General features: G+C 44.3%; 125 protein-coding genes, 3 tRNA genes, 3 other RNA genes and 3 pseudogenes (2 of these 134 running past the window's edge). 34 read left to right on the top strand and 100 right to left on the bottom strand.

The window, feature by feature from the left end; genetic code table 11:
* Together ABLT31_RS06465 and ABLT31_RS06460 are read right to left on the bottom strand one after the other, a co-directional pair.
* Positions 1 to 80: the 5' portion of a hypothetical protein gene (locus ABLT31_RS06465; RefSeq protein WP_367749861.1), read on the bottom strand. Its footprint begins 520 nt before the window's first position; the window shows 80 of its 600 coding nt (coding positions 1-80); its start codon is at positions 78 to 80; its stop codon lies off the left edge, out of view.
* Positions 81 to 353: 273 nt separating this feature from the next.
* A complete protein-coding gene (locus ABLT31_RS06460; RefSeq protein ID WP_367749859.1) occupies positions 354 to 986 on the bottom strand; it encodes a TetR/AcrR family transcriptional regulator in 633 nt (210 codons plus the stop codon).
* Positions 987 to 1,084: 98 nt separating this feature from the next.
* On the opposite strand from ABLT31_RS06460, the gene ABLT31_RS06455 reads away from it, so the two are divergent.
* Entirely contained in the window at positions 1,085 to 1,459 is a 375-nt protein-coding gene (locus ABLT31_RS06455; protein WP_367749857.1) for a hypothetical protein, read from the top strand.
* A gap of 97 nt (positions 1,460 to 1,556) precedes the next feature.
* Complete coding sequence (locus tag ABLT31_RS06450; protein ID WP_367749855.1) at positions 1,557 to 1,982, top strand: VOC family protein; 426 nt, start codon at positions 1,557 to 1,559, stop codon at positions 1,980 to 1,982.
* A 91-nt stretch (positions 1,983 to 2,073) separates the two neighbouring features.
* On the opposite strand, the gene clpB is transcribed toward ABLT31_RS06450, so the two are convergent.
* The 3 genes and pseudogenes from clpB to ABLT31_RS06435 form a co-directional block, all read right to left on the bottom strand.
* Positions 2,074 to 4,689: an ATP-dependent chaperone ClpB gene (clpB, locus tag ABLT31_RS06445; protein ID WP_367749853.1), complete on the bottom strand. Its 2,616-nt coding sequence runs from the start codon at positions 4,687 to 4,689 to the stop codon at positions 2,074 to 2,076.
* A 174-nt stretch (positions 4,690 to 4,863) separates the two neighbouring features.
* Positions 4,864 to 5,245, bottom strand: a pseudogene (locus tag ABLT31_RS06440) (glycine betaine ABC transporter substrate-binding protein).
* A gap of 79 nt (positions 5,246 to 5,324) precedes the next feature.
* Positions 5,325 to 6,179, bottom strand: a complete 855-nt coding sequence (locus ABLT31_RS06435; RefSeq protein WP_367749851.1) for a tyrosine-type recombinase/integrase — start codon at positions 6,177 to 6,179, stop codon at positions 5,325 to 5,327.
* Positions 6,180 to 6,523: 344 nt separating this feature from the next.
* On the opposite strand from ABLT31_RS06435, the gene ABLT31_RS06430 reads away from it, so the two are divergent.
* Positions 6,524 to 8,233 (top strand): AAA family ATPase, encoded by a 1,710-nt coding sequence (locus ABLT31_RS06430; RefSeq protein WP_367749849.1) that lies wholly within the window; start codon positions 6,524 to 6,526, stop codon positions 8,231 to 8,233.
* A gap of 106 nt (positions 8,234 to 8,339) precedes the next feature.
* Here ABLT31_RS06430 and ABLT31_RS06425 read toward each other — a convergent pair whose 3' ends face one another.
* The 15 genes from ABLT31_RS06425 to urtA all read right to left on the bottom strand — a co-directional run bounded on the left by ABLT31_RS06425 (position 8,340) and on the right by urtA (position 19,731).
* Positions 8,340 to 8,606: a hypothetical protein gene (locus tag ABLT31_RS06425; RefSeq protein WP_367749847.1), complete on the bottom strand. Its 267-nt coding sequence runs from the start codon at positions 8,604 to 8,606 to the stop codon at positions 8,340 to 8,342.
* A 95-nt stretch (positions 8,607 to 8,701) separates the two neighbouring features.
* Positions 8,702 to 9,136 carry a universal stress protein gene (locus tag ABLT31_RS06420; RefSeq protein WP_367749845.1) on the bottom strand — a complete coding sequence of 145 codons (435 nt, stop codon included), beginning with the start codon at positions 9,134 to 9,136 and terminating at the stop codon, positions 8,702 to 8,704.
* Between the two features lie 98 nt (positions 9,137 to 9,234).
* Positions 9,235 to 9,864, bottom strand: a complete 630-nt coding sequence (locus ABLT31_RS06415) for a HoxN/HupN/NixA family nickel/cobalt transporter (protein WP_367749843.1) — start codon at positions 9,862 to 9,864, stop codon at positions 9,235 to 9,237.
* A gap of 16 nt (positions 9,865 to 9,880) precedes the next feature.
* A complete protein-coding gene (locus ABLT31_RS06410) occupies positions 9,881 to 10,699 on the bottom strand; it encodes an urease accessory protein UreD (protein ID WP_367749841.1) in 819 nt (272 codons plus the stop codon).
* 1 nt (position 10,700) lies between these two features.
* Positions 10,701 to 11,312 (bottom strand): urease accessory protein UreG, encoded by a 612-nt coding sequence (ureG, locus tag ABLT31_RS06405; RefSeq protein WP_367749839.1) that lies wholly within the window; start codon positions 11,310 to 11,312, stop codon positions 10,701 to 10,703.
* 25 nt (positions 11,313 to 11,337) lie between these two features.
* A complete protein-coding gene (locus ABLT31_RS06400) occupies positions 11,338 to 12,024 on the bottom strand; it encodes an urease accessory protein UreF (protein WP_367749837.1) in 687 nt (228 codons plus the stop codon).
* Positions 12,017 to 12,463, bottom strand: a complete 447-nt coding sequence (gene ureE, locus ABLT31_RS06395) for an urease accessory protein UreE (RefSeq protein ID WP_367749835.1) — start codon at positions 12,461 to 12,463, stop codon at positions 12,017 to 12,019. The genes ABLT31_RS06400 and ureE overlap by 8 nt, the downstream gene beginning before the upstream one ends.
* A gap of 13 nt (positions 12,464 to 12,476) precedes the next feature.
* Entirely contained in the window at positions 12,477 to 14,189 is a 1,713-nt protein-coding gene (ureC, locus tag ABLT31_RS06390; protein ID WP_367749833.1) for an urease subunit alpha, read from the bottom strand.
* Positions 14,186 to 14,512, bottom strand: coding sequence for an urease subunit beta (locus tag ABLT31_RS06385; RefSeq protein WP_367749831.1), 327 nt, complete (start codon positions 14,510 to 14,512; stop codon positions 14,186 to 14,188). The genes ureC and ABLT31_RS06385 overlap by 4 nt, the downstream gene beginning before the upstream one ends.
* Positions 14,513 to 14,531: 19 nt before the next feature.
* On the bottom strand, positions 14,532 to 14,834 hold the full coding sequence (locus ABLT31_RS06380) for an urease subunit gamma (protein ID WP_367749829.1): 303 nt from the start codon (positions 14,832 to 14,834) through the stop codon (positions 14,532 to 14,534).
* Between the two features lie 19 nt (positions 14,835 to 14,853).
* Positions 14,854 to 15,555 (bottom strand): urea ABC transporter ATP-binding subunit UrtE, encoded by a 702-nt coding sequence (urtE, locus tag ABLT31_RS06375; protein WP_367749827.1) that lies wholly within the window; start codon positions 15,553 to 15,555, stop codon positions 14,854 to 14,856.
* The gene (gene urtD, locus ABLT31_RS06370; protein ID WP_462976470.1) at positions 15,533 to 16,306 is read right to left on the bottom strand and encodes an urea ABC transporter ATP-binding protein UrtD; all 774 of its coding nucleotides are present in this window, start codon (positions 16,304 to 16,306) and stop codon (positions 15,533 to 15,535) included. Before urtD ends, urtE begins: the two co-directional genes overlap by 23 nt.
* Positions 16,275 to 17,366 carry an urea ABC transporter permease subunit UrtC gene (gene urtC / locus ABLT31_RS06365; RefSeq protein WP_462976469.1) on the bottom strand — a complete coding sequence of 364 codons (1,092 nt, stop codon included), beginning with the start codon at positions 17,364 to 17,366 and terminating at the stop codon, positions 16,275 to 16,277. The genes urtD and urtC overlap by 32 nt, the downstream gene beginning before the upstream one ends.
* 10 nt (positions 17,367 to 17,376) lie before the next feature.
* Positions 17,377 to 18,279 carry an urea ABC transporter permease subunit UrtB gene (gene urtB / locus ABLT31_RS06360; RefSeq protein WP_367749825.1) on the bottom strand — a complete coding sequence of 301 codons (903 nt, stop codon included), beginning with the start codon at positions 18,277 to 18,279 and terminating at the stop codon, positions 17,377 to 17,379.
* Positions 18,280 to 18,483: 204 nt separating this feature from the next.
* On the bottom strand, positions 18,484 to 19,731 hold the full coding sequence (gene urtA, locus ABLT31_RS06355) for an urea ABC transporter substrate-binding protein (protein WP_367749823.1): 1,248 nt from the start codon (positions 19,729 to 19,731) through the stop codon (positions 18,484 to 18,486).
* A 397-nt stretch (positions 19,732 to 20,128) separates the two neighbouring features.
* Here urtA and ABLT31_RS06350 point away from each other — a divergent pair, with 397 nt between their 5' ends.
* Positions 20,129 to 20,434 (top strand): YerC/YecD family TrpR-related protein, encoded by a 306-nt coding sequence (locus ABLT31_RS06350; RefSeq protein ID WP_367749821.1) that lies wholly within the window; start codon positions 20,129 to 20,131, stop codon positions 20,432 to 20,434.
* A gap of 64 nt (positions 20,435 to 20,498) precedes the next feature.
* Here the strand turns inward: ABLT31_RS06350 and nhaC are convergent, their stop codons facing one another.
* The 6 genes from nhaC to ABLT31_RS06320 all read right to left on the bottom strand — a co-directional run bounded on the left by nhaC (position 20,499) and on the right by ABLT31_RS06320 (position 24,592).
* Positions 20,499 to 21,953 (bottom strand): Na+/H+ antiporter NhaC, encoded by a 1,455-nt coding sequence (gene nhaC / locus ABLT31_RS06345; protein ID WP_367749819.1) that lies wholly within the window; start codon positions 21,951 to 21,953, stop codon positions 20,499 to 20,501.
* Between the two features lie 122 nt (positions 21,954 to 22,075).
* On the bottom strand, positions 22,076 to 22,477 hold the full coding sequence (locus tag ABLT31_RS06340) for a fumarylacetoacetate hydrolase family protein (protein WP_367749817.1): 402 nt from the start codon (positions 22,475 to 22,477) through the stop codon (positions 22,076 to 22,078).
* Positions 22,478 to 22,512: 35 nt separating this feature from the next.
* Entirely contained in the window at positions 22,513 to 22,878 is a 366-nt protein-coding gene (locus tag ABLT31_RS06335; RefSeq protein ID WP_367749815.1) for a fumarylacetoacetate hydrolase family protein, read from the bottom strand.
* Positions 22,879 to 23,343: a fumarylacetoacetase gene (locus tag ABLT31_RS06330; protein WP_367749813.1), complete on the bottom strand. Its 465-nt coding sequence runs from the start codon at positions 23,341 to 23,343 to the stop codon at positions 22,879 to 22,881.
* Positions 23,344 to 23,699: 356 nt separating this feature from the next.
* On the bottom strand, positions 23,700 to 24,314 hold the full coding sequence (locus tag ABLT31_RS06325; protein WP_367749811.1) for a spore coat protein: 615 nt from the start codon (positions 24,312 to 24,314) through the stop codon (positions 23,700 to 23,702).
* 110 nt (positions 24,315 to 24,424) lie between these two features.
* Positions 24,425 to 24,592 carry a hypothetical protein gene (locus ABLT31_RS06320; RefSeq protein WP_367749809.1) on the bottom strand — a complete coding sequence of 56 codons (168 nt, stop codon included), beginning with the start codon at positions 24,590 to 24,592 and terminating at the stop codon, positions 24,425 to 24,427.
* 138 nt (positions 24,593 to 24,730) lie between these two features.
* Between ABLT31_RS06320 and ABLT31_RS06315 the strand changes: the two genes are divergently transcribed.
* Complete coding sequence (locus ABLT31_RS06315; protein WP_367749807.1) at positions 24,731 to 25,258, top strand: DUF2179 domain-containing protein; 528 nt, start codon at positions 24,731 to 24,733, stop codon at positions 25,256 to 25,258.
* An 84-nt stretch (positions 25,259 to 25,342) separates the two neighbouring features.
* Here the strand turns inward: ABLT31_RS06315 and hutH are convergent, their stop codons facing one another.
* From hutH to ABLT31_RS06295, 3 genes are all read right to left on the bottom strand, one after another.
* Entirely contained in the window at positions 25,343 to 26,851 is a 1,509-nt protein-coding gene (gene hutH, locus ABLT31_RS06310; protein ID WP_367750239.1) for a histidine ammonia-lyase, read from the bottom strand.
* A 137-nt stretch (positions 26,852 to 26,988) separates the two neighbouring features.
* Entirely contained in the window at positions 26,989 to 27,339 is a 351-nt protein-coding gene (locus ABLT31_RS38990) for a hypothetical protein (protein WP_462976468.1), read from the bottom strand.
* 316 nt (positions 27,340 to 27,655) lie between these two features.
* The gene (locus ABLT31_RS06295) at positions 27,656 to 28,006 is read right to left on the bottom strand and encodes a CBO0543 family protein (RefSeq protein ID WP_367749805.1); all 351 of its coding nucleotides are present in this window, start codon (positions 28,004 to 28,006) and stop codon (positions 27,656 to 27,658) included.
* A gap of 200 nt (positions 28,007 to 28,206) precedes the next feature.
* Between ABLT31_RS06295 and yjjX the strand changes: the two genes are divergently transcribed.
* Positions 28,207 to 28,743, top strand: coding sequence for an inosine/xanthosine triphosphatase (gene yjjX / locus ABLT31_RS06290; protein WP_367749803.1), 537 nt, complete (start codon positions 28,207 to 28,209; stop codon positions 28,741 to 28,743).
* Between the two features lie 18 nt (positions 28,744 to 28,761).
* On the opposite strand, the gene ABLT31_RS06285 is transcribed toward yjjX, so the two are convergent.
* On the bottom strand, positions 28,762 to 28,914 hold the full coding sequence (locus ABLT31_RS06285) for a hypothetical protein (RefSeq protein ID WP_367749801.1): 153 nt from the start codon (positions 28,912 to 28,914) through the stop codon (positions 28,762 to 28,764).
* 255 nt (positions 28,915 to 29,169) lie between these two features.
* Between ABLT31_RS06285 and ABLT31_RS06280 the strand changes: the two genes are divergently transcribed.
* Entirely contained in the window at positions 29,170 to 29,781 is a 612-nt protein-coding gene (locus ABLT31_RS06280; RefSeq protein ID WP_367749799.1) for a spore coat protein, read from the top strand.
* 47 nt (positions 29,782 to 29,828) lie between these two features.
* Here the strand turns inward: ABLT31_RS06280 and ABLT31_RS06275 are convergent, their stop codons facing one another.
* A complete protein-coding gene (locus ABLT31_RS06275; RefSeq protein ID WP_367749797.1) occupies positions 29,829 to 30,122 on the bottom strand; it encodes a Dabb family protein in 294 nt (97 codons plus the stop codon).
* Between the two features lie 218 nt (positions 30,123 to 30,340).
* On the opposite strand from ABLT31_RS06275, the gene ABLT31_RS06270 reads away from it, so the two are divergent.
* Entirely contained in the window at positions 30,341 to 30,631 is a 291-nt protein-coding gene (locus ABLT31_RS06270) for a hypothetical protein (protein WP_367749795.1), read from the top strand.
* 101 nt (positions 30,632 to 30,732) lie between these two features.
* Here the strand turns inward: ABLT31_RS06270 and ABLT31_RS06265 are convergent.
* The 3 genes from ABLT31_RS06265 to ABLT31_RS06255 form a co-directional block, all read right to left on the bottom strand.
* Positions 30,733 to 30,807 (bottom strand) — tRNA-Gln (locus tag ABLT31_RS06265).
* Between the two features lie 115 nt (positions 30,808 to 30,922).
* Positions 30,923 to 31,001: transfer RNA gene (locus ABLT31_RS06260), tRNA-Arg, on the bottom strand.
* A gap of 336 nt (positions 31,002 to 31,337) precedes the next feature.
* Positions 31,338 to 31,652, bottom strand: coding sequence for a MerR family transcriptional regulator (locus ABLT31_RS06255; RefSeq protein WP_367749793.1), 315 nt, complete (start codon positions 31,650 to 31,652; stop codon positions 31,338 to 31,340).
* Between the two features lie 285 nt (positions 31,653 to 31,937).
* Between ABLT31_RS06255 and ABLT31_RS06250 the strand changes: the two genes are divergently transcribed.
* Positions 31,938 to 32,738 (top strand): hypothetical protein, encoded by an 801-nt coding sequence (locus ABLT31_RS06250; RefSeq protein WP_367749791.1) that lies wholly within the window; start codon positions 31,938 to 31,940, stop codon positions 32,736 to 32,738.
* A 108-nt stretch (positions 32,739 to 32,846) separates the two neighbouring features.
* Here ABLT31_RS06250 and ABLT31_RS06245 read toward each other — a convergent pair whose 3' ends face one another.
* The 5 genes and pseudogenes from ABLT31_RS06245 to ABLT31_RS06225 form a co-directional block, all read right to left on the bottom strand.
* Positions 32,847 to 32,984, bottom strand: coding sequence for a hypothetical protein (locus tag ABLT31_RS06245; RefSeq protein WP_367749790.1), 138 nt, complete (start codon positions 32,982 to 32,984; stop codon positions 32,847 to 32,849).
* A gap of 129 nt (positions 32,985 to 33,113) precedes the next feature.
* A pseudogene (locus tag ABLT31_RS06240) lies at positions 33,114 to 33,795 on the bottom strand (response regulator transcription factor).
* A 2-nt stretch (positions 33,796 to 33,797) separates the two neighbouring features.
* The gene (locus ABLT31_RS06235; protein WP_367749788.1) at positions 33,798 to 34,208 is read right to left on the bottom strand and encodes a hypothetical protein; all 411 of its coding nucleotides are present in this window, start codon (positions 34,206 to 34,208) and stop codon (positions 33,798 to 33,800) included.
* Positions 34,205 to 34,438, bottom strand: coding sequence for a hypothetical protein (locus ABLT31_RS06230; protein WP_367749786.1), 234 nt, complete (start codon positions 34,436 to 34,438; stop codon positions 34,205 to 34,207). The genes ABLT31_RS06235 and ABLT31_RS06230 overlap by 4 nt, the downstream gene beginning before the upstream one ends.
* A gap of 309 nt (positions 34,439 to 34,747) precedes the next feature.
* Positions 34,748 to 34,924 (bottom strand): hypothetical protein, encoded by a 177-nt coding sequence (locus tag ABLT31_RS06225; RefSeq protein ID WP_367749784.1) that lies wholly within the window; start codon positions 34,922 to 34,924, stop codon positions 34,748 to 34,750.
* Between the two features lie 205 nt (positions 34,925 to 35,129).
* On the opposite strand from ABLT31_RS06225, the gene ABLT31_RS06220 reads away from it, so the two are divergent.
* Together ABLT31_RS06220 and ABLT31_RS06215 are read left to right on the top strand one after the other, a co-directional pair.
* Positions 35,130 to 35,282, top strand: a complete 153-nt coding sequence (locus ABLT31_RS06220; RefSeq protein ID WP_367749782.1) for a hypothetical protein — start codon at positions 35,130 to 35,132, stop codon at positions 35,280 to 35,282.
* Between the two features lie 390 nt (positions 35,283 to 35,672).
* Complete coding sequence (locus ABLT31_RS06215; protein WP_367749780.1) at positions 35,673 to 35,816, top strand: hypothetical protein; 144 nt, start codon at positions 35,673 to 35,675, stop codon at positions 35,814 to 35,816.
* Positions 35,817 to 35,885: 69 nt separating this feature from the next.
* Here the strand turns inward: ABLT31_RS06215 and ABLT31_RS06210 are convergent, their stop codons facing one another.
* A complete protein-coding gene (locus ABLT31_RS06210) occupies positions 35,886 to 36,614 on the bottom strand; it encodes a class I SAM-dependent methyltransferase (RefSeq protein WP_367749778.1) in 729 nt (242 codons plus the stop codon).
* Between the two features lie 192 nt (positions 36,615 to 36,806).
* Between ABLT31_RS06210 and ABLT31_RS06205 the strand changes: the two genes are divergently transcribed.
* On the top strand, positions 36,807 to 37,118 hold the full coding sequence (locus ABLT31_RS06205) for a hypothetical protein (RefSeq protein ID WP_367749776.1): 312 nt from the start codon (positions 36,807 to 36,809) through the stop codon (positions 37,116 to 37,118).
* 255 nt (positions 37,119 to 37,373) lie between these two features.
* On the opposite strand, the gene ABLT31_RS06200 is transcribed toward ABLT31_RS06205, so the two are convergent.
* The 6 genes from ABLT31_RS06200 to ABLT31_RS06175 all read right to left on the bottom strand — a co-directional run bounded on the left by ABLT31_RS06200 (position 37,374) and on the right by ABLT31_RS06175 (position 43,687).
* Positions 37,374 to 38,162 carry a DUF817 domain-containing protein gene (locus tag ABLT31_RS06200; protein WP_367749774.1) on the bottom strand — a complete coding sequence of 263 codons (789 nt, stop codon included), beginning with the start codon at positions 38,160 to 38,162 and terminating at the stop codon, positions 37,374 to 37,376.
* 150 nt (positions 38,163 to 38,312) lie between these two features.
* A complete protein-coding gene (locus ABLT31_RS06195; RefSeq protein ID WP_367749772.1) occupies positions 38,313 to 38,609 on the bottom strand; it encodes a hypothetical protein in 297 nt (98 codons plus the stop codon).
* 186 nt (positions 38,610 to 38,795) lie between these two features.
* The gene (locus ABLT31_RS06190) at positions 38,796 to 39,824 is read right to left on the bottom strand and encodes a LacI family DNA-binding transcriptional regulator (protein ID WP_367749770.1); all 1,029 of its coding nucleotides are present in this window, start codon (positions 39,822 to 39,824) and stop codon (positions 38,796 to 38,798) included.
* A gap of 59 nt (positions 39,825 to 39,883) precedes the next feature.
* On the bottom strand, positions 39,884 to 41,050 hold the full coding sequence (locus tag ABLT31_RS06185) for an NAD(P)/FAD-dependent oxidoreductase (RefSeq protein ID WP_367749768.1): 1,167 nt from the start codon (positions 41,048 to 41,050) through the stop codon (positions 39,884 to 39,886).
* A gap of 239 nt (positions 41,051 to 41,289) precedes the next feature.
* Positions 41,290 to 42,801: a ferredoxin--nitrite reductase gene (locus ABLT31_RS06180; protein WP_367749766.1), complete on the bottom strand. Its 1,512-nt coding sequence runs from the start codon at positions 42,799 to 42,801 to the stop codon at positions 41,290 to 41,292.
* A 520-nt stretch (positions 42,802 to 43,321) separates the two neighbouring features.
* The gene (locus ABLT31_RS06175; RefSeq protein WP_367749764.1) at positions 43,322 to 43,687 is read right to left on the bottom strand and encodes a hypothetical protein; all 366 of its coding nucleotides are present in this window, start codon (positions 43,685 to 43,687) and stop codon (positions 43,322 to 43,324) included.
* A gap of 317 nt (positions 43,688 to 44,004) precedes the next feature.
* Here ABLT31_RS06175 and ectB point away from each other — a divergent pair, with 317 nt between their 5' ends.
* Positions 44,005 to 45,294, top strand: coding sequence for a diaminobutyrate--2-oxoglutarate transaminase (gene ectB / locus ABLT31_RS06170; RefSeq protein ID WP_367749762.1), 1,290 nt, complete (start codon positions 44,005 to 44,007; stop codon positions 45,292 to 45,294).
* A gap of 121 nt (positions 45,295 to 45,415) precedes the next feature.
* Here the strand turns inward: ectB and ABLT31_RS06165 are convergent, their stop codons facing one another.
* The 6 genes from ABLT31_RS06165 to ABLT31_RS06140 form a co-directional block, all read right to left on the bottom strand.
* Complete coding sequence (locus ABLT31_RS06165; protein ID WP_367749760.1) at positions 45,416 to 45,916, bottom strand: DoxX family membrane protein; 501 nt, start codon at positions 45,914 to 45,916, stop codon at positions 45,416 to 45,418.
* 241 nt (positions 45,917 to 46,157) lie between these two features.
* Positions 46,158 to 47,540, bottom strand: a complete 1,383-nt coding sequence (locus tag ABLT31_RS06160) for a YjiH family protein (RefSeq protein ID WP_367749758.1) — start codon at positions 47,538 to 47,540, stop codon at positions 46,158 to 46,160.
* Positions 47,541 to 47,579: 39 nt separating this feature from the next.
* Positions 47,580 to 48,476: an arginase gene (gene rocF / locus ABLT31_RS06155; protein ID WP_367750237.1), complete on the bottom strand. Its 897-nt coding sequence runs from the start codon at positions 48,474 to 48,476 to the stop codon at positions 47,580 to 47,582.
* Positions 48,477 to 48,747: 271 nt separating this feature from the next.
* Positions 48,748 to 50,133 (bottom strand): hypothetical protein, encoded by a 1,386-nt coding sequence (locus ABLT31_RS06150; protein WP_367749756.1) that lies wholly within the window; start codon positions 50,131 to 50,133, stop codon positions 48,748 to 48,750.
* Positions 50,134 to 50,410: 277 nt separating this feature from the next.
* A complete protein-coding gene (locus ABLT31_RS06145; protein WP_367749754.1) occupies positions 50,411 to 51,763 on the bottom strand; it encodes an MFS transporter in 1,353 nt (450 codons plus the stop codon).
* Between the two features lie 290 nt (positions 51,764 to 52,053).
* A complete protein-coding gene (locus ABLT31_RS06140; protein ID WP_367749752.1) occupies positions 52,054 to 52,869 on the bottom strand; it encodes a phosphatase PAP2 family protein in 816 nt (271 codons plus the stop codon).
* Between the two features lie 434 nt (positions 52,870 to 53,303).
* Between ABLT31_RS06140 and ABLT31_RS06135 the strand changes: the two genes are divergently transcribed.
* Positions 53,304 to 53,573 (top strand): winged helix-turn-helix transcriptional regulator, encoded by a 270-nt coding sequence (locus ABLT31_RS06135; RefSeq protein ID WP_462976467.1) that lies wholly within the window; start codon positions 53,304 to 53,306, stop codon positions 53,571 to 53,573.
* Positions 53,574 to 53,743: 170 nt separating this feature from the next.
* Positions 53,744 to 54,037, top strand: a complete 294-nt coding sequence (locus tag ABLT31_RS06130; protein WP_367749750.1) for an HPr family phosphocarrier protein — start codon at positions 53,744 to 53,746, stop codon at positions 54,035 to 54,037.
* Between the two features lie 92 nt (positions 54,038 to 54,129).
* Here the strand turns inward: ABLT31_RS06130 and ABLT31_RS06125 are convergent, their stop codons facing one another.
* Positions 54,130 to 54,933: an EAL domain-containing protein gene (locus tag ABLT31_RS06125; protein WP_367749749.1), complete on the bottom strand. Its 804-nt coding sequence runs from the start codon at positions 54,931 to 54,933 to the stop codon at positions 54,130 to 54,132.
* Between the two features lie 199 nt (positions 54,934 to 55,132).
* Between ABLT31_RS06125 and ABLT31_RS06120 the strand changes: the two genes are divergently transcribed.
* On the top strand, positions 55,133 to 56,230 hold the full coding sequence (locus ABLT31_RS06120) for an MGDG synthase family glycosyltransferase (protein ID WP_367749748.1): 1,098 nt from the start codon (positions 55,133 to 55,135) through the stop codon (positions 56,228 to 56,230).
* Positions 56,231 to 56,441: 211 nt separating this feature from the next.
* Here the strand turns inward: ABLT31_RS06120 and ffs are convergent.
* The 7 genes from ffs to ABLT31_RS06085 all read right to left on the bottom strand — a co-directional run bounded on the left by ffs (position 56,442) and on the right by ABLT31_RS06085 (position 60,671).
* An RNA gene (ffs, locus tag ABLT31_RS06115) (signal recognition particle sRNA large type) lies at positions 56,442 to 56,708 on the bottom strand.
* 20 nt (positions 56,709 to 56,728) lie between these two features.
* Positions 56,729 to 56,916, bottom strand: a non-coding RNA gene (gene ssrS / locus ABLT31_RS06110) — 6S RNA.
* 18 nt (positions 56,917 to 56,934) lie between these two features.
* A tRNA-Arg gene (locus ABLT31_RS06105) sits at positions 56,935 to 57,013 on the bottom strand.
* A gap of 33 nt (positions 57,014 to 57,046) precedes the next feature.
* Positions 57,047 to 57,434, bottom strand: an RNA gene (rnpB, locus tag ABLT31_RS06100) — RNase P RNA component class B.
* A gap of 278 nt (positions 57,435 to 57,712) precedes the next feature.
* Entirely contained in the window at positions 57,713 to 58,567 is an 855-nt protein-coding gene (locus ABLT31_RS06095; RefSeq protein ID WP_367749746.1) for an SDR family oxidoreductase, read from the bottom strand.
* A gap of 49 nt (positions 58,568 to 58,616) precedes the next feature.
* Complete coding sequence (locus tag ABLT31_RS06090; RefSeq protein WP_367749744.1) at positions 58,617 to 59,351, bottom strand: DUF3109 family protein; 735 nt, start codon at positions 59,349 to 59,351, stop codon at positions 58,617 to 58,619.
* Positions 59,352 to 59,513: 162 nt separating this feature from the next.
* Positions 59,514 to 60,671 carry a trans-sulfuration enzyme family protein gene (locus ABLT31_RS06085; protein ID WP_367749743.1) on the bottom strand — a complete coding sequence of 386 codons (1,158 nt, stop codon included), beginning with the start codon at positions 60,669 to 60,671 and terminating at the stop codon, positions 59,514 to 59,516.
* Positions 60,672 to 60,896: 225 nt separating this feature from the next.
* On the opposite strand from ABLT31_RS06085, the gene ABLT31_RS06080 reads away from it, so the two are divergent.
* The 4 genes from ABLT31_RS06080 to ABLT31_RS06065 all read left to right on the top strand — a co-directional run bounded on the left by ABLT31_RS06080 (position 60,897) and on the right by ABLT31_RS06065 (position 64,279).
* The gene (locus ABLT31_RS06080; RefSeq protein ID WP_367749741.1) at positions 60,897 to 61,433 is read left to right on the top strand and encodes an SET domain-containing protein; all 537 of its coding nucleotides are present in this window, start codon (positions 60,897 to 60,899) and stop codon (positions 61,431 to 61,433) included.
* The gene (locus ABLT31_RS06075) at positions 61,434 to 62,639 is read left to right on the top strand and encodes a cystathionine gamma-synthase family protein (protein WP_367749739.1); all 1,206 of its coding nucleotides are present in this window, start codon (positions 61,434 to 61,436) and stop codon (positions 62,637 to 62,639) included.
* Between the two features lie 284 nt (positions 62,640 to 62,923).
* Positions 62,924 to 63,739 carry a PAS domain-containing protein gene (locus ABLT31_RS06070; protein ID WP_367749737.1) on the top strand — a complete coding sequence of 272 codons (816 nt, stop codon included), beginning with the start codon at positions 62,924 to 62,926 and terminating at the stop codon, positions 63,737 to 63,739.
* Positions 63,740 to 63,856: 117 nt separating this feature from the next.
* Positions 63,857 to 64,279, top strand: coding sequence for a hypothetical protein (locus ABLT31_RS06065; protein WP_367749735.1), 423 nt, complete (start codon positions 63,857 to 63,859; stop codon positions 64,277 to 64,279).
* Between the two features lie 184 nt (positions 64,280 to 64,463).
* On the opposite strand, the gene ABLT31_RS06060 is transcribed toward ABLT31_RS06065, so the two are convergent.
* The 3 genes from ABLT31_RS06060 to ABLT31_RS06050 form a co-directional block, all read right to left on the bottom strand.
* The gene (locus tag ABLT31_RS06060; RefSeq protein WP_367749733.1) at positions 64,464 to 64,658 is read right to left on the bottom strand and encodes a hypothetical protein; all 195 of its coding nucleotides are present in this window, start codon (positions 64,656 to 64,658) and stop codon (positions 64,464 to 64,466) included.
* Between the two features lie 37 nt (positions 64,659 to 64,695).
* Positions 64,696 to 64,839, bottom strand: coding sequence for a hypothetical protein (locus ABLT31_RS06055; RefSeq protein ID WP_367749731.1), 144 nt, complete (start codon positions 64,837 to 64,839; stop codon positions 64,696 to 64,698).
* A gap of 378 nt (positions 64,840 to 65,217) precedes the next feature.
* Positions 65,218 to 65,553: a hypothetical protein gene (locus tag ABLT31_RS06050; RefSeq protein WP_367749729.1), complete on the bottom strand. Its 336-nt coding sequence runs from the start codon at positions 65,551 to 65,553 to the stop codon at positions 65,218 to 65,220.
* A gap of 229 nt (positions 65,554 to 65,782) precedes the next feature.
* On the opposite strand from ABLT31_RS06050, the gene ABLT31_RS06045 reads away from it, so the two are divergent.
* Positions 65,783 to 66,586 (top strand): LysM peptidoglycan-binding domain-containing protein, encoded by an 804-nt coding sequence (locus tag ABLT31_RS06045; protein WP_367749727.1) that lies wholly within the window; start codon positions 65,783 to 65,785, stop codon positions 66,584 to 66,586.
* 65 nt (positions 66,587 to 66,651) lie between these two features.
* Here the strand turns inward: ABLT31_RS06045 and ABLT31_RS06040 are convergent, their stop codons facing one another.
* The 7 genes from ABLT31_RS06040 to crcB (ABLT31_RS06010) form a co-directional block, all read right to left on the bottom strand.
* Entirely contained in the window at positions 66,652 to 67,323 is a 672-nt protein-coding gene (locus tag ABLT31_RS06040; protein WP_367749725.1) for an HAD family hydrolase, read from the bottom strand.
* 43 nt (positions 67,324 to 67,366) lie between these two features.
* Entirely contained in the window at positions 67,367 to 68,242 is an 876-nt protein-coding gene (locus ABLT31_RS06035; protein WP_367749723.1) for a lyase family protein, read from the bottom strand.
* Positions 68,243 to 68,263: 21 nt separating this feature from the next.
* Entirely contained in the window at positions 68,264 to 69,085 is an 822-nt protein-coding gene (locus ABLT31_RS06030; protein WP_367749721.1) for a PfkB family carbohydrate kinase, read from the bottom strand.
* Positions 69,086 to 69,320: 235 nt separating this feature from the next.
* Positions 69,321 to 70,067 (bottom strand): GntR family transcriptional regulator, encoded by a 747-nt coding sequence (locus tag ABLT31_RS06025; protein WP_367749719.1) that lies wholly within the window; start codon positions 70,065 to 70,067, stop codon positions 69,321 to 69,323.
* Positions 70,068 to 70,180: 113 nt separating this feature from the next.
* Positions 70,181 to 71,335 (bottom strand): MFS transporter, encoded by a 1,155-nt coding sequence (locus tag ABLT31_RS06020; protein WP_367749717.1) that lies wholly within the window; start codon positions 71,333 to 71,335, stop codon positions 70,181 to 70,183.
* A gap of 157 nt (positions 71,336 to 71,492) precedes the next feature.
* The gene (crcB, locus tag ABLT31_RS06015) at positions 71,493 to 71,858 is read right to left on the bottom strand and encodes a fluoride efflux transporter CrcB (protein ID WP_367749715.1); all 366 of its coding nucleotides are present in this window, start codon (positions 71,856 to 71,858) and stop codon (positions 71,493 to 71,495) included.
* 11 nt (positions 71,859 to 71,869) lie between these two features.
* Positions 71,870 to 72,265 carry a fluoride efflux transporter CrcB gene (gene crcB, locus ABLT31_RS06010; RefSeq protein WP_367749713.1) on the bottom strand — a complete coding sequence of 132 codons (396 nt, stop codon included), beginning with the start codon at positions 72,263 to 72,265 and terminating at the stop codon, positions 71,870 to 71,872.
* 209 nt (positions 72,266 to 72,474) lie between these two features.
* Between crcB (ABLT31_RS06010) and ABLT31_RS06005 the strand changes: the two genes are divergently transcribed.
* Genes ABLT31_RS06005 through bioD form a run of 5 tightly spaced genes read left to right on the top strand, consistent with a single transcriptional unit; the run spans position 72,475 to position 76,602 of the window.
* Positions 72,475 to 72,669, top strand: a complete 195-nt coding sequence (locus ABLT31_RS06005; RefSeq protein ID WP_367749712.1) for a sortase B protein-sorting domain-containing protein — start codon at positions 72,475 to 72,477, stop codon at positions 72,667 to 72,669.
* Entirely contained in the window at positions 72,647 to 73,420 is a 774-nt protein-coding gene (bioW, locus tag ABLT31_RS06000; RefSeq protein ID WP_367749710.1) for a 6-carboxyhexanoate--CoA ligase, read from the top strand. The genes ABLT31_RS06005 and bioW overlap by 23 nt, the downstream gene beginning before the upstream one ends.
* Positions 73,417 to 74,778: an adenosylmethionine--8-amino-7-oxononanoate transaminase gene (gene bioA / locus ABLT31_RS05995; protein WP_367749708.1), complete on the top strand. Its 1,362-nt coding sequence runs from the start codon at positions 73,417 to 73,419 to the stop codon at positions 74,776 to 74,778. Before bioW ends, bioA begins: the two co-directional genes overlap by 4 nt.
* Positions 74,768 to 75,919 carry an 8-amino-7-oxononanoate synthase gene (bioF, locus tag ABLT31_RS05990; RefSeq protein WP_367749706.1) on the top strand — a complete coding sequence of 384 codons (1,152 nt, stop codon included), beginning with the start codon at positions 74,768 to 74,770 and terminating at the stop codon, positions 75,917 to 75,919. The genes bioA and bioF overlap by 11 nt, the downstream gene beginning before the upstream one ends.
* Positions 75,916 to 76,602 (top strand): dethiobiotin synthase, encoded by a 687-nt coding sequence (bioD, locus tag ABLT31_RS05985; protein ID WP_367749704.1) that lies wholly within the window; start codon positions 75,916 to 75,918, stop codon positions 76,600 to 76,602. The genes bioF and bioD overlap by 4 nt, the downstream gene beginning before the upstream one ends.
* Before the next feature lie 536 nt (positions 76,603 to 77,138).
* Here bioD and ABLT31_RS05980 read toward each other — a convergent pair.
* Complete coding sequence (locus tag ABLT31_RS05980; protein WP_367749703.1) at positions 77,139 to 77,426, bottom strand: hypothetical protein; 288 nt, start codon at positions 77,424 to 77,426, stop codon at positions 77,139 to 77,141.
* Positions 77,427 to 77,678: 252 nt separating this feature from the next.
* Here ABLT31_RS05980 and ABLT31_RS05975 point away from each other — a divergent pair, with 252 nt between their 5' ends.
* The 3 genes from ABLT31_RS05975 to ABLT31_RS05965 are packed head-to-tail and all read left to right on the top strand — an operon-like array spanning position 77,679 to position 80,969.
* Complete coding sequence (locus ABLT31_RS05975; RefSeq protein WP_367749701.1) at positions 77,679 to 78,944, top strand: sulfurtransferase TusA family protein; 1,266 nt, start codon at positions 77,679 to 77,681, stop codon at positions 78,942 to 78,944.
* A gap of 19 nt (positions 78,945 to 78,963) precedes the next feature.
* A complete protein-coding gene (locus tag ABLT31_RS05970) occupies positions 78,964 to 80,091 on the top strand; it encodes an acyl-CoA dehydrogenase family protein (protein ID WP_367749699.1) in 1,128 nt (375 codons plus the stop codon).
* A gap of 29 nt (positions 80,092 to 80,120) precedes the next feature.
* Positions 80,121 to 80,969 carry a phosphate/phosphite/phosphonate ABC transporter substrate-binding protein gene (locus tag ABLT31_RS05965; protein WP_367749698.1) on the top strand — a complete coding sequence of 283 codons (849 nt, stop codon included), beginning with the start codon at positions 80,121 to 80,123 and terminating at the stop codon, positions 80,967 to 80,969.
* A gap of 101 nt (positions 80,970 to 81,070) precedes the next feature.
* On the opposite strand, the gene ABLT31_RS05960 is transcribed toward ABLT31_RS05965, so the two are convergent.
* A complete protein-coding gene (locus tag ABLT31_RS05960; RefSeq protein ID WP_367749696.1) occupies positions 81,071 to 81,832 on the bottom strand; it encodes a DUF4931 domain-containing protein in 762 nt (253 codons plus the stop codon).
* A gap of 249 nt (positions 81,833 to 82,081) precedes the next feature.
* Here ABLT31_RS05960 and ABLT31_RS05955 point away from each other — a divergent pair, with 249 nt between their 5' ends.
* The gene (locus ABLT31_RS05955; RefSeq protein WP_367749694.1) at positions 82,082 to 83,293 is read left to right on the top strand and encodes a sensor histidine kinase; all 1,212 of its coding nucleotides are present in this window, start codon (positions 82,082 to 82,084) and stop codon (positions 83,291 to 83,293) included.
* A 158-nt stretch (positions 83,294 to 83,451) separates the two neighbouring features.
* On the opposite strand, the gene ABLT31_RS05950 is transcribed toward ABLT31_RS05955, so the two are convergent.
* The 4 genes from ABLT31_RS05950 to ABLT31_RS05935 form a co-directional block, all read right to left on the bottom strand.
* Entirely contained in the window at positions 83,452 to 83,916 is a 465-nt protein-coding gene (locus tag ABLT31_RS05950) for a hypothetical protein (protein WP_367749692.1), read from the bottom strand.
* A 140-nt stretch (positions 83,917 to 84,056) separates the two neighbouring features.
* Complete coding sequence (locus ABLT31_RS05945) at positions 84,057 to 84,503, bottom strand: histidine triad nucleotide-binding protein (RefSeq protein WP_367749690.1); 447 nt, start codon at positions 84,501 to 84,503, stop codon at positions 84,057 to 84,059.
* 241 nt (positions 84,504 to 84,744) lie between these two features.
* Positions 84,745 to 84,972: a hypothetical protein gene (locus tag ABLT31_RS05940; RefSeq protein WP_367749688.1), complete on the bottom strand. Its 228-nt coding sequence runs from the start codon at positions 84,970 to 84,972 to the stop codon at positions 84,745 to 84,747.
* On the bottom strand, positions 84,953 to 85,126 hold the full coding sequence (locus ABLT31_RS05935) for a hypothetical protein (RefSeq protein ID WP_367749687.1): 174 nt from the start codon (positions 85,124 to 85,126) through the stop codon (positions 84,953 to 84,955). The genes ABLT31_RS05940 and ABLT31_RS05935 overlap by 20 nt, the downstream gene beginning before the upstream one ends.
* A 751-nt stretch (positions 85,127 to 85,877) precedes the next feature.
* Between ABLT31_RS05935 and ABLT31_RS05930 the strand changes: the two genes are divergently transcribed.
* Positions 85,878 to 86,051: a helix-turn-helix domain-containing protein gene (locus ABLT31_RS05930; RefSeq protein ID WP_367749685.1), complete on the top strand. Its 174-nt coding sequence runs from the start codon at positions 85,878 to 85,880 to the stop codon at positions 86,049 to 86,051.
* A 146-nt stretch (positions 86,052 to 86,197) separates the two neighbouring features.
* Here the strand turns inward: ABLT31_RS05930 and ABLT31_RS05925 are convergent, their stop codons facing one another.
* From ABLT31_RS05925 to ABLT31_RS05900, 6 genes and pseudogenes are all read right to left on the bottom strand, one after another.
* Positions 86,198 to 86,680 (bottom strand): YiiX/YebB-like N1pC/P60 family cysteine hydrolase, encoded by a 483-nt coding sequence (locus tag ABLT31_RS05925; protein ID WP_367749683.1) that lies wholly within the window; start codon positions 86,678 to 86,680, stop codon positions 86,198 to 86,200.
* A 186-nt stretch (positions 86,681 to 86,866) separates the two neighbouring features.
* Positions 86,867 to 87,571, bottom strand: coding sequence for an ABC transporter ATP-binding protein (locus ABLT31_RS05920; RefSeq protein WP_367749681.1), 705 nt, complete (start codon positions 87,569 to 87,571; stop codon positions 86,867 to 86,869).
* Positions 87,572 to 87,620: 49 nt separating this feature from the next.
* Positions 87,621 to 88,346, bottom strand: a complete 726-nt coding sequence (locus tag ABLT31_RS05915; protein ID WP_462976472.1) for an ABC transporter ATP-binding protein — start codon at positions 88,344 to 88,346, stop codon at positions 87,621 to 87,623.
* A 120-nt stretch (positions 88,347 to 88,466) separates the two neighbouring features.
* Positions 88,467 to 89,699: pseudogene (locus ABLT31_RS05910) on the bottom strand (branched-chain amino acid ABC transporter permease); the annotation flags it as partial.
* A gap of 8 nt (positions 89,700 to 89,707) precedes the next feature.
* On the bottom strand, positions 89,708 to 90,667 hold the full coding sequence (locus tag ABLT31_RS05905; RefSeq protein WP_367749679.1) for a branched-chain amino acid ABC transporter permease: 960 nt from the start codon (positions 90,665 to 90,667) through the stop codon (positions 89,708 to 89,710).
* An 81-nt stretch (positions 90,668 to 90,748) separates the two neighbouring features.
* Positions 90,749 to 91,969, bottom strand: coding sequence for a branched-chain amino acid ABC transporter substrate-binding protein (locus tag ABLT31_RS05900; protein WP_367749677.1), 1,221 nt, complete (start codon positions 91,967 to 91,969; stop codon positions 90,749 to 90,751).
* A 192-nt stretch (positions 91,970 to 92,161) separates the two neighbouring features.
* Here ABLT31_RS05900 and ABLT31_RS05895 point away from each other — a divergent pair, with 192 nt between their 5' ends.
* A complete protein-coding gene (locus ABLT31_RS05895; protein ID WP_367749675.1) occupies positions 92,162 to 92,302 on the top strand; it encodes a hypothetical protein in 141 nt (46 codons plus the stop codon).
* A 49-nt stretch (positions 92,303 to 92,351) separates the two neighbouring features.
* Here ABLT31_RS05895 and ABLT31_RS05890 read toward each other — a convergent pair whose 3' ends face one another.
* The 7 genes from ABLT31_RS05890 to ABLT31_RS05860 all read right to left on the bottom strand — a co-directional run bounded on the left by ABLT31_RS05890 (position 92,352) and on the right by ABLT31_RS05860 (position 99,689).
* Positions 92,352 to 93,281 carry an alpha/beta hydrolase gene (locus tag ABLT31_RS05890; RefSeq protein WP_367749673.1) on the bottom strand — a complete coding sequence of 310 codons (930 nt, stop codon included), beginning with the start codon at positions 93,279 to 93,281 and terminating at the stop codon, positions 92,352 to 92,354.
* 209 nt (positions 93,282 to 93,490) lie between these two features.
* Complete coding sequence (locus tag ABLT31_RS05885; protein WP_367749671.1) at positions 93,491 to 94,246, bottom strand: response regulator transcription factor; 756 nt, start codon at positions 94,244 to 94,246, stop codon at positions 93,491 to 93,493.
* 2 nt (positions 94,247 to 94,248) lie between these two features.
* Complete coding sequence (locus tag ABLT31_RS05880) at positions 94,249 to 96,087, bottom strand: sensor histidine kinase (RefSeq protein WP_367749669.1); 1,839 nt, start codon at positions 96,085 to 96,087, stop codon at positions 94,249 to 94,251.
* 61 nt (positions 96,088 to 96,148) lie between these two features.
* Positions 96,149 to 97,189 (bottom strand): TRAP transporter substrate-binding protein, encoded by a 1,041-nt coding sequence (locus ABLT31_RS05875; RefSeq protein ID WP_367749667.1) that lies wholly within the window; start codon positions 97,187 to 97,189, stop codon positions 96,149 to 96,151.
* Positions 97,190 to 97,322: 133 nt separating this feature from the next.
* On the bottom strand, positions 97,323 to 98,615 hold the full coding sequence (locus tag ABLT31_RS05870) for a TRAP transporter large permease (RefSeq protein ID WP_367749665.1): 1,293 nt from the start codon (positions 98,613 to 98,615) through the stop codon (positions 97,323 to 97,325).
* Complete coding sequence (locus ABLT31_RS05865) at positions 98,612 to 99,115, bottom strand: TRAP transporter small permease (protein WP_367749663.1); 504 nt, start codon at positions 99,113 to 99,115, stop codon at positions 98,612 to 98,614. Before ABLT31_RS05865 ends, ABLT31_RS05870 begins: the two co-directional genes overlap by 4 nt.
* A 247-nt stretch (positions 99,116 to 99,362) precedes the next feature.
* The gene (locus ABLT31_RS05860) at positions 99,363 to 99,689 is read right to left on the bottom strand and encodes a cupin domain-containing protein (protein WP_367749661.1); all 327 of its coding nucleotides are present in this window, start codon (positions 99,687 to 99,689) and stop codon (positions 99,363 to 99,365) included.
* Between the two features lie 243 nt (positions 99,690 to 99,932).
* Between ABLT31_RS05860 and ABLT31_RS05855 the strand changes: the two genes are divergently transcribed.
* On the top strand, positions 99,933 to 101,243 hold the full coding sequence (locus tag ABLT31_RS05855; protein ID WP_367749660.1) for a hypothetical protein: 1,311 nt from the start codon (positions 99,933 to 99,935) through the stop codon (positions 101,241 to 101,243).
* 523 nt (positions 101,244 to 101,766) lie between these two features.
* Here the strand turns inward: ABLT31_RS05855 and ABLT31_RS05850 are convergent.
* From ABLT31_RS05850 to ABLT31_RS05810, 9 genes are all read right to left on the bottom strand, one after another.
* On the bottom strand, positions 101,767 to 101,961 hold the full coding sequence (locus tag ABLT31_RS05850) for a hypothetical protein (RefSeq protein WP_367749658.1): 195 nt from the start codon (positions 101,959 to 101,961) through the stop codon (positions 101,767 to 101,769).
* Positions 101,962 to 102,036: 75 nt separating this feature from the next.
* Entirely contained in the window at positions 102,037 to 103,239 is a 1,203-nt protein-coding gene (locus tag ABLT31_RS05845) for an iron-containing alcohol dehydrogenase (protein ID WP_367749656.1), read from the bottom strand.
* A gap of 37 nt (positions 103,240 to 103,276) precedes the next feature.
* The gene (locus ABLT31_RS05840) at positions 103,277 to 103,609 is read right to left on the bottom strand and encodes a thioredoxin family protein (RefSeq protein ID WP_367749654.1); all 333 of its coding nucleotides are present in this window, start codon (positions 103,607 to 103,609) and stop codon (positions 103,277 to 103,279) included.
* Positions 103,597 to 105,060, bottom strand: a complete 1,464-nt coding sequence (gene grdC, locus ABLT31_RS05835) for a glycine/sarcosine/betaine reductase complex component C subunit beta (protein WP_367749652.1) — start codon at positions 105,058 to 105,060, stop codon at positions 103,597 to 103,599. Before grdC ends, ABLT31_RS05840 begins: the two co-directional genes overlap by 13 nt.
* Positions 105,061 to 105,086: 26 nt before the next feature.
* Complete coding sequence (gene trxB / locus ABLT31_RS05830; RefSeq protein WP_367749650.1) at positions 105,087 to 106,049, bottom strand: thioredoxin-disulfide reductase; 963 nt, start codon at positions 106,047 to 106,049, stop codon at positions 105,087 to 105,089.
* 65 nt (positions 106,050 to 106,114) lie between these two features.
* The gene (gene grdA / locus ABLT31_RS05825) at positions 106,115 to 106,576 is read right to left on the bottom strand and encodes a glycine/sarcosine/betaine reductase complex selenoprotein A (RefSeq protein ID WP_367749648.1); all 462 of its coding nucleotides are present in this window, start codon (positions 106,574 to 106,576) and stop codon (positions 106,115 to 106,117) included.
* A gap of 22 nt (positions 106,577 to 106,598) precedes the next feature.
* Complete coding sequence (locus ABLT31_RS05820; RefSeq protein WP_367749646.1) at positions 106,599 to 107,912, bottom strand: glycine/betaine/sarcosine/D-proline family reductase selenoprotein B; 1,314 nt, start codon at positions 107,910 to 107,912, stop codon at positions 106,599 to 106,601.
* Between the two features lie 12 nt (positions 107,913 to 107,924).
* Positions 107,925 to 109,232, bottom strand: coding sequence for a glycine/sarcosine/betaine reductase component B subunit (locus ABLT31_RS05815; RefSeq protein ID WP_367749644.1), 1,308 nt, complete (start codon positions 109,230 to 109,232; stop codon positions 107,925 to 107,927).
* Between the two features lie 76 nt (positions 109,233 to 109,308).
* Complete coding sequence (locus tag ABLT31_RS05810) at positions 109,309 to 110,496, bottom strand: NAD(P)/FAD-dependent oxidoreductase (protein ID WP_367749642.1); 1,188 nt, start codon at positions 110,494 to 110,496, stop codon at positions 109,309 to 109,311.
* A gap of 328 nt (positions 110,497 to 110,824) precedes the next feature.
* Between ABLT31_RS05810 and cudC the strand changes: the two genes are divergently transcribed.
* Complete coding sequence (gene cudC, locus ABLT31_RS05805; protein WP_367749640.1) at positions 110,825 to 111,388, top strand: choline uptake/conversion transcriptional regulator CudC; 564 nt, start codon at positions 110,825 to 110,827, stop codon at positions 111,386 to 111,388.
* 49 nt (positions 111,389 to 111,437) lie between these two features.
* Here the strand turns inward: cudC and ABLT31_RS05800 are convergent, their stop codons facing one another.
* Complete coding sequence (locus ABLT31_RS05800; RefSeq protein WP_367749638.1) at positions 111,438 to 111,941, bottom strand: DUF2179 domain-containing protein; 504 nt, start codon at positions 111,939 to 111,941, stop codon at positions 111,438 to 111,440.
* 72 nt (positions 111,942 to 112,013) lie between these two features.
* Positions 112,014 to 112,789 carry the 3' portion of an iron-containing alcohol dehydrogenase gene (locus ABLT31_RS05795; protein ID WP_367749636.1) on the bottom strand. 427 nt of this gene lie beyond the right edge of the window, so 776 of the gene's 1,203 nt are visible here — the last part of the coding sequence; its start codon lies beyond the right edge, outside the window; the stop codon is at positions 112,014 to 112,016.

Below are 112,789 nucleotides of genomic sequence, written 5' to 3'. Positions count from 1 at the left end.
ATCTCTAGTTGTTCTTTCAGCGCCATCGTGGACGTATGACTTGGTTCCATCCAAAATCCTGCAATGATGATACCTATCATAATTAAGATAATAGCGTAATTAAATTAGTCTGTATATTCAAAAGATCGTGTAATATTACCTGACAATTTCCACCGAATTTTCCCAATTTGCATATAAAATAAACCTAAGAAAAAACTGGAAAGGATGATTGATATGCTTGTCGTTTGTGGTCTCATATATCTATTCATTCTAGGCTCAGGTTTATATTGCTATTTTACAGAGAAATCCACTCATTCATGTCAAAACAACAATAAGGGAGGCTTTGAAGGAGTAAAATAAGGGTAAAATTCTGTTCAGGCCTGTTCTTTCTGGTATAGGCCATTTTTTATTATTTCCATGTATACGTCTAGGTCTTCATAGAGCCTTTCAAGGTATTCCAACCCTTTATCCTCTAAGTGCTTAGAGGACTCTACATATCTTCGGGTGAGAGCTTCAACAGATTCCAAAAGAAGAACTAAGGACTTCTCATACTCCGGTTGGATCCTCGAAAGATCAATATGTTCTAGGTAAAAACTTATATATCGATCATTCAACCGCTGTTCCACTTCTTCTACCTCTTTTCTCAGTTCTTCTGAACGTTCCACAAAAAGAGAGATAGATAAATGGTAAATTAAAGGATGTTCCATAAACAAATTCATTTTCATCTTGTTCAAGTCTCTCAAGCGCTCGATCGGATCTTTCGAAATGGAATCAGCGTACTTGGCCAAATAGGAAAAAAAATATTCCAGACATTGCTCCACAATGTTCAGAAAAAGGGTTTTCTTATTTTGAAAGTGATGGAATAATAGCCCCTTTGACACTCCTGCTCGTTGAACAATCTGGTTTGTAGAAGCGAGTCTATACCCCTTTTCCACAAACTCCTCTAACCCTGCTTGCAGTAATTTGACCTTTTTCTCATCAGTTTCATTTATCCAAAAAGGTTTCATGTTAGCGCTCCATTTTCCGGTATTGACCACCTGGTCATTTATAAGTATAATTTTACCATTAGACTGACCGTGTGGTCAATGAAGGGGTTGGAGTGGTTATGAAAATTCATTTCTACAGATCCTGCGAGCTCTTGCTAGGCTTTATATTCCTTGCTGCTGGAGTCAATGGATACATCGTGCTAGCAGGGCACTCTCCGTTGTTTCCGGTAAGTCCTTCCGCTATGGATTTTTTGGCAAATAGTTATTTGTTAGGCCTTGTGAAAACGACCGAGCTGATCTGCGGTGCCTTATTTTTGCTTCATCGATATATTCCTTTGGCGCTATTGATTACCGCACCTGTGATCGTGAATATCCTTGCCTTCCATCTTTTCGTTGATCCGCAACTCCTGCCTCTGGCCCTATTGCTCTTTATCCTAGAAATTATACTTATATGGAAGTATCGTGAGCATTTTAAAGGATTGCTCGTTGCGTAAGGCTTTAAATCTTCCGTTTGCAAACATACGTTCCTTATATTATAATAAAGTCTAGAAAACAATGGAAAAAATAACAGTTTTCAAGGAGCTGACGAAGATGACGATGCGATTGATCCCTTACCTTATGTTGGATGGAAATGCAAAAGAAGCTATCGATTTTTACACTAAGGCGCTAGATGCCACTCTCCTTTTTAGTCAAACATTTGGAGAAATGCCGGCAAATCCGGATTTTCCTATGCCGGCAGAAGTGAAGGACCGAGTGGCTCACGCAACGATAAAGGTTGGCGAAACGGAGCTCATGTTTTCGGATATATTCCCTGGTCAACCCCATCAAAGCGGAAACCAAGTGACCATCTGCCTCTCAACAAACGACAAGAATCAATCCCAAAAAATCTACGAAGCTTTGCAGCAGGGTGGTCAGGTAAGCATGCCATTACAAGAAACCCACTTTAGCCCTGCTTATGGCATTGTAACGGACCGCTTTGGAGTAACCTTCCAAATTTATACTGAAAGTCAGAAATAACTGGACGAAACACTTTTTGCGGATTCCCGGTTTAACAGACACGCATTGGTCTGTTAAACCGGGAATTATTGTTAAGGCATGCTTTTCCAACCTATTGTGGATTACTCCACTCTACCTTGAGCTGGCCTTCCACCAAATCTATGTTTAGCTTTGCACCGCTTAAAACCTGTCCACTTATTAGCGTACGCGCAATGACTGTTTCTACATGCCGTTGCATAAAGCGTTTCAATGGCCTTGCGCCATAGACAGGATCATAACCTTCCCGGGCGATAAACGCCTTGGCCTGATCTGTCATCTCCAGGAATACCTTTTGTTCCTTCAATCGCTCCTGAAGATCCTGTAACAACAGATCTACAATCCTCACAATTTCTCCTTCGCTTAACGGCTTAAAGAGAATGATGTCATCGATGCGGTTTAAGAACTCCGGACGAAAGTGCCGCTTTAATTCATGATGGACGCCTTCTCTGATGGGTTCCGTCAATTGTCCTTGCTGACTGATTCCTTCCAGTAGGATGCCAGAACCGATATTGGATGTCATAATGATGACCGTATTCTTGAAGTCTACCATTCGCCCTTGGGAATCCGTAACTCGTCCATCGTCTAGTATCTGCAGCAGGATATTGAACACTTCATAATGAGCTTTTTCGATTTCATCAAAAAGGATGACGCAATAAGGCTTCCTGCGGATGGCCTCAGTCAGCTGTCCCCCCTCTTCATACCCTACATATCCTGGAGGGGCGCCTATCAATCTGGATACCGTATGCTTCTCCATATACTCGCTCATGTCAAATCGGATGAGTTGATCCTCAGAATCCAGGAGCGCCTCCGCCAGCGTTTTGGCCAACTCCGTTTTTCCCACACCCGTAGGACCGAGAAATAAAAAGGAGCCGATGGGCCTGCGCGGGTCTTTGATCCCTGCCCTCGCCCGGATAATCGCATCGGTTACTCCCTGAACCGCCTCCTCTTGGCCAATTACTCTTTGATGGAGGAGCTGATCAAGCTTGAGCAGCTTTTCTCGCTCACCTTCCACTAGCTTATCAACAGGAATTCCGGTCCATCTGGCAATGATTCGGGTAATCTCATCTTCTGTTACCTGCTCGCGAAGAAGGGATTCTTTCCCTTGCTTATCGGACATCTTGCTTTCTTCTTCTTTGAGCTTTTTCTCCAAAGCAGGAAGGGAACCATACTTGATTTCTGCCACCTTATTTAAATCATACTCCCGTTCGGCTTGAGCCATCTGCTGCTGAAGTTGTTCGATTTCCTCCCGAAGCTTGTGCACAGATTGGATTGATCCTTTTTCCGCTTCCCACTGCGCCCGCAGGCGATGAAGAATTTCCTTTTGCTCTGCCAGTTCCTTCTGGAGCAGTTCTAAACGATCTTGGCTCGCTCGATCTGTTTCCTTTTTTAATGCTGCTTCCTCTACCTCTAGCTTCATGACAGTTCTTGATGCTTCATCTAACTCGGCAGGCATTGAATCGATTTCGGTCCGAATGAGGGCACATGCCTCATCAATTAGATCGATTGCTTTATCCGGCAGAAATCGGTCCGTGATATAGCGATTCGATAATAGGGCTGCAGCCACAAGGGCATTGTCTTGAATTTTAACCCCATGAAAAATCTCAAACCGCTCCCTAAGCCCCCTGAGTATGGAAATGGTATCTTCCACCGTGGGCTCTTGTACGATCACCGGCTGGAATCTGCGTTCTAAGGCAGCATCCTTCTCGATATATTGGCGATATTCATCCAACGTGGTAGCGCCAATGCAATGCAATTCTCCCCTGGCCAGCAGGGGTTTAAGCATATTGCCCGCATCCATAGCGCCTTCGGTCTTGCCTGCCCCAACAATCGTATGAATTTCGTCAATGAACAATAGAATTTGTCCTTCACTCTTTTTAACTTCTTGCAAAACCGCCTTCAGTCTTTCCTCAAATTCTCCGCGGAATTTGGCTCCGGCTACCAACGCCCCCATATCAAGGGAAAAAACTTTCTTGTTTCTCAGTCCTTCAGGCACATCCCCGCGTAGGATGCGATGAGCTAAACCCTCTGCAATAGCCGTTTTTCCCACTCCTGGTTCACCAATCAATACTGGATTATTCTTGGTTTTTCGTGACAGTATTTGTATCACCCTTCTGATTTCCGCATCTCGCCCAATAACAGGATCTAGTTTATTCTGGCGGGCTGCCGTTACCAAATCCTGACCGTATTTCTCCAACGCTTCATAGGTTGCCTCAGGGTCATTGCTCGTCACTCTTTGATTCCCTCGCACTTCTATTAAACTTTTTAAAAATAGCTCACGGGTAATGCCGTGTTTTCGAAGAATGGAATTCAAGCTTGTCTTTTCCGCCTGGGTCAATAAGCCCAGTAATAGGTGCTCAACAGAGATATAGTCATCGTTCATCTTTTTGGCTTCAGCTTCAGCATGCAACAAGGCCTGACTTGTCGATTGGCTTACATAAACCTTCCCCATTTCCCTTCCCGGCCCGGAAACGCGCGGTCGCCGCTTCAAGCTTTGCTCAAGGTCTTCGCGTATTGTATCAGGAACTACCCCCATCTTTGCCATAAGTCTTGGTATCAGGCCATCTTGCTGTTCCAACAGAGCAGATAGCAGATGGTCCAAGTCCACATCTGCATGACCGAAACGCAATGCCTTGCCCTCGGCCTGCTGAATCGCTTCTAATGATTTGACGGTAAAACGATTCATATCCATCGATTTTCCTCCCGCTCGAATGATGTATTTATTTTCTTACATTATATAAGATCTAATCTCATGATTCCCAGAGAAAATGGAGGTTTATTCCATTAAAGAGGTTATGGACAAATATTAGAAAGAGGCAGACCCCCATCATGTGGGATCTACCTCTTATCCTTGCATTCTTCAAAACTATTTCCCTAACATCTCTTTCACTTTATCCGGATTGTTTTCAATCCATTCTTTGGCCACGTCTTCCGGAGACGCTCCGCCTTTAATTTTAACAATCATCTTTTCAATATCGCCAACAGGCATACTCCAATTGCTTAAAAATGCAAAGGCGTCGGGAGCTTTGTCTTGCAATCCTTTATTGGTAATGACGTGAACCTCAGAGGTTTTAAAGAATTCCTTGGAATCGATCAAAACCTTGATCAAAATCAACGAACACTGGATGCGGGCGCCATTCTAAGAATAGAACCGGTTCCTTCTTATCGATCATTTTTTTAGCTTGAGTTAGCATTCCAGGTTCAGAGGAGACCGCGTACTCGAGATCCAGCCCATGGGCTTCAATCATTTCACGGGAGGTTACTGTCATCCCTGCCCCCTCTTCTTTTCCTTTAATGTCATCTACAGTTTTGATCCCTTCACCTCCATTATTCATCTAGATATCGGATCGTGCTTTGTATCGTCTTATGACCTGCCCATCTCATAATCTGATCTAAACTGATGCCTTTCTCCACTAATCGTCTGCAAAAGGTATGGCGGAGCATCTGGCAGGTTAGGGTGTAGCCCAATTTTTCGCCATAACCGCTCATTACAAACTGAATGGAACGCGGCTGCATGAATCCGGACCTTTCCGTAACAAAAAGAGCAACGCTTTCCTGGTGAACCTTTTTCGGAGAGAGGGAGCGATGCTTCAGCCATTCCAGCAGCTTCACTTGCATCACCGGTAAAATAGGAATTTTACGCTTGGCTGCGTCTTTGCCTTCCTCAAAAACGACCAATTCACCTTCCTGCAGCCCCTGAACCTGCAGGGAAGAAACCTCCTCTACCCGCAAACCGGCATAAAGCATAATATAAATGAGCGCTTCATTCCTTGCTCGCTTAAAAGCATTACGTTCCTGACTCGCTACAAGAAGAAGCTGCAATTCCTGCTCGGGTGTCAACCATTGCGGCTGATCTCTGTGACTTTCCGCGAAACGCAGACCTTCCGCGATATTATATTGAAGTATCCCTTTTTCCTGAGACCATTTCAAAAATGAATTGATGATCGATACCCATTTATTAATTGTCGATCTTTTCCTTCCTCTTTCGACCATTTCATCTCGAAACAAAATGATGTCGATTTGGCTTAAGCTCGCCAGACTTTTTTCTTCTTGCTCCATCCAAGTCAAGAAGTGCCTAATTTCCGCCAAATAGCTTCTTACTGTACTTTGTTCTTTGGAATGGCTCAGGTCCCATTCATACTGAAGGAGCAATGCCTCATGTACAGTGCAAAGAGGTTTCAACGGCATCACCTACCTTGTTTATCGGATTAAAATTCTGCGATGAATATTATTCTATGATGAAATTGTACTCTTTATGTAATCCTTTTTCAATTTTCATATAATTTTATATCAGGGCATACCCGTGGATAAGAATGGATATCGGATAATTAACTCAATAATCCTTATAAATCATCGCTGATCGTTACAGATCCACTTAGATCCTCCAGATTTGTTTATAAAACCTTTTCATTTTTATGACTGATTAATTTTCGGACTTGCCTCATTATAAAGCGGATCTTTACTTGGCATCCCTAGGATGAAACCAACATAGAATAATTCAAATAGCCTGTAAAGGTAGTGAAGCCATGAACAGTTATCAATGGATTAAGTGGCGTAAAATCCTGCTTAGGCTCGCAGTCCTCATCATAATCGGTCTACTAGTGTGGCAAGGGGGACCGACGGTCTGGGGCATCGTGTTCAGTATTTTCGGCTTTGCGTTTCAGCTGCTATTTGCCGCTATGTTCTTAATTATTCAATTTGTAGCCCTCTTTTGGTTTCTCGCCCGCGGACGAACATACTGGATTTTGCCCGGAGAGACTGGCTCAACCTGGGACGATTACCGGGGCAATCCCGAGATTGTAGAGAATGCCAAGCGCATCGTTACGCTGCTCAGAGGTGTCAAGGAGTTTAAGGAAATGGGCGGCGAAGCCATCCGAGGCTTGCTGCTCTGTGGGCCCCCCGGCACAGGAAAATCTTATCTAGCCCAAGTTATTGCCAATGAAGCGCAAGTCCCCTTTGCCTATGCCTCCGCTCCTAGTTTTCAGAACATGTTCTTCGGCGTTGGCAATCTGAAGGTAATGGGTCTATACAAAAAAGCCAGAAAGCTGGCTAAAATGTATGGGGCCTGCATTATTTTCATCGACGAGGTGGATGCTATCGGGATGGCCCGCCAATCCGGCGGCGGAGGTGGAGGAATGTTTGGGATGGGCGGCGCGGGCCTGCTAAACGAGCTTCTCTTACAAATGGATCCTCCGAATATCGACAACTCAAAGATAGCTAAACTGCTTCGGTCAATAGGGCTTCGCCGCAAGATGGCTGAGCGGCCAGCAGTCCTGACAATCGCTGCAACCAACCTGCCAGACGTTCTCGATCCCGCCCTGCTTCGTCCAGGACGGTTCGACCGAAAGCTTTGGGTCGATGCGCCAGACTATGATGGACGGTTAGACGTTTTCCAATACTACCTGAAAAAAGTAAAACGAGACACTACGCTCACCCCAGAGAGAGCAGCGATTGATACGATTGGCTATAGCCCCGCACAAATCAAGCACATCGTCAACGAGTCGGTTGTAATGGCCCACCAGCGCAGCGCTCAGCTTGCCAGTTATGAGGATTTCAGGGCTGCCATGGAAACCTATGAATGGGGCCTTAAACAGCCTCTTCGTTCCATGAGCGAGGATGAAAAGCGAAATGTTGCTTATCATGAAGCGGGCCATGCCGTGGCTCAATACTTGCTAAAGCCTCATGAAAAGGTTTGGAAGGTCACCATCATTCGTCGTGGCGGAGCACTTGGTCTGGCTGCCACCAAACCGACTAGTGAACGCTACAATCGAAGCGACAGCGAGATCTTGGCCGAGATTCAAGTTTGTCTTGCCTCCCGGGCAGTCGAAGAGGAATTTCTGGGGAAGAAATTAAACGGGGTCACCTCCGACCTGCGGCAGGCTACGGAGCTGGCTGGCGCCTACCTTGGTATCGTAGGGATGGGCGATGAACTGTTCAGTTGGCTTGCATTAGGCTCACGAATCGATGGACTCAAGGCTCTCCGGCCCAAAATCAATGACTTGCTCAAAGACCAAATGATCCAGGCAAAGAGGCTCGTCCTCGAAAATGCAGACTTCGTCCACGCCATCGCGGAGGAATTACTGGAACGCGGGGATCTGACAGGCGAGGAGATTGAGCAGATTTATCTAAGAATGTATGGCCACAGCCGACCAGAGCCTCCCGTGATAAAAACCCAAGTTTTTATTGATTTACCTGTCCAGAACGATTCTTCCCCGAATACGAATGAGTCGGAATAAATCGCAGCCCCTTATACTAAATAAAACCCTCCTTTCCATTCGATGAAGGAAGGAGGGTTTTTCAATGAAAAATGATTTGGAGAAAATCTCCCGAATGGGAGACCCCTTACGATGTGAACTTGTTTTTTATAGCCATTACATAGTTCCCAATTATCGATAGACCGCCGAGGAAATAAAGGACTAACAGTACCCATCCTGTAGGATCAATTGCTATCATGGACATGAGGATCATTAATGGAGCAACATAGTATAGGACATCTTTCAAAAGATCTAATACCATTTTAGGTATCGCAGAGAAAGTCCCAGACCAAAACGAGCGGACTAGGCCGATAAGAAGATCTAGACTCATGAGGCCGAATACGGCCCACATCATATAAAGCATCCAGTCTGCTATTTTTCATCAGCTCCCATTGTATAGGTACGCTATTTTATGCTGGAAGCTGCGAATTTGCTATAGCGTAATTGCCTTTATTTAACTATAAAAACGGGGCACGGTGACTTTTGTACTACATAATGGCTTACACTGCCAAGGAACAGTTCCTTCAGCGCTCCTAAGCCACGGCTTCCCATTACAATAAGGTCTGGATTGTTTTGATTAACGTACTCGATGATGGCATAGGATGGTGTGCCTTCGAGGACCACTGTTTTCGTTCGATTTGTCAATTCAGCCAATTGTTGTTCCACCTGACTGAGGCATTCTTTAGCAGCTTTCAAGTAGGACTCGCGCGCCTCAAGATACCCTTTCCCGTAATAAATATCTCCTACAGGGATATCAACGACCATAATTACATCCAGTTCAATTTCCCCGTCCTGCTTCGCCAACACAATTGCCGTTTCCAAGGCCTTTTTGCTTAGGTTAGAATTATCATAGGGAACGACGATTTTCGAGCCAAAGGCTAACATGCTGCATCCTCCTCCAATTCTTCATCTCTACACCTTGATTTTAGCAGGGCAGACAACATGAAGATGTGCAAAAAATCACAGGGGAAGAAGAAATTGGCTTATCGCATCCACAACTCAAATAAACCTTCTGTCACACCTAAATCGTACATATAATAGATCCCATAAATCGTGCTGAGAACTGCCACAGACCTGATAGCAAAACGGTTTAATAATTCGTTTTTAGCGGCCCATAACAAGGAAATTCCGATACACGTGGTAAACAACAGCATTCCCGCTACCGTGCCAACTCCAAAAACAAGGATGTACAGTGCTCCCTGCGCCACGGTTTCTACCGTTGCCATGGTGAGAACAACTAAAGCGGCACTGCCTGCCATGCCGTGGATCGCTCCGACAATCATAGATTTCCCGTAAGAAGAGTGTTCATATTTCTGGTTTTTCTTAATACTCTTTACGCCTAAGTAGACAAGCATGATCCCCACAGCAAATTCTAAAGACATGGTCCACTTTTCAGAGAGACTTTGCTTCATGACAATAAAGGCCATCCCTACCACAAACAATGTGGCGGTGTGCCCTATGCCCCAGAATACCCCTGCCAGGGAGGATCGGGATAGTTTTTTGCTTTGACTGGCAATTGTGCTTACGGCAATGACATGATCCGGCTCAATCGCATGCTTAATCCCTAATAAAAAACCGATGATTAATATAGATATTAAACCCTCTTCTCCCATGGGTTCGCTCCTCTTGCTAATATTTTCTCAGGAAGACCTTCCCGCTGCCTAGCAGCCTTTCACGAATCCACTCGTGACAACGGCCAAACCATTCTTCGATGTCTTGTGTCCGATGAGCTTGAACACGAATCGTAATGCCAGGAATCATAAGCAGCGAAATCCCTATTCGGGATTCAGAAGCGAAAGAAGCCAATTGATAGAGTTCATCTACAACTTCCTCGTCGATTCCCTCATGAATGATGACCATCGTGCCTAGATGGGTGTATTTCTCCATACTGCCAAGCTGCTGAATCTGCTCATCTGGTTCTAGCTTAAGGTGATCAAAGAACACTAGTTTTCCCTCCTGGAATACCTTCATTCTGGACTGAAGCAAATCGTAGCGAAACATTGATCCGTCCGGAGCCCAGCCAGGGGTGAGAATATCCGTGCAAATTAGCGTCGCGTTTCGCTCCATGTGAACGACCATGTCTTGCTTGAACCGGGCGTGCTGAAAGGCAATGACCGGATCGGGAAGATATTCAAGTCTGCTGCCCTCTTTAAGGATCACTTCCATAGATTGAAGGATAGGGTGTTCTATTGTTTTATAGATTTTAGTCGATGATTGAGTAGTGAGGAGAACCTCTGCCCCAGGCTCTAATTGAATTTCCATCCGGTAGGAATCCCCTTCCACGTAACCCCCACCTGGATTCATCACATAGAGGCACGCCTGCCCGCTATCATCCAGATAGACGGGACGGGTGATTTTAAACGCTCCTCTATAATACGAGTCTTGCAGAATGCTTTTTTCTCCCTTTTTTTCACCTATCACATGCAGGTAACCTGTCCAGTCCGTCATCTTAATTTAACCCTATTAATAACGCATGTTTTTTGATCCATTCTACCACTTGGTCGAGTCCGGCATCTTCTTTAAGGTTTGTAAAGATAAAAGGCTTATCTCCTCGAGCCGCTTTCGTATCAGCTTCCATCACTTCTAGGCTTGCTCCCACATAAGGAGCCAGGTCCATTTTATTAATGATAAACAAGTCCGACTTAATCATCCCCTGACCGCCTTTTCGAGGGATTTTTTCGCCTTGGGCCACATCAATAATATAAATAGAGAAATCGACAAGCTCCGGACTAAAGGTTGCTGCCAGATTATCTCCCCCGCTTTCCACAAAGATCACGTCCAATCGGGGATGTCTTTCCTTCAACTCGTCAATGGCCGCAAAATTCATAGACGCATCTTCCCGAATGGCTGTATGGGGACACCCGCCGGTTTCGACTCCAATAATCCGATCTTTGGGCAATACGCTATTGTTAATGAGGAATTGCGCATCTTCCTTGGTATAAATATCGTTCGTCACAACGGCCATTTCCCATTCCTTATGCATCCTTCTCGTAAGCCTCTCTACCAACATCGTCTTTCCGGCCCCTACAGGCCCTCCTACTCCAATGCGAATCGGTTCCATCTATTTTATTTCCTCCCATTTCCTATTATGACATAAACAAGCGAACTTGTAAGCGCTCATGGCGCATTTGTGAAATCTCCAAACCTGGTGATACCGCTCCGAGATCATCTGCCTTCAATCTTTGAATTTTATTCACGGCTTGGATCAAGAGGGGCTGCATTTCCAGCAATAAGCGCTGGCCATCCGTCTGCCCCAGCGGGATGCCTCGCACCGCATTTTGTATTAAGGCAGCGATGTTCGAATAAAGAAAAGCCAGCATTCCTTCAACCTTGGAGATCTGTAAGTGATAAACCAAAATGGCAAACGCTACCGAAGGATGGCCAAAGGATTCCTTTGATTTGACCCTTTTCAGGTACTCTTCAAGCAAAGGCAGATCATAGAGATCCAACCCTAAGCGAATCATTCTTTCCCCCATTCGCCGGCTTGCTTCCCGAGATTCCCGGGGGAGATTCTGGACTGTCATGACCAGATCAAGTGACCAAAGCTCGACAATCTGTCCCTGCTCCAGCGCCTCATAGGCAAGCCGAAAAGCCAAACCGTCCGTATAGATCAGCTGTTTTTCCAGGTACGTCCTTAGCCATGTGCCGAAGCTTCTTTTATCGGTCACGTACTCCTCTTGAATATAGGTTTCAAGGCCAAAGGAGTGGGAAAAAGCGCCAGATGGAAAATTCGAATCACACAGCTGAAGAAGCGTCAGCAAGGAATTAGCCATGATGATGCCCAATATGGCGAAATGCCTGCTTCACGGTACGCTTCGTTCGTTCAAAAGGAATGTCAAGCTGCACGAGCAGCTCCTCCACTAAGTAATCGTATTGAACAAGCATCTCATTTCCCTCGAATTGGGCAGGCAAATGACGATTTCCCAATTGGTGGGCGATTTCCCCCATTTGCTGCATCGTCCTGGGACGAATGACAAGAAGATCATCCGCCTTAACGATAATCGCAATCACATTTTTTTCATCCATATATAGAATGTCGCCATCGCGAAGAACCTTGGGAACCTTCAAGCGAATTCCGATTTCTTTACCGTGATCCGTAGTGACTAGCTGAATTCGCTTTACCAAGTCATCGCTCGATAAGTAGACCTTTTCCATATGCCGGTGATCTCGATCCACTTCGGCTAAGTTTCCTACAATGTGTTCGATAATCAAAGTTCTTTACCTCCTAAAATAAAAAGTATCGTTGGGCCATCGGTACCACATCGACCGCATCGCACGTGATCAATTCCCCATCCACCTTGACCTCATAGGTTTGAGGATCTACGTCAATATGGGGCGTCTCGCCATTCCATTTCATGTCTTTTTTCCCCAACTTCCGAATTCCTTTCACCGGTTTGATTCGCTTTTGCAAACCCAATTTCTCCGGTACACCTTGATCGATCGCTGCTTGGGATAGAAAAGTTACCGAGGTGCTGTACTTGGCTTTTCCATACGAAGCAAACATCGGCCGATAAAGCACGGGCTGAGGGGTAGGAATCGAGGCATTGGGGTCTCCCATCAGGCTGTGAACGATCATTCCGCCCTTGATCATGATCTCAGGCTTTACGCCAAAGAATGCTGGATCCCAAACGACGAGGTCGGCTAATTTTCCGGCTTCCACCGAACCGACTTCGTCGGCGATCCCATGGGCGATCGCAGGATTAATTGTATATTTTGCCACATACCGCTTGACTCGCAGGTTATCTCCTACTCCTGTGTCCTCAGGCAGCTTTCCTCTTTGCTTCTTCATTTTGTCGGCGGTCTGCCAGGTTCGGGTAATTACTTCCCCCACTCGCCCCATGGCTTGAGAATCTGAGCTGATCATACTAAACACGCCCATATCATGCAAAATATCTTCTGCGGCAATTGTCTCTTTGCGAATGCGGGAATCGGCAAAAGCAATATCTTCCGGCACGTCAGGATCCAAATGGTGACAAACCATCAGCATGTCCAAATGCTCGTCAAGCGTATTCTTCGTAAAGGGACGCGTCGGGTTCGTGGAGGAGGGCAGAATATGCGGATAGCTTGCGACTTTTATAATGTCTGGCGCATGGCCTCCGCCCGCTCCTTCCGTATGGTATGTATGGATCACCCGCCCGTTGATAGCAGCCAATGTATCTTCTACGAATCCTCCTTCGTTTAACGTATCGGTATGAATGGCCACCTGGACATCAAACTGATCCGCCACCCGCAAGCAGTGGTCAATGGCAGAAGCCGTCGTTCCCCAATCCTCATGAAGCTTTAACCCAATCGCCCCTGCCCGAATCTGCTCTTTTAATGCTTCCTCGGACGAAGTATTCCCCTTCCCGAGAAACCCAAGATTCATAGGAAAAGCTTCTGCCGCTTCCAGCATCCGATAAATATTCCACTCTCCTGGGGTACAGGTGGTTGCATTCGTTCCTGTAGCCGGGCCCGTTCCGCCCCCAATCATCGTCGTGACACCCGACGCCAAAGCGGTTTCGATTTGCTGAGGGCAAATGAAATGGATATGCGCATCGATTCCGCCAGCCGTCACGATCATCCCTTCTGCAGCAACCACCTCCGTCGAAGCCCCAATCACAAGATCCACTTGATCCATCAGCAGCGGGTTTCCAGCTTTGCCAATCCCGGCGATGCGCCCATCGCGAATGCCAATATCCGCTTTATAAATCCCCGTATAGTCAACGATAACGGCATTGGTCAAAACTAAATCCATCGCTCCACCCTCCCGAGTGGCTAACGGATGCTGACCCATGCCATCGCGAATGACTTTTCCTCCACCGAATTTCACTTCATCCCCGTAGACGGTATAATCTTTCTCGACCTCTATAAATAATTCGGTATCCGCCAAGCGGATGGCATCTCCCGTCGTTGGCCCGAACATATCGGCATATTGTTTTCTTGACATTTTAAAGCTCATGGTTTTATCTTCCTTCCATCTAATGGTCCATCCGTACGATTATTCAAGCCGTACACCTGGCGCAAGCCGGAAAACGGCACGAGCTCCACTTCCTTCGCATCCCCTGGCTCAAAGCGGACAGCGGTTCCTGCGGGAATATTCAAGCGCAGCCCAAACGCCTTTTCTCGATCAAACGCCAACCCTGGATTGACCTCGTAGAAATGAAAATGCGAACCGATTTGAACCGGGCGATCCCCGCGGTTGACTACAGTTAGCTTGATGACCGTTTTCCCTTTGTTGCAGGTAATCTCTTCATTTCGCAGCAGAAATTCTCCTGGAATCATTGGTCTTTCCTCCTCTTTCTTACCGGATCGGTTCGTGAACTGTCACTAATTTGGTTCCATCTGGAAATGTAGCTTCAACTTGAATATCATGGATCATTTCAGCAATCCCTTCCATGACATCCTCTCTCGTTAGGATTTTTGTGCCATCCCGCATCAGTTCGGCGACGGACTTGCCATCCCTGGCCCCTTCCATGATTTCATAGGTAATGATCGCGACCGCTTCCGGATAATTGAGTTTTACGCCACGATCCTTACGGCGGCGGGCCAGATCAGCGGCAACGACAATCAGTAATTTTTCTTGCTCCCGAGGGGAAAGCTTCATTTTTTCCGACTCCTTTTCCCTACACAACCAAATGCTGCGTAATCGTTTCTTGATTTAAGCTATGTACGTCTCCTTCAGCTACCATCTGCGATTTATCCAATACGTAATAATAGTCTGCACATTCCAAGGCAACATCCAAACTATGTTCGACCAAAACAATCGAAACCGTTTTGCTTGCGGCAATCCGTTGGATCACATCAACTATGAGCATGACGATCGAAGGCTGAATCCCTTCCATCGGCTCATCAAGCAACAGCAGCTTCGGCTTGCCGATCAGCGCACGGGCTATGGCTAATTGCTGCTGCTGCCCTCCGCTGAGATCTCCTCCTTTACGATGAAGCATTTCTCTCAAGGCCGGAAACATGTCTAGTACGTCTTCCGGCATACTGCCTTTCGCCTGCCCTTTAGGCAGGGCTTCTAATCCCAACAGGAGATTTTCCTCTACCGTCATGGTCGAAAAAATATCTCTCCCCTGTGGGACGTAGCCAATTCCTCGTTTCGCCCGCTCCTCAGGGCGAAACGAGGTGATATCCTCCCCCATGAATTGAATCTTTCCTTTTTTGGGGGAAAGCAGTCCCATGATGCTTTTGAGCATTGTCGTTTTCCCTACCCCGTTACGACCAAGCAGGGCCACGACACTACCTGGCTTTACCTTAAATTCGATTTCTCGAAGAACCGTACTCTCTTCGTATCCGACATCAAGTTGCGAAACGTTCAGCATGATCCTTCCTCCTTCCTAAGTAGACCTCGGCTACTCGCGAGTCTTGCTGAATTTGATCCATGGTGCCTTCACAAAGGATCTGACCCTCGTGCATCACTGTTACCTGCTTGGAAAACTGGCGAACAAAGTCCATATCATGCTCAACAACCACAACCGAGCAGGATTTCGCAATTTGATGGATCAGTTCGCCCGTTTTTTCCCGTTCTTTTCCTGTCATGCCGGCAATCGGTTCATCGAGCAAGAGCAGCTGCGGTTCCTGCATTAGCTGCATCCCGATTTCTAGCCATTGCTTTTGGCCGTGAGAAAGCAGACCAGCCTGTTCCTCCCGAAAAGCTAATAGGCCCGTTTGCTCTAACACTCCCCACATCCGATCTTTTTGCACAGGATCTAACTTTGCCCGTAAGAGGGAGAATAAGCTACGATCTTGTTTGAGCGATAACTCCAGATTTTCCAAAACCGTCAAATTAGAAAAGATGGAAGGAGCTTGAAATTTGCGTGCAATACCTAAAGCGACGATATCATGCTCTTCCCTGCTCATGATATCGGCATGGTCCTTAAATTGAATTTGGCCGCTTGTTGCCTTCGTTTTTCCGCAAATCACATCGAGCATGGTCGTTTTTCCAGCTCCATTGGGTCCAATAAGGAAACGGATTTCTCCCGTCTCAATCGTTAAATTTACCCCTTGAATTGCCTTGAAACCGTCAAATTCCACCACGACTTCACGACACGAAAGTATGGGATGTTTCATCATCCTTCAATCTCCCTTCCTTTTTGGGTGATAGCTTGGCTTTCCACTTTTCCGCCAGTCCAACAAGGCCATTGGGCAGGAATAAGACGATGATCACGAACAAAGCCCCTAAAAATACAGACCAGATTTCAGGATAGGTCTCACTGAAATAGCTTTTCGCCCCATTGGTCAGGACAGCTCCAAGCACGGCTCCCATCAAGGATTGGCGCCCTCCGACTGCTACCCATAAAACCATTTCAATGGAAGGAATAATGCCCATCATTGCCGGCGAGATAATTCCGACCTGCAGGACAAAGAGCACCCCAGCTAAACCGGCCAACGCGGCGGAAAGGCAGTACACAAACACTTTATAAACCGTGGGATTGAATCCGGTGAAGCGAACCCGGTTTTCCCCGTCCCTAATGGCAATCAGGACCTTCCCAAGACGGCTTCGAAGCAGCCATGAGCAAGCAGTGAAAACGAGCGCGAGCATCGCTACTGTTATCCAATAAATACCTCTTTGCACTTCAGGAGACCCAATGGAAAATCCCCAAATGGTTGAAAAGTTGGTTAAGCCATTGGTCCCTCCTGTCCAATCCTGCTTTCCGATAAATAAGGTGACAAAAATGATCACAAGGGCTTGCGAAAGAATCGAAAAGTACACGCCGCGAATCCGGTTGCGAAAGGTTAAATACCCTAAAAGAGCAGCCAATGCAACAGGAATGACAATGGCCGCGGCCAAAGCAAACAGCGAACTCGAAAACGGCTTCCAGAACCAGGGCAGCTCCGTCAATCCACTCCATTCCATAAAATCAGGCAATCGCCCGCCGGAGGCTTCCATTTTCAAATACATGGCCATACAATACGCCCCGAGTCCGAAATAAATGCCATGCCCCAGGCTCAAAATCCCGGTATAGCCCCAGATCATGGAAATCCCGATGGCCAGAATAGCAAAAGACAAAAATTTACCTAATAGATTTAACCGGAACTCCGATAAAAAAAGCGGTGCGATCATCAGCAGAATGACCATGGCCCCATAGCCGGTCCATCGCGCACGAGAGCCAAGCGATAAAACGTGATTCATGTTCTCCCCCCTAATCCAATGTCCTCGTTCTTACGCTTACCATGCCGGATGGCTTCCATTGCAGGAAGGCGATGATCAGGGTAAAGACAAGCACCTTAGCTAATGTGGCCCCTGTGGTATATTCAAAGACCGTTCCGAACAAGCCCATGCTTAAAGCTCCGGCAACCGTGCCAATTAGCTTTCCCACGCCTCCTAAGACGACGACCATGAAAGAATCTACAATATAATAGGAACCAATCGTCGGACCGATCGGCCCCAGTAAGGTCAGAGCACATCCTGCCACACCAGCCATACCCGATCCCAAGCCAAACGCATAAGCATCCACCTTGCGGGTTGAAATGCCCAAACAGGAAGCCATGCCTCGGTTAAGCGTCACGGCTTGCATGCGGCGGCCAGCCGCCGTACGATAAAGGTATAAATACAAGCCTAAGAGACAAGCGAAAACGAGGAATAGGATAAAAAGCCTCTTGTATGGGAAAACACTGCCCATCACTTCCAAACCGCCAATTAACCATTCCGGCGCTGTCACGGCCACATTAGGCGCGCCAAAAATACTTCGCGCCACTTGCTGTAAAATCAAACTAATCCCCCATGTTGCCAATAAGCTGTCTAAAGGACGACCATACAAATAACGAATGAGATAACGTTCTAATAAAATTCCAATAAGGGCGGCGGCGACAAAGGCAATCGGGATAGCAACAAGGAAATAAGCGCCAAACACCGACTTCGGCAGATATTGCGTGAATAAGTTTTGCGTGAGATATGTCATATACGCGCCAATCATAATGAGCTCACCGTGAGCCATATTAATGACGTTCATCAATCCAAATGTAATCGCTAAGCCCAGTGCGATAAGCAGCATGATTGAGCCCAGACTGACACCATTAAAAACTTGGGTGAGGATGACCTCCATCCAACAGACCTCCCTATCCTTCTATCTTTATAAAGAGAAAGAAGGACGCAAGTTCCCTCTTTCTCTTACTTGTTTCGCTACCGTGAAGGAAAGTTTAAGTTCGATAAAGGGTTAAATCGAACAAGACTTTCCTGGAGGCATGAAAAGCTTCCGCTAAAGAAGAATTCGACTACATCTCCGAATGGGCATCAATAGAAGCTTTTCTTATTGGCTTAGTCCGCTTCCCCATGGATAGCTCTTTAGGAACGGATCTGGCTGAACGGGTTCCCCAGAGTTCCAAAGTTCCTTGAATTGCCCATCAGGCTGAATCTCTCCAATGCGGACCGTTTTCCAGACATGCTGGTTTTCCCCTTCAATTCTGATCGTTCCGCCAGGGGCCTTAAATTCGATTCCTGGAGCGGCTGCTTTCACTTGATCCACTTCAAAGGAACCGGCTTTATTGACAGCAGCTGCCCATAGGTGTACAGCATTGTATGCCGCTTCGATCGGATCATCCGTTACGCGATCTTGACCGTATTTGCTTTTGTACTTTTCCACAAAGGCTTGGTTTTCCTGAGTGACCGTTGTTTGGAAATAGTTCCAAGCGGCCAAGTGCCCAGCCAAAATGTCACCGCCGATTCCGCGGATCTCTTCTTCCGCAATACTTACCGACAACACAGGGATCTGATCTGGCGTGATGCCCGCGTCTTTTAACTGCTTAAAGAAGGCCACATTGCTATCACCGTTGAGTGTGTTGAAAATGATGTCTGGATTTGCACTTTTGATCTTGCTTATTAGCGTATTGTAATCGGTATGGCCAAGCGGCGTATATTCTTCAGAAACGACCTCACCGCCTTCAGCAGCCAATTGAGCTTTAATGATTTTGTTTGCCGTTCTTGGGAATACATAATCGGATCCAATGAGGAAGAATTTCTTACCCTTATTTTCCAGTAACCAAGTTACAGCCGGTACAATTTGCTGATTGGTTGTTGCCCCGGTATAAAAAATATTTGGAGAGGATTCCATACCTTCATATTGGACCGGATACCACAGCAAGCCATTTTGCTGTTCCACGACCGGCAGCATGGCCTTGCGGCTAGCTGAAGTCCATCCGCCGAAGATAGTCGCTACCTCATCCTTTTGCAATAGCTTCTTCGCTTTTTCCGCAAAAGTAGGCCAATCCGAAGCTCCATCTTCGATGATCGGTTCAATTTTCTTGCCGAGCACACCGCCCGCTTCATTAATCTCTTCAATTGCCATCAGTTCTGCATCCTTTAGGGACACCTCACTGATTGACATGGTCCCGCTCAAGGAATGAAGAATCCCTACTTTTACGGTTTCTTCTGACGCAGCAGGTGCATTCGTCCCTGCATCATTAGCGTTCGACGCCGGCTCTTGGCCCCCGCAGCCTGTCAGCAAAACCAAACTGCTGAGTGCAGAAAGTACAAATTTGTTTCTCCATAGCTTCACCAAAGTGAATCCCCCTCTTTTTCGATTCTAAATTTATGATAGAATTAGAATCAGGCCAACAGCTCCCATGCTACAGCCTGCTTCTGACGCCGCCCACTGCCATGGGCGGCGTATGTATTTGCAGATGATCTAACCTCCTTTCTCCGTTTTTTCTAACAATCATGTTAAATTAGCTTACATGAAGTAATTATAATCAGGATCCAAATGTAGAGTTAAATATTGTCAACAAATCTAACATACTTTTCATGGGATGAAACTCGGTCAAGATGGAAAATGTCTATATTGACTATTTATTCATTGCATTAAAGTACTTACGCTTTGAAGCATGTCTTTGTGCTCGTTTCCCTCTCTCATCTATAATGAGAGAATGATAATTAAACCAGTGGGGTGAAAGCATCCAATGCAATTAGAGAAACTTAAAGGGGACGAGCTAAAGCAATTGTTTCAAGCGATGCTCTCTTTACAGACCGTAGAGGAATGCTATGCCTTCTTTAATGACTTGTGTACGGTCAATGAGGTAAAAGCTTTGACACAGAGGCTTGAGGTAGCGAGAATGCTGCGGGAGGGCCATACCTATTTTGACATCCAGGACGAAACCAATGCTAGCACGGCCACGATATCGAGGGTCAAGACCTGCCTGAATTATGGGAGCAGCGGATATGACTTGGTCTTGGGGCGGATGGATGCTGAGGAATACACCAAATAGTTACAGCCGAAAGTAAGAAAAAGGGGCTGACCCAATGCTGTTATGCAAGGGAAAGCCCATTCTATTAAATCGCTTGTGATATATTTTCATGGTCATGATCTAAGGCTTTTCTCTTTCTCGGATGAGGAGGGATGCGACTCTGATCCTCTTCCAATCGCTTCAAGCACCAACCCGTATAGCCATAAATAATGGCAATGATTGGGTTGATGAAGCATAGAAAGGCGAAGACAGCATATTCCATTCCAATATTCAGGGTGGACATAATAAACGCTCCGCTGACCCCCCAGGGAATGAGTGCGTGAAGTAAGGTACCGGCATCCTCAAGCGTGCGGGATAAATTAACCGGGTGCAGGTTGACTTTTTTATAGGCAGGCCCAATAATCTTCCCCGGAAGAACGATAGACAAATACTGTTCTCCCACAAGGACATTCACACCAAAGCAAGAAATAACGGTAGCTAGGATGACGTTGCCTTTTCTTGTTAGATACTGCTTCATCCCGTTTAAGATTGCATCCATAATCCCTGTTTTTTGAATGATGCCTCCAAAAGCTAATGCGACAATAATTAAGGAAACTGCGAACATCATGTTCGCCAAACCACCACGGGACAATAGCTTGTCCACATCTGCCATTCCAGTTTCTGAAGTATAACCAAAATGAGCCGTTGTCATAATCTTGCCCAGGTTGATATCCGGTACGGTAGCATAAGTAGTAAGCACAGCAGCGATCAGCCCGAGAACCAGCGTGGGGATGGGGCTTACCCGTCGGGTTGCCAAGACAAGTATCAACAACGGGGAAAATAAGGTCCATAGCGTGATCGGAAAATGATTTTTTAATACGGTTAACAAATCTGTCATCTGTGAAAAGGACTCGGTTTGTCTTTCGAGTTGCAACCCTAGTACCACGAAAATTCCTAATGTAATCACGAGACTGGGAACCGTAGTCCATAACATATGGCGGATATGGTCAAAAATACTAACATTTGCAACTGCAGGTGCAAGATTGGTCGTATCCGATAACGGGGACATTTTATCGCCGAAAAAGGCTCCAGATACAATTGCCCCAGCTGCCATTGCCAATGGTATACCCATGCCGTAGGCAGTAGCCATTAAGGCTACACCAATCGTTCCAATCGTACTCCAGGAACTGCCGGTGACGACAGAAGTAACCGCACAAATAATAACCGACGAAGCCAAGAAATACGTAGGAGACAAGATTTGCAATCCATAATAGGATAAGGTCGGAACCGTTCCGTTTAAAATCCAGACGCCTATTAGCATACCAATCAAACAAAGGATCAGAATAGACGGGAGCCCTGAGACAATGCCCTGAATCATAGAACTCTCCAGTTCTTTCCATTTTATTCCCAACCACAATCCATATAAAGCAACGATAATAATTGATAGAACAATTGGCATTTGCGGAGCAACCTCATAATGCAGAATGCCAATTCCCAAAACAGCTATAACAAAAGAAAAAATAGCACAAGCACTACCAAATGACGGTGTCTTTATAATCAACTTCCAATCCTCCCTTTAAGATTGCTAGAATAGCAACCTATTACAAGCAAATAGTCTACCATAAACTTATATAAGGTAAAATGGCTGGATCCCAAAATGGAGACCATCGATTACTCCATTTTTTAGTCTGATTCTTTTGCCGGTAGAATGCGCCCCGCCACTTCCCCAAATCCGATCCGGTATCCATCCCCTTGACACCAGCCTGTCATGGTGATCTGATCTTCATCCTCTAACCAGATACGCTGCTCCCCATTCTTCATAACAATTGGTTCGCTTCCCCGCCAAGTTAGCTCAAGCAGACAGCCCCGGCTTTCCTTCTCTGGTCCGCTAATGGTACCCGAGGCGAGCAGGTCACCTGGACGAAGGTTGCATCCGCCGACGGTATGGTGGGCAATTTGTTGTGCCATGCTCCAGTATAGATGGCTAAAATTACTGCTGCAAATGCGCTGGGGCTCCTCCATTTGCCTTCCTTGCAGATATACTTCTAATTGGATATCAAACGCACGAGGATCTGATTGTTTCAAATATGGAAGCAGCTCCGTATCCTGGCTGGGTCCATTTACACGAAGGGTTCAAGAGCTTCCAGCGGAACGACCCAAGGGGAAATCGATGTAGCAAAGTTCTTTGCTAGGAACGGTCCGAGCGGCTGATATTCCCAAGACTGAATATCCCTTGCACTCCAATCATTAATCAGAACCAATCCAAAAATTTGATCTTCAGCTTTTTCTACGGAAATCGCTTCTCCTTGATCATTACCTGGACCGATCAACCAACCTATCTCTAGCTCAAAATCAAGCTGGTTGCTTAGACCGAATTCAGGATGCTCTGCTTCAGCCGGCTTCATTTGTCCAAAAGGGCGACGTATATCAGTCCCGCTGACTATTATGGAACTAGCTCGTCCATGATATCCGACAGGCAAGTGCACCTAATTCGGCATAAGTGCATGGTCCTTCCCTCGAAACATTTCCCCCACGTTCGAGGCATGATATTTGGACGCATAGAAATCCGTATAATCTCCAATTTGAGCTGGCAGAAGCATTTGGACATCGCTTTGTGGGATTAACGCCCTAGCCAGAATGGAGCGGTTATCTCGTAATGCTGATTCGTCTTCACCTAGCAAGCGCTGAATTTGTGCCCGTACCTCCTGCCACACAGTCTTTCCTAAAGCCATAAAAGCGTTCAACGCGGACTGATGGAACACTTTTTTTCCGGCGACAGCGGTAGATTGAAAATATCCCGCATCATCCAAAACACTAAGATCAAGTACATAGTTCCCTATGGCAATGCCGATACGCGGAGCTCCCCCGCGTTGGGGGCGAAACACCCCATAAGGCAAGTTCTGAATAGGAAAGTGGGAATCAGGGGCCACCTCGATAAATGAACGCAGCATGTTAGTTCCTCCTAGTGTAGTGTTAATAATTAACCGCTTTCAATTGCCGTTGTTATGTACTCAATATGACAGTAATCAACGTTAATAACTTGCCAAACTTAATTACTGTAATTTAATAACCTTCGCTATTATATAATCGTTTTTAAAATTCAGCAAAAGCATTCACTACTGTTAAAACACATAAGCGCTGGAAAACTTTATTGTGATAAACAATTAAATCTCAGAACGCAAAAAATCCGATTTTTTATAAGTAACCTTTGCTCCTTTTTATCCCCAAAAATAAGTAAAAATAAAAAGCTGTCCATAAAGTCGGTTTTTACCGACCTTTTGGGACAGCCTCAGTACATTTATTATTTTTATTGCATCATTCTGTATTGGCTAATCGGCTGGTTAACAGGAGCAGGCTGCATCATGTCCATCTGAGCAGTATTTGCAGAAGCATAGGTGCGCATGACCGTATTGGTGGTCATCTCATTCATCGTCGGTACTTGGTAGTAACCTCTATGATTCATGTATTGCCATACCTCATAAGCTTGTTCTCCGCAATTCACCGCTCCTTGCTGGATCGTCCGACGGATTTGCGGATCAGCACACTCCAAGGAAGCGACCATTCGCATACAAGCGGAGGACTTATGGCAGCCAAGCATTCCGCTCGCCACATCACGGTCGTTCATGTCTGTCATCGAGGTATTCGGAGTTTGGGTTTCAGGGTGATTCAAGCCGTAAACCGGCGCAGCTGTTTTAAACGGAGCACGGTACGGGATCGCCTGTCCCCTGCCTGCTTGATTCAGCAAGGTTACCATATTGTTATATTCTTGAGTCATATGGCGAATTTGGTTATCTAGCATGGATAGGAGTTGTGGATCCTTTACATGCGGACGGTATAACTGAAACTGATTGATACCATCAATCGTATCCGTAAGTACTTCGTGAATCTCCATCATTTCATGTGCACCATATTGAGCAGCCAATTTTATTCCTCCTTAAGAAGTATTGGTTAGGATTACCAATAAGAGTATTTCCTAGGATCTCATATCGAATACACTTTCACCAAAAATATAGTCAGGAAACCTGCACCTTCCTAAGTCTTTTCCTTTTTTCTGTTTGCTTCCTTCTCCAGTCTGCGAAAACGTCTCAAATCCGCTTCGCGAATCGCCAAAGGCTCTTGTTTCAACAGTTTGACAATCGTAAACATCAGCAGCATAAGCAATACCGTAAACTGAAGAGCGGCGATAGCTGATATGAACACAACCAATTACAGAAGGCAAATTCCATTCACCCTTGAAAGCATGGGCAAACCAAAAGGAAATGGAATTTTTTGAGCATAATAATTATGTGCAGGTTCGAATACGCTATACAAACCCTAGCAAAGGGGGCAACCCAGGCAATGAAAGAAATCTTGCTCATTCTCTTGCTGCAGCTTGTTTATGTTCCAGTGCTGACTCTTCGCACCATCTTTTTGGTAAAGAACATGAGCCTATTGGCTTCAGGCATGGGCTTCTTAGAAGCTCTAATTTATGTGTTTGGATTATCCCTTGTTTTTAGTGGCGAACAGGGATTGTTAGCCATGATCATCTACGCTATCGGCTTTGCGCTAGGAATGTATGTCGGCGGGTATATTGAACAGAAGTTAGCGATCGGTTATACGACTTTGGTTGTTAACTTGTTGAGCAAAAATGAGGAATTGATTTATAAACTCCGAAATGAAGGTTTTGGGGTCACTGTATTTGAGGGAGAAGGGAAAGACAGTAAACGATACCAGCTGGATATTCTGACCAAGCGTAATCGGGAAAGTGAACTGTTTCAAATCATTGAAGATCTTGAGCCTCGGGCCTTCATTATCTCCTACGAACCCCGGAAATTTAAAGGAGGTTTTCTGGTTAAAGCCATGAAAAGAAGAGAGAGAGCGAAGTAACCCTCGCTCTCCCCTCAATTGGGATTTGAGTGTAGCTGGGCAGATATGCCTCTGCGTGTCATTTTCCCCAGCAAGTCCCAGGAACTATCCATCCATTAGAAAATCCACAAATTCCTGTTTCTTCATTTGTTCGGATAATCTCTCGATATCCGCGGCAAAGATTCGGTCTTTTTCAATTTTAGGGACCACTTCGCGGATGGTCTCATGCAACCGTCTCGTTTTCGGAGCAAGCTTTACCGGATCGCGGAGATCCGCTGCTTGCGCTGCACAAATCGCTTCGATGGCCAACACATTACGTGTGTTTCGTATAATCATAGCGGCATGCCTTGCCGCGCTAGCCCCCATACTGACGTGATCTTCTTGGTTGGCAGAAGATGGGATGGAATCCACGCTGGAAGGATGGGCCAAGGTTTTGTTTTCGGACACTAATGAGGCTGCCACGTACTGCGTAATCATTAATCCGGATTGCAGTCCCGGATCTGCACTTAAGAATGCTGGCAAATCATTGAGCTGCGGATTGACGAGGCGCTCAATTCTTCTTTCCGAAATGCTTGCTAACTCCGCTGCAGCAATCCCTAGAAAATCCATCGCGAAGGCGATCGGCTGACCATGGAAGTTTCCGCCGGAAATCACTTTGCCAGAGTCAGAAAAAATCAAGGGATTATCCGTTGCAGAATTGATCTCGATCAGCAGCTTTTCCTTGACATAGGTGAGCACTTGCTGAATGGCCCCATGCACCTGCGGGATACAGCGCAAGGAATAGGCATCTTGGACTCGCAGCTCTCCTTGCCTAGTAATCAGCTGACTTCCCTTGAGATAAGAGAGAATTCGGTCAGCGACCTGCTTCTGTTCCGGATAAGGGCGAACCTCATGCGATTCCGGCAGAAAAGCATCGACCACGCCTCTTAAGGCTTCCAGCGTCAACGATGCGATCCCATCCGCAAGTAGAGCGAGATGTTCAGCCTCCAAATAGGCCATGACACCGATTGCCGCCATAGCCTGGGTCCCGTTGATTAATGCTAGACCCTCCTTGGCTTGAAGTCGAATCGGTTGCAATCCTGCTTTATGAAGCGCTTCTGCAGCTTCCATGCGGCTGCCCTGATAGAAGACCTCGCCTTCGCCTATTAAGGGTAAAGCTAGATGCGACAGAGGGGCTAAATCACCGCTTGCCCCCAATGAGCCTTGACCCGGAATAACCGGGTGGATGTGATGGTTCATTAAATCCAGCAAAAACTGCAGCGTGACTCTACGAATCCCTGAATACCCTTTGGCCAAAGCATTCGCTCGCAAGAGAAGCATCGCTCGACTGACTTGCTCGGGAAGAGGATCCCCTACGCCGCATGCATGACTGCGGATCAGATTCATTTGCAGCTCTTCTACATTTTCTCTTGTAATGACTGTCTCACTGAATTTTCCAAAACCTGTGGTGACGCCGTAAACGACTTTTCCTTGCGAAACGATTTTCTCTACAATATCCCTGCTTCTCTCTACAGACTGCCAAGCCGCATCCGTGATTTCTACCTTTTGACCATTGCTGATAACCTCTTTTATCTGCTCCAATGTCAATTGATTTCCATCTAACTGAATGGTCATCATTTCCGTTCTCCTTAAAGGTCCAATCCTGCCCCTAAGGATTTGACCTGAAATTTAATCCTGCCCGAGAGCAGTATCAGCCTCTCTTTTGCTGGACAAAACCTGTCAAAAAAGTGTTCATGGTATGAACCCCACGTTTAAGGCTGCTGCTTGCGAAGCATCGGTATTTGAATTCCTTCGTTAATTGCGGTTTCAATCGCCAAATCATAGCCGGCATCGGCATGTCGGGCTATTCCCATTCCAGGATCCGTGGTCAGGACTCGATGTATACGTTTTTCAGCCGCTTTTGTCCCGTCCGCAACAATCACCATACCGGCATGCAGCGAATACCCCATCCCTACACCACCCCCCTCTAAATTTTTTAAGGTCTCCACGATCGCATCAAAACTTTCCCAATTGCGGGCCGCCTTTCCGATTCCTCCATAAACGACAAGCTTTTCTGGCCATTCCGCCACTTCCGGATCCAAGTTGTTCAGCAGCATGCGCAAAGCGGCTTCTTGTACCCAACCTTTGGTATTTAATTGGGTGCCCCGAGGGGCCGATAAACTCTTTTATTTTCCGGAGCTGTCATTGCAGGTCACTCCTTTTCTTCTTCTTACTTCATTGTATGCTGGGGAAGAAGGTAGAAATAGAAGAGTCGTAAAGAACTCGGGAATATCAAAAAGCCTCTCCCTTCCATATTAAGAAGGAATTGGCTTTGATTCGAGCTGAGTACAATCCAGCGATAGTCATTTGTCCTTTCACAAGTCTTTCCACTGTTCTCTCCACTTATGATGGCAATAAAAAATGTAATATAGCAGCCAATCAGCCACATAGGAACAACTTATACTCCACCATTTTTCGTATTTTTATGTAGCCCGTATTTAAAGCAAGCCATTCGATACTTAAAGCCAATATAGACCAATAAAAGATATGGCGAACCACTCTCCATTTTCTATGATTGTTTTTAGGTAGTGTTTGAAGGTACAAATAGGTTACCACCGGATACACTCCTAATTGTTGCAAAAGGTGATAGAAATAGGTTTGCATTTTTGTTCCTTGCGGGTAATCCCAAAGGATATAATGTTCCGTTGCAAAGAAATCAACCGCACACGACATATATATGGCAAGCAGGGCACGTGGGATAAAAATAGTGAAACCTGCGCTTATCTGCAAAAATTATAAAACAGCTCCACGAGATCAAAAATAAGGTTATGGAAAACGCCATACACTTCTCCTTTGATCAACATTTTTTTCCATTGTTTCCATAACATTACAATTATCCACGTGTATCTTTTCACTAAATTTCGCAAGATAGTTAAAAATGGTATGATAGAGTGGTGCTTGTTTGACTTTGCAATAAAGGAGTGTAGAAGATGTTACGTGTAGCCATCGGATCGACTAACCCTGTCAAGATAAAAGCGGTTCGCTCAGCGTTTGAGAAAATGGGTTTAAATGCTGAAGTGACAGGCGTTGAGGTGGATTCCAAAGTTTCAGAGCAACCTTTTTCTGATGAGGAGACCATTGAAGGAGCCATTAATCGGGCACGCGGGGCTCTCAAAATCGGTGAGGAATCTCCTTATGATTATGGAATTGGTTTAGAAGGCGGGGTCGTCCAAACCCAGTACGGCATGTTTGTTTGCAATTGGGGAGCCATCGTGAATAACAGAGAGGTGATCGGTATCGGCGGGGGCCATCGGGTGCTGCTTCCTTCGACGCTCGTGGAAGGCTTGAACAAAGGGGAAGAATTAGGGGATATCATAGACGCATGGGCCGGCGGCAAAGATATTAAAAAGAATGAGGGAACTATCGGCATATTGACTGGTAACCACATTACAAGGGAAGAAATGTTTCATGATGTTGTGATTGCAGCTTTTTCCCGGTTTCTTTTTCCAGAGTATTATAGCGAATAGCAATCGAATTGCAGCAATTCAAGCCGTTATTCCGCGAATAGCAGCCTGAATTGCAGCAAAATCATACAAACCGGTTACAACATCAAAAGGGCGCCATTTACATCCAAGACAAGCTTCGTTCTCCAAGCTTGCTTGATCCGCAAGGTAAAGAATCGCATCGGCGACTTCCACTGGTTGTCCTATCCTAAATCCTTCCTCGAAAGAAAGGACCTTCTATTTGTTATGATACCCAATGACAATCCTCTGGCCGTTTATCGAACAAAAAGCCTTTGAACGATACCGTTCGTTCTTAAATAATGCAAGTCTGTCCCTAAAGGCAGGATGAATCCCCCTCAAAATTTTCTACTTTTGGCATAAAATTCTTCTCTGCCACAAATAATACCAAAGTCTTAACAAGAACAATTTTTTAGGAGGCGATTTAACATGATGCAAACCCGCTGGGCTGCCCATGAATTTTTAGAAACTCAAGAAGCATTGCGTTCTTTGGCAGCACGTATAGAAATGTATGGGGTGATGACCCATATGGCGCGCGACCCGCACTTAAAGGATATTCTTCAAAATCAACAACGCCGCGAAATCATGAGCTATCAGCAAGGACTAGGCTTGTTGCAAGGAAAAGGTATGAATATGACAACCATGCCAACTCCCCACACCCCCCAAATGAACGTTTATGAGCAACCACAAGTTGGATTGCAAAATCCGATGATGTCTGCTCCTAATCCACGGGCTACGAATCTGTCTGATCAATCGATCAGCACAGTTCTATTAGACATGCACAAAACCGGGGCTGCAGTAAGTATGTTGTGGGCGTGCGAATGCGTAGATCCACAAATTCGCCAATATCATGCGACTGCAGCTAATAAATGTCAGGAAATGGCTTACGAGCTCTGGCAATACATGAATCATAAAGGGTACTATCAAGCGCCGCAGTTAGCCGATCATACGATGAACACGATGATTCAGGCATTCCAAGGGCAGCCGATGATGAATCAAAATATGATGAACCAGAATATGATGAATCAGCCTCCTATGATGTAAGGAAACCAAAAAGCCATTCACGAGAACCGCATGAATGGCTTTTTTCTTTAGAGCTCGAAGTCAACCCCAATACTATCCAATCTTCCCACTTCTCTTATGTATGCTGCAACGGCTTGATGCTCAGGATTGGAAACATAGGCTTCCAAAGCCGCTTGATCTTCAAATCGAATACTCAATACGACTTGGTATTCTTTACTGCGTTCTGCGACATTAAGACCCGCATGAACTTCAACCACACCCGTTAGATGATCTTTTAGGGCTTTAAAACGGCTGATGACTTCTTGCAACTGTTCCGTTGTTGTTTCCTCCGAAAATTTAACAAGTACCATACGATGAATCATGGGCAAGCCTCTTTTCTTAAGTTAATTTCCTGTCCTCCCTTATTCTACTATAGTCAAAAAGAAAATCTATAGAATTCTGGTGAAAAAGAAAAGAAAAAGAAGCCACAAAGGCTTCTAAAGCTATTTCTGTGATAAGCTTCCGATTTAAATTTATTTCCTTCATCCCCATGATCCAAACTAGCAGAAGTTAACAAGTGCGTTAACGGAGGCGTTAGAGAGTGTCAAACAAAAAACCGCTTTCGGAACAGGAATGGGTTTATCAATACGTTAAGAATTCGCAGAACCCTCTTCCTATTGTGATGGGAACGAAAGGTACATGGGGCATGAACGGTAAGCCGTGGATTATATTGATAGCTGGAACTTATGGGGATGCTATGGTCTTGTGCGATATCCATAACCTTCCTATTTTTCACATTCGAAAAATGAAAATCCATGACTTGACCTACTTTGCTGCTTCCATAACTGACCCTGAAAAAGTAAAAAAAATTATTCTATCGTGGGATGAGTAATCCTTTGCACAGTCCAGGAAAACCAAAAGAAAAGGCTGATCCTCCAAAGTTCGCACTATCGACTTTTGGGGATCAGCCTCCTATTTTCTTATGTACATGAATGGCTGGGCTACCTGGATTCGAACCAGGGCATGACGGAGTCAAAGTCCGTTGCCTTACCGCTTGGCTATAGCCCAATATATAAATATAGTTTGTGTTAAATATATAGATAGTATTCATTTCGGTGGATTGCGGGGTTATAGGGCACCGACATCTCCCGATATTGCACGACATGTATCGTATTTAAATTTATGGCGCGCTCGGAGGGATTCGAACCCCCGGCAAACCTGGTACCGGAAACCAGTGCTCTATCCAGCTGAGCTACGAGCGCCTAATGTTATCGTTGTAACTGAGAATGAGTAAGAAGATGTGGATGTCTCACAGCTGCAGAAAATAATTTATCACAAAATTATATATACTGTCAATAAGTGAATGTTTATCATTGTTGATCTAATTTGTCTAAGTTCATTAATGACGGTTCTTAATTTATCATTCTTGATGCGGCAATGCAACTGCGGTGCTAACGAGGGAATGCCTGAAGGTAGTCGCTAAAATCAGGTTCCCTCGAGCATCATGAAAATGAAAATATCACTATTTATGATTCAGAAATATCGACTTTTTTCAGGAGATGAACAGAAAAATGAGGAACTTGGTCGAAGTCCTCACTTTACCCATGTTTATTTTGTTGGTTGTTTTTATAAAAAGCAGCATTTACTTGCCCTTGAATCATCTGTTTACGGGCCTTCTCTTGCTTCTTTTTTTCCATTTGTCTAATCTCGTATGTTTGTAGCCCATCCTCTATTTTGTTCGCTATATCAACTAAACGATCGATGTCATTAAAGGAATATTTTCGTGTGCCACCTTTAGATCGTTCTGGAAATATTAATTGCCTTTCTTCATAATAACGAATTTGTCTCTCAGACATTCCGCACAACTCAGATACAATCCCTATTGTAATAACTTTTTTATCCTGATATGTCATATTTCCTCCTACATCATTATCATAGTTATGTAATATTATATAACATAATGCGTTAGTTTTTCTATTTTTATTAATAAGATTATGTAAAAAATAAATAAACGGGGTATGACCTTACGACAAAGAGGCTGATCTCACAAGGTCGTAAACAATTGACTTTTGGGATCAGCCTTCTCCTATTTGATTCATTTCCCGTGCAAGCGCAACGTTCGACATCTCATTCGTTTAATATTTCCCTGAACCACTGCTCTTTCCTCGAATATATTATCAAGTGGGCAGGTGATAAGAATGAGTAAGTACTTCATCGTGACCGACAGTGGGACACAAATCGCAATCAAAAGTATTACTCGCTTACTAGTTGCTCCTGTTGTCATCTATGTCGACAATCAACTGATAGCAAGCTTTTGGAAGGGTTCTCGATTTTATATTAGCAAAGCAGGGTTGGCTTGTGGTGCTCACACTCTTACCCTTGTAGGACACTTGCCACAAAACAGCTTTCTTCAACCCATTGTTGAGCATTTTAGATTTAAAAATGACCATTATGTTGAAGATCATTCCAATACTCAACAACGATTGCGCGATTTTCGAGCGGGAGATATTTTGGTCGCTTCCGACAATGAAAACGATGATAAAACCGGATATGTTGGGCATTCAGCCATTGTCATCAATTCCCATGATTTAATCGAATCACCCGGAGGACATCCTGCAATTCGACAAGAAAGCATTCAAAAATTTCTCAAGTTACATCCTGCACATGCCCAATACCGACCTAGATCGATTGAACTCGGTGAAAAGGCTGCAGCGTATGCAAGGGGCTACCTTGCAAAATATCTCGAAAATCTTAAAAACGGCATACAAAAACCTGTGTTCTCCTATTCATATAAAGCTGTAATAGGCCTTGATGACCCTTGGGGCTTAATCTACTGTTCCAAACTAGTATGGTTAAGCTACTATTATGGAGCTGACTATAAATTTAAAAATGATTATTTGTGGTTTTCACCAGAGGATCTCTACGAAAGATTAAGAAAAGACGAGAATTTCATCGAGATATACAGAAGCCCAAAGCTGAAGTTCCTACTTGACACCTAAGAATGGTTATCCTCTGGTTCTTCTCCATAGGAAGAAAAATACTGCAACGATAAGAATAGGAGCAGCCCAACGGGATTGAATTCATAATTGTTGCAAAAAAAAAGCCTGTCACAGAACAGGTTTTAAAAGATCAAAAGGGGTCTCAATCGTTAAACCGAGTATCCCCTTCTTCTTGACATGGTCTAGATCTCGATCCCTCAGCTTATTCAATATACAGATGACTTCAAGCACCGACATATCTGCCATATACCTTTCCTCCCTTTTCTCACTTGTTTAGATTGTTATATTTATCATAATAAGATAGGTTCGGAAAAGCATTGGTCATGTCAGATTACCTAACGTTTTTTTGGTGAACCGGTAAACTAAGACCGTCACTTAGTCTTTATACACTTCCAACCGATAACCCAAGCCACGAATGGTCACAATGCGAAACTGAGATTCAAATGGAGAAAACCGTTCTCTCAGCCGCTTAATATGAACATCCACCGTCCTTTCATCCCCTTCATAATCCATGCCCCAGATGTCCTCAATTAAATTTTCCCGGGTAAAAAGCTGCCCTGCATAGCTCCCTAATTTATACAGGAGTTCAAACTCTTTCATCGGTATGGTGGAGGTTTTCTCATTTTGGTAGATTAACTGATAGCTATTGCGATCTAAAGAAATTTCGCCTAGTTGAATCACATTGGAAGTCGAAATGCGATACCGCTTCAGCAACGCTTTCACTCGGAGCACAAGCTCTACGGGATCAAATGGCTTGACCAAGTAATCGTCTGTTCCTAGCTTAAATCCTTTTATTCGATCGGTTGCCTCCCCTTTTGCGGTCACCATCAATATAGGCATTTCCCCAAATTCTCGGAGTCTTTGGCATAGCACCCATCCATCCATTTGGGGCATCAAAATATCCAGAATGACGAGGTCCACACGGTGATTCTCCGCATACTCCAGCGCCTCTGCTCCGTTTTCTTTCTCTATAAGCTCAAATCCCTCATCCTCTAGGTACAAGCGCACTAATTCTTCGAATATGAGCTTCATCATCCACCACTAATATTCTTGTCACATTCACTCCGCTCCTTTAATTTCTACTACAAACGGAAAGGCTCTAACTTTTCCATTTTGCTTAAACTCCGCCCATATTTTATAAAGGCCTGGCTTATCGAACTTAGTTTCAAAAATCGGTTCATGATGAGCGGCCGGATGAACATGAAGGAAATTTTGAGCTGCTTCATCTAGAATGACCACATGCCCCATGGCACCCAAGTAAGGTGTAAGAGGAGTTTGATCAAGATCAAAGGTTAACGTGACCAGCTCATTTACATGAAATGAACTCATATTCAGCGAGACGGTTTCCCCATCGATTTGCTTGGTTAACATAGGGTCAGGGTTTAACTCCCCTGTTTTCGTTGGTACACTTGGCATACCGACAACTAGCGGAACCGCTTCTACATGATATTCTAAATTCTTCGGTTTCATATCCACTCATCATCAACGGAATGAATATATGTGAAGATTTCACTTCGTCCCTCATGCGATGAATGACTTTCCCCTTCCTGGCCATGCCCGCTTTCGCTGTGAACAGGTGCTGCTGTAACCTGTGTTTTCTCAGCGACAAACTCCTCATATCCAGAAAATCCACCGATCACTACAGCCATATAAAGAATTGAGGTCATCACCCACTTATCCTTAAAAGCCCATTTACGCATAACAATCACTCCTTATTTTTTAAAATATATAGGCCTGGGAAGAAGGGCATTGTGCGCCCCTCTCTAGTCATCTTCATAAACTGTAGGGTATAAGTTTGAGTCATTTAACCTTCTGTTAAAAATTTCAACTTGACTTCCTTATTGATACTATAAAACAGTTTTGTGAACTGAATATGAATGGAAGAAAAGAAATTTAAGAATTGTATAATATTACTTATAGATCGCCAGCATAATAAAAGCCTTGTCAAGGTATGACAAGGCCAGTAAATGGTTAGTATATATTTTACCCCACTATTTGAAATGAGATCATTAAGTTAATGACTCTGCATTTTGAATAGCATGTTCCCAGCTTGGAAAGTAAAACAGTGCACTTCTCATGAGATCGGGGTGTGATTGTTTTACTTTCTTTTTATTAAGTACTTCTCCGTTCCCCCGCAAATTTCGAATCGTGGTTAACACTTCTTCGGCACTCATTTTTAGTTCCAAAATAACCTCACTCCTTTTCTAAGATTTAGTAGTATTTTTGACCTGTTTTGGGTAATTTAGTCAAATTTTGCAGGAAATTTTATGTAAATAAATCTCACATATTATGATTTTTCTGTTTTTGTCTATGTATGTAAGTTAGAAGGATTAGTGATGACATTCTGCTTACTATTAATTAAAATTAAATAGAAGTTAAAACAAGCTAGCCGTGATCGGACAATTGGCAGCAGCCGTAGCCCATGAGATTCGCAATACCTTGATCAATATCTTAAAAAATGCAATGGAAGCTATGCCAAACGGAGGAAACATCAAGGTTAGCCTTCACTCGCAAGATCATCAGTTACTCATTCCAAGTACTTAATCCACAAGTGCCAAGCAGAAAAGCCCTTTTGCTTTTCTATTTGGCACTTTCTCTTTCTTGGAAACTTGATTTTTATACCACGACTTGGTCCAGCTTTTCCTTACTAGTATTTTGACAATTTTTACAAACTGTCAGTTTTTGTCCATTGGAATTTAAGGCTGTGTATAACAGCTTAATTCTTGTACGATTGCACACAGGGCAAGTCCCTCTTCCCCGAGATGGCTTTTTCCAAAGAGCACGTCCGCGGTTATTCTTAGCCACTTTGTCATCCCTCCATAAACTAATATTCTATAGGGTATATTCAAGGATGCTATGAAAGGTGACAAAGAGGGCTGGATTGCTATCCACAAGATGAATACTTCCTATTTTTTTCCTCTGATTATCGCATAGATGGAACGAAAAAGGATTCCAAATCCAACCAGCATGGAGATGGTGAAGAGAACCCAGATCGTCCTTATTGTAGATTCATTCGGACCATTGCCTATAGGTCCAACCTTAGGAGCGAAGAAATGGTTTAGTTTCCAAAATGAGTAAGCTATGAACAGTATGGAGGCTATAAGATTGATATAATGTCTCATAATGAATCATTATATCAGAAAAGAACTACTCTTTTTTCATCTGAAAAACACAATACTTCAATTGAGAGGAATATTGATCCATCAGCATGCTGTGCAGAAGGCTAAGTTGGAAATGGGAGGGGTCCAATGGGGTAGATGGATTTAAATCAGGTATTTCATCAAGATGTTGAATCGTGGAATTTAGCGCGGTGGCTACACTCCCCTCGCGTGTAACCTGAACCGACCTAAAATCCGCTTCACGAAAGGATTGCCTCCACTCCTTTTCAGTCGGTACCTTTCGAATTTGATAGAAAGTGTGGAACTCCCCCTCTTCTTCAAAAGGAGTAATGGCCGTCAACTCAACATCCACAAGCACGCCGCCAGGTCGCAGAATCCTTGCATACTCAGGAATTGATTTCTTGAGATCCGTAAAAATAGTAACAGACTCCGCCAAGATTAAATCAAATTCATCGTTACTTAATGGCAGGCATTCCGCATCTCCTTCAATCAGTTCAATGTCAAGTTTCTCCTTCCTAAATCGTTCTTTCGCCTTCTCTAGCATCAGTGCATTGCGATCGAGAGCTGTAACCTGGCATTGAAAGGTCTTTTGTAAATATGCCGCGGTCTGTCCCGTACCGCACCCGATGTCGATGACTCGAGTGTGTGAGTTGATCTTTAATGGATGTAAAATTGCCTTCGTTAAAGCCAAACCACCGGGATGCGCACCGCCAATGCCTAACCAGGCTAAAAGCTCAAGATATCCATTAGGCTGCATAAAATGACATATACCTCCCTCTCTGCTGCTGTTTTAGGAAGATTCTTCGTTCCTTGCCATATTTATGTGCGAGGTAAATGAGGTGTGTTCCAACTTTACCTGCCCATACAGCCAAAAATTATACAATAGTCTAGTCCACCCTCTCTCATGGATTAATAGAATATACTATCTTGACAATGAGGGGGATACTCCATGGGATTACCTTATAATTACTGTAGAAACTTTGTTGGGCAAGCGGTGGTTGCCCAATGTGTGGGAGGTAGACGCTACTACGGTGTTGTCGAATCTGTCTACTCAGATCACATCGTACTAAGGGGAATTGATCCAGGAGCCGTGCCGGTGAAAGGAAAATCCAAAAAATTAAAGGCCCGAGGATCTAGTAAATCGCAAAAACCAGAATTCCAACCGGTTTCCTATTATGGCTATGGCCCTTACGGCGGCTATGGCGGGTACTATGTATTGCCTTTGTATGTCTTGCTTGCTTTATCTCTTTTCTGGATTTAGAAGTAGAAAAGCTAGTTCATACTCATGAAAAGCCCTTAAGGATCAAGGGCTTTTCGATATTTTACGGGGCCAATGGCTTAGTCTGGTTTTATGTTCTATGTTTACATAATAAAATTTTCGGTACGCGATCTGGAAAGTATCGGGTTCTAGATTCCAAGTAATCGTTTGCATGTCATGTGTTTTTAAATATCTTTTTCATTCGCTTACCTCAAATATATTGCTTGAAAAGATATTAACCTTAAGTAGGTTTTTCCATTATGCTTTAAGATTAAGTTCTGTGTGCTGCCCTTTTTTCACATGCTTGAGCTGGGCTACAATGATGAAGCTGATAATCACGAGTAAAAACCAAGAACTGATCTTTCCAAGATGCACGAACTCCCAGTGCCTTTCCTGATTCGGATATTGCCAGGCCCTAAAGAAGGTAGCAATATTTTCTGCTATCCAAATAAAAAATCCAATGAGGAAAAACGATAAAATTAGTGGCATGCGGTAGCGAATTCCACGGATAGAATAATGAACTTGCGTACGAATGAAAATAGGAAAAAGCAGAAAAATTAGTAACCAGCGTATATCATAGGTAAAATGATGGGTAAAGAAGTTAAGATAGACAGCAGCCCCTAAAGGAATAGTTTTCAGATAGCCTGGCCAATGGGTAAGATCAACATCTAATCGGCGCCACGCTTGACACAGATAACTGGCAACACTGGCATACATAAAACCGCTGTATAAGGGAACACCAAACCATTTGCTCCAGGAGGGCTCCGGATATGACCAGGATCCCATATAAACTTTAAAAAGTTCCAGGGCTAATCCAATCAAATGGAACAAAGTGATTACTTTCAGTTCATCCTTGCTTTCTATCCCTGTGCGATACATCACAACTTGCATGAGTATACAAAACAGAAGAATAAGATCATAGCGGTATACAAAAGGAAAGCTTAGATACCTCGTTACAGCAAGGGTAACAAAAATGAAAACGGGAAAAAGACATGACATCGCTTGCTGGTATCCAAAATGGACAAGCTGGGTAATCAAGTGTCTCATGAGTCCCTCCGATGCTTTTCTTTTCAGTGTACCATGTATGGGAAAAGAATAGGGATGTCGGAACGCGGCTATTAAAATTTAAGATATTAGCAATTAGTTAAACCTTCAGCAATAAACTGAACCATCTTCTCTACCGCTTGGGGAAACACGTCAGCCCAACTGCTGCAGGAGAGGCAGCAGGGAAAGACAACGATGGATTCCCATGGCAATTTCGGGGTCGATAGGGATAATCTTTCCTTCCTCCTGCAGCTTTTCAATCAAATGTATAAAGGTCAAATTATCTTGGTTACTTATCTGGCTAAACCTCTCCGGGGGCAATTTGCGAACGAGTTGCTCCATCTCATTACGATTATACATATTTTGATGGAAAGGATTCTTTTCCAGATATCGATACGTACCAACGCACACCTCTGTGAGCATTTCTTTTGGATTGTCATAGGAAAGCATGATCTCTGTAAGAAAATCATTGAATTTAGCTACCTCCTCTAACCATATCTCAATATATAGGTGAACATAAGAAAAGGGAGCAATATGGCCCCCAATTGCAATTCCAAATGCTACTTACCAGCAAAAAAAAGACCCCCTGATCGCTGCTCAGAAACAGGGGGTCTTTTCTTACTGTATTCAGATCATTTACTTTAAAAGGGTAAAAGAAGAGGATTCCCGAACTACCAGGTCAGGTGGCAAGATGATCCGTTTAGGGCCTTCATCTAAACCATTAATCCTTTGATTTAAAAGATCGGAGGCATACATCCCGATTTTCTGGGGGAATGCATCCACGGTCGTTAAGCCTGGAGAAATGATAGAAGCTTCCTGGATGTTATCGAAGCCTACCACCGCAAAGTCTTGACCGACGGTATAACCCTTTTCCCGCAAGCCCATCATCACGCCGAAGGCCACGATATCATTATAGCAAAATGCAGCTGTTGGGGGATCCGACAGGGTTATTACTTGCTTAATAGCCTCCATCCCACCACGACGTGACACCGGGCCTTCTATCATCAAGGACTCATCCACTTCGATGCCTGCTTGGCCTAGGGCATTCGCATACCCCAGAACCCGGTCCCGATAAACCGAGGAGGATGATCCCCCCAAGAAAGCGATTCGGCGATGCCCCTTGCTTAGGAGGTGGTTGACGGCTAGCTCAGCACCAGTCACATTGTCCGCACCAATATAATCCATCTTTTCTTGGGAAAGCGTCTCTCTCGTTACGACGACAACGGGAATTCCCCACTTTTCCAATCGTTCTATCGATTCAAATGACGTACCCGGCGTAGGACTGATAATGACTCCGCCAACTCTATGCTCTAGCATCGTGGAAAGGAGGACATCTTGTTTACTCATCGAATCGAATGTGGTCCCAAGTATAACGGTATACCCCTTCTTATCCAAAGCCTGATGGACACCTACAAGCAATTCAGAAAAAAACGGGTTCCCGATCTCCGAAATGATCAAGCCGACAGTGGAAGAATGCCGGGAGCGAAGATTGGCGGCAACACGATCATAGATGTACCCCAATTCTTTCATAGACTGTAAAACTAATTCTCGCTTTTCCTTCGAAATGTTATCCCTGCCACGAACAACAAGCGAAGCAGTCGCTCGAGATACTCCTGCGTGATCAGCAACTTGTTGCAACGTTACACGCGACTGTTTTTTTACCATTTTCTTTAATTCTCCTTGTCTTTCCTTTATCCCAGTATAAACCGCTATTGAAAACGGTGTCAAAAGCTTTTTGTTTCAAACAGCTTTGATCCTAACTTCCACAAATAATATTTTTCAAAGGCAACCTTCATCATATGGGGAACCGTTCCATCTGATGCCCACTCTATGGAGGAAGACCTAGGCGTTGAAGCAGGGTACTTTATCATCAGCATCCCTCCTTCCGTTCCGAGCTCCATCACTCCCAATAAACTATCATGATACTCCTTATGCGCTTCCCGACCCTGCAATTGAGAATAAATATTTTCTGCAGCTATATGTCCCTCGATTTCAGCCGCTCGTCCATTTTTGATCATGGTTTTTTGGCCGATCAAATTGGTATCACCCACAGCATAAATATTTTCCCATTGCATCGATTGAAGATATGAATTAACGGGAATCAATCCATTTTCATGATCTAAATCGCCAGATAAAAAAATATAATCCGCTCCCTTGTACGGGGGCAAAATAAGCGATAAAGAAAAGGGAAGCGATATACCATTGCTCAAGTGCACTTTTCCTTGTTCTATTTTATCTATGGTAACATTACTTACATAAGAAATCTGATTTTCCTGCATATGCCCGGTTAGAAGTTCTGTTGCTTTTTTTCCTCCAATTTCAAGTAATTCTTTTTCATAAGTAAAGAAAGTTATGGGGGAATTTATTTTTTGTTGTACAAGATAGGCTTTCAATTTAAATAAAAACTCATAAGAAATGGTCTGACAAGGGTTCTCTTGGGCGACGCCAATGACAATCGGGTCTCCTGACTTTAAGCCTTCTATCCTTTGCTTGGTGATTAACGCCTCCTCAGCGTCATATATCGATGCCGTGTTCCCTTTTAACCCCTCGATTTTCTCATAATCAGGGAATCCACCGGTTGCTACAACTAAGAAATCATAGTCTAGCATCTTATGATCCTGAAAAATAATCCTTTTCTTCTTAGGAAAAACTGATGCGACTTTATTCTTGATAAATTGTACACCTGCTTTTTGTAGAGTCGGATGCAAAGGGAGTGAGATGTCTTCTATTTTTCGTTCTCCAAAAGGAACCCAAATAAGAGATGGACGAAAGATAAACTTATGTTTATCAGCAACCAAAATAACCTCATGGTTACTGCTCTTCAGTTTTTCACCCAACCTTATTGCAGCATTTAACCCACCAAAACCCCCGCCTAAAATAACAACTCGCATAAAACCAACTCCTATAACCTTGCTCTAAACGTCATGATTCAACCGCTAGTATGCAAAATTCATTATATATCATTTGTAATACGGTCTAATATTATGGCTAAAAAGGAGCATAATCCATTGTATCCCTGATTTTTCAAGGAGGAACCTTAGTAAGGGATGCTGTAATTCAGTGCTGTTCCAATCTGAAAAAGCAGGTCCCGTGCATGCTGGGACCTGCATTAAGACTATTTGTGTTAGTTCTAAACGGATAATGTGTCTGCTTTTTTAGAGGCTTGCAATTCTTCAATAAAGGAAGCTAATATGTCCTCTACTTGTGCGCAAGGAACTTTGGCAGCGACCAATGTCCCTAATTGGGAGTGGGCTCCTAGGTGTCCACCGACATAAATATCTACAGCATCAACAACCTTACCGTCTACTTTGGCTTTCGTTCCCTGTAACCCAATATCGGCGATTTGATGCTGGCCGCATGAGTTCGGACAACCGGACCAATGGATATTCAGCGGAGATGCATCTTTAAATTTTTGATCCAAGGCAATAGCTGTCTCCAATGCAAAATTTTTCGTTTCAATTATCGCTTTGTCGCAGTACTGGCGACCCGTACAGCTAACGGTCCCTCGAATCATCGACTTAGGGGCGACGGATAATTCAGTTAGCAATGGTTCATCCTTAAATTCATCAAGCATCTCATTTGGAATATGAGGGATAATCAAATCCTGATGAGCCGTCAGGCGAATTTCTCCAGTTCCGTATTGCAGAGCCAAGTAGCCGCATCCCAATAGCTGCTGGGCCGTCAGTCTTCCGACCGGAATGTGCAGCCCCGCAAAAGAATAGCCTTCTTGCTTTTGCGCATGAATCCCGATATGATCTCCCCTGTGACTGGTTACACAAACGTCTTCAGCTGCGGATGAAAGCTCCCAAGTGACTTTTTTCTGCAGTTCTTCCCGAAATCGCTCCATCCCCCACTCTTCCAGGAGGTGCATCATACGCGCTTTGGTCCTTTTCTCCCTTGGTCCATGATCGCGATACAATTCCAGGATCGCCCGAGTGATCGTCGTGACCTGATCCGGAAGCACAAACACATCTGCGGACTCGGCTAGCTTTTGGTAAGTGGGCGCCAACGCTCCTCCTAGTTTTATATTGAACCCAATAGCGAGATCCCCATCCATTCTTTTTTTCGCCGGCACAAAACCAATATCATTGATATCGGCATGTGCACAATCCTCACAGCAACCCGCTAGTGAGATATTGAACTTCCGCGGCAGGTTGGTAAACTCCTTATTGCCTACAATCATTTTGTTGATTTCTCGAATGAGGGGAGTTGTATCCAATAGCTCGTCCCCATCTAAACCGGCTACTGGACAGCCCATGATATTTCGTATATTATCAAAACCTGTTTGCAACGAGCTTAATCCAACACTTTCCAATTTATTCAATACTTCCTTTATATCCTCCAATTTGATCCATCTCAATTGGAGTCCTTGACGGGAGGTGATGTCAACGAATCCTCTACCGTATCGTTCTCCAAGTTCAGCCGCCATTCTCCATTGTTCTTCGTTTAGGATCCCATTCGGAACACGAATTCTCAGCATAAAGTGACCATCTAACCGTTTGCGATAAAACAATCCGTACCAGCGCAAGCGTTCGATATCCTCCGGAGCCGCATTTTCCACACCCAATTCACAAAGTTTCTCCAGCTCATGTATAATATCAAGTCCGTCCTTCTCTATTTTCATTTTTTCAATCTTATTCATCTATACCACCTCTGAATTTTTTTCATAGGATCAAAGCCTCATTTGATTAATTTGATTGTAACTAAAAGGCAGCTAATGCGGGGTTTTGATGTTATATTATCTAACATTGAATTTAAGGTAAAATAAAAAGAGTTGTCTTTCAAACCGAAATGGCTTGAAAAACAACTCCATATATGACGAGATAGAAATGGTATATCTTTATCCTTGATTTTTTTCTTCCCATAGCTTTTTAATTTTTCTGGATGTATTTACTTTTACTGTATTGTCCCATGTCACCATTACATCACCAGAAGCGATAGACAATTAAATCGTATCAAATGCTTTCATCCCTTTAGTCTCTCATTTTCTGAAATAGCATGACTTTTCCAGTTATCAATAGCTGATCTTATGTAGGTTGATCTAGGTGTGAAACAGCATTTAATAGAAAACAATCAAATTATAAAGCCCTATTCATGTCACTAGATCATAAATAGGGCTTTTACTAGAAAGGTAAAACATCAGCTTTGCCGTTTGCAGCCCATTAGTCGTCGTTATGGTTGTTTCTTTCATAACAGAAATCGAAGCTGACTAGAAAATCATCGACCTCGAAATAAAGGTGACAACAATGGTAAAATATTCCTCTGAAACGACGGTTTTCACAGCGGATAAAGCCATCAAAATCTCTGAAAAACTCTCTTCCAAACAATCGTCTTAGTCTCCGGCGACGACATCTTCTGCAGGCATCTTCCCAATCATCTGCAAAATCTTTATCCGAATCCAGACGATCATAAAGATCTTCAATGGCTTGTGCTAATGTGTCTAGTTGTTTAACTTTACCCATCTTCCGTGAAGAGACTACCACTGCTTTCTTCGTCTTTTTATTAATTACACGAATTTTGCGAATCATTAATTCCACCTCCTTGGTTGAAGATAGTAACAATATATGGAATCTATCAAAATTTGATTGTGCGAATTCATTAAAAATTAGCGGAATTGTCATTCAAGAAAACTATTTTTAAATTCCTGCTCTTTTACTAGTGAAACTGCCCTTTCACTGTCCATCCATTTGCATATATTAATCTATCGCTAAAGCAATAGGGGCAAAGAGAGTTAAAATGGGGAGCTGGAATCTTTCATTTGCATTGATTTTTGCCACCCCTCTCCCCATCCATTTTCTCCGTCTTTAACAATGACAAGAATCTTAGGAAAGGTTGTTGTGAAGAAATGCATGATCTAAATGGACCGAGTCCTCAGATAGAAGTTTTTGAAAAATACGAGTCTGAAGTCCGAAGCTATATCCGCAGCTTCCCTGCCACCTTTGTTAAAGCCAAAGGGTACACTCTATGGGATGACAGAGAAAAGGAATATATTGATTTTTTTGCCGGTGCAGGTGCTTTAAATTATGGTCACAATCATCCGCTTATGAAAGAAAAATTACTCGCCTATATTAACCAGGATGGCATTACGCATAGCTTGGATATGGCGACCGAGGCTAAGGGTAATTTCTTGAAAAAATTCCATGAGGTCATTCTTCACCCGAGAAAACTCGATTATAAAGTCATGTTTCCGGGCCCCACAGGAACAAATAGCGTAGAAAGCGCCTTGAAGCTTGCCCGTAAAGTCACAGGACGCCACTTAGTGATTAGCTTTACCAATGCCTTTCATGGCATGACCCTTGGTGCCCTATCGGTTACAGGAAATTCATTTAAGCGGCGTGGCGCAGGGATTCCTTTGACCAATAGCTTATCGATGCCTTTTGATAAATATCTTGGCGATCAAATTGACACGGCCAACTATTTGGAACGCTACCTGGAAGATCACGGCAGCGGGGTTTCTCTACCTGCCGCCATTATTGTAGAAACCCTTCAAGGGGAAGGCGGCTTAAATGCAGCGAGATACGAATGGCTCAAGAGAATCGAAGAAATCTGCCGCCGCTGGAATATCCTCCTAATAGTTGATGATGTGCAAGTCGGATGCGGGCGAACCGGTCCTTTCTTTAGTTTTGAGCCTGCAGGTATTTATCCGGATATTGTTTGTTTGTCGAAGTCCATCAGCGGATATGGGGTGCCGATGGCACTTACCCTCATCAAGCCGCCATATGATATATGGTCCCCTGGCGAACATAATGGAACCTTCCGTGGCCATAACCTCGCATTCGTAACAGCGACCGAAGCTCTATCATACTGGGAAACAGATGCCTTTACTAAAGAAATCATAGAAAAAGGAGAGGCTGTAGAAAAATTTCTGCAGAGCCTTGTAAATCGCCATCCTGATATGCAAGGTTCCCTGCGGGGACGTGGCTTGATGCGCGGTGTAGCTTGTCGTGTGGATGGTTTGGCAGAGAGAATATGCAGTGAAGCCTTTGAACGGGGATTGATTATGGAAACCTCAGGCCCTAACAGTGAAGTTTTTAAGATTATGCCTCCTCTAATTATAGACCGTGAAGGCTTAACGCACGGATTGGAGATTATAGAAGAGAGCGTGAAAGTCTGCTTGAAGATAGCAGGGAGCTAAAGGGGAAGAGCCGGTTGCCTAGTGCAATCGGCTTTGATTTTTTGGTCCAGGAACAAAAAGACCTCATTGCTTTTTTAGCAACAAGGTCCTCTTTAAATGATTAAAAACATATTCGACTCCCTTAAGTGTTTACTTTATGTTCACGATTCATTGTTTTGTTGAAACTTGCCTTCAACCAAGGAATCATGTAACGGTCAACTCCCCAAGAATAAGTTGCCGCTCCCATGGCAAGCAGAATAATGCCCACGGTATATAATATCGGGTTCGTGCTGATGGTTCCGGCAAGCAAGAAATTCAAGTTCATGAAGATTCCAGCATAGAGAGCGATGGTTGTAAACGTACCTAGAATCAATCCTAGCCCTACAGCTACTTCGCCCCAAGCTACTAGGAAGTTAAAGAGTTCTACATTAGGAAGAGCAAAGCCTTCTAGAAACGCAGCGTACCAGCCTTGCACTACCGGCTTTTCCCCTGCAGCCTTCGCAATGGCGCCCGTAATGAATCCAGTAGCATCAAATCCATCCATGGCCTTATGCCAACCGGCCGTCAGCCATTGTATTCCTAACCAAACCCGTACAATCGTCCATACAGGTACCATATAGGCGCTTCTTAGTTTTTCTAACATCTTGATCAGATCCTCTCACTCATAGTCAATACACTTTGCAGGCCTTTTGATGGATCCTTTTTTCTGATCCATTGGATTCACCTCCTTCTTACATTTTTAGTATAATCGGTATTATTTTCTTTCGTTGTGATAAACTTCACTGGGTGGAAAATATTGATCATGTTTACAGAAAATCGATTTAAATCCAAAAAGGCTGTACCTCATCTTATTTGAGGTGCAGCCCCTTCTTCTTTAGGCAATCTTAAAACAACATATGTGCGATCAAGACAATAATAGGCAATGATATCACAGTACGAAGGAGAAAGATCACGAGTAGATCCTTAAAATGAATAGGAAGTTTCGAGCCTAGCAGTAATCCTCCAACCTCTGACATATAAATCAATTGAGTTACTGAAAGACATGCAATCACAAATCGAGTCATTTCGCTTTCAATTCCGCTTCCCAGGATAGCAGGCAAAAACATATCCGCAAAGCCGACAACGATGGAAGGAGCCGCTGCTGCTGCTTCCGGTACTTGCATCAAGGTTAACAGCGGAATAAAGGGTGTTCCCAGCCATTGAAACACGGGGGTATATTCAGCAATGATAAGCGATACCGTCCCGATCGTCATAACAATGGGAATGACGCCAAGCCACATGTCGATTACATTCTGAATACCTCCCCTGAAAAATGCGGAAGCTCCCTCGTTTTTCTTTGCTTGAACGACTGCATTGGACAGACCCCATTGGAACGGGGAGAGATGCGAAGGTATGGATTCCTCTTTCTTTTCCCTTCCTTGGTAGAAGCTATCGGCTTTTCGTGAGAGGGGCGGAATTCTCGGCATAACGATAGCTAGAATCAGGCCGGTTGCGACAATGGTCAAGTAGTAAGGGAAAAACATATGACTCAAGCCTAATTGGGCCAGAACGACAATGGAGAATGTAATGGAAACGACAGAAAAGGTTGTCCCAATCACGGCCGCTTCCCTTTGGGTGTAATAACCATCTTCATACTGCTTACTTGTCAAGAGTACCCCTATTGTCCCATCCCCCAGCCAGGAAGCAACGCAGTCAATTGAAGAACGGCCCGGCAAAGTGAATATCGGTCGCATGACTTTCGCGCATAGGGTACCGCATAGTTCAAGCAAACCGAAATCAAGGAGGAGCGGCAAAAACAATCCGGCAAACAAAAACACGGTAAACAAAACAGGTATGAGTCCACCTAACAATAATCCGCCCGTATTTTCAGACCACAGCCATGCAGGACCCAATTCTAAATACGTTAAAAGGGCAAAGACAAACCCAAGTGTCCGCGCCAATAAGAAAAGTGGTCCGACATCAAATAATTTGGAAAGAAAAGGAGAATTCCTTATCGCTTGGGGGCGAAGGGCCATATGGATCAGACTTCCTGCCATGGCTATGCCCATTAGGATTGTCACGATAGCTGTAAGATAGTCTGACAAAATATTTTCCACTTCTTTAGCCAAAATAGCGACTGGTATGGTCATTCCGTCTTGATATGGCAGGGGAATCATAAATAAAACGATTCCAATAACAGACGGTATGATAAATTTCAAGTACTCCGTAAACGTATAGGACGCTGTCTGTGCTTCTTGCTCTTTTGCTTTTAGAATAGGTTCACCCATTTAACGCCTCCGAATTTTTAAAATATCAATCGATTTCATTTAAATAATCCGTTTTCCAAATAATGATTCTATTAATTCTACTGCTATTTTCGAAGTCTTGCGGTCTTCATCATCCAAAGAGGGGTTAACTTCGACAAACTCTGCCGAGGTTAAAATTCCAGATTGATGTAGAATTTCCATCGCTAAATGGGCTTCCCGATAGTTGAGTCCACCCTTAACCGGTGTGCCCGTCCCCGGTGCCTCGATCGGATCGACACTATCAATATCAAAGCTTAGATGGACGCCATCCGTCTCTTGGCTAACAATGTGAATCGCTTCTTTCATTACTTTAGCCATACCTAACTCATCAATATCGTGCATGGTATAGCAGGTGATGTTATGCTCTCTGATGAAACGCTTTTCCTCCGGATCCAAGTCTCTTGCTCCGATAATAACTACATTTTCAGTCTTAATCTTGGGAGTAATACCACCTAGTCCCGTTAATACCGGATCTCCAAAACCTAGGCTAGCGGCAAGCGACATACCGTGAATGTTCCCCGATGGGCTAGTGTATGGCGTATTTACATCTCCATGGGCATCGATCCATATCACTCCTAGCCTCTTGTAGCGCTGGGCTAAGCCCGCAATCGTCCCGATGGCTATGCTATGATCCCCACCTAAGATTAGCGGAAAATCATCGGAACTCATTATTTCACTTATACATTCAGCTAACTGACGATTGATTTCTAAGACCTCACGATAATTTTTCATGTGTGAATCATTGGTTCCTAGGAAAGGTTCTATTCTATTCAAGACTTTATGATTCCGAATATCCACATCCAATCCTTTCAGCAGGTCTGCTAATCCCTCCGAGAGAAGGCCTTCTGGGCCCTGGTTTACCCCGCGTTTGCCTGCACCGAGATCAAATGGAACAGAAACCAATGAGATCGTTTTCATCATGGTTGAAAACATTGTTGTATCCCCCTTGTTTAATTATTTACGTATTAACAATTAAGCAATAATCGTGCCAACTATAACAACGGTTACACTTTGGTTATTTACAAGGATTTAGTGCAAATTATCATTGCATATTTTTATAATTTTTGCACCTAAACGCAAATTAATTTTTCTAATCTAGTTCATAAATAAAAAAACAAACCACTTTTTTCAAGGTGGTTTGCTTGCACGATATAAGGACTAATAGATGAGTTACAGCTCCTTCCCATGTCTAAGCCATATGGTGGTACCCATATAAAAGAGCCGCAAGCAGGAAAGCCCACCACAATCCATATTTCCAGTTCCATTTCAAACCCACGACAAACGGTGGTTTATCTACCATTCCTCCAACGATGATATTGATTGCGGAAATGGGAGAAAGCATGAGAGCCATAGCCCATCCGCCAATCAGGGCACCGGCCAGCGAAATGGGATTTAGCCCGATCAGCTCGGGAGAAAGACTAGTTCCAAGGATTGATCCGGTCACTAGCGGATGAATGCCGACAATCGCTAAGAGTGGGATGATGACGATCAACAGGAAGATCATGAGCCACAGTGAAAGGCCGCTAACTGTTGTGAAAAAGGCCGGGAAGATCTCGCCGATATCTGTTTTGGCTACCATTTCTCCAAGAAATCCGGCACTGATAAATAAGCTTACTTCATTAATCATTTTGGGCAGCGCTTGGACCCGATAATCAGTCACTGCTTCTTTGTATGCCCCTCTCCTTTGTGAGAGTGTCACCATGACTGCAGGGAAACCAATCGAAATCAGGGCAATGACGATCATGATCGGAAAGCCTCCCCATCTCTCAAGAAAGACGGAAAGAAAAATGATCAGCAGCACCAAGCCAATAAAAACAGTCAATTTACGTTTCCCGGTATCGCTGAGCGGTTGCCGGTTTACAGTTGAGCGGTTCTCCATGTCCTCCAGTTTACGGTGTGCCATCCAACCGTATAAGTTGAGAAATATTAGGCTCAATAAACCGAAACCGAGGGCAGGACCAAGATACGCATAGCTCGGAATCTGCAAATAGAAAAGAATAAGAATCACAGTTGGAAAATACGGCGCCCACAGCATGGTCGCGGCATATCCACGCATCATGGCTTGCACTCCCGTTTGGGTATATTTCTTGAAGTAGCCTTCGAGCATTTCATAATTGAGCCTCATTCCCCCGACATTCATCATGATGCATAGCGTGAAGGTGAGAAAGGAAACCACACTATAAAACTTCTGTCTTCCTTCCAGTCTTCCAGTTGTGACCTCTTGAATGGCTTGGAAATGTCCTTCGACTTTAAAAGGAATAGACAAAAGGGGAATCAAGATAAGAAAGGTCACTAACGGCATGTTCTTGGTTAAACTATCCATCCAAAATGCCGCGGTGCCCCCTGAGACGAAAAATAAAATGTGACCGATGAGCAACATGATTAGGCACAAGGTTTTAGTTGTTTTATTTAAATAATAGAAACCGAAAAGAAAACTAGATCCTAACATGAGGGTAAAGATCCAATACAGAAGGATCGTAGGAAAGAAATAGTGCAAGAGATAAAACAAAGCTAAGAGCAAGATGGCGGAAGATCGCAGTAAGGTGATCGGCAACCGGTTTATCATAAACGACATTCTATCAACTCCTTACGGCATATTGTATACCATATAAGCAAGTTGGAAAAGGTGAAAAACCACTAAAGGTGCGGCTGCAGCTGTTCGGATATTAGCTCCGAACAGCTGTTGCTTCACCTGAACAGGGATGGATAAAAGATTTTTTTGGATTTATGGCCTCCCCTCGGCTCTTTCTTCTTGAAGTTTCTCCTTAAATCGGAAACCGACTAAATAAAGCAGCAAAGGAAGTCCAAAGGCAATAGGCAGGGCAATCATGACCCACGCCTGCCAGATAGGGTTATTTTATTTCCACCCGCTTGATATCACCAACAAGGAACAGATAGCTGAAAATGGCGAGAAGGGCATTTGCCCCGACAAAGACGAGAGCCCCGTTAAATGAACCTGTAGAGGCAATAATATAACCGATGACAATCGGGGTTGTAATTCCCGCAAGATTTCCGAAGGTATTGAAAATCCCTCCGCTTAAACCCGACGTTTCCTTCGGGGAGGTGTCAGCTACGACAGCCCATCCTAAGGCACCGAATCCTTTTCCGAAAAAGGCTAAGGCCATTACGAAGATCACGACCGACTCGGCTTCTACATAGTTTGCCGTCACTAAGGACATGGACAGTAGGAGACCAGTAACGATGGGAACTTTTCTGGCAACTGTAAGTGAATAGCCCTTTCTCAGTAAGTAATCGGAGAACATCCCCCCAAGAACGCCGCCAAAAAAACCGCAAATCGCAGGCAATGAAGCAACGATACCCACTTTTAATATGGACATGCCTCGTTCTTGAACGAGATATACCGGAAACCAAGTCAAGAAAAAGTACGTAAGCGTGGTAATGCCATATTGTCCGAGATATACCCCCAACAACATCCGATTGGTGAGCAGCTGCTTCACATACTTCCCATTCAGGCCAGATTTTCGATGCTTTTTGGAAACAGCGTGATCCATGTTTGTTAAGGCACCGCCTGCCTCAATATAATCTAACTCTTCTTTGTTGATGCGTGGATGTTCTTTCGGGCTATAGATTGCTTTCGACCACCATAATGAAACGAGTATACCGACAATTCCCATAAAGAAAAATACCGACTGCCAGCCGTGGGCATGTACCAGATAGCCCATTATCGGAGCGAAAAGAACGGTTGCAAAATACTGTGCCGAGTTGAACGTTGCAGCGGCTGTTCCTCGTTCCCTGCTTGGAAACCAAGCAGCTACGATACGGCTATTTGCCGGAAAAGAAGGCGCTTCCGCTAAACCCACCAGAAATCTCAAGCCGAATAACACGATCACTGCTGTCGAGGCCGACTCGAAGCTTCCAATAAACCCTTGCGCAAGGGTAAATGCAGACCAAAAAAAGATGCTCCAGAAATAGATCTTTTTGGATCCATAACGGTCCAGCAGCCACCCCCCCGGAATTTGCCCCATGACGTAAGCCCATGCGAAAGCAGAAAACACATAGCCCATCATCACCGAGTCCAAACCAAGCTCTCCGGACATGGCATCCCCAGCTATGGAAAGCGTAGCCCTGTCCGCATAATTGATAGATGTCACAACGAACAACAAAAAGACAATAAAAAATCGAACACGGGTTTTCTTTGGGTCTTTCAGCGGACTTTCTAACCTTAAAGCCGTGTTGGTGTTCAATCCTTCCACCTCTTTTCCCGAAGTATCGCTTTGCCAAAGAAAGCGAGATTGGACGCTTTCTAATTTGGTTGCGTTTACAGTAATCTCTGCTCAACCTTCTTAATTAGTTTAATATTATACTAAATATTTGTTCAGTAAATATTTAGATCATAAAATTTATTAATAAACTTTATCGAGGGATGTTGTCGGTTCTTCTTTAATTAAAAAACCCTCCCTTTCAAGGGAGGATTCAATTAATATATTTCTTTCTTTTTGGAAAAACTAGCTTTATCTTACAGCATCCCCAGTTTTCAAATCGTTCTTCGGCTTTTAATGTTAAGGAGAGGCGCATAAGATTCGCTTAGTCTTAAGGCAAACGCAGCAGCCATTAAGCCAAGTCCTACTCCTGCCATCATATCGAGAACCCAGTGAATACCGAGATAAAAAATAGAAAAGACAATAATTCCTGCACAACTGATAAACAACATGCCCATTCGCGGAATTCCGGACCTTAAAGCAATGAATGCCATGGTAACCGAAAGAGAGGTGTGCAAACTAGGAAAGCAGTTATTCAACCCTGATAAAACGCGATATTCATGCTCGAAGTTAGGATAGACCTGTGGTATTAGAAACTCTACTCTAGACTGGTAGTACCATACCTCGTTGACCGGGAAAAAAAGATAAAAGGGAATGGCTATCAAGTAATTAATCATGATTCCATAAAATAAGGCATAAAACGATTTATCTTCTTGATAGGCGTGATAAACAATAAAGGAGACAAACATTAAAGCTGTAAAAACAATAATGTAAAAGTAAGTTAAGACATAGGTTAAGACATCGTTTTGAAAAAAATGCTGAATATATAAAACGATATTCCCCTCAATCCCATACACCCAAGGAGTAAAATCCCCAACCCCTTTCATTTCCTTTTCAATGATTTGCTGGATTTTGTTAAGAACCAGTACGACAAGCAAGGCTAAGAAGTGCCATATTAAAATCTTTTTAGTAAAAATAGCCTTGACGAATTCCATTACCGATACTAAAGGATTTCTCTGCAGCACATACCATAACACGATCAACACAGTTAAAGCCATCGTAATCATTATCATATATATCGACTCAAACATAAATCATTTCCCCTCTTAAATGACTAAGTCAACATAAAAAGACCTCAGCCTAACGGCAAGGTCTTGCTTATCAAGGCACGGGTGAAGTTATTTTACGAATTGCGAGAACACATTCGAATTTCTATGTGTGATTTTCTTTATTATATGGGAATGAGCGCTCTATGACAATAATATTTTATTTTGTCATTTAATCAGTTCAACCTAAAAAATGGACAGCGCTAGACTGTCCATTGCATTCAGAGGGTTATTCCAACTTATGTTTTGTTTTAGGATTACCTTTCGTAACTTAGTATAATATAATCTATTAAATATCGCCAAGCATCTTACTTGTAAAAAGTAATTAAATTTCAAATGTATAAATGAAAGTAGTATAATGTAAATAGTGAGGTGAATTTATGCATAACCTTTGACCGAGAATAGAAATAGCCTTGCAGTTGCTAGGCAAACGATGGACAGGGTTGATTCTATATCAGCTTCTTTCAGGTCCCCAGCGCTTTTCGGAGTTAGAAGCTGCTCTCCCTGTAAGTGGACGGCTTCTTACTGAACGTCTAAAGGAACTAGAAAAAGAGGGTATGGTTAACCGAAAAATCTACGCAGAGGTCCCTGTACGTGTCGAATACTCCTTAACAGAAAAAGGACGTGCATTGGAACCTATTTTCAGGGATTTGCAGACTTGGGCAGAAAATTGGGTAGAAATCACTTAATGTTTTTTCAAACATTCTTGAGGTAAAGAAGAAAAGGAAAGACGTTCAGTCAGCAGTAAATGGACGTCTTTTTTTGAAATAATCTTAGATGGATCGATCTAGTTATTTCCGATAAAAGTGTTATAATCTACATATCAAGTGTATCTTAACTATACAGGAGGAAAGAAACAATGGACTTTAGGAGAATGTCCGATGCTTTTGAGCTTGCTCGTGGAATTGAAAATGGAGCTATTAACGCAAGAGATATGGTTACCATCGCTCACTCGGCACAAAAATACAACTCAAGCATTGTATTGCATACTGAAAATAAAACCGTAGATGTGAAAAGTTTTCTGGGATTGGGTATTTCCCTGCTTACGTCTTCGCGCTACCGCCTTGAAATTCATGGGGATGACGAAGAAGAAGCCAAGAAAGAAATGACCAGAGTATTTGAAAAGTATGGATTTAATATCGAAATTTCCTAGCTAGATCCTTCTTCTGCGCAAAACGAATGAAGAATTATCGACAAAAAGCCCGGTGTACTGTAGCTGGGCTTTTCGGATTTATTGCAATAGGTTTATTCTGGATCCTCAATGGAACGAGGATCTAAATTGATAAACAGTTTTTCATGAGGTTCCACGTGTTCCAGTTGTTCAAAGGCTTTTCTCCGACAAATCGATTCCATTTGAAACGTATTCTTCGTTTCTTCTGCGTATTTAAAAAGGTTGGCTGGGACGTGAAAAAAACTGTTCTCTGGACCCCGAGCCAGCGCTTCCCACCCAAAAGGCTTGCCTGTTTTTAAAGACACGATAGGTTGGTATAACATATGTATATTTTCTTGAACCAAGATTTCTCGAAACTGATGAAGGTACTGGTATTCCTTCGTATTCATGCCATATTTGGCCATTTGCTGGGCATCTCGAATCCCACGGTAAATCTCTTTGGTTAGATCCTTCCCTTGTAAATGGGCATACCCCATATGTAGTCCTATGAGAGGTAGATGAGAAAAATCGCGTTGCAGGGTATTAATGAGCAATTCCTTAAACTGCAAACACCATTGTTCGATTTGCTGAGGCTCCACTCCGCCTCTCTTCGATAAATAAATGGCAAAGTCATCAGCCCAAAGGGGTTCAATGGCAATCACTTTAGCTTTGTTTTGAAACCACTCGGAGGAAATACTTACTATTAGCTTCTCTACAATCTGGATGAAGCGTCGGCTCATGACTTCACCATAGGCCAGTTCGACCTGTGTTAGTCTTTCGATATCTATGTAAATAAGAAGCAAAGTGGATCGTTCATGAAGTTCTTCTCGCATAGTACGTATCCATTTGCCTCGCTGATTGGTGTTTCTCTTTTGAAACCATCGATAAAAAGGCAACATGTCATTTCCCTCTATTTCTCTCTGTTTAAAGGTAGTATGGCAGAAGGAAGTGATGTTTGTGTTAATCTGATGTTAAGAAAAGATTAAAAGGTTTTAAAAAATGAAGTCAACTTTTTACATTCAATCCAAAGTTAGTTTACATTTTTCTGTTACCTTTTTAGTAGAAATCTTAAACAAGATACGGGGGGAGTGAAGAGACATGAAGGGAAAAGCATTAATCCTCTCCGAACCATTCGGCGGCGGCCACACGAAAGCAGCAGAATCGCTGAGCTTGCTGCTAAAAGGTTGGAACACCAGTGTTTATGAATTAGGTCATTATCTCCAACCGCGTCTTTCCAAGCATTTAGTGAGGGGATATTTAAAAACAGTAGAAAAAGCCTCATGGGTTTGGGGGAAAATTTATTCCAGCCCCCTTTCGGAAAGCAATATTATCCCTTTCATCTATCGAAGGGTCTATTTTGCCAAACTCGCTGCCCTCCTAATCCAAACGAAACCTGATATCATAATCGCTACACATCCTTTTAGTGCAGCAGCCATTAGCTCCCTTAAAAAACGTCATATCCAAATCCCGCTCATTGGGGTAACAACTGATTTTCATGTTCATCCTTGCTGGTCATTATCCAACTGGGATGTGCTTTGTATTGCCAGTAACGAGAAACCCGATTGGCTTAGAGAGCGGGAAGCATGCTCATTGACGACGGGGATTCCTGTTTCTCCTGTGTTCCATACCCGTCTTCCCATGGCTTTCAGCAAAAGCAAACTGCTGTTCGACGCGGCCAGGCCAGTTGTCTTGTGGATGGGCGGAAGCGAAGGGATATGCAAGAGCATATCCTGGGTGGATCGAATCAAGGATGAGCCATCTATTCAATGGATCTTTGTTACAGGCCGGAACCAGCAATTATACCGTACACTTACGCAATCCCTCGGTAATTTGCAACACGTTAGAATCCTTGGCTATACTCATAGCATTTCGGAGTTGATGGACGCTGCCGATCTACTGATCTCCAAACCAGGTGGAGTAACATGCTCCGAAGCCATCCAAAAAGAGCTGCCCATTCTCCTCTTGAAAGGGATAACCGGTCAAGAAGAAGAAAATCATGGCTTCCTGGTACGCCATGGGTTAGCACAAACAGCAAATACTCACGAAGTATGGGAAAAAATCAAACAGTTGATCCTTTACAGTGATCAACTGAACTCCACAAAAATGAATATGAAAAGATATAAGCGCTCCATTCGCCCCCACCAACTCTTGACCGTCGCAGAGGCATTTATTTCAAAAGGTGAACTTGGCAGCTAACTTTTTTCCTAATGCCTATGTATTTTCACTGTGTTAGATATATTGCTTTGACCGTCGGAAGGTGTCAGCTGATCGCCATAAGCGAACTTTGCCCGCCAAGCTAAAAAGCAGAAAGTCGGAGAAGCGATTGAAATGTATTCAGCAAAAAAACCTCTTTCTTGTGAAAGAGGTTAAGTAGTTCACCATATATGTAATGCTATTGTTTAAAACACCGTGCACCCATCTTAGATACGAATAACCAAGCGTTACTTGCAAAAGTTAGCTCGAACCAGGCTACCCTGCGGCACATGGAAGTCTCCGCTTATGGCTGCTTCCTTCCGGACCTGACCAGGTTCACGGAATTCCATTGCGCAGGACCCGATTGTCATCACTACATCCGGCAAGGCAGGCCTTACATATTCGCACCGCAGATGGGAATTCAACCCCGCTAAGGCGGATTGCGGGTTACAGGGCACCGCCATCTCCCCATCTAGCACGGTATGTATAGTTGAAATAATATTATCTCCCACAGATGCCGTTTTCTCATTTGTTTTATTAACCCGCGCTCTCGCAGGTGGGTTTCCGCATGTCAACATTCCCGCGATCCCAGTCCAGAGAGTGGGCATGGCGTCTGTTCACAAATTTGAGAATCCCTATAAAACAGTACGGTTTAAAACAGATAGAGAACACGTACACCGCAGGATATGTATCCTGTTTTGAGTTTATGGCGCGCTCGGAGGGATTCGAACCCCCGGCAAACCTGGTACCGGAAACCAGTGCTCTATCCAGCTGAGCTACGAGCGCATTTGTTAATTAATTTTAATTGGCACATGAAATGGCTGTAAGCCAGGTTTTGTTCCTGCGTGCTATGACGAAGCCACTCTCGCACTGCAGGTGTAGTCATTTGACTATCGGTCCATTGACCGATCCGCCCCTTTAGTTCATTTCCCGCAGGACGGCGCCCCTACCTTAGTTTTGGGTTGCTCGCTTGTGGGGTTTACCTCGTTCCACCTTCCCCGTTTCCGGGAAAGCTTCGTCACTGTGGCACTTTCAGGCTAGTTTCAGCATATCCAAATGGACTTAGCATGATTTCACCGCCGTCAGCTGATACTAATATCAACTGCCCACCCTTGCGGATGGCACAATCATTACACGCATCTCAGCATGTGCGAGCCTGGACTTTCCTCAACTTATGCTTGCACATAAGCCGCGACTACTCACCATTTCATGTTATGTAGTTGTCAATATCGCTGTGGAGATTAATTTATCATACTGTGATACTTGATGTCATTAGTAAATGATTTCCAAAACCACTCACTGTTAAGTTGCTTGATATCAATTCTTAAAGTCGATGATTAATTTATCATGTTCTTTGAAGATAAACAATAGTATCTTGTTACCAGTAATCCAAAGATCGAGCTGAATCATATCAATATCAAAACTCAATTTCCCTATTTACAAGGCAGTCGTTCTTGCCCCCGACTGAGTGCCGCCCAAACTGCTTTATTCCTTGAATCGTTTAGTGACGATCCGTTCTAACCAGTTCCATGGCGCAATTGATTTAAAAGCTAAGCTTATTTTAACCCCTTTGCCAATGGGATATCGCAATTTCGGAGCCTTAGATTTAGCGACATGCAATATAAGATCGATTACTTCTTTTGGATTACCTGCCGTTCTGGAGGTTTGCTCCACCTCACGGCGAATCAGTTCTTTTAAACGCTGATAAGGAGAAGGCATGGAGAAATCGGCAGAATCCACCCCTTTTCCCCAAATTTCGGTTTTGAAGGACCCTGGTTCAATTAATACAACACGCACCCCAAATGGAGCCATTTCCAGTCGTAGTGTTTCACTAAACCCCTCTAGCGCAAACTTCGAAGCCACATAGGGTCCCAAGGCAGGAAAGCCCATTCGGCCACTGATGCTGCTGATATTGATGATCATCCCCTGCCGCTGCTTTCGCATGAAGGGTAAAATAGCTTGGGTTAGAGAAACCACTCCAAAAAAGTTCGTATCAAACTGGCGTCGCCATTCCTCGAGATCGACTTCTTCCACAAATCCTGCAGAGGCATACCCGGCATTATTGACCAGCAAGTCAACTCGACCATTACGATCAATCACTTGTCTGACTATCTCTTGAATTTGCAACGAGTCTGTTACGTCCATCTCATAAATTTCAACACACGCATATAAGCCCTCCTTTTTAATGGCCTGCTCTAAGAGGGCCTTACGTTCCAAATTGCGCATAGTAGCAACCACTCGATATCCCTCTTTTGCCAATGCCACCGTTGCAAGCAGTCCAAAGCCACTCGAGGCACCCGTAATGAAGGCGATAGGAGGATTTGTATTTTTTGCTTGCATAGGTTTTTCCATCCTCTGTGGGTTTTCTAGTACTTATATTCAACCGCAGCTATGGCACCCTCTGTTCCTTTATTTTTGATATCGTATCAATAAGTTCTTCACCGAATGTCTGCTTCAGCAGATCCATGCACCATTCCCATGCTGGCCTATAATCCTTAAGGGAAAAATGGGGAGATGAAATTTCTTCTCTTTTTTTCATATTGACGCAGAGGTGCTCTTCGTATTCATATCCCCATCGGGAAAAAACGGCCGTTTCTGGAGTAATGGCTGTAATAAACAGTTCAGAATCCATTTGGATGACGTCCAATGGAAACAATGAACAGCTCATCGGTTTCAATTCTAAAGGGGACATATGATGGTCAAGTGCGTAGCGATGGATGCTGCAGTATGATTCTTTGTCTCCTTTGACATAGAAGAAGCAATTTCCTTCACAAAGCTTAATAGTTGGAGCTAACGGACCTGTAGCAGTAACCTCCTTAAACCCTGATTCCCTGGCTTCCCGTTGCCGCTTCTCGTCCAAATATTGCTGAATAATAAAAGGAGCCGCTTTATCTAGTTTTTTCTCACTTTCCCGATCAGTTGAGTAGGGCTGTCCCCCTTCACAGCATGTCGAAGAATGAACCAAATGACAACTCATGCAATCGAGATTCACTTTAGTAAAGATGGCGGGATCAATGACAAACTCGCCAACTGTGAAAAAGCTATTCTTTTTGAAGTATTTTTTGAAATGAAAAGCTTCCTTTTTAGATAAAGCATCCTGTGTTCCGAAATATAAAAGATCCATGAAAGTAACCTCAGAAATCAGGCTACCTCCTTTCTTCAATATTGTTTTTATCCAGTATAACTTAGATGCCTGCGCTAAAAAATGCCCCTTAACAAAATGGTTAAGGGGATATGACTCATCTGTTCACCAAAAGAATCGCGAGACGTAAGGGGACTGGCCAGACTAACCCAATGCCGCCTCCAAATCGTTCCAAATGTCTTCTACATCTTCTATGCCTACAGAAAAACGTACGAGACCGTCCAAAATACCGGCTTTTTCTCGCTCTTCCTTTGGTATGATGGCATGGGTCATGGAAGCAGGATGCTGGATCAAGGTTCCCACATCACCTAGCGATACGGCCAGGGTGCATACTTTCACATTATTCATGAGACTGACGCCTGCTTGGTACCCGCCTTTCAAAATAAAAGAAATCATGGCTCCGGGACCCTTCATTTGCTTTTCCATAATCGCGTTATCTTCAAAGCTTGCCAGGCCTGGATAAAACACTTGCCCAATGGTGGGATGTTTTTCCAGTCGCTCTGCTAGAATTTTTGCGTTCGATTGGGAGCGATCCATCCGAATGTGTAATGTCCGGATTCCCTGATATAAAAGCCATGCATCCATTGGAGACATAACGGCCCCCATATTCTTTTGGACTTCCTTTCTCATGGGGTCAATAATATGCTTGTTTGCAACCACTAAACCGCCAATCAGGTAGCCGTGGCCCGACAAATATTTTGTTGCGCTGTGAACGACAATATCAATTCCCGAAAGGATGGGATTCTGTAAATAGGGAGACAGGAAGGTATTGTCAACGACAGTCAAAATGCCTTTTTGCTGTGCTAAGGTGGCAACACTTTTTAAATCGACTAATGATAAGGTAGGATTTGAAGGCGTCTCGAAATATATGACCTTGGTCCGCGTCGTAACGAATGGTTCGACTTCAGATGCCGTTTTGAAGGGGACAAATGAGATCTCCACGCCAAACTTTTTCAAGGTTTTGGTCAGAAAAGCATGCGTCGCACCATACAGTGCCGTGTGTGCGATCATATGATCTCCAGCTTGCAAGATACCCATAAGGCATCCCGTAATCGCGGCCATTCCCGATGAGAAAGCGAGACAACCATCCGCATATTCCAGCTTGGCTACTTTCTCTTCCAGTTCACGCACAGTAGGATTTCCCAGCCGCGTATACATGAATCCGGGATCCTCTCCAGCGAATCGAGCAGCTCCTTGCTCTGCATGGTCAAACACAAAGGTTGAAGTCATATAGATGGGCGGGATATGGGATCCATAACCAGGATCTTTCTTCACTTTTACAAGTTCCGAATTATAATTCATTATTTTTTACACCTACTGTAAAAAAATTTTATGATTCATTATCTAGTCTATACAAAGATCCCATAAGGGAAACTATTCCCAAATTATTTCTTATGCACCATTTATTGCATTGTTCATTTTGCCCACACAAAAAATGGGTATTTATAGCTCATCACTTGCCCATAGCAAACTTTTTTTCCAACATAATATAATTGAAGACTAACCTGCATCGGAAGGGGGGGTGAAATGTCTTTAGTTGAAAAGATTTTCAAAAATCTTAAGCGGCTTATAATGAAAAACAAGAACTTCATGTTGAATCCATCGAATTCCACACCATCAAGAGAGAGCAGCAAAAGATTTTATCCTCCATCCATAACCCCGCATGAACATGAGCCTACAAGAGATAAATTTGACATTATACAACGAGATGCCTTTGGAGAAGGTGTCGTTTCCAAGATTAAATTTCAAGCAGCGGATTTATTGTTCCGGTTCTCGGGAACACCGCTTCCTTACCAAACCCTGTATACATTACAAAAACAAAGAGGTCTTTATATTGAAGATCCCTACTTTATGGGAAAAATTTTGCATTCCTGCGATCCCAATACCTTTGTAAATATGGAAACACAGGAGTTCTGGGCCATTAAGGATATCTTTCCAGGTGATTTCATCACAATGGATTATGAAGCTACGGAGGATGAACTATACAGAAGCTTTGAATGTACTTGCGGATCTCAAAAGTGCCGCAAAAGAATTAAGGGGAAGGAAAAGGGTGGAAAGGGGTGAATGATCGTGTCAAAAGACTTCAATAACGCAAATCTAGGAACGAAAACGGTATGGGCGGGAGAAGAAGAATTTCTCGTATACGGAGCCACACAGGTGCCTGTCGTCTTCAGTGTCGCTTACGGATATGATGATGTGGATCACTGGCATGATGTAAACATAGGAGTAAAAAAAGGATACATTTATAGCCGCTGTACCAACCCAACCGTCCAGGCGTTTGAAAATAAAATAAAAATTTTAGAAATGGCTGAAGAAGCAACCAGTTTTTCAACGGGTATGGCGGCGATCAGCAATACCCTGTACACTTTTTTAAGATCCGGTGATCGCATCGTTTCCATTAAGGATACGTATGGGGGAACCAACAAAATTTTTACCGAATTCCTTCCGCAGTTGGGAGTCGAAGTGGTTCTTACAGACACGGAGTGTCCAAAAGCCATGGAAGCGGAAGTAGCGAAGGGCTGCAAGATATTATACTTGGAAACACCGACCAACCCTACCGTCAAGGTTACCGACATCCAGCGTTTGGCAAACGCAGCGCATGAGGCAGGTGCACTAGTCGTAGTAGACAACACATTTGCCACCCCCATCAATCAAAATCCCTTGGCATTAGGGGCAGATTTGGTGATACACAGCGCAACTAAATTTCTTGGCGGCCATGGAGATGCGCTTGGCGGAGTGGTATGCGGAGCAAAGGAACTGGTCCAAAAAATTGAACACTACCGAGAAATCAATGGGGCAGCCATGGATCCATTCGCCGCTTACTTGATCCTTAGGGGCATGAAGACGTTAAAGCTGAGAGTCCTACAGCAAGCCAAAAGTGCCATGGATATTGCAAACTTTCTCTATAAGCAGAGATGGGTAGATACGGTGCATTATCCAGGCCTGGAAACCCACCCCAATCATGAGCTTGCCAAGAAGCAGATGCGAGGTTTTGGCGGGATCCTCAGTTTTTCGTTAAAGGGCGGCATGGATGCGGTTCGCGTATTCCTTCCGCGTCTTCAGTTTGCCAACCGGGCGGCAAACCTAGGTGCAGTGGAGACCACATACGGCCCTGCTTGTACAACTAGTCATGCGGAATGTACTCCAGAAGAGCGTGCGGCGATGGGAATCCCGGATAGCTTAATCCGTATTTCTGTTGGAATCGAGGATACACAAGACCTGATTGCGGACCTGGAGCAATCCTTCCGCTATCTCGATCAACATTTTTAAGAAGAAAAAGGAAGCCCCTGGCTTCCTTTTTTAATGCAAATCAATGCAGACCGCACTATCTTCTCCACTCCATTGAGAATAGACAAAGTAATAAGCATCAATCATGGATATATTACTATTCATGACACCTATCGCAGTTATTACCCATTATCGTGGAAGAAAGTGTCATTGGCATTTATGCCATAGCCAAAGATATTCGCAGCGAAAAGAAGACTGAGGAAGACTTAAAGTCCACGAAAGAGCAGCTGGAATCTTTCTTTAAAAATTAAACCGACTCGATTGTCGTGGTTAACCTGGAAGGTCATATTTTAAAAGTTAATGATGCTTTTGAAAGGATCTTCGGATGGAAACGCGAAGAGGAAGACCTATCCTCTCTAGTGATACCTGAAGATTTAATCAGCCAGTATCAAACTCTACATCAAGTAGTCAATTTCGGAGGACAAGTATCCGGATACGAAACCATCGCAAAAAGAAGAGGCGGAATTTTATTTGATATGAACTTGTCCATTTCAGCCATTCGTGATGCTAAAGGGGATGAAATGGCACGCGCGATTACGATCAGGGATATCTCCGATCGCAAACGTGAAGAAAACAAATTAAAAAATGCATTAAAAGAACTGGCAGATATCAAATTGGCATTGGATGAATCCTCTATTGTAGCGATTACGGATTACAAAGGAGTCATAACCTACGTCAATGATAAGTTCTGTCAAATCTCCAAGTACGATCAGGATGATCTAATAGGGAAAACTCACCGAATCATCAACTCCGGCTATCATCCGAAGAGCTTCTTCCAGGACATGTGGGAAACCATATCGGAAGGCGAGGTATGGGAAGGAGAAATTAAGAATAAGGCCAAGGACGGGACTTATTATTGGGTAAAGACGACCATTGTTCCGTTCTTTGATGAAAATGATCAGATTTACCAGTATGTATCGATCCGGACGGATATTACGGCCCGTAAACACGCAGAAGAAGATTTGAAAAATGCCCTAGAGGAGTTAGCCGATATTAAATTTGCCCTGGATGAGTCCTCCATAGTAGCCGTTACTTCCCTCCAACCAGCCTTACGTCTGTATGGAGATCGCACTACGTTATGAATATGGGCATCAACTGGTGTGGTGTTTATAACCCAAATTTATGTATTAACCAATTGTGCTGCTAGAGTCGAAAAGTGAGTTCCTGAATACTCTGTTATTACAGAGAGGAGCGTGAATATGCCGACTATTGTGTACCGTAACCAGAAATACGGATTTCGCTTGGATTTTCCTTTGTGGTGGAGGAGGCGCGCTTTTGTTGTCCGAAGAAAATGCACTGGCGAAGATATAGTTGCTTGTATTGAATTTAGACTCCGTTATCGTCGTCCCATTCAAGGGATCTCATCAACTACTATATTTGAAGTCTACATCTTTAGACTATCGGAAAAAGAATGGAGCAGACAATATAAAGACTCTCCCTTCTTTTTTCTAGCTGCGAGAAATGGTTTCGTTTTCGCGGCGATTCATCCGGGCGAACCGCCGAGTGAATTCCTGCTGCCGGATGGTTCTGATTTCAACCGCAATATACTTGAATTTCAATGGCTGCTGCGGATGATTAATGAAGATTTGCCGGTAATTTTGAAGAGCTTCCGCTTTATTTAAGGAAGTTTCAATCGGCCATTCCTATATAAGGGGATGATTGAAAGTAATGATGGGATTTTTATAATAAAAAATAAACCGATAACACCCCATCTCTTATAATAAAAAAACCTCCGGTTGGAGGTTTTTAGTAAATTTATTTCGGACGAACAACCCGGATCCGTTTTCTTAGTTCTGCCGATAAAGGTTAACTGTAGCTGTAATCTCCCTTTACCCTGTTGCGCTTGATTATTCCTCCTCTTAATTTGCCTGAGCTGCTTGGAGCGGCTACTAGCATCCCAAAGGTATTCATGACAGTGGCGATCGGTGTAGCGACCGCTCTACCCTCACCTCCCGCAAAGTGAAGCGCCGCAGCATAATTATCACCCGAACGAAGCCACACGGACCCTGAATCACCGGCTGCGCTTCGACCTCGATGATTACTTGATTACGGAAGAAGAGAGTTCCGTCGCCAAAATCGTAACCTGTAACTTTCTGGTCTTGGTTAATCGATTCCACTGTTCCAATTGTAAAGCCGGTTGTTCGTCCGGTTTTATACAAATTTTCTCCGACCCGTTCAGCATTCAAATGACCCGGTAATGCGATGGGTATCCACCTGCGGCCAAAGGCAAAGGGTCTTAAATAGCGCGGATTGAACAGACTATCATTTGGTATACCTCTTACAATCGCAGCATCCATAAAGTTAACTTGGCCATCCCTTAACGGAACATACAAGGACGGTCTTCCAATAAAATCGGCTGCATTGAATGAACCTCCTGCCTCGAAAGGGCCTGGCTGATAAATGTCCGCGGTAAACCGATTGTTACGTATCGCGACATGATTGTTAGTTAAAATAAAATATTCATTATTCCTAATGGTGATAAGCCCAGCTGTACCGATTTCAGCTGTATTAGGACTGGTCAGTCTGCCGATACTTACCCCACCCGGTACAGGACGATGTTTTATTGGGGGACGATTTGACTGGCGAAGGCCTTTCTTTTTTGCCGTGCCATCTTTCCTTTTAAATTCATCCTTTTCTTCACTGCTATTGCTGGTTGTCTGCGGAATGGACCGGACTGAATAATGCGGATCGGTACCCTGGTTTCCATCAATTTTGTTACTGCTTTATTCACTTCCGCTGTCACAATATTCTTATGCGTGTAAAGCAAGATGGCTCCACCGCGATCCGGTCTTTGTGGGTCTGCATGACCGATTCCTACCCCTACTATCTCCGGATGTCTTAATAATCTCATGGAGATGTTATTCTTTTGCAGCAATGCAGTATGCATACTAGCCATCTATATTCTCCTCTCACCGGTTGAACACTTCAGCATATTACTTCTCATTTTGCCGAGTTCAAGGTTTATTTAGCAATGAGTGAAAATAGTCCAATGCCTAGCATAAGGAAATTTGTTTCTAATGGGGACGACCGTTTATCACCCTTTTATTTTACGTAAACAAAGATCACCCCTCATACACCAATGCATACGATGGTGGTGAATAGCCCATAAGGGGAGTGGATTCTATATGCCCGTCATAAAAGAAACACATGTCGTTTATGCCATTCAGCCAGGCGATACCCTATTTTCGATTGGAGCAAGGTTCGGCAGTTCCGTCGAAGAAATTGAAAAAGCCAACTTCTTATACCCGCCGATTACTGATCCACACTTGATTTATCCAGGTTGGACACTGCTCATTCCGGTTCCTAAAGAGCTTCCCTTTCGGACGGTTTATATTACGGCCCCAGGCGATGCCCTTTACCGGATCGCTCATCGCTTCTCGGCACATCCTGATCTTCTTGTTGGAGTCAATCGACAAATTCAGGACCCCGGGCTCATCTATATAGGGCAACCACTTTGGGTTCCAGCTTTTGTATATGAGGTGAAGGCAGGAGATACGCTAGCAAGTATTGCGCAAGCTTTTCAGTTGCCGTTATCCAGTTTATTATACGCAAATGAAGGACGACCCGGATTTTCCCGTGACTTGCTATATGCCGGTTACCGCTTGCTCCTTCCACTGCCTTCTTCAAGGAATATCGTCGTTATTCGTCCACTACCGGGTGATGTTATCCTAAGCGGGGATCGGGTAGAAGGCTTTGCCCGAGTCTTTGAAGCTAATGTGTTAATGCAAACCCAGGATGATAACGGGGTCATCGTATCGAATGAGCGATATACAACGGCTTTAGAAGGGGCCCCGGCTTATGGCTACTTTGCGGGAACGGTACCGTTCGACCGAACCCCGACGTCCCGAGAAGGGAGATTATGGGTGTACCATCGCAGCGCAAACGATGGCAGAATCCTTGATCTGGTTCAGGTGAAAGTACTCTTTTAAACTATAGCAAATGAATAAAGCCCTGTTCTGAATCTATCAGAATGGGGCTTTCACGTTTAACCTTTTCATTCAATGGACAGGGGGCCCTTATTACTCAACAGGCGAGTATCGAAATCCGCTAATGATTCTAGAATGCAATCAACCTCCGGAAATTGTAAATTTTTTGTCATTTGATTGGGAACGACAACGCATCGAATACCAGCCCGTACGGCTGACCATGCTCCGTTAGGTGAATCCTCAATCGCAATCACTTCATTTTTCTTCATTTTCAAGGCAGCGATGGTCCTGAGGTATAACTCAGGATCAGGCTTTACTTTCCTCACATCGTCACTTGTACTGATGACGTCAAAATCCATCTGAAGATTCAATCTGCGAAGATGCTCCAATACGGTTTCTCGTGCTGAACTGGATGCAATCCCCAATTTTATATTATGTTTTTTAGCATGAGCGATAAGATCCTTCACACCAGGCAAAATTTCTTTATCTGCCATTAAGGAATCTACCGTTTTTCTTACTTCAAATCTGGTTTCTTCCTCACTCCATAAAAAATCGGGCGCATTGTTTTTGATAAATGTATAGGGGTTATCTTCCTTGTTTTTGGTGCCAATAAATTTGCCCCATTCTTCTATACCCATTGTAAATCCATATCTTTCATATAAAGACATCCATGCACGATAGGATGCTGTTTCCGTATCCAAGATCGTACCGTCAAAATCAAAAATGATGGCCTTTATCATAGCTAAGTATTCTCCTATCAAATTTATTTAACAAAAGGATCTATTAACATTTTAGCATCTGATCTGCCTTTTCTTTCAACAAACCTCTAGTATCTTCGATTTGATCAACTTTCTCTCCAAGCTCGTACTTATCGCTTTTCAATTGTTCCGAAAGACCTTCCAACTGGGATAACACTTCTTTTGGCGAAGGACCTCCTTTAACCGATTTTAATTGAACATTAGTAACGGGATGAAGAGCCTGGCGCAGCTGCACTTCACTTAAATGAATCTCTTTTCCTAATAAATCTAGAGCAAATTGGGATAATTTCTGTAGATCTATATACTCCGGCGTTTGATCTTGTTGGAGTAGATCATTCACAAGACTTGCCACTACCCGATGAGCTTCCGTAAAGGATAACCCTGCTTCCCTGACAAGCAAGTTCGCTAGCTCGGTTACGGTGCTAAAATTCTTCAGTGCTCTCTGCAGCATCAGCTCTTTGTTTACTTTAACCGTTTTGATTGTTGCGATCATAATCGAGATGGAAGCTTCCACTTCGTATACGGCATCCCAAAAATATCTTGGACTTTCAAGACAAACGTCACAACTATGCGTAAAGGGGGTATTCTTCAGACTGCCTAAACAAGATACTAGTGCCGCTTGTACATGGGCCGCTTTGGCTTTAATGTGTTCTAACGTGTAGGGGTTCTTCTTTTGCGGCATGATACTGCTGCATATCGCAACAGAGTTTCCTACTTCGATATAGGAAAATTCTGATGTGGACCATAAATAAAGATCGTGGGCTAAGCGACTTAATCCATTCGAAAAAATACTTAGCTCAGATAAAATCTCCAATAGGTAGTCTCTCGATGCCACGCCATCTAGGGAATTCTGAGTAGGCGAATCAAACCCCAATAATATGCGTAATATAATCTTACGCAAAAGCGTGTTTCGATAAAAACTTTATCTCTTCGTTCCATAACCAAAAGCGCCAAAATACCCACATGTCACCGCTGCAGATTGAGCGGCTTGGAGAAGCGCAGCCTTCATATCTTGATGATCCTGGAACGAGGTAAGAAAACCAGCAATAAACGAATCCACTGCCCCCATTGTATCGACTACTTGAATAGGTATAGGCGGTTGTTCGAACCTCTCCCCTCGTTCGGAAAATATCGCATGCTGGGCCCCGCGGGTTACACCGACGATTATGACCCCTAAACGGTGGACATCCTCAATTAACGATTCGATTTCGTCCAGGGACATATCACTTCCAGAAAAAAATGCGTAGGTTAAATAAGGGCATACTTGTTCTAAATACTCCCTTGTCCACCGCTTGGACGTAGAGAAGTCAAAAGAAATCGCTTTATGGGCCAAACGTGGCAACTCATGTTCGATATCACTATTAACGCTGGTATGTATGAGGTCATACCCATTAATATAATCCAGATCCTCCTCAGTCAAGCGAAGTGTTAGCAGGGATTGTACACGCTTTCCCCGATTCGTCCCCACAAACACGCGGTCCCCTTCTTCATTCAAGGAAACAACAGCTTCTCCGTTGGGACCGAAAACGCGGCGAACCCGGCTGATATCGATCCCTTCTTGGCTTGCGGACTTTGTTACTAACTCTGCTGACGGATCATTTCCCATTAGGCCCAAGTACGCGCAAGCCTCCGCTCCATTTCGTTTGCTTCGTACAGCTACATTCAAAGCATTGCCGCCTGGATACATCAACCCTTGGTCTTGATAGTAATCAACTACATTGTCACCAATACCTATTAGTTTCATCATACACTCTCCTCACGAATAATATTTAGCATAAATAAGTTAAAAATCCTTGCTATTTACAGCGCGGTTTTGGGTTAACTTGTTATATATTATAATATTATATTATATACTATCTGAACTGATATAAAGTCAAGGATTAATTTGATATAAATTTCCCAGCATGAAAAAAATCACATTTATATAACCTTTAGTTACATAAATGTGATTTGAAATGAGTTCATGAGAAGAAGTCAATTTAGCTCTCATCTTGTTTATCCCTTACCGTATCTAAGGTAAAGATGACTTTATTCGCCATATACAATGAATAAGATAAGTGAATAGGCCGGTCTTCTTGGTCATAGCTTAGTTTCTCTGTCGCAAACAAAGGCGCACCCAGATCGCAGTGGAACAGGTTTGCTTCATAATCGGAGGCAAATACAATCTCTAAAGTTTTGGAAGAGCGCATTATTTCGATGTTGTACCTACTCTTCAAAATGCTATACGTCGAAGAAGATTCCCAGATATGCTTCTCGAGGTTCGGCATAAAAATTAAAGGGTAATAAGAGGTTTCTATAATGAATGGTTCATCGTCAATAAATAACAGCCGATGTAGCTTCAATAGAGATTCTCCGACCTGCAATTTAAACTTCTCAGCTAATGACTCATCCGCATCAACAATCGAACTGGATAAGATCTGTGAGCTAGGTTTTTTTCCAGATTCAATCGTAAGCTCAGAAAAGCTGCCAAGAGAAACAAGCTCACGCTTCTCCTTAGATAGTTTCACGAACGTGCCCTTCCCTTGATGACTGTAGAGAACCCCTTCCTCCACAAGATCCGTAATCGCTCTGCGAGTCGTAATCCGGCTTACTCCATATGTCTTGCATAATTCTGACTCTGGAGGCAATTGCTGACCCGGTTTATATTTCCCCCGAAGAATATCCTCTTTGATAATTTGTTTTAATTGAATATACAATGGATTTTGGCTAGAATTGTTCAGTTTCATAAAAACTCCTATTCCACGGAATTTTAAATTTTAAGTATACAATACCTTGTTTAGAATATATCATAACTTGTAATATATCAAGTTAACACACTTGTTATATCACATATTCACATCTAGGAGCCATTCTCTTTCTTGTTCCTATAAAACCTCAGGGTTAATAGGAATAGAATGGTTGCAACTGAAGTCATCCCTGCTCCGAAGAAATACATGCTTTCTCCGCCCCATTCCTGCTTAATCCAGCCCCCTGCAGCTCCACCGGTTATGCCTGCCAATCCCATAAAAACAGCAGAGAACATCGACTGCCCTGTTGAACGTAGCTCCCCTGGCACCAGTTTGACCACATACTGAATGGAAGTAATCCAAAAGATCGCAAAGGTGACCATATGCATCCCTTGCAAGAAAAGAAGAAGTAATGGATCAGAAACCCATCCCATCAAAATCCAGCGAATCGTATATAACAAACCTACGAAGACGAGTAACCCCAGCTCGTTAAATCGAGGAATAACGCGGCTGAGCAAAGCGAACGTAATGACCTCGCCTAGCGCGGCTATGGCCCATGCCCACCCCACTAAGGCATTATCTCCTCCTGCATCCTTTAAATAAAGAGCGAACATCGCATCATTCATTCGGTGAGGAACAGTCAGTAAAAAAACTAAACATAGAAACCAAAGAAAAGGAGTATTCTTTAGGATCATTCGCAGACCGGACAGGGAGATTCCTCGTCCAGAACCTGAGTCATTTCTCATGAAAAGCAAAAGCAGCATCGGGAATACCCAAATTCCGTAGTACACAAAAGGAATCACTTCTATGCCAAGTTCTGAAACAATCATTCCAGCAACAATGGCTACTCCTCCAAATCCAATGGAACCCCATAAACGCACAGATCCATAACTCGTTCCAGCTTTCTGCGTCGTCTTAATGACAAGACTATCTAATAGTGGATTGGAAGGAAGGAAAAAGAAGTAAAGCATAACGACAAAAAATAAAGCCAAACCAAATCCACCTGAAAAAAACAGTCCTACGCTGGAAAGTATGGTCATGATCCAGAGGAATAAAATAATTTTCTTAACCGATTGATAGCGGTCGCTGAGATAGCCCCAAAACGGTTGTGAAAACATAGCGACGAATGGACCAAACATCATCAGTAAGCCGATCTCGGATGAACTATAACCCTGATTCGCAAAATACAATGGTAAAAACACAACCAGAATCGTATTAGTCGCGTAATACGAAAAGGTAAGTCCGCGAACAGTCCATACTTCTCGCATAAATGTATTTATACTATGGTAATTAGAACTTTCATCCGTTTTCGTGGGCAAGTAACCCATCCATGAAACACCTCCCCCAAATGACCTGACGTGCCAACTTCCTCTACATTATAATCCTAAAGGCTGAGATGAGAAAGATTTAACTCCTGCATCGTCATCATACCAAATGCCCTAACATCATCCCTAACCATGCGGAAAGAACTCCAAAAATAACGGTTGTTAAAACATAAGATATGGCTTTGAGTGTATTTTTCTTTTCAATTAGCTGTATGGTTTCGTAACCAAAAGTAGAAAATGTCGTGTAGGAACCCAAATACCCTACACCAACCGATAACCAAATCCATTCCGGAATATATTGCTGAAGATGTAAAAATGTTAACATACCAAGTAAGAACGAACCCGTAATATTGATGACCCACGTACCTAACGGAAAAACGCCCCGGCTTCTCTCCATAATAAACCGGCCTAAATAATACCGTGTGATCGCTCCAAGGATACCACCCAGCCCGATAACTACCATCATTCCGCTTCCCCCTATAACTTCGTTTGGACTTGCTTTTTTGGTATAGCAGCAGCCAACTTAGAACCTGCAAAAGCCAATAAAACTCCACCCGCTGTACTGCTTAAAACATAAGCGAGTGACAACCCAACCTGAGCATTTGCAAGTAAAGTCAACGTTTCAACGGAGAACGTCGAAAATGTGGTGAATGACCCTGTAAATCCCGTTCCAATCCCCAATTTGAGTTGAGGGCTTATTTTCCGCTTCGTTGTGGTAAGCGTAAAAAACCACCCCAAAAACAAACACCCCAGCAAGTTCACAGATAAAGTACCCATAGGAAAACCACCTTCAGTTTGAATCCATTCGCCTAAACTAAAACGAGTAATGGCTCCCAAAAAACCACCAATGGTTAATGATACGAAATTCTTCACGGTAACACCCCAATAGCCTAGATTAAGTTGATTTTATTTGCGTATGCAATATGTATTATACCAGGAGTTTAAATCAAATTTTGAATCAGGATGAATGGCACTGCGGTCTGCTCAGTGGATAATATTGACTCCCTACCCTTTCCGTGATTTAATAGTTCTATATGTTAACCAAAATATAAAATTAAGTTTACATTAAAGGAGGATGAGCAATGAATAAATGGTCCCCTCTGGATATGGCGCAGATCGGATTATTGGCTGCCCTTATCGCTGTAAGCGGATCCTTTAAAATCCCCAGCGGGATTCCAGGTTCGGACTTTCAGCTGTCTTCGGCAATGTATAAGCTGCTTCAACGAGTAAAAACAGCTGCAGGAGGGCAAGCCTATGCTAGAAAATCCTCTTTATAGCATCCGTATGCGTGCAGCGGAAGGCGGACCTCACGAAGGTGGCGGTCGGCATATTTCTGGGGGAGAACGCCTAGCCCGTGAATCCGAGGTACAAATCCTGACGGCGGAGCTTTTGGCCAAATCAATGGGCCATAGCCGGGGAAGTGCGGATTTTATTCAGGTAGTCGTTGAAAAGCTGGAAACTGTAGGAGTATTCGTTCCTCCCCTCCCCGTCAGCACAGAGGAAGGCGATCATGTTGACACTTGCAGGGCAAGGGCCCTCGATTTACTAGTGGATACGGGGGTTTCAAGGAAGGCTGCAGAAATAGGAATGCAGTGGCTTCGCCAATCCACAGATCTAAGGGGAGCTATTCTCCTCCATGCCGACAGCGGGAAACGCTTAGACGACAGGGATCAGAAAGGGGTGCGGGTTTCCCGAATGGATTGGGATGCTTTCTCTTACATAAAATGGCTGAAGCTTCATTCAGAACTTGGATCTTCCCGGATTCGGGAAGCATTAGCCTTGGCCACCAAGGTGGCCTCCTCCCCTTTTACCGTTGCGGAGCTATGCTGGTCAGATGACCCGGATTATGTAACAGGCTATGTCGCTAGTCAAAAGCTAGGATACAGAAGAATCCCCCACTTCAAAACTTTTGGGGATTCCTCTGGGGGACGGGTCTTTTTTGTTCAGGATGGAATCGACATTGATTCTTATATCCATTATTTAGAGAAAAAGCCGATCTGGATCGGATGGGAGGATGAACGAAAATGAATCACGAAGCCTTACTGGAAAAAAGCCGAAAGCATCTCTGGCTTCCTTTTACTCAGATGAAAGATTATGAGGCCAACCCGCTGATTATTGAAAGCGGCCAAGGGGTAAAGGTCAAAGACACCGAGGGAAAAGAATATTATGACGCGTTTTCATCCGTATGGCTGAATGTGCACGGACATCGCAAACAAGAACTCGATGAAGCGATCCGCCAGCAGCTAAAACAGATTGCTCACTCCACGCTGCTAGGCATGGCCAATGTTCCAGCGACGCAACTGGCGGAACGGCTCGTGCAGCTCGCTCCCAAGGGTTTAACCCGGGTATTTTACTCAGATAGCGGAGCAGCCTCTGTGGAAATTGCGCTTAAGATGGCTTTTCAGTACTGGAAAAATCTTGGGATAGAGAAGAAATCTAAATTTGTGACGATGAAGAATGGCTACCATGGGGACACCATCGGTGCCATTAGTGTTGGATCGATTGATATTTTTCACCAAGTCTATCAGCCTCTGCTTTTTGATAGCTACAAGGTTTCTTACCCTTACGTTTACCGCCACCCTAGCGGAGATCCGCGGATTTGCCGGGAAGCCTGTCTCGCCGAATTGGAGCAGCTGTTCGAAGAGCGCCACGAGGAAATAGCTGCTTTGATTCTAGAGCCTTTAATGCAAGGCGCGGGCGGCATGATCCAGATGCCGGAGGGGTATCTGTCTGGAGTCGAACGATTATGCCGGCAATACGACGTCTTGCTGATTGCGGATGAGGTGGCCACGGGGTTTGGCCGGACAGGCCAGATGTTTGCTTGTGACCATGAAGGGGTGACACCTGATATTTTGACGGCAGGAAAAGGCTTGACTGGCGGCTACCTGCCGGTCGCCATCACGATGACGACGGAACGGATATATGAAGCCTTTTACGCGGATTACACCGAGCTCAAGACTTTTTTCCACGGCCATTCCTATACGGGGAATCAGTTAGGCTGTGCAGTCGCGCTCGCGAATCTCGACTTGTTTGAAAAGGAAAACTTGATCCGGCAGGTTCAACAAAAGGCGGCTTTTGTAAAAACTTTACTCCTCCCCTTCCAAGAGCTGAAGCATGTCGGAGATATCCGCCAAGCCGGTCTGATGTGCGGGCTGGAACTAGTCGCGGATAAAGAGACGAAACAGCCTTTCGTGTGGGCCGAACGAATGGGCTATCAGGTAAGCCTAAAGCTTCGAGAGCTCGGTATGCTCACTCGCCCGATGGGAGATACTGTTGTCTTTATGCCTCCCCTGGCCAGTACCGAAAACGAACTGACAGAGATGATTGCTATGCTCAAGCAGGCCATCGAGCTAGTAACTGAAGGGGCTGGTGTCGGTGGCAAATGAGTTAGTTGAAGCCCTCGCAGCTCGGGAACGCAAAGGCTTGACGCGGCGGCTTCGCCGTATGGATGAGATCAGGGATAATGGTACACTCCTTCTTTCCACTAACAACTATTTAGGCCTTGCCGAGGATCCCGAAATGAAAGCAGGCGCGGCTAATGCGATTCATCAATTTGGAACGGGAAGCACAGGATCCAGGCTAACGACAGGAAATTTGATGATTCACGAAATGCTGGAACAACAGCTTGCTTCTTTTAAAGGAAAAGACGCCGCCATCCTCTTTAGTTCCGGCTACTTGGCCAACATTGGGACGATCTCTGCCCTAATGGGCAAAGGGGATGTGATTTTCAGCGATGCCCTGAATCATGCCAGCATCATTGACGGATGCCGTTTGAGCCGAGCCCAAACCGCTGTTTATAACCATGTCGACATGACAGAATTGGAAAAAAAGCTTCAACAGGCTGGGACTGCCCGTCGCAAGCTGATCGTCACGGACGGGATCTTCAGCATGGATGGGAATATCGCTCCCCTCCCTCAGCTCGTCGAATTAGCGGAAGCTTATGGGGCCTGGCTGATGGTGGATGATGCCCATGCGACAGGCGTCTTGGGCAAAAATGGTGCAGGAACCGCGGAGTATTTCGGCTTAACGCACCGGGTCCATCTCTGTATGGGTACCCTAAGCAAATCGGCCGGAGCCGAGGGAGGCTATGTAGCAGCGGATCAAGCTTTTATCGATTATCTGCGCAATCATGCCCGATCCTTCATTTTTCAGACCTCCCTCTCTCCCGGCGTCGCGGCAGCAGCCTCGACAGGAATTCGTTTGATCCAGGAACAGCCATGGAGGCGGGAGAAGCTGATTGAGCTTGCGAATATCTTTCGAAAGGAGCTTAAGGCACTAGGGTTTCAGCTGGTAGAAGGCACCACTCCTATAATCGCGGTAGTCATAGGGGGCGCGCAAGAAGCTGTGGAGTTTTCGAGGCGATTAGAGGAAGATGGCGTCTTCGCTCCCGCCATCCGTCCCCCTACCGTCCCTGAAGGAACAAGCCGGATTCGCGTCACTTTGATGGCCACCCATCAGCAGGAAGAGCTGGATATTGCTCTGCGCGCTTTTGCGAAGATCGGAAAAGAAATGGGGTTGATTTCATGAGCCAAGGAATATTTATCACAGGAACCGATACTGACATTGGAAAAACCTTTGTTGGAGCTGGACTTGCGGCAGTCTTGAAGGAACGGGGCATTGATGTGGGCGTCTTTAAACCGATGATGTCCGGGGTTTCACGGGAAGATCCCAAGAGTGATGTGAGGATATTGAAGGAAATGTCAGGGGACACCAGCCCCTTGGAGGACATCAATCCCTACCAGTTCGCCGAACCGCTCGCTCCTTATGTCGCCCAAAAAAGACAAGGTCAACAGATCTCTCTCGATGAAGTATTGGCCAGCTGGCATAAGATCCGGGACCGCCATTCTTTCTATATCGCAGAAGGCGCCGGTGGCTTAGCGGTGCCTATGGGACCCCGCTATCTCGTTTCAGATATGGCTCGCGCCATCGGTTTTCCCCTTTTGATTGTGGCCCGCCCCACCCTCGGAACTGTCAACCATACGCTTTTGACCATTGCGTATGCCCGTCAGGCTGGGCTAAACGTGCTCGGAGTCATCATCAATGGGACTCGTGAAGACGGAGTCGCTGAACAAACCAATCCAGGGATGATTGAAGAATTCTCTGGAGGCATCCCCGTACTGGGCGTCCTCCCCTATCTTGAAACTACTGATCGAGCGGAAATTATCCATAGATTCGAACAGCAAATTGCCATAGATAAGCTTTTGCGATAACTTTATCAGCAAGCCAGGTTCAAGGCCTGGCTTTTATCATAACGGGTTTCTTGCTTAACTCCTCTTCTTTGACTAAGATGCTCATAAATTATTCATATCATTTCTACTAAATTGTGAAATAATGATCAAATATATTGTGAAAATATTCACTAAGATCTAAAATACAGTTATAAGGCAAATACAACAAAGGAGATGGATACCATGACAGAACAAGAACAATATCTTGAGATGATTGAAAATGTGGAGATTGAGCAGAGAGTTCTCTATATTCTTGAAGACGGAACATGGGAGTGGCGCTAGATCAATGGCTTATATAAAGCCCGAATAACCCAATCTTGTTTCCTTATAAGGGAAATGAGTTGGGTTATTTTACAGTGAAGGAAAGTTTAAGTTCTCTAAAGTACTAAAGTGAACAAAACTTTCCTGGAGGCATGAAAAACTTCCGCTAAAGAAGAATTCGACTACATCTCCGAGTAGACTTCAATAGAAGTTTTTCTTATTATGACAGGGGATGACCTGTAAAGCCTAATCATAGGTCAGGCGCGATTCCTCTTTTCTGCTAATATATACTGCAGTCCGTCATCCGTCTTGCTTGGAATCACCCGAAATTTTGAACGGGCCCTATGCTGATCCTGGGTATAGTTAATGATGTTCTCATTGTTTAAGCATAACTCAGTGAAGAAATTAACGAGGGTTGTAGGTGATACCCCGCAGGCCGCAGCTAGCATATCTAACTTTTCGTACACCTCTGGCTGCAAAGATGAATTAACTCGAACTTTCCCCGATCTTTCTTCAATATAGCCTTTTCTCTTTCCCCTGCTCATAGCTTTACCCTCCTTCATTTCTTTCTCAAGTTAAATAGTTACTATGAAAATATGAAAATGAGAAAGGGATTAGAACCGAATCGTGGTTATTTGATTAGATAATCCTGTTTTTTGGATTGACCATTTTGACAAGATGACCTCTTGCTCATTCCATGTCCTGATACGAGTTCAGAAAAGAAAAGTATTCAAAAAACTTAATATATAATATATTATTATAGTAAGTATAAGATTTTTAAATTTGAGGTGATCCTTTTGACAGAAATTCTAGGTTTGACACCCGATGGCGAACTAGATTTAGGAAGCATGTCTAGCGGCAATCAGCTATTTCTGCTGGTCAAGAATGGATTGGAGCGATTACCAAAGAATGGCGTCTTGGAAGTAATCAGTACAAACCCTCATATCAAAGACGATGTAAAAAGCTGGTGTCGGCTTCATAGTTACCGATTTATAGGAATATGGGATGGCGGAGATCACAGCCGTCTATTTATCCAAAACTCTTCATCCCGTGCTCTTGAATCGGCAGATTGGGGAGTTCGTCTTCCCATTCGAAAAGAAGGAAGATTGGACCTACGTGACTGGCTGCAAGGGCGTACCGGCAAGGTATTTGAACAGGCATCGGCCTATGTCGGATTTGTACCAAGAGGGGCAGTAGCTGAGCCCGGAGTTCCTGATTATGGTTTTACGATTAACCGCAAGGATCTGGTTTGGGCGGACAATTTGCTGGATCTGTATGAACAGGCTAAGGAAAGCCAATGGAATGCAGCGTCGGATATCCCTTGGGAGGAGCTGCCGGAACTGCCTGAGGAGCTGGAATGGGCGGTTTGCCAAATCATGACCTTCCTTGCAGAAAACGAATATTCTGCTTTGTACATACCGTCAAAATTCATGTCCCGTATCAATCCCCATTACATTGAAGTGTTGATGTACCTCTCCACCCTTGTACAGGATGAGGCCAGACATATTGAAGCGTTCATGAAACGAGCGATGGCCAATGGAGGCGGGCTTCAATACTCTTCCGTACTCACAGAACGTTCCTTGTATAGCTTGTTTGTGCAAGAGGACTATTTTAAGTCTTCCTTTCTGCTCCATGTTTTAGGAGAAGGGACGTTCTTAGATTTGCTGAACTTTGTGGAAGAACACGCGCCAGATCCCGTCACGCGCCGCATTGTCCACTTGGCAAAGATGGATGAGGGTCGCCATGTGGCCTATGGGATTGGCCATGTTCGCCAGATGCTGGCTAAAAATCCTGAGGCCGTTCAACTATTGGTAGAAGCTGCAGAACAAAGAAATGAATATATGACCGATGCGGGGACAAGCGAGAACTCTCATTTAATGGAGGCCTTGGCCATTCTTGCAGGGAAGGGCAGAAAACCCGAGCAGTTAAGCGCAGGATTCCGCAAGGTCGATCGGTTGAAGGAAATCATGTATGGACATCGGGTTCAGCGGATGCTTCAAGCGGGAATTGACCAGCAAACGGCAGAAAAAATTTCATCGTCCCATACCCCTAATTTTATGTAATCCAAAGGAGAGAAAATCTATGGCAAGCATTTTCGAATTAGCTCAACAGATCACCAATGAAGTCGTTGCGCCGTTAGCAGCGGAAATTGACCGGGAGCGGCGATTCCCTAAGGAGGCGTTCGAAGCCTTTGCTCATTCGGGCTTGCTTGGCCTCTTGGTCCCTACCGAGGCAGGCGGCCTAGGGGGAACGCTGGAAGACCTGTCCGCGGTCACTGAAATTATCGCTACCCATTGCGGATCGACCGCGATGTGTTATTTGATGCATTGCTGTGCCACGGCCGTGATTGCTTCCAAAGCTACGGAAGATCAAAAGCAACGATACCTTCGCCCCATTGCTGAGGGTCAAAAGATCGGAACGCTAGCATTCAGTGAAACGGGAACAGGTACCCACTTTTATTCTCCTGAAATCAAAGCGCAAAAGGAAGGCAGCCAGTTTGTTCTTGAAGGAAGAAAAAGTTTTGTTACCAACGGGGAATATTCCGATTTCCTGATCGTCTTAACAAATGCATCGGATCAGGATAAGGGATTATCCATGATGATTGTCGATTCGAAAACTCCGGGCATCCGCTTTGAAGGAGAATGGGACGGAATCGGACTGTGCGGAAATAACAGTATTGTCTTAGAGATGAAAGAAGTCAAGCTTGCGCAAGAACAAGTGGTTGGCGCAGAAGGCAATGGGCTAGACTTGATTTTCGGTGTCGTGGCTCCTACCTTCATTCTTGGCATTTCCGGAGTAAATGTGGGCTTAGCCAGAGGGGCTTATCAGACGGCGCTGGCGCATGCCAGCAACCGCAAATATGCGGATGGTCGATCGCTTGCAGAGCACCAAGCCATCCAATTTTACCTTTCTGACATGTATGGGGCCGTTGAATCCTCTTCCCTGTTTGTCCAGAACGCATCCCGGGCAGCTGTGGAAGGCAAAGAAGATGCGATGTTAAGCATTCTTCAATCCAAAATTCTTGCTTCTGAAAATGCCATTAAAGTGACAAATATCGCCATGCAGGTTTGCGGCGGCAAAGGATATACCCGCGCGCTGCCAACCGAACGCTTTTTCCGCGATGCTCGGGCAGGCGCTGTTATGGCTCCTTCGACCGAAGTTCTCAAGGAATGGGTAGGCAAATCCTTGACTGGTATCCCTTTGTTTTAAATCCTCATTCATAGAAAGGAAGAATAAAAATGAACAAAAAAACGTTAATGCTTGGTGCTGTGGCTTACGATCCGAAGGTAATAGAGATTTGGGATATTATCCGGGATTACTTTCAGAAAAATGATTTTCCTATGGATTATGTCCTCTTCTCCAATTATGAAGCCCAAGTGGACTCTCTGCTGAAAGGGTTTATTGATGTGGCCTGGAATACGAATGTAGCCTACGTGCGGATTCAAGAGGCCTTGCAGGGAAGAGCCAGGATTCTGGCCATGCGGGATACAGACATTGATTTTACGACGAAAATCATTGCTCGCGTTGATCAAGGGATTGAAGGACTGCAGGATTTGAAAGGAAAGCGATTTGCGCTTGGCAGTGCCGATTCCGGACAGGCCGCGATTCTTCCCTACCATTTCCTAAAGCAAAACGGCTTGAATCCGGAACAGGATATGAAGCTGATTCGATTCAATCTGGATGTGGGCAAGCACGGAGATACGGGAACGAGTGAATACGAAGTTTTGCGGGCGATCAAAGAAGGCGAGGCCGATGCCGGAGCTGTCGGAGAGTCGACCTGGATTCGCATGCTGGAAACCGGGTTAGTTAACACGAATGAAGTCCGTGGGATCTGGACCTCACCTGGGTATTCCCACTGCAATTTTACCGTTCTTCCCGAGTTTGATGAAGCTAAGGCCGCTCGGTTTACGGAACTGCTGTTTTCCATGGACCCTACCCAGCCGGAAATCAAAAAGATGATGGAGATGGAAGGCTTGAATAAGTGGGTAAGCCCAGAGGGAAAAGGCTTCGAAGGCTATGTCGCCCTCAAAGAAGCGCTGAAAGACCAAGGACTTATCTCTTTACGGCCTGACTATTCGTTGAAATAGACTTTTTAGCCGTTTAAAAGCCTTACAGGGATTCCTGTAAGGCTTTTAAAGTGCCTGTCACCACCCGAATACACTCGAAATATGTCGATTTACCGCACATCCTAACCTAATCCATAAATTTGTTGAATTGTCCGTTTAACCTCCTCCAGATTCATCGCAACCTGCGGAATCGAATACCCCACAAATATAGGAGACGCTACGAACCGGGGAATGATTTTCGCAATTAACTTCCCTTCCACTTGGTAGAAGAATAAATTATAACTGTCACACCGATAAAAGTGGTTAAGTACATAGTGACAGGCAATTTGGATGAAGTCGGCCATATATCTGGTATCGCCGTGATCGGACAATACATTAAATTCATAAAAACCCATTCTTGGTTTCGTAGATAGATTGAATTCAACCTGTTGGCTTTTGGTAATCAAGAGTCCTTCAAACTGTTCCGCTTCAACAAAACGAGTGCTGTCTACATTTTCCAGACCGATAATCTGCATATGAGGGTGGCGAATGGTTCCCCCCGATCTTGGACCGTGATTCTTAAAAAACAAAACGGAAGGATATACTTTGCTTTCTAAGAGTCGAAGCCAATGATAAACACCAAAATCAATGACCTCATAAAGCCTATCTTTTTTATAAACAGAAAGCTCAGAGTCACACTCTGCCGTCTCGATAATGACTAATGGATAGGTATTAGCCAATACCGGATATTTATTAGGGAGGAGAATGATGTCGCCTCTTCTTTCCATAATTCCCACTAGTTTCTCTGTCTCGCAAAAAGGGCAAGAATTGCTTCGGTTTATGATATTTTCAGGCTTTTGTCTGCCTATCGAAGTGTTAAAATAAAGATGTGTTTGACAAGACAAGTTGACCACCGCTCCTAGTTAATCCCAATGAAATAATAGTATAATCATACCGAATATTCTTTCCAAATAACAGAAAAAACTCCTCACAGGTACTCATCACCCCCAGATCTTCTATATATGCGGTCACCTAAAGAAAAAAAGACTCCTCTGAAAGAAGTCTTTTACAAGGGTAATGACACCTTATCGTACAGAACATTTAACCAAGGAGTTGGTTGGTAACCTAACTCTAAGCATGCTAAAATATAGTTAATGAATTACATATTAGAGGACAAGGTAACTATGGCCAACGATCAGCTTAAGAACCGTTTATTCCAACAGATTTCAAATATACTTGAATTGCATGTATCCGAAATGCGAAACAGAAGCGAAAAATTTGAATCCTTCTTTGAACAGCATCATCCATGGATGGAACCCATCATAAAAGCAGGCCTAAAAGGAATCATGGAATCGATTTTCTTCAACGGAGATCAATACAAAACCTTTCTTTACAAGCTTCAGGACGAGAATAGACAAGTAGGCAATACTTTTCTTCTTCAAGTTCCTGATTTATCTCCAAATGATGTTTTAGAACTGAATCAAAATCTATATTTTCATCTCATGAGGACTTGTATCCATATCCTTGAAGCGGAAAAAGAACACACTGTCAATAAATCAGAGATCATCGAACGATTGTACCTTACCTTTTCTACATCAGACCATAGCTTTCTTCAAGGCTATCTTCAACTAAAGGACAAGCAGGTTTTTGACCTTCACCATCAGAAGATTTCCTTGATGGGACAAATGGCAGCAGGGATGGCCCATGAAATTCGCAATCCGCTTACATCGATCAAGGGATTCATTCACCTTATGATGGAACAGCTTAACAAAGAATACATAGATAAGGATGACCTTAAATTTTACCTAAGCGTATGCGAGGAGCAAATGGAATCTCTCGAGTCCGTTGTTTCCAGCTTTCTTACCTTAGCTCGCAATAAAGGCAGTCAATCCCCCGCAGAATTCTATACGCTGCAGTCTGTGATGGAGAGACTGAATGTTCTTGCTCAATTCTATGCGTTGGAAAAAAGTGTATCCTTCAGTTTCACTCTCCCCGAGTCTGAGGTTTGGCTTCATGGTTCTCCCAGCATTATGGAGCAAATCTGTCTAAACATTATCCGCAATGCCATGGATGCAGTTTCACTAGGCGGACGAGGAGAAGTCCACATTGACGCTGTTCATAATAAGGAACAAAAGCTCATCGATCTTGTATTCAAGGATAATGGTCCTGGCATGTCCCCGGATGTATTAGCTAAAATTTGGAGCCCTTTCTTTACGACGAAAGAAACGGGTACCGGATTAGGACTTGCCATCAGCCGGAAGCTAACCGAAGACATAGGCGGCACGATTCGCATCCATTCTACTGAAGGAAAAGGTACGGAAGTCACCCTTACGCTTCCGACAGCAGAGGACGTTCGAATATATTAAAGCGAAGAGAAGTTAAGAAACTTAAATTTCCCATCCATTAGAAAAGGGATCCGACCAAATGTCGCATCCCTTTTTTCACTGCTTACTTCTCTACAATACCAGCATAGTAAAAGACATGGTGATTAAATCCACGTCCACCCAATATGTTGAAGCCTTTCTTACATTATATATTCTTTCCATGTGTAAGAGAAAAGTTGGCGATTGATTCTTCCTTTATCACCGATCAGCTGATACCAGGATTCTCCCACATAAAGAGAATTTGAAAGCTTTTCCAAAAAGTACGATACTCTGTCTTGCAGATTTTCCTTACTTTCTTTCTTTGATTTGCAGGATAGAGCCCAAACGAAGTATAACTTATCTTCTTCAAGTTCAAGAACTTGAAGGTAATCGGATCCCCAATGTCTTTTATTGAATTCTTCTCCTACCCTATTAAGACTTGTTTCAATTTCTATATGATATTTATTTGCCTCTCTCCAGCAGGAAACCAAGGGATTATAAAGGGAGACAGTAATGATAAAATATTTATCATAGTCTTCTGGATGAAATTTAAGTTCATCCTCTGGTTTCTTTTCTGGAGGTATAGTGACAAACTGTTTATAATTATCAAAAAATTTAACGCCCATATAATCTCCTTTCTCTTGCTTTCTGAGAGAAATCCTATAAAAATATTCGGCAGTATGTTCCTTTTTTTGACCTTTTCCGATTTCTGGTTAACAACCACTATCAATTTATCAATTCATATTTGTTTTGAGTAAGAATTTTCTCACATGATCCATTCCAATTTTCGTCCCCCAACCAAATGATAATGGAAATGCTTGACGGATTGCAGGCCGTCTTCTCCGATGGCAGTCAAAACGCGGAAGCCAGTTTGATCAATTTCTAGTTTTTTTGCAATCTCCTGCATGATCAAATGCATCTCGCCAATCAATTGGCAATCCTCCAGCTCAATTTCAAGCAGAGAAGTCATATGCTTTTTCGGAATCACAAGAACATGTACGGGTGCTATAGGATGAATATCATGAAAAGCTATTACCTCATCATTTTCAAATACTTTGTTGGCGGGCAACTCTCCACGGATAATTTTGCAAAAGATACATTCCATTTTCCCCTCTCCTTTTCCCATCGAGATGTAGATTTTAGTTTCAAAGACGTAGATATCCCGAACAGTCACAACTGGTGCAGAGATACCGCTTTTTTTCTTTTGTAACACATTTATACAAATTATAACATCTTTTCCCACATGTGACAGCGGCCTTGCCCACCTTTTAGGAATCCTGATAATTTTCTTGGCTGAGCGCTTAGTTTCCATACACGTCAAACAAGCTGCAGAATCTAATCAGCAGCTCGTCCCTTCAGATTAACGATAACTTCTTGTATATAAATTTAGATTTTGAATTATAAATCATTTTTTCCACAATAGCCATGATAAAGAGAAAACTTATTATCATCATTTATTTGTCATTTTCTATGAACTTAGCCAAAAGTGCACCAAAGACTAACGCCCAAACCGGTGCACTAATATTTAAAAAAGTAAACAAGAACAACAATGCAATGCCTGCCCGTAAAAATGGAGCAACTTCTTTTAAGAATTCTCCCACAGTCGCCTTTGAAATGCTGTTGGTACATACATTAATACACCAACGGGAGGGGTTATGGCGCCTATACGGTTTTTGCATCACCGATAATGCCCAATTCTACTGGATAATTTCGACCAATCTCTGCAGGATCAATGTCAGTATGGACGATTTTAGTTGAAGTGGTGTCGTAGGAGTATCCGTCCAGCCATGCACTTGTTGCACGATCGTCAAAACTTGAACCAAATGCGATCAGCAAATCACCATTTTTGCCCGCTTCATCCTATTGGCCCTAAGCAAAGGGGATCCCGCTCTGGTATCATAATAAAATGTTTTTCGGTTAATCGCAGATGTTTAAAAAAAGTTTCAATTGGATACGAATACCACCATTTGTCATAATAGAATAAAAGTATAAAATATTTATTCTTCTATTTGAGAAGCTGTAAAAATGTATGCAATTTAGGTTCATTTTCGCTACTAAATAAGGTCTGAAGATTTACCATGAACTAAGATTGATTTCTTAAAGTAACGTGAAATTACAAGTAAATTCTATACATTGGGGACATAAAGTAAAGTTTAAAAGTCTAGGGAGGATTGAATTATGAGAAAGGTCTATGTTTGCAGACAGCATGTCATTCAAGGTTTAAGAGTGACTGATACGCCACACGTAGCGGAAGTATCTACAAGTACTAAGAATCATTGTACATTTTGTAATGAAAAAGCTCATTTTAAGTTGTTCTATAATCGATTAGTTAAGCAGCAAAAGGAAGCGTTACTTTATTGAATCAGAGATTATATGAACTATATCCCGTAAATTTAATGCCATAATAAATAATAATAGGACCTGTTTCCATCAGGAGTCATTTCCTAAATCCAAATGGGTAGAAGGTCCTAAAATGAAGATGCAGCTTTTAAAGGAATCTATAAAATGTTTACTTTATTCATGAAAGCGGTTATATTATTATAAAGTTGCAAATCGAATGATAATCACTTTCATCTTGGAGGAAAACATGGGGGCAGAGATCATCAAGAATCTAGGTACAAGTGAATATGTGATGTGGATTTATTTGAAGGAGCGAAATTTTATTCTGCCGTCTTTAGAAGAAATGACCAATCATTTCGGCAGACATCCCCGAACCATAAGATGTTGGCTAAATAAACTAAAGCAACACGGGTATATATAAAGAGGCATGTACGGATATACTCAATAGACTGTACATAGGAATGTTGTGATTCAATCTGGCAATCTATCAAATGTGGAAATATATTACGAAATTATCATCGGGATTAGGAGATAGGTGGGCTCCAAGCCATCAGCGCTTCACATGCACTAGAATCTTCCGATGATGCTCAGGTGTGGAGACTTAAATAAATCATCCGGGGATTGAACGATCTGGTCACTTAGCTGAATGCCAATACTCTGATAGGCAGCAGCTATAAGGGTGGAACAAATAAAGGCTTTATCTTGATCCGCATCGGGGGGGAGCTTTCGCTGGTATCGATTGAATAACTGCAGAACTTCACCAAAATCGTAGGGACTGCCTACTTGATCTTCAGCAAATTTAATAATACTATCTGATTGCTCATCAGTTAAGCTTTCCAATCTAAGGACCAGCCCATGCCCTTGATATTCTTTTAATTCCCCATAGGTAACCCCGGAGAATGGCTCAGCCTCAATGATTTCGCCTGTTTCTGGATTGCTGACTAATACAGCGTGGCTATATGGAGAGTTCGTTAGCAACTGAATACCCACGGACAGGGGATGGGTTCGATGAATCAGGATAATATCAGCTCTCTTAAGTGGAACCGTCATATTTATCATCAACTCCATTCTATCAATTTTTAGTATAGGGTATGCTGATTGAAAGGAACTGGATAGTGAGATAGTATGAAAAAGGACATCTTTGCGATGTCCCTTCCAAATTTCCACTATTTTTCTATTCATTTGGATCCCATACTCAAATTGATATCGCTGATGAGTATTTTAATGATTCTTCTACTATAAGTAAGCCTCCTTCACCTGTTTGTTCCTCAGGAGCTTCCTTGCCTCATCGGAAAGGATAATTTCACCGGTTTGAATTACATAGCCGCGATGGGCCAATTGCAATGCCTGATTCGCATTTTGTTCGACTAGCAAGATGGTCATGCCTTCTTTGTTCAGCTCTTGAATAATATCAAAGATTTGCTGGACCAAAATCGGCGCCAGTCCCATCGAAGGTTCATCCAGCATCAAAATTTTCGGTTTGGACATCAGTCCTCGAGCTATGGCCAGCATCTGCTGCTCGCCGCCACTCAACGTGCCGCCTTTTTGGTTGATCCTTTCTTTCAATCTCGGAAAATACTGAAAGGACCGTTCCATCCCTTCCTTTATCCATTTCTTATCGCTAATCCCAAATGCGCCCATTTCCAGATTTTCTTTTACTGTTAGTCTCGGAAAGATTCTTCTTCCCTCCGGTACATGCGCGATCCCGTATCCGGCTGCAACATGCGGATCAACATTTTTCATATTTCTCCCTTCGTACTCAATATTTCCTTGCTGAATGGAGACTTGCCCGCAAATTGATTTCAATGTGGTCGATTTTCCAGCACCGTTCGAACCAATCAAAGTCACGACTTCCCCCGGATTGACTTCCATGCTAATGCCCTTGAGTGCATGAATTCCACCATAGAACACATGGATATCGTTCAGTTTCAATAAGGCCATATGCTCCCCCTCCCTTGACGGCAGAAAATAAACGTATTATGGTTTTCAGTCATTCTCCCTGATTGTCCGCATTTGCAGCCCCTTTGCCTAAATAGGCTTCAATGACTTGCGGGTGATTGCGGATCTCATCCACTTTGCCTTCAGCAATTTTTACGCCATAGTCCAAGACAAGGATATGTTCTGCAATTTCCATCACCAATTTCATATCGTGCTCAATTAGGATAATGGTCAGATCCAGGTCCTCCCTCATCTTGCGAATAAATGCCGTCAACTCGCTTGTCTCCCGGGGATTCATCCCGGCAGCCGGTTCATCCAACAGCAGGATCTTCGGTTGGGTGGCTAATGCGCGGGCTATTTCCAGGCGCCTCTGTGCCCCGTAAGGCAAGTTTTGCGCGGTTTCATTAAGCGACGAAGCAAGTCCTACATATTCAAGCAGTCTGTATGCCTCGGCCTGGACTTCCATTTCCTCCCCGCGTACGGAAGGCAAATGGCACAGTATGCCGAAAAGATTTGCTTTAAGCCGAACATGCATGGCAGCCATGACATTTTCCATAACCGTCATATTGCCGTATAAACGAATATTTTGAAACGTGCGGGCTATCCCTAGTGCCGCAATCCGGTCGGGCCTCAAGCCGATCAATGATTTATCCTTAAGCTTTACGCTGCCTTCGTCAGGAATATAGATTCCGGTAATCATATTGAAGAAAGTTGTTTTTCCCGCTCCATTCGGACCGATGACAGCTGAAATGCTGCCTTTTTTCACTTCCAGGTCCACCCCGCCCACTGCGACCAGCTCACCGAATCGCTTGGTAAGACCGCACACCTTCAGAATGGTTCCTGATCCTTGGGTAAGAGCAATGGGTCTATTTACTTTTTTCCCCTTTGCATTTAAGCCCGCAGCTTCCCGCAGCTTCTGTTCATCCCATGTCCGATTCCTGGCCGGTATCAAGCCATTAGGTCGGTATAAAGTGAACCCAATCAGAATGATCCCAAAAATGAACCTTTGCATTTTAGCGGGAGCCAAAGCGTCAGGGACATGAATAATCCCTTGCAGGCTGAGCTGATTCAACCAGTTCGTCAGCTCCGTCAAGATCTGGAGATTTAATACCGTTACCACGCCAGCACCTAAAACAACTCCCGGGACACTTCCCATCCCGCCCATAAGGACCATGACAAGAATGGTAATGGACTCGAGCAGAGTAAAACTGGTAGGATCGATAAACGTCTGCTTAGCTGCAAAGACGACCCCCATCATCCCAGAGAAAGAAGCTCCAATTGCAAAGGCCATGAGTTTGGTGCCAATCAGCGGGATTCCCATTGCCTGAGCGGCGATTTCATTTTCCCTCACCGCTTTCATCGCCCTTCCGAATCGGGAATGCTCCACTTGCTTCACACCGAACAGGACAATGGCCAAAATGGCTAATACGATAAAATAAAATTGATTCGGATATAAAAATGATATCCCCAATATTTCCGGGGGGGTTATGGAGGACAATCCCATGGCACCATTAGTTATGTTCACCGGCTTATCCAGATTGTTGAATACAATCCGAATAATTTCTCCAAATCCGAGTGTGACAATGGCCAGATAGTCGCCTTTCACTCTTAGGACGGGCAACCCCAAAATGACCCCGAATAAGGCGGCTACAAAACATCCTAATAGGATAAATACCCAAAAACTTTCTCCCGAAACCGGATAAGTACCGAAAGGCATAAATTCAGAAGCCTGTCCGGTGGCGAAAATGCCGTACGTATAGGCCCCAAGAGCAAAAAAGGCTACAAACCCTAAATCCAATAGACCGGCAAAACCCACCACAATATTCAATCCGAGAGCCATGGCAATGTAGATGCCGACTTGGGAAGCCACTTCCATAAACGATTGATAGGCTGGACCGCCGCTGGCCGAGAGAGGCAAGACAAGGACCAGAACAATGGCACCAACGATCCATTTCACTAGGTTGCTTAGGTTCGAATAATACAGGAGAAGCAAGGAAAGCAAGAGTAATAAAAAAGCTAAAATCGATTTTTGTGCTAAATATAGGCTAGATGCCGTAACAAGGATGTAGATTGCCAGCCAAACCAATTGAACCATGCGATTATGCCTGAGAAGCGTGAGCCACCTTTCCATATCCATACCTACACCTTCTCTTTGATAGCCTTGCCGAACAGGCCTTCAGGTTTAAAAATCAGGACGATAATCAGAATGACAAAGGCAAAGACGTCCTTATATTCGGCTCCGAATGAACCGTTTGTGATGATACCCAGGTTTGCAGCGGCAAACATCTCCAGGATACCCAGCATGATCCCGCCGAACATGGCGCCGCGAATATTGCCGATGCCGCCAAGCACAGCGGCAGTGAACGCTTTTAAGCCCAATATGAAGCCGATATAGGGGTCAATGGTTCCATACTGCTGAGCGAAGAGAACTCCTGTAGCCCCGCCTAAAGCGGAACCGATAAAAAAGGTAAGGGTGATTACTTTGTTGACATTTACGCTCATGAGGGCTGCTGTCTCCTGATCCTGAGCGACAGCCCGCATGGCCATCCCCCACTTTGTCCGATTGACAAAAAAATCGAGCCCGACCATCATGACGACAGCACACAGGAGCAGGATGATCGTTGTGGATTTAAGATGGACTGCACCCCAGCTGATTTGCGAGTTATACAATGTGGGTCCTGTTACAATATAGCTGCCTCGTATCCACTCCGAGATGAAGCGGACCAGATCTTGCAATAAAAAAGACACACCTATCGCTGAAATGAAGGGGATCAATCGAGGCAGCTTTCGAAGCGGACGATAGGCTACCCGTTCTATGACAATTCCCATGACGCCCGTGCAAAACGATACAGAAATAAGCACAAGGACAAGCGTCAGCCACACGGGCCAAGCTCCAAGCAACGCCCATGAATCTGCCAATAATAGGACCGCTGTTCCGAGAAAGGCACCTGTCATGAAAATCTCTCCGTGTGCGAAATTGATCAGTTCCAAAATACCGTACACCATGGTATATCCGAGGGCAACAATGGCATAAATTGCCCCAAGGGTAAGTCCATCGAGCAATACTTGCGGCAATGTTTGCAAAATATGCTCCATCATATCCCTCGCTTTACTCGAAGTTTGATGTAAAAGAAAAAGGTACGGCCCTTGAGCTCATACCTTTTTCTCCTCATCGGGACCTTATTTGCGAACTTCCCCTACTTGCGTACCTGGATATGCTTGCTGTTCAAACTTAAAAATATATACGGTGGCAAAGTTGTTATCTCCCTTACTGTCAAAGCCGACCTTCGTGACCAAGCCTTGATAATCCTGAGTCGCCCGAACGGCATCGCGAACCTGCTCCCTTGTCGGCATCTTCCCGCCATTCGCCTTGATCGCACTTTCCACCGCGTTCAGCATGACTCCCATCGCATCGTACCCGTAAGCGGAATAAGACTCGACGTTCTTGCCAAATTTCGCATTGTAATTTTCGGCGAATTGCTTTCCGGCTTCAATCTTCGATACATCCGCCGCTACCGATGTATAATAGGTATTCGCCACCTTGTCGCCGGCAATCTCCACGAGGGTAGAGGAATCGATACCGTCCCCCCCCATAAACGGTACGCTAATGCCTTTCTCCCGGGCCTGCTTAATGAGCAAACCGCCTTCTCCATACAATCCTCCAAAGTAGATCACATCCGGCTTTTTGGCTAAAACTTGGTTCAATACCCCGTTAAAATCCTTTTCCCCGACCGTAATGCCTTCGTAGCCGACAATTTCCGCACCTAAGCTTTCAGCGGCACCTTTAAACGCATCCGCCAGACCTTGCCCGTAGGCCGTCTTATCTTGGATAACAAAAATTTTCTTTGCATTAAGTTCATTCACAGCAAAGTCAGCGCCTGCAGGACCTTGGAAATCGTCGCGGGCCACGATTCGGTTGACTGCTTTCAGGTTACGGTCGGTAAGATCTGTTGCTGTGCTTGCTGGTGTAATCATGGCTACATTATATTTTTCATATGTTTCAGAGGAAGGAATGGATACTCCAGAGTTCAAGTGGCCGATAACACCGAGAATCGCGGTATCTGCCCCAACCAATTGAGCATTGGCCACGCCCTTCTTAGGATCGGCTTGATCATCCAGAGGAACCAATTCCAGCTTATAGCCCAATTGTTCAAATTTTGACTGATTTTCCTCCAGTTTGAGTTGAGCTCCTAGCTTAATGGCATCTCCCAGCGTTGCGACACTGCCGGACAGCGGGCTGGCTGTAGCGATTTTAATCGTTGTCCCTCCGCCTTCTGTAGAACCGTTCGGACTAGACGGAGAAGATGGTTGTCCACCCTGTGAACCGCCGCCGCATGCGCTGAGCACCATCCCCAGTGAAAGTACCAGAGAAGCGGCCAAATATAATCGTTTCTTCATCATAAACGCCCCCTTCAAATTCTTTTTTAGTTTTATATCCTACTTATATTTGAGGACTTGTGTAAATATTCCTAATACTCATCCAACTATTTGCTCAGAGGCATCATAGTTTTCTATTCTACTTTAAATAAGCGCCCAGCAAATGGGTAAGCTAATAGCTAGACATTGGGAAGGCTTTCCGAATGGGGGTGCATGATGGAAATCGATAAAGATACTCTGATAAAAGAGTTGGCTGAATTTCAAAGAGCGATGATTACTAAGCAAGAGGTCAATGAAATCATGGTCCGACATCTTCTTTCTCAAGGCTATTCTGAAGAAGAAATACGGGACAATTAAGTGTAAGAACAAGCAAAACCACCGATTTAATTATCGGTGGTTTTGTTTTTCACATTTCCGTTGAAGACAAGGACTCTACTATGAAGCCAACGACCTTATCTAGGTAAATTGTCGGATTTTCCTCGAAAGAGCCTACATGAACATCTCCCGGCGTCTTCCAAAGCTCTGCCTTCCCCTGCTGAGACACTTCTAGGATTTCCAACGAATTCTGGATTGGTACCTTGGGATCCCCTTCGGAATGAATTAAGAGGAATGGGGTATTCTTCATGCTTTTTACTGCTTCCATGGGGTTCACTCCATCAGGAGTCACTCCTGTGATCCATTCGATCTGCCACATCATGATCGGAGTAAACGGAAAATCGGGCAGCTTGCTCCAAACCGATAGGTTCTCCTCCAAATAAGGACGCAGCGCCCGGAAGGGAGAATCGGCAACAACCACCCGGATATCGGCGGTTTCTGATGCAGAAACTAATGCGGTTGACCCACCCATCGAGTACCCAATGACTCCGATGGCTTTATATCCCATTTGTTTTGCGTAGGCAACAGCAGATAACAGATCGCTTTTTTCATAGTAACCAACTGTGGTTAGGCTTCCCTCCGATTCACCCGAGTTCCTGAAATCAAAGAAGAGGGAAGCGATCCCCTTTTCATGGAGGGCTTTGGCCGTTGGCAAAGCCGCTTCTTCATGCGAACGATGCTTAGCGTAACCATGTGCAAAAATGATGAGTCTTTCTTTATCCTGCGCAGGGATATGCCAGCCTTTTAACAAAGTGCCATCGCTTGTGTTGGCGAATTCGATTTCCTCATAACCCAATTGGTATGCATCAGGCTTTCTTTCAATCGGGATCCTAGCAGGATGGGTTAAACTCCATCCTACATAGTATGTCATTGCCAATAAACCAAGGCATAGAAGAGCGATAAAGGAAATGCCCCACTTCCACGCTCTATCTTTTTTTAGATTTTTAATTACGAGATCCATGCTCATCCGCAACCTTTCCAAGAACTTGTATCTTCTGTCTAACTCGCACAAGGTTCATTTCTACAAGCTATTGGAAAATTCCTTTTCGGATGGACTGGTAGACTAGTGTTTTCAATTCTGCCAGTGTAAAGCGGAAGCGACCCTATTCTAAAGGTTCGCTTTTTTGCTTCCAAGTGTTTATCAAAGTCATTTCAAAATTTCCCCAACCCTTACCTAATCTCTTTCCGAAACTCGGACGGCGTCTGGCCGACCGTTCTTTTGAAGGAATGGCTAAAATAAGATGTATCATGATAGCCAAGGCGATCGGCGATTTCCGAGATTCGCAAGGAAGTGGTAGTGAGCAGCTTTTGCGCTTCTTCCATGCGCAGCTTTAGGACAAAATCTATAAAATTAATTTGGGTTTGCTGTTTGAATAAATGACTTAAGTAGCTGGGATTCAGGTGAACAGCTGCAGCGGTGTCTTGAAGAGTGACTTCGCCGGGCATATTTTTCTTGATGTAAGCAATCACATGCTCAATCGTCGATCGCTCGCTCCCATTTTCAGATTCTTCTTTATGCATGGAGGACTGGTTCTCCGCTTGCTTTTTCCTCGATTCTATTCCATCCTTTATGCCGCTCAAGCATCTCGCCATGTCTTCTACCATCACGGGTTTCAATAGATAGTCCCGCACTCCGAGCCGAATGGCCTTCTGCGCATATTGGAATTCGTCATGTCCACTAACTATGATCATTTCCATAGGCATATTTGCTTCCTGAATCGAATGAACAAGCTGCAAGCCATCCATCACCGGCATGCGGACATCGGTGATCACAACGTCCGCTCGATGCTCCTTTAGCCAATCCAGCGCTTCCAATCCATGCGTAGCTTCATGGATGACTTGAAAAGGGAGCTCGGTGCGTTCGACTATTTTCTTTAGGGAGGTTCTTACCCATCTCTCATCATCTACGATTAATATAGAATGCATATTTATGCTCCTTTCCTAATGGGATTTTTCACTAAAGGGAGTCGAAGGCAGACCTGGGTTCCCTTCTGGTGCTCACTGTCAATCCATAGTCCATATCCCGGACCAAAAAGGTATTCGATCCTTCTGTGCACATTCACCACGCCGATTTGCGAGCCTCCCATTGAAATGTCACGGTGCGCTAGATCATGATGGATGGAATATAGAAGGCTCTGCTCCATTCCCGGACCGTTATCCTCAATCTGGATGACATAGGCTTTCTCGGATTCCTGATAAGCTCGGATGTGGATACAAGTCTGTCCGGAGCTTGGATCGACCCCATGATGAATACAGTTCTCAATAATCGGTTGTAGAGAAAACTTAGGAATCTTGTAATCGAGCATCCAGTCCGGCATATCGATTTCATAGGCTAAACGCTCTTCAAAACGATACTTTTGAATTTGCAAGTAAAGCCTGCAAACCTCCAATTCATCCCGGACGGAAAGAGTCGGGGATGATTCCTTGAGATTGTAGCGCAGCAAGCGTGACAGGGAGGAGCTAATTTCCGCAATGTCGTCCATGTCTTTCTCGAGGGCCATTCCACGCATCGTTTCCAGGGCATTATATAAAAAGTGCGGGCTGATCTGGGACTGCAGGACGCGAAGCTCCATTTCTTTTTGCCTCAGATTCGTCTCGGTTTCCTTCAGTTTCGAATAATAGATTTCATCCAGTAATTGAGTGAGTCGATCAACCATGTTGTTGAACCCTTGAGACAAGGCTCCTATTTCGTCCCGAGATTCGACGATGACTTTATCCGAGAAATCCCCTTTTTCTACTTTCTTAACAAATTGTTGAAGCCGTTTGATCGGGCGGATAATGCTTGTAGCGAAGTTAGCCCCCAGCAGATAAGCGACACTAAGCGTGATCAGGGTCACCCATAGGATGTTATTTCTAATGTTATGACTTCCCTGAGTAATTTCTCGATACGGGATTAAGGTTAACATGGTCCATCCTAAATCGTCAGAACGGCTGAAGGTAAGCAGCTCCTTGTTCTCCCTTTCTACGGAAAACGACCCGCTTCGCTCGGACAACATCTCATCGGTAGATTCAAACCGGGCTTTTTTCCCCAAATACTCCAAATCCGGATGATACACATAATGCCCCTTGGCATCCAAGATGCTCATGTAACCCGTGCGACCTACGGTTACCATGTTGGCAATTTCCCGGATTTTCTTGAAGTTCACATCAATGATGATCATCCCTACCGGTTTGAGCGTTCTTGGGCTAATCAAGCGTCTGGCAATGGAAATGACCGGTTCTGTGCGATCGTGCAGCTTGATTTTCCGACTAATCAACATCGATTGCCCATTTTGCGGAACATCCTGATACCAATATTCCTCTATCAGCTCGGCTGCCGAGCTATGAGATTTTAGTCCGAAGGTATCGATAATTTGCCTATTATCTAAAATGACCGTGATCCCCGCAATGTCTCGACGGGAAAAAGCTTCATTATAAAGAATTTGTTCAATGGATTTGCGAATTCCGCTTTGTTCAATTTCCTCTACATTATTCATGATCATCAATCTCTGGATATCACGGTGGTTCACGATCTTAAAGGCTGAAATCTCAAAATCGAGCATATAGTATTCCAAATGGGTTTTCACCTGTTCGATGATTTGCCAGCTGGAACGCTGGGCTTCCTCCTCAAGCACTTCCGAGGACTGTTCATAAGAAACATAGGCGACGATCAGCATAGGAATGACGACAAGAAGTCCGGAATAGACCAGCATCCTCAACGTGAGAGAGGAGTCCCTGAGCAACAGATACCGAAAAAGAATCAGGATTCCTTTAAACCATATTTTCAATATTTACACCCGCTTGTCCTGAAGATGGCAAAGAGGCTCAAAAGCGAGCCTCTTCGTCTCCTTACTTTTTAGCCTTTTCAATCGCATCCAATACGGGACCGAATTCCGGACGGTATTTTTCAATCACTGGCTTAACCGCTTCTTGCCAAGGCTTTAATTCTTCTACTTTCGTAATGACGGAACCGGCTGCTGCTACTTTTTCCTCTGATTCTTTTTCATACTTATTCCACTGTTCGATTTGATAATCAACAGATTCGATCGCAGCATCCTTTAAGATCTCTTGATCTTCAGGAGATAGCTTACTCCAAGTTGATGTACTCACCAGCAGCACCTCAGGTACACGCTGATGCTGATCGACTAAGTAGTTCTTGGCTACTTCATAATGCTTAGACGAATAATAGCTAGGGTAGTTGTTCTCAGCTCCATCAATCACGCCTGTTTGAATCGCGCTAAATACTTCTCCGTATGGCATAGGCGTCGCATTAGCCCCTAAAGCTTCCATAATATCCACATTGACTTGGTTCTGAATAACGCGGATCTTCTTTCCCTTTAGATCTTCGAGCTTGGTGACAGGCTCCTTCGTATAGAAGCTTCGGGCACCCGGATCATAATACGTGAGCCCTTTCATTTTTGAAGATTCTAGGCTATCCAGCAGTTTCTCCCCATCTTCGCCTTTCAGGAAATTCCACATATGATCTTGGCTGTCAAAAATGTAGGGTAAACTGAAAACCCCGTAGTCTTTATTAAAGCCGGCCAACGCTCCGCTGCTTACCCGGGTAAACTCGATAGCCCCTAATTGCACTTGTTCGATGACCGCTTTTTCTTCTCCTAATTGAGCCGATGGGAATACATCGATCTTGATTCTCCCGCCCGACTTCTCATTCACCAATTCAGCAAACTTCTTATCCCCTAAGGTGGTAGGATAATCCGGCGGATGGGTTTCGGCTAAGCGGAAGGAATAGCTTGGCTTGCTCGAATCCGCTGGCGCATCCCCCGTCGCCGCTGGTTGTGTAGTTTCCTGATTTCCTCCGCATGCAACTAAGGTACCCGCGATTAAAAAGGTAGAAAGAATGCCTGCAGCCCATTTAGAATATTTTTTCATCTTCTTGACCCCCTTGTTCCTATTTGATTTCTAATCAAAGTATAAATGAAACCGCTTTTATATTTAATTAAATAATTTTATATTTTTTTGTGTTTTTTTAAGTTTTTTTATTATCTGCATAATGCATGCCTGGTTATTTACCCATCATTTGCGGCAGCCATAATGCAATTTCCGGAATGTACGTGATTAGAAAGAGGACAGCCACCTTAGCGAAGAAAAACGGCATGAGCGCTCGGCTTGCTTTTCCGACTGGCACTTTACCAATCGCGCATCCGACAAACAGAACAGTGCCAACAGGCGGAGTTAAAAGTCCAATTCCCAGATTTAAGATCATCACGATGCCGAAGTGAACCGGGTCCATGCCTAAAGCGGTAACCACCGGATAAAGGATAGGCGTCATGATCAGGATGAGCGGAGCCATGTCCATCGGAGCCCCAAGAATCAGGAGCAAAATATTAATCATGAACAAGATGATATAAGGATTATCCGTGAATCCTAAGAACAGATCCGTAACCATCGAAGGAATTTTGAGGTACGCAAGAATCCAGCCAAAAGCATCCGAAGCTGCAATCAGGAATAGCACCATGCAGATGGTTCTAAAGGTTTTCTTTAGGATGATAAAGGTATGAGATAAAGGAACATCCTTATAGACAAAGAACGTGAGGATATAGGCGTAAAGACAAGCTATCGCTCCAGCTTCCGTAGCGGTAAACCATCCGCTAAAAATCCCCCCAAGAATAATGACCCCTGTCATCATCGATAAGAAGCCCTCTTTGACAATTCGCGGCACTTCCTTAAGAGGAATCGGATCTCCCTTCGGATAGTTGCGCTTTCTAGCAATAATATAGGCTGTTGTCATTAGGGCGGCAAGGAGGATCAAACAAGGAATGACTCCCGCCATAAACAAGGCTGATACCGACACTCCGCCAGCGGCAAGGGAATAAAGGATCATATTATGGCTAGGTGGCATGACCACCCCTTGAATGGCTGCCGCTGAAGTGAGCCCGACCGTAAATTCCGGATCGTAATTGCGCTTCTTCATGGCAGGAATCAGCACGGAACCCACTGAGGAAGCATCCGCAGCAGCGGAACCGGAAATATTTCCGAAGAACATACAGGCTACGCAGGTGACAAGGCCTAACCCTCCTCGTACCGCTCCCACAAACAGCTGAGCTAAGTTGATGAGCCTCGTCGCAAGGCCCCCCTCACTCATAATCTGCCCGGCCAAGATAAAGAAAGGTATCGCCAACAGGCTATAGGAATCCAATCCTTTGATCATCCGTTGACCCACGACAACCCATGGGATGTCCAAGTAAATGACGGTCAATAAGGTAGATCCGGCAATGGTAATGGCAACGGGAAAACGAAATAGCATCATGAGAACAAAACTGGAGACTAAAATAATCGTAGCAATGGTTGTCGTCATCTGGGAAGCTCCTCCTCTAATCCTTCGTGTCGTTTGGTTTCAATTCCAAGAATGGTCAGTATGCTGTAAACGCAGATCATTAGTCCTGTAATCGGCATCACAATGTAATAAAGACTATTCGTCAAGCCGGTTGCAGGCAATGTATTCGGAAATTGGTCTACCGTAAAATTCCATCCATTGATGACCAAAAACGCACCGAAACCTAGGATGCAAAAAGCAATGAACTTATCCCAAAATCGGTTAAACCTGTCACTGAAAAGGTTTGTTAAAGAATCCATGGCAATATGGAGTTTCTCTCTAAACCCAATCGCAATGCCCATAAAGGAGCACCAAACCATCAATAATAAAGTTACTTCCTCTGACCAAAAGAAAACGAAATTGAATAGTTTTCGAGTAAACACTTGGATGATGACAATGATCGTCATTCCTGCTAGTGCGAACAAGGCGAAATTTTCAAAGAAAGAATCCACCCTCAAAGCCCATTTTTTTAGCGTTTTCAATTGTCCTCCCCCCCATTCCTTAGGATGTTTTCTTATCTCTATTGTAAGTGGTTTCAACGAGAGTGGTAACGCTACCGTTTTTAGAATTATTTGTAGTTTTTTTAGGTCTTTTATTACCCGCCTACACCCCAGAATACGACATGTAATCCTCATCCGCTAACCACAATACTGTCCCCAATAGGTCATCGGGAGAACCAAATCTATTCGGGCACTTTTCTTTCATATTCACCCCCCTATTTCAAAAGTTTTAGTAAGTAAAATCCTCTCTTTGCGGGGTAAAAACATCTAAAATGATGGATTTGTCTTCTAAGGCAATAACCCCATGAGGAATATCAGAAGGCACATAGATGCTATCTCCGGTTTTTACGACTTGTAAATTACCATTTAAATTAAATTCAAAGCTCCCCCGCACAATGTAGCTAATCTGCTCATGGGGATGCGAATGGATAGCGCCTATGGCGCCCTTTTCAAACGTGACCTCCGTCATCATGAGTCCTCCGCCTCGGCTTAGCAGCTTTCGTTTTACTCCGTCTCCCGCTTCAACGGGTACAACAGCGATTCCTTGAACAAACATGCTTAATTCACTCCGATCGTTGTTTTTGTTTTCATCACCATACCATTTTAAACAATATCTTTTTTGAACAGAATTTGATTTCTTTGTGTAAAAGATTAATTTTTTTATATTAAGAAAATACGGTAGGCCGAACTCCTATCCAAGCATCTTTTTTTCTTTACCAAATAACCTTACGGTAGTATACTTTTTCTGGAAGAAGGGTTGCCTCCATACACACATGGGCAATTTAGGAAAGGGGTACTTATGTTTCGGATTATGTTGTTTTATATCCCGATGGGCACTTCATCGCTTTTAGCCGCATTGACCCACGTTATCATTAATGGGGTATTAGCACGTTCAGCGCAGCCCGATGTGACGATCAGCAGCTATGCCGTTGCGGTAAGTTTAGCCTTTCTTATCGACTTGCCCGTCAACGTGATCCGGCAAACCTCCAGCAAATACTCTCGGGATCAGATCTCTTTTCGATCAGTTGCCCATTTGGCTAGTATCGTATCCGGTGTTCTTGTTTTTCTTAGCGTGATGATTGGCTGGACTCCTATCGGCCAGATGCTGTTTCACTATATCTTCGGCGTAAAGGACCATCTCTTATTGCAGACGACTCAAGTCTTTCAAGTCCTTGCTTTTCTCTATATTTTCTCGGCCCTGCGAAGCCTGTTTCAAGGAGTGATCATTAATCAATTGCGCACTGGCTGGATGACCATAGGGATGGCCATACGCGTAATCGTCATGTTTATCATGTCTTGGTACTTCATTCAAATCGGCTGGACAAATGATGGCAGAGTGGGCGCATTGATCTTCATGACCGGAATTGCAATTGAATGCATTGTAGCCGTTTGTGAGGGGATGTCACTTAAGCGTCGTCTTCCGGAAACAAAAGAACAGCAAATGATTGAACAAACAAGACAGCTTCTTCCCTTCTATTTGCCATTGCTCTATTCTTCGATGGTTCTTGTACTATTGAATCCGTCCATCCAGGCGACCTTAAACAAAACCGAGAATCCAACTCTTGCCGTCGCTTCCTATGCTGTAGCGCTTCAGTTGTCCAATATGGTCATTTGGTTCTGCTCTTCCGTACATCAGATTGTTCTGCAGTTTTATGAATCGCAACCCAAACAGGTATTGCGTATTGTAGCTTTTTTATCCGTTCTTTCACCCGTTATTCTGTTAAGCATCTCTACCGATGTTTTTGGAGGATGGCTGTTGGAAGGCGTCCTTGGGTTGCATGGACCTCTCTTGCAAAACGTTCAATTGCTTTTGCTATTTTTAGCTGTACATAGCTTTTTGTTCCCCTGGATTGATTTTGTCGCTGGGAAATGTATGCTTCGCGGGCAAACCCGGGCAATTATGGCTAGCAAGATGATTTCCGTCGCTCTTTCAATCAGTTTACTGATCATCTTTTTATATTGGTCTCCATCATTGAATGGAGGTCTAGCAGGGTTAGTCGCCGCGATCGTGGCTCCCTTGGAATTAACCGTGATCTGCCTCTGGCTTCGCCGATTGGAAAAGAGGCAAGTACTCATGATGGGGGATGTCAAACAGATGGTACCGAAGTAGATTGATGTTTTCATCTGGCGATATAAAAAGAAGAGGGTGACTCATAAATGCCTGGCACTTATAAGTCACCTCCCTTTATAGACTTATTCCATACTGTTAGATAGAATAGAAGAAAGCCTCAAAAAGAAGGAACTTATCTAAATCTGTGATCCACCCGATCCCAGGAAAGCAGAGAGTCTATTTTTCAAAAGTAAGTGGAAATTCGCCACTTAAAATCAAAATCTAACAAGATAAAATCGAAATAGTGGGAAAAGCTCCATCTAATCCAGCTCCATCCCTTCATTTTGGCGGTGTCACCGCCATTAGTGGACGTTTTTCCACCTAAACACAAGATCAGATAATGATCTAGAGGTTTAATTGTCGAATCTCCACTTATTTCAAACCCACCACCTTTCCCTCGAAAGTCTGCTGATCTATCAAGTTTTCCTAAACCCACTTTTACCCTAATAAAAGGCTGCCCCCAAGCCGGTTTTCACCGACCTTATGGGACAGCCTCTTCTTGATTCCTAGGTGCAAATATCTTTTAGTTGGAGTCCGGTGTCATACTTCGGAATAACATATCCATTACCTGCATATTTCGATAAGACAGTTGTTTCACTTCAACGCCTAATTGGATCACTTCAAGATCTGATTCCCCTTTTTTAGTACGTAAATTGTCCATTTCCACTTTACGATTGGCTATTTTTTTAGTTAGATGTATTGCTTGATATAGAATCATTCCTTGACTCCTTTCCGGATAAAAAGCACAACGGTCAATGACCTGCTATCAATGACCGTTGGCTTCCCTATTTTCCTACACTGTCGATGGCTCAAGTTCAAAGCAGCGTCGGTATACCCATTCATAACCCTTTACATTAATATCGCGCGGATTGCCGATTGTTTGCGGATCGTTAAAGGCTTCTTCCGCTAAGCGCGGGATCATTTCTGCCGGTACGCCCTGCTGCTCGAGTGTGGGGATCTGCACATCTTTCACTAGGCGGTATACCTCTCGGACTGCCGCTTTTGCCGCTTCTTCCTGTGTCATGCCATGGATGTTCACCCCTAAGGCTTGAGCGATGCGCGCAAACTTTTCCGGCTCCCCCATCCAGTTATATTCCATGACAGGGCCAAGCATCGCCGCTACACATGGGCCATGGGCAACGGGGATGATGCCTCCCAATGTCTGCGCCATCGCATGGGCCGCCCCCGCCGATTCGCTTCCATAGGACAATCCAGCCAGCATCGCCGCTTTGGCCATGCCATAACGGGCCTCAATATCTTGGCCATTGGAAACGGCCCGGCGAAGATACTTGGCTACATATTCCATGGCAAGCAAGGCTACCGCATCGGTCATCGGCTGCGCATAATGGCAGGTATAGCACTCAATCGCATGGGAGAGAGCATCTATTCCCGTTCCGGCGGTAATATGGGCTGGCATGGACACATGAAGCTCCGGATCGATAATGGTCAAGTGCGCTGCAATCAACGGACCCCCGGTATTAAATTTAAACTCCCGTGCCGGATCGGTGATCACCGCCCACTGCGTCACTTCACTTCCCGTTCCTGCCGTCGTGGGAATCGTCGTTAATGGAGGGATGCGCTTGGCCAACGGCTTTTTCCCTGGAGCGGCCTCATAGTTTAAGACTGGCTCACCGTGGACGACCTCTACTCCAATGGCTTTGGCCGTATCCATCGAACTTCCTCCGCCTACCGCTACCAAGCCATCGCACCCCTGTTCCACATACATTGCCGTTCCCTTTGCTACCGTATAAATGGATGGATTCGGCTCGACTTGGTCATACACAATCACATCAATATCGCTTTCTTTTAAACTTTTGACCACCCCTTCCGTAAGTCCGACCTTCTGCACTCCGGGATCTGTCACTAAGAGCACGCGGTTCACCCCTAGGTTCTTGATCTGTTCCCCTGCCTGCTTGATGACCCCTATGCCATGGACGACTACGGTTGGCATTTCAAAGCTTTTTAATCTCCCCATGCGCTCAAATCTCATATTCATTATTCATATCCCCTTTTGGTGTTTTTTGAATATTAATTTAATTGCTTGCAGAACTATGAATATCTCGGATTAACTTTTCAACCGTTTCGATATCCACGTCTTTCCCGCTGATTCGGGAAACTTCCTTTCCTCCCTGAAACAGAAGGAAAGTAGGGAGGCCGATCACCTTTAGATCAATGCAAAGCCGGCGATTTTCTGCACTGTTGAGTTTAACGATTTTCACTTCTTCTGTATATTTTTCAGATAACTCTTCAACTGCGGGCAAAAGGGCAATGCAAGGCTCGCAAGAAGGCCCCCAAATATCCACAACAACGGGTTTACTCGATTCTAGTACTTCCGTTTTGAAATTCTCTTTGTTTACAGCTTGCATATTTGCTTCACTCCTCGATTTTTTTCAAGTAAATAGGACATTCCATCGGACAGCTTTGTCATTTTACCCAGGAACAGGCTTCCCTTCGCTACAAACATGGCTGTTTCAATTTCTCCACTCATCAACATCTCTCTGGCGTGACCCATAAAAGGAATCGCGGCTGCGATATGTCCTTGGGTAGGGGAGAAGCCTGGCATTCCATACCGGATTTCGTAACTAGCAATCTCTGCTTTATCCATTTCCCCGCGGATGACAGCCATGCTCGCTAACGTACGGTAATTCGTTTTGGGTACATTTCCATTTCCATTCGGTTCCGTCACTTCCGGATTATGCATTTCTACTGCGAATTTATCGACATCTAGTATTTTTTTGCCGATCCTTTCTAGCGGATCCACAACAAGAGATTGATAGATCGCCTGGGCGGAGGAACCCGATGCGATACTATGTTTACCGACCGCATCCAATCGAACCACAGGGCTTTTCCCGTCATCTTTACCTACAAGGATGGCAATCGCTCCCATTTGGTCTTCCATGATCGGCATCTTGTTTTTCACATGGCCCGCATATTTCATTCCTAGCTTTGCCAAACAGCCTCCCCCGATTACGAGCACTTCCTCATAGAGCCCGGCTTGAACCATGCTTGCTGCTACGACTATGGCATGTGCAGGAGCACAACAGAAAGACTTGATATCCGAACCGCTAGCCTTGGCACAACCAGCCAATTCAGCAATCGATTTGGCCATATTCCCTCCGCCGCGCTGGTATCGATCTCCCACCGCTTCCTCATCGCAACCGATTACATAATCGATTTCACCCGGCTTTACATCAAAGGAGCGAAGCACATGACGCATGGCCACAACACCAGATGCTTTATTGCAAAGGTTTTCAAGAATGATGTGTCCAGCTAGATTCTCATCCTCCTCATGCCCCGTTATCACGCAACCTATTAATTGCGTCTTGTTAAAATAAAGGGGGATGGAATGCTGGCCGTTCTGAATTCGATCTTCTATTACTTCTAGACTAACCCCTTGTCCCAATCTCACCAAATCACTGGATTCAATAAGGAGATGCTGTTCGAGTTTAAATCTGATTTCTGAGACAAATCCTTCTTCTAGCAATACGAGGTTATATTCGTCCGATATTTTCAGCCAGCCGTAAAATTCATCTTCTGGCATAATTTCTCCGCTGCTGCTAAAACGCTTAGGATCCGATACTTTAGAGTGGTGCCATGGACCTTCCAGGTTCCTTAATTCATCTGGCTTCATATTTCCGATAAACACTTGATTCGGCGGATAGGCAACCGCCTCCTCGTAGCTTCGCAGGTGAGCATGGATCTGCTCGAGCAATTGCGGATTCTTCTCCAATTCCCTCATCGGCTTCGAACCATGCCGGACGAGACTAGGAGTATGGGTTAAAACAAAGGATGCCCCCTTAATGACTGGTGTGTTCATCTCAACCTCCTGAATGTGTTGGTATTCTAAGCAGGGATTTCCTGAGAGCTTTGCTTTAATTTCTCTTCCAATTCTTCCACATAATGCTGAGCGCTTAATGCTGCTATACTCCCATCGCCTGTTGCCGTTACCACTTGGCGCAGTGTTTTCTCCCTAACATCTCCCGCAGCAAAGATTCCCACTTTGCTTGTCAGCATGTGTTCATCTGTCGGAATGTAGCCCGCTGCATTGGTGATGCCGAGGGACTTGACGCAATCGGTGATCGGATCCATCCCCACGTAAATGAAGACACCATGGCAGGGATACTCTGATGCTTCCCCGGTTAAGACATTTTTGATCTGCACCCCGCTCACTAAGCCGTCCCCCCGAATTTCCTCCACCACATGATTCCAGATGATTTCAATTTTTGGATGCTCAAACGCACGGTCCTGGATGATTTTCTGGGCCCGGAATTCAGCTCGGCGGTGAATGATGGTTACCTTTGTCGCAAAGCGAGTCAGGAATAAGGCTTCTTCCACTGCAGAGTCTCCTCCTCCTACAACGACCAGCTCTAAATCTTGGAAAAAGGCCCCATCACATACAGCACAATAAGATACGCCCCTGCCGGCAAACTCCAACTCCCCCGGTACGCCCAGTTTACGGGCGACAGCTCCGGTGGTCACGATCACGGACTTGGCCTTGATCTCTTGATCCTGAAGCACTACCGTTTTATAGGGATAGCCGTCCCGAATATCAAGGATTTCTCCCCGCAAGTGTTCCGCGTTGAATTTGACAGCATGGTCGTACATCTGCTTGGATAGTTCCGGACCTAAGATGGAAGAAAAACCGGGATAATTCTCAATCTCTTCGGTATTTACCATTTGTCCGCCAGGAGTTCCCTTTTCGATCATCAGCGTGCTCATGTTGGCCCGTGCGGTGTAAACGGCCGCTGTCATTCCTGCAGGTCCAGCCCCGGCAATGATGACATCATAAATTTTTTCATCGCTCATGTTATTTCCCCCCTTATTTAGTGGAAGAAAGGAGGTGGGCTCCCCCCTTCCTCACCAGGTCTCTTCTATAGAAACTTCGTCCTCGCCGATCTCATGGCTTCGCTTATGGCTTCTTTATCCAAGGACAGCTCCATCAATCCAATTTCATTTTCATAGACCGCTGGATCAATTTGCGCTTTCAATTCATCTTCCAATATATGATAGACTTGCAATCCTAGAGCGACACCTGCCAATGGGCCGGCGTAAGTGGGATCGCCAACAGTGACGGTTTCGGCATAAATGTCCGCGCTATCTGCATCAGGTGATCCAAGTATTACCAAAACATTCTCTTTTCCATGGTCTTCAACTGCTTTCAATAAAGAACCTTGAACCTCAAGGTCCATCGCACCAGCGGCCGTTCAAACGAAGCACTGGGTATCCATGAAAATCGTTTCGCCTCCGGCAGTCGCAACGCAGGCTGCGATGGAAGGAGCCGGAACCCCATCCCTTTCCCCTACAATAATGACTTTCTTTCCTTTAATAATCATCTTCTATTCCCCCTTCTATTGATTAGATCTTGACTTCAAAAATGGTAGGTTCCTCAATTTCGGAAGCTAAAGCCTCTAACGCCACCCCTACGCGGTGCTTACGCAGCTTCCACTGGTCCTCAATCGAGAGATTCGGGTTACCCAATGGATAAGGGATCGAGACCGTTGGAACGATTCGGTTAGCACCAACGGTTTTCGCTATAGAAACCAAATTCGCCATTTGCACTATCGCAATTCCTGCCCGTTCGATTTCTTTTACGATCGTTGCCCCGCAACGAGTACATGTCCCTCAGGTGGAGGTAAGGATTACGGCAGAAACATTCGCATCCAAAAGCTGTTGAGCAATTTCCTGTCCCATTCGAGTTGCATCCGCTTGGGTTGTCCCCGTACCCACCGTCGTGTAAACATAAGGGTGCAGCTTGCCAAAAATACGCTCCTTTTCATATTCCCGAACAGCGTCCAATGGAACAATAATATTGGGATTATCGTTGGCAAAGGAGGGGTCAAACCCAGCATGAATCGTCTGCCACACTCCCCCTTCTAAGCGTTCTAAAGATGAAATGTCGTATTTTCCCCACTTAGTAGCCGATGCGGACTGAATCCGGTCCGGATTGCCTACTGGCACGATTCCACCGGAATTGACTAGAGCAATCGTGGCCTTCTGCAAATCGATGGCTGGCGCGATGGGAACTCGATCCACCTTAGGCATCGGCATCTCAGTCTCAAAAGGTTCGTTGTTTAATTTATTCAAAAGCATGTCAACGGCCCGATCCGCTGCAGGAACAGCAGGATTCTTGAACGACTCCACCCGGATGCCTTTCGGAAAGTAACCTTCTTGCTTTGCCGGAAGAAGCTCCGCCCCTGTCGCCAATTTCTTAATAAACTGAGCCATGGGAGGAACATCCTTGCGCATAGCGCCCGCACTGTCTCCGCCTAAGAAAATGTAAATATCCTTGTGAAACATCTCGACGGCCGGGTTTTCCACATACATGCTGCTTACCGCAGATACGCCGAATCTTTCTTGAACCGCCTTGCAAATCTCCCCGCATGCAAAACCATATCGGCCAGCCATAAAGGCAGGACCTGCGACAAAAATATCAAATTCGATGTCCTGCAAGTATCCGAGAATGATTTCGATGGCGGTATGCTTGTGGGACCCGAAAAAATTGTCTCCACAGATAATCGTGTGGGTCACTTCCACTTCGGGAGCGACTAAGCTTTTCAGAAGCATCCCCGGACCGACAACGCCCTCGCGGATGACTGGTTCAAAATCGGCCTTATCCTCGCCCCCGATCTGCCCGAAAAACTGGTTAATATAATGAACGGCTTTTTTCACTTTCATCACCTCCTAGTACTCCACAACGGTTTTATAATAGTTACCCGTGTTATCATCTGAACAAAACATTCCGTTGTTTTCCATCTCAATGGATCCGTCCTCTTTAACCGATCCTTCCCAGCCACCCGAATTTCCATCGCGGGCAAGGGCCGCCAACTCTCCAATCACTTTTTCCATAGGGGGAAGCCGGATGAATTCGGATACGTTTCCGGTTGTGACAATCGCATCTGCTTTATCCGAAAGATCCACCAACGACTGGGATCTTCCGTCTCGCCCTGTGCACTCATTCGTAATTCCTACTACTTTAATTCCTGCATCAGTGAGTTCATTCACCACAGCAATAAAATCGGCATCAGGGTTTCCATACCCTTCTTCGCAAACGATGGCCCCCTGCGCACCGACGTTTGTGGCTAACTGGCGGACGAACAAGGCTGATCTTGTTTTTTCTTGTAGTTGTACATTCAGATTTGATACGATTACACCCAAAAAGTTCAGCGTCTTTCCGTGTTCCTGAAATAAGCGCTTAATGGTCGGATTATTTACATGCTGATACGTCGAAATTTTCGAAGAGCATGGCATAAAGCTACCTGATATCACCGCCCCATCTAACAGCTCATTCGGATGCATCAACGTAGGGACCATCCGGTTCGCATCCCAGCCGTAAACCAAGGCATTATATCCATCTTCAAGCATCTGGGATTGCAGCTGGATCACATACACCACACCCGGGAGCTGCTGAACTTCAGTTGCTCTCTCCCCAAGCGGGGGCAAATCAAATACTTCCAAATCTTCCGGTTCAAGATCTCTTACACAATTTCCGATATATTCCGCTAAGCGCATACCCGCCCAACGCAACGCTTTGTTTTTCTTTTGCTGCTCGAACCGTTCGAATTCCTCATCCGTATCAGCCACCAAACAAATATTGAAGTACTGGGAAAAAGCTGTCCGCTCTGCGCCCGGCCCGCTCATGTCAATTAGTCCGTCTTGAAATCCTCCCCAGTGCTTTCCCACCGCTAAAATACAACTTCCTTTCAAAGCATGCGTTCTTCCTCTACCAGCAGGAATCAGCTTATGTAAGACTCCCGGAAACATCACTCCGCCGGAAACCTTACAGCGAGGCTCGATTGCTTCTTTTACCGGTGTAATCCGTACCGGATCGCCGGGTTTAGCCAAAATGATGTCGGCTTCCGTTATATGGTCGTCCTCTAAGACGACCTGAAGGGCTTCCTCCTTGCTGATCGTTAAAACTCCATCCTTATATGAGGTGACTTCCCCAAAAACAACATCCCTAACAAAGAAATTTCCGATCTCAAGTTTCATATCGACATCCCCTATGGTAATTATATTTAGTACGTTAAAAATTTTTTTAATATTTATAGTGAAAAAAAAGCCATTACTAGAACTTCGCTTTCTGCAATAACAATTTGATGCCGCCAAGGGTGTATAAATAACGATTGTCGATTAATTTTTTCAGCTTAGAAGCACTTGGACCAAACACTTTTCTATGCCCAACTATACCAATGGCTTCACCTTTTCCTAGAGAGGCCACTGTCCCCTTCAATTCCGGAAGAAAGGCTTCTAATTCCCGCCCATTTACTAAAGACTTGATATTAGCTGCACAATTTATGCCCTGTTGGATGGCAATTTGTGCCGTTGGCGGATAGGGCCGGCCACTCTCGGGATCGAATACGACGGATGCATCCCCTATCACGAATACGTTTTGAAAGTCAGGTGAGCGGAGATAGGCATCGACCTTCACTCTTCCGCGGACCCCTTGAAATCCTGACTTTTCCAAAATGAAGTTGCCTCGAATTCCTCCCGTCCAAACTACCGTAGAAGAGTTGATTATTTCTCCGGTTGCCAGCACAACACCCTCCGGGCTGCATTCCTGAATGGGGGTATTGATCCTAAAGTTCACCCCTTTTTCAGATAAAACCTTCATGGCGTACTGGGCAAGCTCCGAATCGAATCCCGGCAGTACCGTGGGGGCGGCTTCGATATTATAAATCATGACCTGCGAAGGTTCGACGTCGAATTCCTGGCACAACAGAGGAATGCGGTCCGCTAATTCTCCCACAAATTCAATGCCAGTGAAACCGGCTCCACCAACGACAAAGGTTAGGTAATCCGTTCGATGGGGTTCATTGCGAAATTTTGAAAACATATATTCGATATGCTCTCGAATCATCCTTACGCTATTAATGCTTCGAATCGTAAAGGCATGCTCCTTTAATCCTTCAATCCCGAAAGTCTCCGGTTCACTGCCTAAGGCAACGACTAAATAGTCATATTCCAGTTTCTCTCCATCCGCCAAAAGGACAACGCTTTCATTCGGATGAATATCTACAACAACTCCTTTTACGAAACGTGTTCTGTGTGTTCTTAATACGGATCTAATTTCGATTCGACAGCGGTCGTGGTGCAAGGTTCCTGCTGCAGGCTCATGAAGCCAAGTCGTAAGATAGTGGTAATCATGTTTGTTGACCAGCGTAATGTCAGCTTCATGACTTCCTAAGCTTTGCTGTAATCGTACGGCTGTCATAATCCCTCCGTAACCTGCACCGACAATGACTATTTTCTTCATCCTCTCACCACCTTTAACCGATCTGTTAAAAGCTCAATCGATGACTCCAGCATCCTCCGTTTTTGATGTTTTTATAAAATTTCTAATTTGCTGTTACTTTTGTCCTGATTATACAACCAAATTATATTCTTGTAAATATATTTTAAACGTTCAGAAAAAATTTAATTAAAATAGAAGATACTCTCATCGATAAAGTTCTTCCACCCCAAAATACACCGGATCATAAGCGATTACCATAGATGAATAAATTTGACAAACCCCAGATGTTTGTTATATTTATTTTATTAATAAGAAAATGAATTGATTTAATAAAAGGTCGTGATATGCTATGGGGTCCTCTCATCAGTATGAGGAAATCTTGAAAGAAGCCGAGAATCTAGTGGTTGATGCCATTTCCGAGACGATGGATTTATATGGAGTAACCCCCTCGGTCGGAAGATTGTACGGCATATTATACTTTAAGCAAGAACCGCTGACTCTCGATGAAATGAGCCAAGAACTAGGCATGAGCAAGCCTAGCATGAGTACGGGTATACGTGCTTTGCAGCAGATTCATTATGTTCATAAGGTTTGGCAAAAAGGCGTTAGAAAAGACTTATACTTAGCAGAAAAAGACTTTTTTAAAACGTTCACCTCCTTTTTCGGCAACATGTGGAGCAGAGAAATTGCCGTGAACATGGAAGCCACGGAAAGAGCCACGGAAATCCTGACGGAGCTGGTTCAAGATCCGAATGTACCTGTATGGATTCATGAAAAGGCGAAAGCCGATCTCGAACAGATGAACCAATCCCGACAATATTATGAATGGCTGAAGAAGGTCGTCCAGCTATTTGAAAGCAAAGAAATCAATAAACTCGTGGAAGAGTATATGAACGGCCAATCAGAAGAATAACCTGACGAATGCCCAGAACTAATTGAAATCCAGTACTGGGTTTTTTGTTTCATTTACTTATGCTTTTTGTCCAAAAGCCGCCTACGAAGTTAGACGGTTCATACGAAACCATAAAAGCTTTCGGATCAATTTGCTGAATAAGTTGCTTCAAGTGCAAATACTGTTTTCTTCGGGCTAAGACAATATAAACCATTCTAGTCCCCTGTGCCCCCTGACCCGTCCAAGTGGTCACTCCATACCCTTTTGTCCTTAGTTCATGGGACATTTCCCCTTGCTCTGAAATGACTTGCAGGGCAATATAGCCTAAAGCTATTTTCTGTTCAATGTATATACCCAATAAAATACCAATCCCATAAGATCCGCAGTAAATAATGATGCCTATCGTCGAATCCATATACTTCAATACGATCGCAAGGCCTGTGATATAGACAAATATTTCTATCGTGCTGATGAATGCGGCTAAATATTTCATCCCTTTGATCATAAACACACTGCGAATCGAGTAAAGGGCTACATAAAGAACTTGAATTAACCCCATCATGGCATAAGTCATACTGGCTCTCACCTCACCCTAAGATAGGCGAGCCATCCAACTCAACCTCATCAGGATGGCTCGCGCTAACCGCTACACGGTTATTGGCTCAAGGTCAAAGCAGCGTCGGTATACCCACTCATAACCCTTTACATTGATATCGCGCGGATTGCCGATCGTTTGCGGATCGTTAAATGCTTCTTCCGCTAAGCGCGGGATCATTTCTGCCGGTACGCCCTGCTGCTCGAGTGTGGGGATCTGCACATCTTTCACTAGGCGGTATACCTCTCGGACTGCCGCTTTTGCCGCTTCTTCCTGTGTCATGCCATGGATGTTCACCCCTAAGGCTTGAGCGATGCGCGCAAACTTTTCCGGCTCCCCCATCCAGTTATATTCCATGACAGGGCCAAGCATCGCCGCTACACATGGGCCATGGGCAACGGGGATGATGCCTCCCAATGTCTGCGCCATCGCATGGGCCGCCCCCGCCGATTCGCTTCCATAGGACAATCCAGCCAGCATCGCCGCTTTGGCCATGCCATAACGGGCCTCAATATCTTGGCCATTGGAAACGGCCCGGCGAAGATACTTGGCTACATATTCCATGGCAAGCAAGGCTACCGCATCGGTCATCGGCTGCGCATAATGGCAGGTATAGCACTCAATCGCATGGGAGAGAGCATCTATTCCCGTTCCGGCGGTAATATGGGCTGGCATGGACACATGAAGCTCCGGATCGATAATGGTCAAGTGCGCTGCAATCAACGGACCCCCGGTATTAAATTTAAACTCCCGTGCCGGATCGGTGATCACCGCCCACTGCGTCACTTCACTTCCCGTTCCTGCCGTCGTGGGAATCGTCGTTAATG

The organism is Ammoniphilus soli, assembly GCF_040813775.1.
This window is presented reverse-complemented; position numbering and strand designations above follow the sequence as displayed.

What these genes read in the sequence shown, in the direction of transcription:
- ABLT31_RS05950 (WP_367749692.1), bottom strand. Translation starts at nt 83,916, where the DNA reads ATGGGCGTTAAATTTTTTGATAATTATAAACAGTTTGTCACTATACCT.
- ABLT31_RS05855 (WP_367749660.1), top strand. Translation starts at nt 99,933, where the DNA reads ATGTTTCGGATTATGTTGTTTTATATCCCGATGGGCACTTCATCGCTT.
- ABLT31_RS06245 (WP_367749790.1), bottom strand. Translation starts at nt 32,984, where the DNA reads ATGGCAGATATGTCGGTGCTTGAAGTCATCTGTATATTGAATAAGCTG.
- ABLT31_RS06150 (WP_367749756.1), bottom strand. Translation starts at nt 50,133, where the DNA reads ATGTCGTTTATGATAAACCGGTTGCCGATCACCTTACTGCGATCTTCC.
- ABLT31_RS06040 (WP_367749725.1), bottom strand. Translation starts at nt 67,323, where the DNA reads ATGATAAAGGCCATCATTTTTGATTTTGACGGTACGATCTTGGATACG.
- clpB (WP_367749853.1), bottom strand. Translation starts at nt 4,689, where the DNA reads ATGGATATGAATCGTTTTACCGTCAAATCATTAGAAGCGATTCAGCAG.
- ABLT31_RS06025 (WP_367749719.1), bottom strand. Translation starts at nt 70,067, where the DNA reads ATGAAACTGAACAATTCTAGCCAAAATCCATTGTATATTCAATTAAAA.
- ABLT31_RS06180 (WP_367749766.1), bottom strand. Translation starts at nt 42,801, where the DNA reads ATGAATAAGATTGAAAAAATGAAAATAGAGAAGGACGGACTTGATATT.
- ABLT31_RS06195 (WP_367749772.1), bottom strand. Translation starts at nt 38,609, where the DNA reads ATGCTTTCCTATGACAATCCAAAAGAAATGCTCACAGAGGTGTGCGTT.
- ABLT31_RS06420 (WP_367749845.1), bottom strand. Translation starts at nt 9,136, where the DNA reads ATGTTAGCCTTTGGCTCGAAAATCGTCGTTCCCTATGATAATTCTAAC.
- ABLT31_RS05965 (WP_367749698.1), top strand. Translation starts at nt 80,121, where the DNA reads ATGAACAAAAAAACGTTAATGCTTGGTGCTGTGGCTTACGATCCGAAG.
- ABLT31_RS06350 (WP_367749821.1), top strand. Translation starts at nt 20,129, where the DNA reads ATGCAATTAGAGAAACTTAAAGGGGACGAGCTAAAGCAATTGTTTCAA.
- ABLT31_RS06165 (WP_367749760.1), bottom strand. Translation starts at nt 45,916, where the DNA reads ATGTTAGAAAAACTAAGAAGCGCCTATATGGTACCTGTATGGACGATT.
- ABLT31_RS05980 (WP_367749703.1), bottom strand. Translation starts at nt 77,426, where the DNA reads ATGAGCAGGGGAAAGAGAAAAGGCTATATTGAAGAAAGATCGGGGAAA.
- ABLT31_RS05925 (WP_367749683.1), bottom strand. Translation starts at nt 86,680, where the DNA reads ATGACGGTTCCACTTAAGAGAGCTGATATTATCCTGATTCATCGAACC.
- ABLT31_RS06185 (WP_367749768.1), bottom strand. Translation starts at nt 41,050, where the DNA reads ATGCGAGTTGTTATTTTAGGCGGGGGTTTTGGTGGGTTAAATGCTGCA.
- ABLT31_RS06205 (WP_367749776.1), top strand. Translation starts at nt 36,807, where the DNA reads ATGGGATTACCTTATAATTACTGTAGAAACTTTGTTGGGCAAGCGGTG.
- ABLT31_RS06425 (WP_367749847.1), bottom strand. Translation starts at nt 8,606, where the DNA reads ATGATGTGGGCCGTATTCGGCCTCATGAGTCTAGATCTTCTTATCGGC.
- ureC (WP_367749833.1), bottom strand. Translation starts at nt 14,189, where the DNA reads ATGAGCTTTAAAATGTCAAGAAAACAATATGCCGATATGTTCGGGCCA.
- ABLT31_RS06085 (WP_367749743.1), bottom strand. Translation starts at nt 60,671, where the DNA reads ATGAATTATAATTCGGAACTTGTAAAAGTGAAGAAAGATCCTGGTTAT.
- ABLT31_RS05800 (WP_367749638.1), bottom strand. Translation starts at nt 111,941, where the DNA reads ATGACTTATGCCATGATGGGGTTAATTCAAGTTCTTTATGTAGCCCTT.
- ABLT31_RS05810 (WP_367749642.1), bottom strand. Translation starts at nt 110,496, where the DNA reads ATGAAGAAAATAGTCATTGTCGGTGCAGGTTACGGAGGGATTATGACA.
- ABLT31_RS05860 (WP_367749661.1), bottom strand. Translation starts at nt 99,689, where the DNA reads ATGTTTGTTCAAGGAATCGCTGTTGTACCCGTTGAAGCGGGAGACGGA.
- ABLT31_RS06050 (WP_367749729.1), bottom strand. Translation starts at nt 65,553, where the DNA reads ATGGCTAGTATGCATACTGCATTGCTGCAAAAGAATAACATCTCCATG.
- ABLT31_RS06045 (WP_367749727.1), top strand. Translation starts at nt 65,783, where the DNA reads ATGCCCGTCATAAAAGAAACACATGTCGTTTATGCCATTCAGCCAGGC.
- bioA (WP_367749708.1), top strand. Translation starts at nt 73,417, where the DNA reads ATGAATCACGAAGCCTTACTGGAAAAAAGCCGAAAGCATCTCTGGCTT.
- ABLT31_RS06005 (WP_367749712.1), top strand. Translation starts at nt 72,475, where the DNA reads ATGAATAAATGGTCCCCTCTGGATATGGCGCAGATCGGATTATTGGCT.
- bioW (WP_367749710.1), top strand. Translation starts at nt 72,647, where the DNA reads ATGCTAGAAAATCCTCTTTATAGCATCCGTATGCGTGCAGCGGAAGGC.
- ABLT31_RS05930 (WP_367749685.1), top strand. Translation starts at nt 85,878, where the DNA reads ATGGGGGCAGAGATCATCAAGAATCTAGGTACAAGTGAATATGTGATG.
- ABLT31_RS06055 (WP_367749731.1), bottom strand. Translation starts at nt 64,839, where the DNA reads ATGCTGAACGGGTCGGAGAAAATTTGTATAAAACCGGACGAACAACCG.
- ABLT31_RS06075 (WP_367749739.1), top strand. Translation starts at nt 61,434, where the DNA reads ATGATCGTGTCAAAAGACTTCAATAACGCAAATCTAGGAACGAAAACG.
- grdC (WP_367749652.1), bottom strand. Translation starts at nt 105,060, where the DNA reads ATGAACACACCAGTCATTAAGGGGGCATCCTTTGTTTTAACCCATACT.
- cudC (WP_367749640.1), top strand. Translation starts at nt 110,825, where the DNA reads ATGGGGTCCTCTCATCAGTATGAGGAAATCTTGAAAGAAGCCGAGAAT.
- ABLT31_RS06385 (WP_367749831.1), bottom strand. Translation starts at nt 14,512, where the DNA reads ATGATTCCAGGAGAATTTCTGCTGCGAAATGAAGAGATTACCTGCAAC.
- ABLT31_RS05955 (WP_367749694.1), top strand. Translation starts at nt 82,082, where the DNA reads ATGAATTACATATTAGAGGACAAGGTAACTATGGCCAACGATCAGCTT.
- urtB (WP_367749825.1), bottom strand. Translation starts at nt 18,279, where the DNA reads ATGGAGGTCATCCTCACCCAAGTTTTTAATGGTGTCAGTCTGGGCTCA.
- ABLT31_RS06455 (WP_367749857.1), top strand. Translation starts at nt 1,085, where the DNA reads ATGAAAATTCATTTCTACAGATCCTGCGAGCTCTTGCTAGGCTTTATA.
- ABLT31_RS06080 (WP_367749741.1), top strand. Translation starts at nt 60,897, where the DNA reads ATGTCTTTAGTTGAAAAGATTTTCAAAAATCTTAAGCGGCTTATAATG.
- ABLT31_RS06460 (WP_367749859.1), bottom strand. Translation starts at nt 986, where the DNA reads ATGAAACCTTTTTGGATAAATGAAACTGATGAGAAAAAGGTCAAATTA.
- urtE (WP_367749827.1), bottom strand. Translation starts at nt 15,555, where the DNA reads ATGCTGAACGTTTCGCAACTTGATGTCGGATACGAAGAGAGTACGGTT.
- ABLT31_RS05885 (WP_367749671.1), bottom strand. Translation starts at nt 94,246, where the DNA reads ATGCATTCTATATTAATCGTAGATGATGAGAGATGGGTAAGAACCTCC.
- ABLT31_RS06200 (WP_367749774.1), bottom strand. Translation starts at nt 38,162, where the DNA reads ATGAGACACTTGATTACCCAGCTTGTCCATTTTGGATACCAGCAAGCG.
- ABLT31_RS06400 (WP_367749837.1), bottom strand. Translation starts at nt 12,024, where the DNA reads ATGGCTAATTCCTTGCTGACGCTTCTTCAGCTGTGTGATTCGAATTTT.
- ABLT31_RS06030 (WP_367749721.1), bottom strand. Translation starts at nt 69,085, where the DNA reads ATGAAACTAATAGGTATTGGTGACAATGTAGTTGATTACTATCAAGAC.
- ABLT31_RS06415 (WP_367749843.1), bottom strand. Translation starts at nt 9,864, where the DNA reads ATGGGAGAAGAGGGTTTAATATCTATATTAATCATCGGTTTTTTATTA.
- ABLT31_RS06450 (WP_367749855.1), top strand. Translation starts at nt 1,557, where the DNA reads ATGACGATGCGATTGATCCCTTACCTTATGTTGGATGGAAATGCAAAA.
- ABLT31_RS06210 (WP_367749778.1), bottom strand. Translation starts at nt 36,614, where the DNA reads ATGCAGCCTAATGGATATCTTGAGCTTTTAGCCTGGTTAGGCATTGGC.
- ABLT31_RS06065 (WP_367749735.1), top strand. Translation starts at nt 63,857, where the DNA reads ATGCCGACTATTGTGTACCGTAACCAGAAATACGGATTTCGCTTGGAT.
- ABLT31_RS06190 (WP_367749770.1), bottom strand. Translation starts at nt 39,824, where the DNA reads ATGGTAAAAAAACAGTCGCGTGTAACGTTGCAACAAGTTGCTGATCAC.
- ureG (WP_367749839.1), bottom strand. Translation starts at nt 11,312, where the DNA reads ATGGAACCGATTCGCATTGGAGTAGGAGGGCCTGTAGGGGCCGGAAAG.
- ABLT31_RS06275 (WP_367749797.1), bottom strand. Translation starts at nt 30,122, where the DNA reads ATGATTCATCGTATGGTACTTGTTAAATTTTCGGAGGAAACAACAACG.
- ABLT31_RS06125 (WP_367749749.1), bottom strand. Translation starts at nt 54,933, where the DNA reads ATGTTGCCTTTTTATCGATGGTTTCAAAAGAGAAACACCAATCAGCGA.
- ABLT31_RS06430 (WP_367749849.1), top strand. Translation starts at nt 6,524, where the DNA reads ATGAACAGTTATCAATGGATTAAGTGGCGTAAAATCCTGCTTAGGCTC.
- ABLT31_RS06380 (WP_367749829.1), bottom strand. Translation starts at nt 14,834, where the DNA reads ATGAAGCTTTCCCCTCGGGAGCAAGAAAAATTACTGATTGTCGTTGCC.
- ABLT31_RS05845 (WP_367749656.1), bottom strand. Translation starts at nt 103,239, where the DNA reads ATGAATATGAGATTTGAGCGCATGGGGAGATTAAAAAGCTTTGAAATG.
- ABLT31_RS06130 (WP_367749750.1), top strand. Translation starts at nt 53,744, where the DNA reads ATGGACTTTAGGAGAATGTCCGATGCTTTTGAGCTTGCTCGTGGAATT.
- ABLT31_RS06230 (WP_367749786.1), bottom strand. Translation starts at nt 34,438, where the DNA reads ATGCGTAAATGGGCTTTTAAGGATAAGTGGGTGATGACCTCAATTCTT.
- ABLT31_RS06020 (WP_367749717.1), bottom strand. Translation starts at nt 71,335, where the DNA reads ATGCGAGAAGTATGGACTGTTCGCGGACTTACCTTTTCGTATTACGCG.
- ABLT31_RS05970 (WP_367749699.1), top strand. Translation starts at nt 78,964, where the DNA reads ATGGCAAGCATTTTCGAATTAGCTCAACAGATCACCAATGAAGTCGTT.
- bioD (WP_367749704.1), top strand. Translation starts at nt 75,916, where the DNA reads ATGAGCCAAGGAATATTTATCACAGGAACCGATACTGACATTGGAAAA.
- ABLT31_RS06175 (WP_367749764.1), bottom strand. Translation starts at nt 43,687, where the DNA reads ATGATTCGCAAAATTCGTGTAATTAATAAAAAGACGAAGAAAGCAGTG.
- ABLT31_RS06120 (WP_367749748.1), top strand. Translation starts at nt 55,133, where the DNA reads ATGAAGGGAAAAGCATTAATCCTCTCCGAACCATTCGGCGGCGGCCAC.
- ABLT31_RS05900 (WP_367749677.1), bottom strand. Translation starts at nt 91,969, where the DNA reads ATGATGAAGAAACGATTATATTTGGCCGCTTCTCTGGTACTTTCACTG.
- rocF (WP_367750237.1), bottom strand. Translation starts at nt 48,476, where the DNA reads ATGAAAACGATCTCATTGGTTTCTGTTCCATTTGATCTCGGTGCAGGC.
- ABLT31_RS05840 (WP_367749654.1), bottom strand. Translation starts at nt 103,609, where the DNA reads ATGCAAGCTGTAAACAAAGAGAATTTCAAAACGGAAGTACTAGAATCG.
- crcB (WP_367749715.1), bottom strand. Translation starts at nt 71,858, where the DNA reads ATGATGGTAGTTATCGGGCTGGGTGGTATCCTTGGAGCGATCACACGG.
- ABLT31_RS05870 (WP_367749665.1), bottom strand. Translation starts at nt 98,615, where the DNA reads ATGACGACAACCATTGCTACGATTATTTTAGTCTCCAGTTTTGTTCTC.
- ABLT31_RS05875 (WP_367749667.1), bottom strand. Translation starts at nt 97,189, where the DNA reads ATGAAAAAATATTCTAAATGGGCTGCAGGCATTCTTTCTACCTTTTTA.
- ABLT31_RS06235 (WP_367749788.1), bottom strand. Translation starts at nt 34,208, where the DNA reads ATGAAACCGAAGAATTTAGAATATCATGTAGAAGCGGTTCCGCTAGTT.
- ABLT31_RS05890 (WP_367749673.1), bottom strand. Translation starts at nt 93,281, where the DNA reads ATGGATCTCGTAATTAAAAATCTAAAAAAAGATAGAGCGTGGAAGTGG.
- ABLT31_RS06315 (WP_367749807.1), top strand. Translation starts at nt 24,731, where the DNA reads ATGAAAGAAATCTTGCTCATTCTCTTGCTGCAGCTTGTTTATGTTCCA.
- hutH (WP_367750239.1), bottom strand. Translation starts at nt 26,851, where the DNA reads ATGACCATTCAGTTAGATGGAAATCAATTGACATTGGAGCAGATAAAA.
- ABLT31_RS05815 (WP_367749644.1), bottom strand. Translation starts at nt 109,232, where the DNA reads ATGAAACTTGAGATCGGAAATTTCTTTGTTAGGGATGTTGTTTTTGGG.
- ABLT31_RS06330 (WP_367749813.1), bottom strand. Translation starts at nt 23,343, where the DNA reads ATGCTGCGTTCATTTATCGAGGTGGCCCCTGATTCCCACTTTCCTATT.
- ABLT31_RS05920 (WP_367749681.1), bottom strand. Translation starts at nt 87,571, where the DNA reads ATGGCCTTATTGAAACTGAACGATATCCATGTGTTCTATGGTGGAATT.
- ABLT31_RS05850 (WP_367749658.1), bottom strand. Translation starts at nt 101,961, where the DNA reads ATGATTCTATATCAAGCAATACATCTAACTAAAAAAATAGCCAATCGT.
- ABLT31_RS05905 (WP_367749679.1), bottom strand. Translation starts at nt 90,667, where the DNA reads ATGATGGAGCATATTTTGCAAACATTGCCGCAAGTATTGCTCGATGGA.
- ABLT31_RS06215 (WP_367749780.1), top strand. Translation starts at nt 35,673, where the DNA reads ATGGAACGAAAAAGGATTCCAAATCCAACCAGCATGGAGATGGTGAAG.
- ABLT31_RS06160 (WP_367749758.1), bottom strand. Translation starts at nt 47,540, where the DNA reads ATGGGTGAACCTATTCTAAAAGCAAAAGAGCAAGAAGCACAGACAGCG.
- ABLT31_RS06140 (WP_367749752.1), bottom strand. Translation starts at nt 52,869, where the DNA reads ATGTTTGAGTCGATATATATGATAATGATTACGATGGCTTTAACTGTG.
- ABLT31_RS06410 (WP_367749841.1), bottom strand. Translation starts at nt 10,699, where the DNA reads ATGACGGACTGGACAGGTTACCTGCATGTGATAGGTGAAAAAAAGGGA.
- ABLT31_RS05895 (WP_367749675.1), top strand. Translation starts at nt 92,162, where the DNA reads ATGGAAATCGATAAAGATACTCTGATAAAAGAGTTGGCTGAATTTCAA.
- urtC (WP_462976469.1), bottom strand. Translation starts at nt 17,366, where the DNA reads ATGAATCACGTTTTATCGCTTGGCTCTCGTGCGCGATGGACCGGCTAT.
- trxB (WP_367749650.1), bottom strand. Translation starts at nt 106,049, where the DNA reads ATGAGCGATGAAAAAATTTATGATGTCATCATTGCCGGGGCTGGACCT.
- urtD (WP_462976470.1), bottom strand. Translation starts at nt 16,306, where the DNA reads ATGATGAAACATCCCATACTTTCGTGTCGTGAAGTCGTGGTGGAATTT.
- ectB (WP_367749762.1), top strand. Translation starts at nt 44,005, where the DNA reads ATGCATGATCTAAATGGACCGAGTCCTCAGATAGAAGTTTTTGAAAAA.
- ABLT31_RS06250 (WP_367749791.1), top strand. Translation starts at nt 31,938, where the DNA reads ATGAGTAAGTACTTCATCGTGACCGACAGTGGGACACAAATCGCAATC.
- ABLT31_RS06095 (WP_367749746.1), bottom strand. Translation starts at nt 58,567, where the DNA reads ATGCAAGCAAAAAATACAAATCCTCCTATCGCCTTCATTACGGGTGCC.
- ABLT31_RS06090 (WP_367749744.1), bottom strand. Translation starts at nt 59,351, where the DNA reads ATGGATCTTTTATATTTCGGAACACAGGATGCTTTATCTAAAAAGGAA.
- ABLT31_RS06255 (WP_367749793.1), bottom strand. Translation starts at nt 31,652, where the DNA reads ATGACATATCAGGATAAAAAAGTTATTACAATAGGGATTGTATCTGAG.
- yjjX (WP_367749803.1), top strand. Translation starts at nt 28,207, where the DNA reads ATGTTACGTGTAGCCATCGGATCGACTAACCCTGTCAAGATAAAAGCG.
- ABLT31_RS06280 (WP_367749799.1), top strand. Translation starts at nt 29,170, where the DNA reads ATGCAAACCCGCTGGGCTGCCCATGAATTTTTAGAAACTCAAGAAGCA.